This window comes from Flagellimonas pacifica (assembly GCF_900215465.1).
In the GTDB taxonomy this organism is placed as follows: Bacteria; Bacteroidota; Bacteroidia; order Flavobacteriales; family Flavobacteriaceae; genus Flagellimonas; species Flagellimonas pacifica.
Genome location: NZ_OBEH01000006.1, coordinates 1 through 115,343 on the forward strand (window position 1 = coordinate 1; position 115,343 = coordinate 115,343).

The window sequence follows — 115,343 nt, forward strand, 5'->3', positions numbered from 1 at the left end:
CCCACCCCTTTCCATTCCGAACAGGGAAGTTAAGCCCGTTTGCGCCGATGGTACTGCTATACCAAGTGGGAGAGTAGGTCGCCGCCTTCCTTGAACCCTCTTTAGTCATTTGACTTTAGAGGGTTTTTTTGTTCCAGTATTTTAAGCATATGATAAAAAAAAGCCCCCAAGATAACTCTTGAAGGGCTTTCGCATTGGGTTTGGTTGGGTATTATAATCTTAAACTCGTGGCAAATCACCGTCACCTTTTAATGGTAAATTGGATTTTCCCATCAAAAAGCTGTCCACATGATGTGCAGCTTGTCTTCCTTCAGAAATGGCCCAGACAATTAAGGACTGACCTCTTCTTTGGTCACCGGCCACAAAAACTCCAGGAATATTTGTTTTATAATCTTTTGCAGATGCATTAATATTGGTTCTTGCATCCATTTGTAATCCAAGTTGGTCAGCTATGGTTGTCTCTGAACCTGTGAAACCAAGCGCTAAAAGAGCTAAATCACAGTTCCACTCTTTTTCCGTGCCTTCAACTTCTTTCAGAACAGGGCGTTTCCCAGGTACTTTTTCCCATTTGACCTCACTGGTAATAAGCCCCTTTAAATTGCCATTGCTGTCCCCAATAAATTTTTTAGTTGATATACTGAAAACGCGCTCAGCACCTTCTTTGTGAGAAGTACTGGTACGTAGTCGCATGGGCCAAAATGGCCAAGGTTGCCCTTCCGGTCTTTCTGGAGTTGATTTAGCCATAATCTCAAAGTTGGTAACAGAGGTTGCACCATGTCTTATAGAAGTTCCTATACAGTCAGAACCTGTATCTCCGCCACCTATTACAACAACATTTTTTCCTTTGGCGGTTAGTTCTTCACCTTTATATGGGATGCCATCAACTTTTCTGTTGTTTTGTGGAAGAAAATCCATGGCTTGAACCACGCCTTTTAAGTCTGCTCCTGGAATAGGAAGGTTTCTCCGTACCGTGGCACCACCGCAGAGAACGATAGCATCAAATTCATTTTGAAGCTCATTGGCCTTTACATCAACACCTACATGAATTCCGGTTTTAAAATTGATTCCTTCCTTTTCCATCACCTCAAGGCGCCTGTCAATTACATTTTTTTCCATTTTAAAATCTGGAATACCATAACGTAATAACCCTCCTATTTTTTCATCACGTTCAAAAACAGTGACAGTATGCCCTGCTCTATTCAATTGTTGAGCTGTTGCAAGGCCGGCTGGACCTGAACCAATAACGGCTACTTTTTTATCTGTTCGTTGGGAAGGAGGTTCTGGTTTTATCCATCCATTGTTGAATGCGGTTTCCACAATATTTTTTTCAATATTTTCAATGGAAACAGGGTCTTCATTTATTCCAAGAACACATGCTTCTTCACATGGAGCTGGGCACAATCTTCCTGTAAATTCAGGAAAATTGTTGGTAGAATGCAAAATCTTAGTGGCTTTCTCCCATTTTCCCTGAAAAACAGCATGATTGAAATCGGGAATCAAATTGCCCAACGGACAACCGCTATGGCAAAATGGTATACCGCAATCCATGCAACGGGCTCCTTGGTTTTTAAGTTCCCCCTCTTTTAAAGGAACTGTAAATTCCCTATAGTTTTTTATTCTTTCCTTGACAGGTGCATAGCCTTCATCTTTTCTGTCAAACTCCATAAATCCTGTTATCTTTCCCATGGCTTAGCTTATAAGGTTTGCAATTTTTCTTTTTCTAATCGTATTAATGCTTGCTTGTACTCCTCAGGGAAGACTTTTACAAACTTTGGCAGATATTCTTCCCAGTTTTCCAAGATTTCTTGAGCCAATGGGCTTAAAGTTGCATTGTAATGGTTCTCAATAAGTTCTCTTAGCTGTTTGATATCGTTATCCTCTTCTACAGCAAGCAAATTCAGACTTTCACCATTACATTGTTTTTCAAAGGACTTGTCTTTGTCCAACACATAGGCAATTCCACCGCTCATTCCAGCGCCAAAATTTCGTCCTACGGCGCCTAGGATTACAGCAATTCCCCCGGTCATGTATTCACAACCGTGATCTCCAATTCCCTCGACCACGGCTTTCGCCCCCGAATTTCTCACACAAAAACGCTCACCAGCTTTTCCATTTATGTAGGCTTCCCCGGATGTGGCGCCATATAAAGTAACATTTCCTGTGATAATGTTTTCTTCCGGTTTTAAAGTGGATTTATAAGGAACTTTAATAACTAGCTTGGCTCCGGAAAGTCCTTTGCCCAGATAATCATTGGTGTTTCCGTTGACCACCATGGTGAGTCCTTTGGTAGCAAATGCACCAAAGCTTTGCCCTGCTGAACCTATAAAATTTAGTTTTAATGTATTTTCGGGTAAGCCATCAGCACCATAAATCTTGGAGATTTCATTACTGATAATTGCCCCTACCGCTCTATCCGTATTGTGAATTGGGAAATCCAATGATGTTTTTTCCTTTCTGAACAATGCCGGATGCGCCTTTGCAATGATATCAAACTCAATGGAATGTTCTATATCGTGTATTTGCTTTTCGGTATTATAAAATTTAGTGCCTTCCGGTACATCTACTTGATAAAGGATAGGGCTAAGATCAATGCCGGCAGCTTTGTAATGCTCTATTGCTTTTTTTCTATCCAGCTTCTGAACTTGGCCTACCATTTCATCAATAGTTCTGAAGCCTAGTTTGGCCATGATTTCCCGTAGTTCTTGAGCGACGAAATACATGTAGTTAACAACATGCTCCGGCTTGCCCTTGAATTTTTTACGGAGTTCCGGATTTTGGGTTGCAATACCCACAGGACAGGTATTTAAATGGCATACCCGCATCATAACACAACCTGAAGCTACCAAAGGTGCTGTGGCAAAGCCAAACTCTTCTGCTCCTAAAAGGCAAGCAATAGCAACATCTCTTCCTGTTTTTAATTGTCCGTCACATTCCAGAACAATACGGTTTCTTAAGTCGTTAAGAACTAAGGTTTGCTGTGCTTCGGCAATTCCCAGCTCCCAAGGAAGTCCTGCATGTTTCAATGAGGTAAGGGGGGATGCCCCTGTACCACCATCAAACCCTGAAATAAGGATTACATCTGCTTTTGCTTTTGAAACACCTGCGGCTACTGTTCCCACACCTACTTCTGAAACCAATTTTACATTTACTCTGGCATCTCTATTGGCAGATTTTAAATCGTAAATCAATTGAGACAAATCCTCAATAGAATAAATGTCGTGGTGTGGAGGAGGCGAAATAAGACCTACATAAGGTGTGGAATTTCTTGTTTTGGCAATGGCCGGGTTTACTTTCGGTCCTGGTAACTGCCCACCTTCTCCAGGTTTTGCCCCTTGGGCCATTTTAATCTGGATTTCTTGTGCACTGGTCAAATAATTGGAGGTTACCCCAAATCGCCCGGAAGCAACTTGTTTGATGGCACTATTTTTCCAATCGCCAGTTTGATTTTTATAAAAACGAGCCGAATCTTCTCCACCTTCACCAGAGTTACTCTTACCTCCAATTCGGTTCATGGCAATTGCAAGATTTTCGTGGGCTTCCTTACTGATACTTCCGTAGGACATGGCGCCTGTTTTAAATCTTTTTACGATTTCGGTCCATGGTTCTACTTCCTCAATGGGAATTGGATCATAGTTTGAAAATTCAAACAATCCACGGATGGTCATCAAGTTTTTTGATTGCTCATTAACCAATTTGGAGTACTCTTTATAAGTCTCCGGCTCGTTATTGCGTACCGATTTTTGAAGCTTGGCAATACTTAATGGATTGAACATATGTTTTTCACCATCTCTTCGCCAACGGTACTCTCCGCCAATCTCAATATCAAGATTGGCTGCTAACTCCTGTGTCTTAAATGCTTTCTTGTGGCGTTTTGCTACCTCTTTTTCAATCTCATACAAACCTATTCCTTGAATACGGGTTGGCGTATTCGGGAAGTATTTGTCTACCACTTTGGTGTTGATACCAATGCATTCAAATAATTGGGAACCTCGGTAAGAATTTAAAGTTGAGATTCCAATTTTGTTCATCACTTTTAATATTCCTTTTCCAATGGCCTTGTTGTAATTTTTAATGGCCTCGTCAAAGGTGTACTCTGTTATATCGTTTTCTTGTATTTGTTCTGCAATAATTTCGTTTACTAAATATGGGTTGATGGCACTTGCACCAAATCCGAAGAGTAAGGCAAAATGATGTACTTCCCTAGGTTCTGCTGATTCAACAATGATGCTCAACTTGGAACGTTTCCCCATTCTGCTCAATCCGCTGTTTACATATGAGCATGCCAGCAAAGCTGGAATAGCCGCCATTTCAGAACTAACCATTCTATCAGATAGAATAATGATGTTGGCGCCTTCATCTATGGCATTGGATGCCTGTTGTAAGATGGAGTCCAGTGCTTCTTCCAATCCATTGTGTCCTTTTCCAATTTCATAAAGCATGGATATGGAAACGACCTTATAGTCTGGACTGGCATCGTAATTTTTTATTTTATCCAAATCCTCCTTGGAAATCACAGGGTTTTGGATTTTTAACTTTCTGCAATGGTATGGAGTAGTATCAAAAATGTTTTGATCACTGCCTAGTGTCAAACTGATGTCGGTAATCAGTTCTTCCCGGATACCATCCAAAGGAGGATTGGTTACCTGTGCAAAGAGTTGTTTAAAGTAATTGTATATGAGTTGTGGGCGCTCTGATAATACCGCTATAGGAGTATCCGACCCCATGGATCCAATAGGTTCCTTCCCATTTTTTGCCATTGGCAAAATAATGGTATTGATGTCTTCCAAGGTATATCCAAATGCAGATCTTCTGGTTTCCAAAGGAAATTCACCATAAAAAACTGGGCAATCATTGTATGGGATATCCTTTAAGTAGACCAAATTATCTTTCAACCATTTTTGATAGGGGTGTTTTTTGGCAATGGACTCCTTTATTTCTTCGTCGTTTACAATACGACCTTCCTCCATGTTAACCAAGAACATTTTTCCAGGTTCCAATCGTCCGTGGAATTCAATGTCCTCTGGTTTTAGCTCGACAACTCCCGTCTCTGAGGACATGATAACATATCCTTGTTTGGTTACCGAATATCTTGAGGGACGCAATCCATTTCTGTCCAAGACGGCTCCAATATAATTACCGTCCGTAAATGGAATGGAAGCAGGACCATCCCACGGCTCCATTACACATGAATTGTATTCGTAAAAAGCCCTCTTGGCTTCGGACATTTCCTTGTTCTTTTCCCAGGCTTCCGGTACAAGCATCATCATTACTTCAGGTAATGAGCGCCCTGTCATAAGCAATAGTTCCACAACCATGTCCATGCTAGCAGAATCTGATTTTCTCGGCAGCACAACAGGAAGGATTCTTTTAATGTCTTCTCCAAACCAATCACTTTCCATTAGCTCTTCTCTGGAACGCATGCGGGAAACATTTCCTCTTAAGGTGTTTATTTCTCCATTGTGGCACATGTAACGGAAAGGTTGTGCTAAGTCCCAGGTTGGGAAAGTATTGGTGGAAAAGCGTTGGTGTACCAGTGCCAATCTAGTCACCACACGAGGATCTAGCAGGTCTTCGTAGTATTTGCTGATGTCCTGTGGTACCAACAGACCTTTAAAAATGATGATTTTGGTGGAAAGGCTCGGCAGGTAAAAGAACTGGCTTTGAGACAGTTTACTTTTTATAATTGCATGCTCCGTAATCTTTCTGGCAATGAACAGTTTTAGGTTAAATTGAAAATCATCTTCAGCATCTCCTTTTCCAACGAACAACTGTTTTACAAAAGGTTCGGTTTCAGCGGCAATTCTACCGGGAACGGAACCGTTTACTGGGACATCCCTCCAGCCCAATAACTGCAGACCTTGGTTTTTAATGTTTTCCTCAAGTGTTGATATGCAAAAGTCGCGTTGGTTTTCTTTTTGCGGAAGGAAAACATTGCTTACTGCGTAGTTGCCTGCCTTCGGTAAATCAAAAGCACATACTTCTGTAAAAAAATCATGGGGAATATCTATAAGGATTCCTGCTCCATCTCCTGTCTTTCCGTCTGAACTTACCGCACCTCTATGCTCCAGTTTATCTAGAATTTCAAGGGCCTTATGAATGATGTCGTTTGATTTTTTGCCTTTTAGGCTGCAAATAAAACCAGCACCACAGTTGTCATGTTCAAATTCCGGAAGATATAGACCTTGTTTTTCTAATCTCATCATTATGGTATTTCCTCAAAAATATCCTTTTTGATGAATAAAAAACAAGGTTTTTCGGGTATTGCAATAAAATCATCAGCTTTTGTGAAGAAGGGTTAAAAAATATTCATATTTGAAATTTGGACAATATCAAATTATGATTCTCTCAAAATGGAAAGCTGGTTAAAAGGTGTTTTGTAATAACATGGGGGTCAAGTGATAAAAAACTAAAATTTTATACAATCGGAATTGATTTCAAGGGGTATTTGATATTGGAATGTAATATAATTATGAGATAGCCCTATAAATAGAGGGGTGCGAAATTCTCTGAAACAATTAATCTTTAAGAATGCTTCTTGAGATTACGATTTTCTGGATTTCCGAAGTGCCCTCGTATATCTGAGTGATTTTGGCATCACGCATCAATCTTTCCACATGATAATCTTTCACAAAACCATTTCCTCCATGTATTTGCACAGCTTCTACCGCTGTTTCCATAGCTACTTCGGAAGCATACAATTTGGCCATGGCTCCAGAAAGCGTGTAGTCATTTCCTGCATCTTTATCGCAAGCGGCTTGATACACCAAATGACGCGCGGCCTGAATTTTGGTATGCATATCGGCCAACTTAAAGGCAATGGCTTGATGGTTGGCAATCTCTGTACCGAATGCCTTACGTTCTTTTGCGTATTTTTTGGAGAGTTCATAAGCTCCAGCAGCTATTCCCAGTGCTTGGGCTGCAATACCAATTCTGCCTCCACCAAGGGTTTTCATGGCGAACTTAAATCCAAATCCATCTTCACCAATCCTATTCTCTTTGGGCACTTTTACATCATTGAATAATAAAGAATGAGTGTCACTGCCCCTGATACCCAATTTATTTTCTTTGGGACCGATTTCAAAGCCTTCCATACCTTTTTCCACAATAAGCGCATTGATTCCCTTATGTCCTTTTTCTATATCGGTTTGGGCAATCACCAAATACACTTCTGCGGTTCCACCATTGGTTATCCAGTTTTTGGTTCCATTTAAAAGATAATGATCACCTTTATCAATAGCAGTTGTCTTTTGAGAAGTTGCATCACTGCCAGCTTCAGGTTCAGAAAGGCAAAAGGCTCCAATAATCTCTCCAGAAGCCAAACGTGTTAAATACTTTTCTTTTTGAGCTTCGGAACCAAAAGTTTCCAGTCCCCAACAGACCAATGAATTGTTTACAGACACTACTACTGAAGCAGAAGCATCTATTTTAGAAAGCTCTTCCATTACCAATACATAAGAAAGAGTGTCCAACCCACTTCCTCCGTATTTTTCATTGACCATCATTCCCAAAAAACCAAGTTCCCCCATTTTCTTTACTTGTTCTGTGGGGAATTTTTGCGCATCGTCTCGTTCAATAACTCCAGGCAACAACTCGTTTAGCGCAAAATCTTTTGCTGCTTGTTGTATCATCAATTGCTCTTCGGAAAGTGTGAACTCCATAAAAATGAGAATTAGATAAAAATTGATTGCAAATATAGCTTTAATTTAGTGATTTTTTATAAAACAATGCTTAAAAATGAGAATTGTATAATTGTGATTATCACTCGGAAGTTAGGCTTTGATTTTTTAAAGATTTTATAAGGAGAACATTGTGTGAAAAAAGTCATTTTGAATATCTTTAGCGAAGCAGACTTTAGCCTTTTAAAGTTTCAACTAACATAAACCAACTAACATGGAGACCCTCTTAATTGCCATATTTGTCATTGGATACCTAGCAATAACCCTTGAACATAATTTAAAGATTGATAAATTGATTCCGGCTTTGGCCATGATGGCAATTTTATGGGCCATAATGGCATTCGGGATAGATGGTTTCCAGGCATGGTTTGATTCTGGAAAACATGCACTGATAGAAGGGTTTTCGGCATTGGGACATGAAGATAAAATGCATGTTCTGGAAGAAACTTTGCTTCATCATCTAGGAAAGACATCAGAAATTTTGGTATTCCTTTTGGGTGCAATGACAATTGTGGAGATCATTGATTATTTTGATGGTTTTGCTACTATCAAATCTTTTGTGAAAACAAGAAGCAAAAAGAGAATACTTTGGATTTTTGCTTTTTTGGCCTTTATTCTCTCTGCCATCATAGACAATCTTACGGCAACGATTGTTTTGATTTCCATTCTACAGAAAATAGTAAAGGATAGAAATGTAAGGATATGGTACGCAGGTCTTATTATTATTGCGGCAAATGCTGGAGGAGCATGGTCTCCAATTGGTGATGTTACCACAACAATGCTTTGGATTGGAAAGAAAGTAACTACCGCCAAACTTATTGGATATTTACTTGTTCCTTCTTTAGTTTGCATGCTTATTCCAACATTTATCGCATCATTTTTGCCGGCATTTAAAGGTGAAATTGAGACTGAGGAAACCGCTCCGGCAAAATCAAAGTTTGGAGCTACCATGCTGTACCTTGGATTGACGGCCATTGTTTTTGTGCCCATCTTTAAAACGATTACGCATTTACCACCCTATGTGGGAATGATGCTTTCTTTGGCTGTGGTAGCTACTTTTGCCGAGATTTATAGTAGCTCTAAGATTGCAATTTCATCTGTCGACCCAGTTAGTGATGCTGAATCGCACCATAGCCCGGTGCATAGTGCTTTAACAAAGATAGAGTTGCCAAGCATACTCTTTTTCTTGGGAATATTGATGGCAGTTGCCGCTTTGGAATCGCTAGGACTTCTTTTCAATTTTGCCGAAGGCCTTAAGCAAGGGATGCCACTATTGGGCACTGAGATTGCAGGCACACAAATTTCAGATTTGGTGGTGATATTATTAGGGATTGGATCTGCAGTAATAGATAATGTCCCATTAGTAGCCGCTAGTTTGGGAATGTTCTCGGAGCCTTTAGATAATCCTTTATGGCACTTTATCGCATATTCAGCCGGAACCGGAGGTAGTATGTTGATAATAGGCTCTGCAGCTGGTGTAGTGGCAATGGGAATGGAAAAAATTGATTTTTTCTGGTATCTTAAGAAAATTGGCTGGCTGGCTTTCATAGGCTTCATTGCCGGAGCCATTTGCTTTGTTATCATGCGATATTTTTTCTAAAAAATACTTTAGCTCAAAAATCTCCGTTATTATTGCAACTTAAATTGGGGATTTTATATGATTATTTTTCAAGATTTGGAAGAAGGAGCCGAGGTGGGTGCATCTATTTCGGAAGAAAAAACGCTTTCCGTTATTGATTTAATTGTTAATGGAGGAACAGGGAGTATTGTAATTATCATGGTACTTTTTGTACTTCTGTTTGTGGCACTTTACATTTATTTTGAACGCATTTTTGCTATAAAAGCAGCATCAAAAATTGACAAAAACTTTATGAACCAGATTCGTGACCATGTCATGAATGGTAAATTGGATGCAGCAAAAATTTTATGTGCTCAAACCGATTCTCCAGTTGCTCGATTAACGGAAAAAGGAGTATCCAGAATTGGGAAACCTTTGGATGATATCAATACTGCCATAGAAAATGCTGGCACCCTTGAAGTCTATAAATTGGAGAAGAATGTAAGTGTATTGGCAACTGTTGCCGGTGCCGCTCCCATGATTGGTTTTTTGGGAACCGTAATTGGTATGATTTTGGCATTCCATGAAATGGCAAGCAGTGGAGGGCAGGCCGAAATGGGTTCATTGGCGTCAGGTATTTATACAGCTATGACCACTACGGTAGCTGGGTTGGTTGTTGGTATTATTGCTTATATAGGATACAATCACTTAGTAAACAGAACGGATAAGGTTGTACATAAAATGGAAGCCAATGCGGTGGAGTTTTTGGATTTGTTGAATGAACCTATCTAGAATTTCAATATGAAATTAAAAGGAAGAAATAAGGTTAGTCCAGAATTTAGTATGTCATCAATGACAGACATTGTGTTTTTATTATTGGTGTTTTTTATGCTGACTTCAAACGCTCCCAATGCTTTGGATTTGCTTTTGCCAAAAGCAAAAGGAAAATCTACCAACACACAGAACGTTTCGGTGACCATAGATAAGAACTTGAAGTATTTTGTGAACAACGAGCAAATAAGTAAAGAATACATTGAAATTGAATTAAAAAAGGCACTTGAAGGACAAGAAAAGCCTACAATCATTCTAAGGGCAGAAGAAAACGTGGCCATAAAAGAAGCGGTCAATGTTATGGATATTGCCAATAGAAATAGTTATAAGGTTATCTTGGCTGTGCGGCCAAAATAATGTCATTTTTAGATACGAGACACAAGAAAAAATCTTTTACGCTAACAACACTTCTGTTAAGCGTACTACTACTATTGCTTTTTTATATAGGGCTTACTTATATGGATCCTCCAATTGAAAATGGTATAGCCATCAATTTTGGAACCATGGATTTTGGTAGTGGAAAAGTTCAACCAAAAGAAAAGGTGCGTTCAGAGCCAAAAAAAGTTGAATCAAAACCGGTAGAACAAGTTCAAGAACAGGTAGTGCCAAAGCAAACTGCTCCTGAAGAACCTGTGGAAAAAGTTTTGACAAGTGATTCTGAAGAGACAATAAAAATAAATCAGCAAAAAGAAGCCAAACGTAAAGCGGATGAAGCTGTAAAAAAGGCCAAGGCCGATGCTGAGCGAGTTGCACGCGAAAAAAGAGAGGCCGAACAACGAAAAAAACAAGAGCAGGAAGCCAAAAAGAAAAGCCTTGATGCCTTAATCGGTGGAATAGGAAAATCTGATGGTACAACAACAGGAAGTGAAGGAGATGATAATAGAGCTGGTGATAAGGGAAAGCCTAATGGAGACCCTTACGTCACAAGCTACTATGGTCCGGGTAACGGCAGCGGCACAGGCGGATATGGTTTAAATGGCCGGTCATTAGTGACCAAAGGTAAGGTGCAACAAGAATGCAATGAAGATGGACGTGTTGTGGTGCGAATAGTAGTAGATAGAAATGGAAAGGTTATAAAAGCAACCCCTGGTGTAAAAGGAACTACAAATAATGCGCCTTGCTTACTGGAGCCGGCCAAAAAGACCGCATTTCTTCATAAATGGAACCTAGATTCCAATGCACCATCACAGCAGATAGGTTTTGTAGTAGTAAACTTTAAGTTAGGCCAATAGCTCAATGACTTACCAGGAAACTTTGGGTTGGATGTTTCAACAACTTCCAATGTATCAACAGAAGGGTCCTACGGCCTTAAAAAATAAGCTGGATAACATTCTTTTTTTTTCGGAAATTCTAGGTAACCCCCATGAAAAGTTCAAGAGTATCCATGTTGCAGGTACCAATGGAAAAGGCTCTAGTAGTCATATGTTGTCTTCAATTCTTCAGGAAGCTGGGTTTAAAGTGGGGCTATATACCTCACCACACTTAAAAGATTTTAGGGAACGTATAAAAATAAATGGAGTTCCAGCCTCCAAAGAGTTCGTTGTTGATTTCATTCAAAACCATAAGCTATTTTTGGAACAGAATAAACTATCCTTTTTTGAAATGACGGTTGGAATGGCTTTTGACTATTTTGTGAAAGAGAGGGTTGATATTGCAATCATTGAGGTAGGTTTGGGCGGAAGGTTGGACTCTACCAATATCATTACACCCGAAGTTTCCTTAATAACCAATATTGGGCTGGACCACACTAAAATCCTTGGCGATACGTTAGAGAAAATAGCTTTGGAAAAAGCTGGAATCATAAAAAGAGGTATTCCAGTAGTAATAAGTGAAACCCAACCCGAAACCGAAGGAATCTTTAAGATCATGGCTGCTCAAAAAGATTGTAAGATTGTTTTTGCAGATCAACTTCAAGGGAGAGACTATAAAACGGATTTGTTGGGTGAGTATCAGGTAAGAAACGTAAAAGGAATAATCACTACTATAGCTGAGTTAAAGAATTTTGAAATAAAGGAAGAACACATATTAAAAGGACTTCAGCATACTATTGACAATACCGGAATTTTGGGTAGGTGGCAGGTATTGGGCGAAAATCCAAAAATTGTATGCGATACGGCACATAACAAAGAAGGATTACAAATTGTGCTGGAGCAAATTGAAAATCTTAAGCCTCAAAAGATACATTTTGTGCTTGGGTTTGTAAATGATAAAAATTTAGCGGAGGTCTTAAAACTTTTTCCTAAAGATGCTGAATACTATTTTGTAAAACCTAACATACCAAGAGGGTTACAAGCGGAAGAGTTATGGAAAACGGCCCTGAAGTTTGGCTTGAAAGGAGAAATTTTCAGCTCAGTGAAAAATGGTTTGGAGGCAGCTTTGGAGCAAGCTGACCATAATCATTTTGTATATATAGGAGGGAGTACCTTTGTAGTGGCCGAAGTAGTTTAAGAATAAGTCTTTAAATATCTGTAACGGATATTACAGGCCCAACATACTGAAAAAACTTACTTTGTAACTCTCACCTATTGGAATTCTAATATCATTGATTACAATTCTATTTCGTTGTATCGTTTTAATACATGTAACGTTTACTACAAAGGATTTGTGAACCCTTAAAAATTGGTTGGAAGGAAGCTTATCCAAAATTTCCTTGAAACTCATCAACGTAAGTATCGCTTTGTTGGATCCAGCGATATGAACCTTTAAATAATCCTTTAAGCCCTGAATGTATTCAATTTCGTCTAGATTTATCTTTACGCTTTCATATTCTGCTTTTACAAAAATGTAATTCTGAGACTCGTTTGTTTCGCCATGCGATGGAAATACGTTGCTATCCGTAGGTTTCTTTTTATAGATTAATATTTCTTTCGCTCTGGTTATGGCCTTAATAAAGCGATTATAAGGAATGGGCTTGACCAAATAGTCAACCGCATTTAAATTGAACCCTTCAACAGCGTATTGGGAGTAGGCTGTGGTAAAGATGAACATGGGTTTATTGTCCAAGGATTTTATAAAATCAATTCCACTGATCTGAGGCATATCAATATCACAGAATATTAAATCGAGCTTTTTTTCTTTAATGGTCGAAATAGCTTCCAAGGGATTGGTAAATGTTCCTTCCAGTTGGATAAAATCCATTTTTTTGCAGTAGTCAACCAGGACATCTATAGCTAATGGTTCGTCATCAATTATTATGCATGTCATATTTCCGTATTTATAGATAAAGATTCAATACCACGGTATATGTTTCACCGTTGTTCTCAACCTTCAATTCGTGAGATTCTGGATATAATAATTTTAATCGGTTTTTTACATTTTCTAGACCTACTCCAGAACTGTCCTTTTGTTTTCTATATGGACCGATTTTATTTTCTACCTTAAAATGTATAGACCCATTTTCAATAGAAAGGTTTATTTTCACATACGTTCTTCCTTCATAATCGGTCCCATACTTAAAGGCATTCTCTATAAATGAAATAAAAAGTAATGGAGGAATGACTTTGTGCCTGTCATCACCAGATATTTTTAGTTTAACATTGATACTGTCTGATAAGCGTAACCTTTGTAGCTTAACATAGTTTTTTATGTATTCCAACTCTTTTCTAAGCGGAACCAGATTCTTATTGGCCTCATACAACATGTACCTCATTAGCTCGGATAGATTTATGATTGCTTCTGAAGAGTCTTTGGAGTTTTTGGCTGATAAGGAATAAATGGCATTCAAAGAGTTAAAAAGGAAATGAGGGTTTAGTTGTGTCTTTAAAAATTGGAGCTCGGAATTGGTTTTCTCATTCTCGACTATTTTTCTAAGGTCCTCGTTTTTTCGCCATTCAATGTATACTCTTAATAGTGCGCTTGCAAAAAATGGTGCGCTTAATATTGTCATAATAACCAATTGATTGAAAACAGGGTTTGACCTTAGCCTGTTTACACTACCTAGATAGGGATTGGGGAACTCAGACGGGTAATGTGGCTTGGCACAATACTCTATTAGCCTTGAGGCATTTGGAGGATACTTTAAATTAATGAAAAGACCTGTCACGGTAATCAACAATAGGCAAACCAAAACATAGGTCAAGGTGGTTCTTTTGAGCAGTATCTTAGGGACCAAAAGAAAATAGTTGATATAGAAAAGAACTATCATTGACAAAAATCGAACGGGAATGCCTTCTGGGATTCTTCTAAATTCAAAAACATATGGGAAAAGGAAAAATATGCCGAATGAAATCCACATGATAAGGTGAATAAGAAATTGGTTCATATGTTTCTTTTCAAGAATCATATTTTGATTTAGTGTTTTAAGGTAAGGATATTTAAGCTGACCAACTCTTCTACGCTAATTTCAGGATTTGATCTTTCCAACAACTTTTTTGTTATCAAATTGGCTACTTTTCTAGCCTCCTCAGGAGTTTTAAACGTTATTTCTCCGTTTATTGCAGGAATAAATTCCTGCTTCACCAATAGTTTTTCACCGATCCAGATTTCATATCCGTAACCCTGTCCAACTTCAATGATTTTAGACCGTACCGGTAATCTTTTATGATTCATATCACTAAATGAATCTTTGGGTAGGGCAATCCAAATACATATTGTAAAAACTACAATAACCAAAATTCTTGAAAATTTTATCATAGTTGCTTAAATTGTAACAAATGGGCCAGATTTCTCAACCTAACCCATTTACATTCAGAGTATGAACAAATCACTCATCACAAAAAAAATCAATCTTCTTCATCGTATTCGGCTAAAGGGAAGAACTCGTCCAAATCGTCCAAATAGAGGCTTCCCGATCGCCCTAGCCCAACAAAAGCTCTTGTTGTATTGGCGAATGCTACGGCATCTTGCCGTGAGGAACCTTCAAAATTAGTTTTGGCTTCCCACATATCTGTTGCTGGGTCGTATTCCCAAACCGAAGTGGAAGCACCATTTATTTCACCACATGCTATATACCCATAACCATTCAAGGAAAAACCAACAGCCCTGCTTCTCTCTATATTGTAATTGCCCTCTTCATCCAAATCGGTTTTTTTGGTCCAACTCTCGTTTGAGGGATCAAAAGCCCAAAAATCATTTAAGTAAATACCGTTGGAAATACCAGTGCCCAAATAAATCAGGCCATTAATGGTAAAGGTTGTGGCCGATCTTCTTTTGTTTCCACCAAAGCCAACCTGTTCCGTCCATGTATCTGAAGATGGGTCATATTTCCAAAAATCCTTACGGTCGTTTTCCCCATCATAACCTGTTCCAAAGTAACCAAAGCCGTTGGCGGAAAAAGCAACAGCACTCCTTCTTTTGGTCGATTCAATAGAGGCTACCTGTGTCCATGTATTACTGGAAGGGTCATAGGTATAAAAGTCATTTAGCTCATCAACTCCATCATATCCAGATCCTATATAGCCTTTTCCATCAATTTGAAAACCAACTGCTGCATTTCTTGCTGAACCTGGGAAATCAGCTTTTTGGGACCAAAAATCGCCCTCTATATCATAGGTCCAAAAGGAATTTAGGTAATCGTCACCATCGTAACCCACTCCCATATAACCTATATTGCCTATGGTGAACCCAGACATGCCGCTTCGGGGACTTCCATCAAAAACTGATCGGTTTATCCAATTTCCTAGGCTCTCTTCATCTTCATCAGTGGAACAACTAAAAATAAATGCGGTTGTTGAAACTACCATTAATGAAATTAGTTTAGAATAATGTACTGCTTTTCTCATGCCAAACATTTTAGTTTTCCATCAAAGGTAATTTTCCGCCTTTTTGTCTCATTAGGGAATATATAAAGCTCACATTTTAACATACAAAACGGGAAAATTTATCTATGAACAGGAAAAGTGGATTTATAGGTAAATAGAAGGTTTTTGTCTTAAAATAAAGTGAGTTGGTCTATCCGCATTTTTAGAACAGGACACTGCATATACTTTTATGGAAAACAGAGACTATGGAAAGATTAATATGGTTATTATGTCCACTTATATTGAGCTTGGCGGCCTGTAATGATGAAAACCCAAATGATTCGGATTTTTTGGCTGGAAAGGATTTTACCGGAAGTAATATTAGGGTTGTGCTTATTGATACCCTTACTTTGGAAACATCTACGATGAAGTTCGATAGCATTGTTACTGGCCAATCAACCCGGATGTTGGTAGGAAAGTATGTGGATCCAGTTTTTGGAGCTGTAAGTGCAGCAAGCCATTTGGGATTGGTTCCGGCGGAATATGCTATTGACGCTGAAGCAAAATATGACAGCATTGCATTCCATCTGGCATATGATGGTTACTACTACAACGATACAACAAGGTCCAATACTATTCAGGTAAAAAGATTATTAAAAACTTTACGACCGGTAGAAGGAGATGATTTTTACAATAGTACTACGGTAACTTATAATGAAGATGAACTGGGTTCTTTCTCCTATAAACCAAGACCTCTGGAAGCGGACACTTTAGAAATAAGGTTGTCCGACAATTTTGGTGCAGACCTTTTCGAAAAGTTACAAGACAAATTGATAATCAATTCAGACGAATTCATTGATTATTTCAAGGGGATAGCACTCGTGCCCGGAGAAAATGATGATGGATCCATAATTGGGTTTTCCAAAGAGCCAGCAGCAGGTTTTGTTCGGTTGTATTTTAGTACTGATGAAGAGAATGAACAGGTTCAGGATTATATCGATTTTGGGCTCAACCTTTCCGAAACTCCGGTTCCATTTTTTAATCAGATTACTACCCAAGACCCCATTGAACCGTTAACCAACTTGAATGATCAAGAGGTCAATCTAAACAGCTCAGATGCAGATGGATTAAGTTTTATACAATCCGGCGTGGGCATTGCATGTAGAATACAGTTCCCCTACATAAAAAACATATATGATATTAAGGGACAGGGAACCATAATGGATGCTGTATTAAGACTTAAGCCTAAAAATGGCACCTATAACGATCAGTTGATTATTAGGGATGAACTCCTAATTTATGTTGTAGACAGGAACAATAACATTACGGAACAACTTTCGATAGACGAGGGTTCTCCCATTACTGGGATACTTAACCGGGACAATGAGGAGTTCAACGATATCTATTATGAAATACCCTTGGCCAGCTATCTGGATAAGTTGTTGTCCACAGAATTGGAGACCAATGAAGCGCTGGTTTTGCTGCCCAATGGTTTTAATTCAACCGTGGACCGTTTTGTTCTGAATGGTAGTGGAACTTCAAGCTACAGTGCCAAACTTGAACTTATTTATGCAATCTATGATGAGGACAATGATTAAGTTTTTAATTTCTTTGATTATTATTTTTTCTTGCAATCATGCAATGGCCCAGTCTGAAGGGTTGACAAGTTCTCCATATTCCCTATATGGATTGGGAGCTATAAATCAGACAAGTATTGGTTCATCCAATAGTATGGGATATTCAGGTATAGGACTTAGAACGGATACGGGTATCAACAATTTAAACCCTGCTACCAACGCAATGATTCCGCAAAACTCTTTCTTTTATGATATTGGAGTGGTAGGAGAGTTCAACAGCTATGGGAATAACGTGAACGATGAATCCAAGACAACGTTTAATTTTTCCAATTTGGCTTTTGCTTTTAGAATTGATGATAGATTGGGTGCTGGTATTTCTTTAATACCATACAGTGATGTAGGATATTCGTTGTTGGGGATACAAACAAATATTGAGGGATCCAGTCAAGTTTTTGAAAGTAACGTGACCGGTTTGGGGGGGCTTAATGATTTACGGTTTAATGTGGGCTATGGTCTTTCAGAATCGCTTAGGCTTGGTTTGAGTGCATCTTTATTATTCGGTAATATAGAAGAAACGGAATCCTTCAGTATTAGAAGAGGATATTTTGAACTTACGGAAATAACCAACTATAGCGGATTTAGATTTGGTTTCGGTGCTCAATATGACTTAACTGATAACATAACCATTGGAAGTACAGTGCAATTACCGGTTTCTCTGGGAGGAAACCTTAAACGTTCTGCGCGTAAAACTCTTGGTGGATCTGAAATTGTTGTTGAAGAAGATGAAGGTGATAGCGTGGCAGATTTTAAACTTCCTTTGGAATTGGGTTTTGGTCTGGGATTTAGGTTAAGTGACTTTTTGACTTTAAGTGCAGATTATAAAAAGAACTTCTGGGATTGTACAAATCAATCTGAAAAAATTGGGACCTATCAAGATCAAGATATTTATGCTTTTGGGATGGAATATGTTAAAAACCCTTTGGGACGTAAGTATGGAGAGAGAATAAGATTCAGGGGAGGAGTTAATTATGATAATGGATATCTGGCTATCAACGACAGAAAAATAGAGGGATATAATTTTACATTTGGAATAGGGCTCCCAACAGGGGTTTTCTCCAATTCATTGATGAATTTATCATATAGCTATGGTTCAAAAGGGCAAATTGAAAACGTCTTGGTAGAAGAAAACTACCACGTACTTATCCTTAATTTAAGCCTTGAGGATTTTTGGTTCAAAAAACGAAAAATAAACTAGCGCTAAATATAAAAAGACGTTATTCGGAATTAAATGATTTGTATTTAATTAGAATTGTTGAATGATTGGATGTTCATAGCAAGACAAACAATTTGAAGCGGATAAAACTTCTAGGCACCTTTTTTGTTTTTTTCTTTTTGGTAAAAGAAAAATGATGCTATATTTGCACTCCCATTTAGGAAAATGAATGGGCGCGTAGCTCAGTTGGTTCAGAGCACCTGGTTTACACCCAGGGGGTCAGGGGTTCGAATCCCTTCGCGCCCACAACGGTTAAAAAGCTTCCGATTTCTCGGAAGCTTTTCTTTTTTACCTAGGTATAACAGCAATACCGTGATTGAATATCCTCTGATTTTAAATTTTATCCACTCTTTCAAAATCTGTTGATAACATATTTAATAACTCAAATCTCTCAATTATATACCAAAGCATGTCTTTTATAATTTTAAAGGATAAAAAGGCCTTTTATTATTTATGTATTTCAACGACTTTCAAATAGTACTGCAAGAGGTTCCAGGAGAAGTTAGTCTATGTCTCACAATTTCAGGCTGTCCACATAGGTGTGAAGGCTGTCATTCACCATTTTTATGGAAAGAAGGAAGTGGACAACAACTCACCCATGAAATATTTAGAGGTATGCTGTACAAATATTATGGTTTTGCCACCTGTGTTGTTTTTATGGGCGGAGAATGGCATCAAGCAGAACTAATAGAGAACCTGAGGTGTGCAAAAGATAAAGGATATAAAACCTGTCTATATACTGGCTTGGAGAAGGTTGACAAGGAAATTCTAAAACACCTTACATGGATTAAAACCGGCCAGTGGATTACTGCTAGGGGCGGGCTTGATTCTAAAAGCACCAATCAGAAATTTATAGAAGTGAAGACAAACAAAATTCTAAACCACTTATTCATAAAAAAATAAACAATATGATTCGACTTACTGACAGCCAGATTACCAAGAAAATTGATTTTATCGATCAATACATGCGATCGTCCAACGCCGCCAATGGATCAAAAGTAGATGCCAACGCTAATGTCACTTCCAAAAATATAGCCACCATGGAAGCCGAATTGAACAAGGATATCAATATTCAGGTAAACAGACAGCTCATAAAACTTAAGATTGAATCGCTTTTTGGACCAGACTTAGCTCAAGAGTACATCAGGCAAATTGAATCCCATGAAATTTATGTACATGATGAGACCTCACTCAAACCCTATTGTGTTTCCATAAGTATGTATCCTTTTTTGTTGGATGGACTTACAAAATTGGGAGGTGAGAGTAGAGCCCCAATGCATCTGGAGAGTTTCTGTGGGGAATTTGTGAATCTTGTCTTTGCAATCAGCTCGCAATTTGCCGGGGCATTGGCTACGGTTGAATTTTTGATGTACTTTGACCATTTTGCAACAATCGATTATGGCAAAGATTATTTAGAGACCGACGAAAAAACCATCGCAAACCATATGCAACATGTTGTCTACGCAATAAATCAGCCAGCTGCGGCGCGTGGGTATCAATCTGTATTCTGGAATATATCTTTATATGATGAGGCCTATTTTAATAGCATGTTTGGCGATTTTGTCTTTCCAGATATGACTAAGCCCAAATGGGAAAGCGTAAAAAAGTTGCAGACATACTTCATGAAATGGTTCAATGAAGAACGAAACAAAGCTATTCTTACTTTTCCTGTGGTAACAGCAGCAATGTTGACAAATGAAGGCAAACCAGTGGACTCTGAATTTACAGAAATGTGCGCCCAGGAATTGAGTGAAGGAAATTCATTTTTCATCTATCAGTCTGAAAATGCGGATAGTTTGGCATCATGTTGCAGATTGCGCAATGAGATCAGCGACAATACATTCAGCTACTCATTGGGAGCTGGAGGTGTTGCTACAGGGTCGATAAACGTAATCACTTTGAATATGAACAGGTTGGTTCAAAAAGGAGCTAATATTGTTGAAGAAGTCCAGAAGATTCATAAGTATCAGGTTGCTTATAAGAAACTCATTGAAGAATATGAAGCTGCCGGGTTGCTTCCTGTTTACAAAGCTGGATTCATTTCATTGGACAAACAATTTTTGACCATTGGGATTAATGGAATGGTTGAGGCTGCCGAGAGTCAAGGTATAAACGTCGGTAACAATGATGGGTACAAAGCCTTTGTCAACAAATACCTTAAAGCCATTTACAATCAGAATAAGAAAGGGAAAGAGGAGTATGGTTATATGTTCAATACCGAATTTGTGCCCGCCGAGAATTTAGGAGTAAAAAATGCAGCTTGGGATAAAAAAGATGGACTATTTGTACCGCGTGAGTGTTACAATTCCTATTTCTACAAAGTAGAAGATTTAGCTACCAATACTTTGGATAAAATAATTTTGCATGGCAATGAGACTATCAAATATTTGGATGGCGGCTCTGCACTTCACTTAAATCTTGAAGAGGCTCCAAATAAAGAAGGCTTTGTAAAGTTGATTAACGCTACGGCCAAAGCCGGATGCAATTATTTCTGCTTTAACATTAAGGTCACTATCTGCAATACTTGTGACCATATAGATAAGCGAACATTGCACAATTGTAGCAAATGCAATTCCAAAGAAGTGGATCATGCAACTCGTGTTATTGGATACCTTAAAAGAGTATCAAGCTTTAGTTCAGGACGACAAAGAGAACATGGGTTAAGATACTATCACAGGACTGTAGCAAAGAGAAATTTACCTCAAAAAAGAATAGAAGTGCTGAATAATTACGCAAACCAAGAAAAACAACCATTCAAAGATTCAATTGGGATATAGGAAGGAAGAAAAAAACTAACACACTTTGTTAGAATATGATAAAAATCATGTATTCAAATATTTGACTAGTTTATTTTTACCATATAAAGGATAAAAATATCTTTTAATATTATAATAATCAATTCACCATGTTATCAAAAAAACAAGCACGTACTTTTTTTCTTGGTGGGACCGTTGTAACGTTTCTTATTTTCATCGGGCTCACGATCTACTCTTTTAGTAAAGAGCAAGATCAATCCAACTATGAGAACATTACCGAACAAGTTGTTCGAGGGAAACATTTATGGGAGGCCAGCAATTGTATGGGGTGCCACACCATTCTTGGAGAAGGTGCCTATTATGCGCCCGAACTTACAAAAGTCATTGATCGAAGGGGGAAAGGCTACATCAAGGCTGTGTTGACAACTCCCAATCCCTGGGCCCCCAACGGTAGAAAAATGGTGGCTTATGGATTTTCAGATGAAGAGGCTGAAGACCTTATCGCATTTTTTGACTGGATAGACGACATTGACCTTAATGGTTTTGATACCGTTGTCTCTCCAATCGCAAAAGAAAAAACCAACAATTAACACCAACATTATGAAATACAAATCACAAAAAGTAGCATACTGGTTTTTTGCTTTATCCATGTTGCTGCTGGTTTTACAATTGACTTATGGATTTATCATGGGTTTTGCCCGGATAGGTCTAGACGGTTTGCACGATTTTATCCCATTTAATACAGCTCGTGCTGTACATACAAACTTATTGGTTGTTTGGTTGCTTTCCGGATTTATGGGTGCAGCCTATTATATTATTCCTGAAGAGGCCCAACGGGAATTGGTTAATGTGAAGTTGGCCTATGTGCAGCTTATTTCTTTGGCATTGGTTGGAGTTGCAGCTGTAATTGGCTATCATTTCAATTGGTGGGAAGGACGTAAATTCTTGGAAATCCCCAGACAATTGGACTTTCTTGTTGTTGCGAATGTCCTATTATTTTTAGGATTGATTTTAGCGACCCTTTTTAAAGGGAAGCGAAGAACTACTACCGCTTTGGTACTTTCCATGGGGTTGTTGTTTGCGGCATTGCTTTACATACCGGGTATGTTGCCATTTGATAGTCAGGTTACAGATTCCTTTTTCCGATGGTGGGTGGTTCACCTTTGGGTTGAAGGTGTATGGGAGTTGATCATGGGAGGTATCCTATCGTTCCTATTGATCAAGCTAACTGGTGTAGATCGAGAGGTCATTGAGAAATGGCTCTATGTAATTGTTGGTTTAACATTCCTATCAGGAGTTTTGGGAACTGGTCACCACTATTATTATATAGGGGTTAATAAAATCTGGTTGATTGTAGGTGGTATATTCTCAGCTTTGGAACCCTTGGCATTTTTAGCTATGGCGTTGTTTGCCGTAAATATGTATCGTAAAGGAGAAAAAAGACATCCCAATAAACTTGCTTTGTTTTGGACACTTGGTGCAGCAATAGTATCCTTTTTAGGTGCTGGGTTGCTCGGTTTTGCACACACACTTCCGCAAACCAATCTATATACACACGGGACTTTGGTAACCGCTATGCACGGTCACTTGGCCTTTTGGGGAGCCTATGCCATGATCGTACTGGCTATCATAAGCTACAGCATGCCCAATATGACAGGGAGAAAACTATATCTAAGTGCCCGGGGTAGAGCTGCATTTTGGCTTTCCAATATTGGGATGATCGGTATGACGGTCGCCTTCGGAGTGGCCGGTGTTGCACAGGTGTACTTGGAACGCAAGTTTAAAATGGAATTTATGCAGGTCCAGAATGAAATTAGCATCCATTTTGTGGTACTGCTATTATGTGCCTCGGTGCTAACGTTTGGAATTATACTGTATATCGTTGATTTCATAAAACACGGACGTCCTACGGATCAGGCCTTAGAAATAAAACAATAGATAACAACCAAATAACATAATACATGAAAATACCCAAGAACAACCTAATGTCCATTGGTCTTTTGGCCGTAAGTGTAATTACTTTACAAGGCTGTATCGACAACACTACCAAAAAGGAGTATGCTTCTGCAGCTGATATTCCGGTAAGCAGAGAAATGATGGCAGAACTTACAGCTCCCCCCAACGTTCCAAGGGGAGTAGGTGACCGTAAAGCAAAAAAACTTATCGTAAACATGGAGATTCTTGAAAAAGAAGGAACTATGACCGATGGAACCACCTATAATTATTGGACTTTTGGCGGCTCCGTACCAGGAAGTTTTATTCGAACGCGCGTAGGGGATGAGGTAGAATTTACGCTATCAAATCACCCAGATAATAAACTTCCTCACAATATAGATTTACATGCTGTTACTGGCCCAGGTGGTGGAGCAACTTCTTCTTTTGTGGCTCCGGGACATGAGAAAAAATTCAACTTTAAGACATTGAACGAAGGGTTATATGTGTATCACTGCGCTACCGCTCCAGTGGGAATGCATATTGCCAATGGGATGTATGGATTGATTTTGGTTGAACCGGAAGGTGGACTTCCTCGAGTGGACAAGGAATATTATGTAATGCAAGGCGACTTTTATACCAAAGGCGAAAACGGTGACCCGGGATTGCAACCTTTTGATATGCAAAAAGCTGTTGATGAAGATGCCGATTATGTGGTATTCAACGGTAGTGTTGGATCTATGACCGGAGATAATGCCATAACAGCTAATGTAGGTGAAACTGTTCGCCTGTATGTAGGTAACGGAGGCCCCAATCTAGTATCTTCTTTTCACGTAATTGGTGAAATTTTTGACAAAGTAATGGTTGAGGGGGGCAATAGTATCAATGAAAATGTACAGACTACGCTGGTTCCCGCTGGTGGAGCTGCAATTGTGGAATTTAGAGTTGATGTGCCAGGGACTTTTATCTTGGTGGACCATTCCATTTTCAGGGCCTTCAACAAAGGTGCTTTGGGGATGTTAAAGGTGAAGGGAGAGGAAAACAAGACCATTTATTCTGGTGTGGTACAAGAAGGCATATACAACCCTGAAGGTGGTGGAATCCAAGTTATGCCTAATGGAGGTGATGATGAGGATAAAAGCAGTGGTACCAAAACCTTAGCTGAAAAAATGGAATCTGGCAAGCAGATTTATACCAAAACCTGTTTTGCGTGTCATCAGGCCAACGGAGAGGGAATCCCCAATGCGTTTCCACCATTGGCTGAGTCGGATTATCTGAATGCAGATGTAAACCGTGCCATTGACATTGTACTTAATGGTAAAACGGGTGAGATTACCGTTAATGGGCAAAAGTATAACAGTGTAATGACCAAACAGTCCATCAGCTCTGATGAGGTGGCCGACGTGCTTACCTATATCTATAATTCCTGGGGAAACAAAAAAACAAATGTGACCAAAGCCCAAGTTGAACAAGTTAAAAGTGGGCACTAATCAACATTGACAGATGACTATTTTAAGATTGACAGTTTGTATACTTTTTCTTTGGATGGGCAGTGCAAATTGTCAGTCTAAAATGGTTGAGATCAAGGGAGGGATTTATATTCCGTTGTATGGAAGGGATTCATTGAAAGTTACCATTTCAGATTTTTATATGGATGTGTATCCGGTGACCAATCAGGAATATTTGGAGTTTGTTAAGGAGTATCCCAAATGGCAAAAATCAAAAGTAAAAAAACTCTTTGCTGATGAAAGTTATCTCATGGACTGGAAATCTGACTTTGCTTTGGGCAATGGTCAAGTGTTGGATGCTCCTGTGGTCAATGTCAGTTGGTTTACGGCCAATGCCTATTGTGAATGTAAAGGAAAACGATTGCCAACGATAGATGAATGGGAGTATGTGGCCATGGCAAATGAAAATATACCGGATGCCAGACAAATTCAGACCTACAATGAATACATTTTGGGATGGTACGAAAAACCCAAAACATTCAACAATACCATTGGTTCCACTTTCAAAAACTATTGGGGAGTTTACGATTTACATGGCTTGGTTTGGGAATGGACCTCCGATTTTAATTCGGTGATGGTATCCGGTGAATCCCGAAAAGATGTGGATAATGATAGCAACCTCTTCTGCGGAAGTGCTGCTATTGGGGCTACCGATTTAATGAATTATGCTGCTTTTATGCGTTATGCCACCCGTGGTAGCCTAAAGGCAAAGTACACCATGAAGAACTTAGGATTTAGATGTGTAAAAGATAGTAATGATGAAGCATTTTAGAGTAATACCCATATTTCTGGCACTTGTGTTGTCAATTGTTTCTTGCAAGAATAAAGTTGAGACGGCATCCAACAATGATGGAATAACATACCAATGTCCCATGAAATGCGAAGGAGAGAAAACGCATAGTGCGGGAGGAAGTTGTTCGGTATGTAAAATGGATTTAATGGCTATGGCCTCGGCGCCATCAAAAAATATGGAAACAGAGGAGATTTCCGAGGAATCCATTTTTAATCTAACCTCAAAATGGAATACCGAAGAAGGAAATACTATAGCATTAAAGGATCTAAAAGGAAAAACCTTGGTAATGGTCATGATCTATACTACATGCAAGGCCGCTTGTCCCAGATTGGTGGCAGATATGCGAAATATTGAAAAACAAGTTCCGGAAGCCTTCAATAAAGATTTGCAGTATGTGTTGGTAAGTATTGACCCAAAAACAGACAAGCCAGAACATTTAAAAGCCTTTGCCAAGGAAAACCTTATGGACGCAGAGCATTGGACTTTCCTTCAAGGAACAGAAACCGGAGTAAGGGAATTTGCCAATGTGTTGGCAGTAAAATATAAACAGATTTCACCTATGGATTTTTCCCATTCCAATATTATCAGTGTATTTAACCCACAGGGAGAAATGGTCCATCAGCAGGAGGGATTGGGAGTGGACAATAGAGAAACCATTGAGAAAATTATTGAAACAGTAACAGATAGGTCTAATTAGCAATTGTAGCTAGTCCCTAACTAGTTCATAAAGTATCGTCTGCTCATACCTGATTTACTTAGGATTGTGCTTTATAAAACACTTGCTTTTTAGACCTTAAAACATATATGTCATGGTCAATACGATTGAGGAAAAAGAAATCCATATGACTTCAAATACAAAGACAGCGGTGCCATATTATAAACCAGTTGGGAAAGAGATAGCCATTTTTAAACATTCCCATAATAGCAAAATCCCATTTTTGCTAAAGGGCCCCACAGGAACTGGGAAATCTCGATTTATTGAATACATGGCCCATGAACTTGATCAACCGCTGATTACGGTAAGTTGTCATGAAGAAACTTCGTCAACTGATTTGATTGGAAGGTACATCATTAAAGGTGCAGAAACCGTTTGGATGGATGGCCCCTTGACCATGGCAGTGAAAACCGGTGCCATTTTGTATTTGGATGAGATTGCTGAAGCAAGACCCGATGTTATTGTGGCGATACATTCATTGACCGATCACCGACGGGAATTGTTTATTGACAAACTTGGGAAAATCATAAAAGCTCACCCTGACTTCATGTTGGTTGCTTCCTTCAATCCGGGATATCAGCGAGGATTTAAAGAATTGAAACCCTCAACCCGGCAACGTTTTGTAGCTGTTTCCTTTAACTATCCAGAAGCAAAAATTGAAACCGATATTTTGGTAAATGAGACCAATATTTTAGAAGCTGATGCCAAAAAGCTGGTGAATATAGCCAACAAAATCCGGAATTTGACGGAATTAGGGCTTACAGAGACTGTCTCTACCCGATTATTGGTAGATGCGGCCAAATTGATACGTTCTGGACTGCCCAAAAGACTGACCGTGCACGTGGCAGTCGTTGAACCCCTTACGGATGATGTAGAAGTTGTTAGTGCATTGAACGATTTGTGTGATCTGATGATTTAGAAATGAGTATTCAGAAATTAGTATTGGGAACTTAATACTCATTTCTAACTTCTAATTATTAAACAGCAAAGAACATGTTCGAGTTTGAACCTGATGAATATATCTTCACCAAGTTTGCACACTACTTCAAACGGCGACGTAAGAAGAAAGAAGCAAATCAGGCCCATGCGGTTTCATTGAAGGAAGTAAAGTCCAGACTTACCATTTTTGCCCGTGCTATTACAGGTCAACCCATCGAACTTTACGCTGCTGAACGGGAAGGAGGCTATAAAAACAATAATTTCTTCCTGCCTACAAAATATGGGGAATTGCTAACAGTTGAGGAAAACCTGTCCTTCTACTTATTTCGAATTTTATATTTATCCATTCAAAAAAATTTGGGATTCAATTGGGAAAATGAGGTTGAACATTCGTTAAAAGAATCACAAGGCAAAGCCCACGAAACCGCAGCAATAGTGTTGGAACATTTATTCTATGAATTTCCCGTGACAAAAACATATCACGAAAAATTTATTTACCATTATTCAAAAAAATCAAGTCCAAATTCGGAACCGGACTTTTCATTTATCTATGGAAAATGGATGAAGAACTCATCTGAGGAACAAACGGATGACAAATTGAAGAATTTCACGGAAAAGGTAAAAGAGTCAAACCAAGAACAGCCCAAAACAATCCTTAAAGCCAATGCCGTAGAAGAAATAGTTTCGGTTCAGGTGGATGAAAAACAAGTAGAGGATGCCGTTTTACAACATCAGTTTGAAAAAGTGGAAACTGCAGATGAATTTGGCGGAAATTTTAGAAATATGGATGGCGATGACGATTTGGACGATCATGCCAACGCTCTGGAAGATTTGAACATGAAATTTACGGTCAGGGTAGATGATACCGCGCATTCTGTATACCAGGCTGATTTTGTAGAAAACACCACCATTGCAGAAAGCGCAGACGGTGATAATAACGGTTACTTTGTCCAATACGATGAGTGGGATTACGCCAAACGCATGTACAAGGAAAATTTTTGCAAAGTATACCCAAAAAGCATTTTAAAAGCTGATGCTGCCTATTACAAAGAAGCAATCTCTAAAAATAAGTCAACACTTTTGGGGTTGCGAAAGATGCTGACCACAGTGAACAACAAATACCAGCAGCAACGAAGACAGACCCAAGGCGAGGAATTTGACCTGGACGCGGTTACCGATTTATTTGCGGATGTGAATTCTGGTCATACTCCATCGGAAAAAATATACTTGTCCAAGCGTAAAAAGGAAAAAGACCTTTCTATTTTGTTGTTGTTGGACAGCAGTTTGTCCAGCGATGGATACGCTGCCGGGAATAGGGTCATTGATGTGGAAAAACAAGTATCCATTTTATTTGGCGAAATATTGAATGAGTTCAACATCGACTTTTCCATTAATGGCTTTTATTCCAAAACAAGAAATCATTCCACATATACTACACTAAAGGGGTTTGATGAGGATTGGAACAGGGCAAAACTTAAAATAGGCGCTCTGGAACCAAGTGGATACACTCGAATAGGCCCAGCTCTGCGTCATTCGGGAGCTTTGTTGGACCAACGAAGCACGAAGAACAAGTGGGTCATCTTGATTTCGGATGGCAAACCCAATGATTATGATCGCTATGAAGGCAAATATGGGATAAACGACATCAAACAGGCCTTGCGTGAGCTCAATGAGCGTCAGATAAATTCTTATGCATTGGCCATTGAAGCCCAGGCGAAGTATTATTTGCCACAGATGTTCGGACAAAATCACTATCAAATTTTGACCACACCTGTAGAGTTGTTGCAATCGCTGGTAAAGCTCTATGAAAAAATAAAACATCAATCTTGATAGGTATTGCAAGCTTATATGAATCAGAAAGTCATTAATCATAAAAATGTTTATTATCCACCTGGTGGAATCCTAATTTGGATCATTATCCTTTTAGAGTTGGTCACCTTTGGCATTGCTTTGATAGCAATGATATATGAGGGGAAAGCAGAACCTGACCAATTTCATGATTCTAGATTGTCGCTTAACGTAACTTGCGGCATGATCAATACGGTTTTCTTGTTGACGAGTGGGTTTTTTATGGCACTTTCGGTTAAGGAAGTGAATATGAAAGGAAAGCACGGGTTGAAAAAATACTTGCCTGTGACCATACTTTTTGGGAGCTTTTTTTTATTGCTGAAGAGTTGGGAGTATTATGAAAAGATAGAAGCAGGATTAAGTATGGGGCACAACACCTTTTTTAACTATTACTGGATGCTTACGTTGTTCCATGTTATTCATGTAATAGTAGGGCTCGTTATTTTAATTTCAGTGTATTTAGGATTGAAGAAAGAATCCACTACAATTGAAGATATAGAGGCAAGTGCTGCTTTTTGGCATATGTGCGACCTCATATGGCTTTTATTGTTTCCATTACTTTATTTATTCTTTTAAATGGACAGAACAATAACCATAACTTGGATTCTTTTAGTGGTGCTGACCATAATCACATCGCTATTTTCTGGAATGAACGGGATCAATGTATCTATTTTTGTTATAGTATTGGCAGGATTTAAGTTTTTGGGCGTGGCATTTCAGTTTATGGAATTGAAAAAAGCACATCTTTTTTGGAAGATCATCATCTTTGCATATCTCATTTTATTTGTATCAATCATTTTAATCATTTTATAAAATTCTAGGTCAGAAAAATATTGACCTCACGCAATTATGGCACAAACACATACATTTCATATCCCGGTAATGGGAATAGGTTTTACAATAGATTCTCCTCTTAAGGTTTCAAAATTTGGGATAGACTCTGTAATCTCCTTGGTAGATGACATCTTAATTGAAAAAATGAGAGTTATGTATTGCAAGAAATTTAAAATCCCATATGAAGAGATTACGGAAAAGATGGAGGATTTCAGGGCAAAAAGAATCACATCATACTTAAATTTGATAAAGACCTTATCCGAAAAAGAATTTGAAGAGTTCAAGAAAACAACGACTAGAACTATTAATGATATCAATATTTTTTTTGATACACTTCCTGATGCTTCTTCCTTAAAACGGGAATTTAAACAATTGACAAAAAGCCATTTCAGTTTTAATGAAATAAAAAATTGGTTCAAAGAGAATTTATCCATGGGAGGGATTGATGTCAATATCATGACCAAGGTGGACAAGGATAATTATATTGAAGGGGAAAAGCTGCCCACCGAGTATAATGATGCCCATGCAGCTTTACGGGGGTTTGCAATGAGCGATGTTGATTCATCTTTGGTGCTCTCAGCAGGGATGAATCCTAGATTGTACAGTTATTTATCCCAGTTCAAAGATTTTTACCCAGACAAGAATGGTTTTATAAAAAAGAAGGTCATTCTAAAGGTAAGTGATTATCGTTCTGCTATGATTCAAGGGAAATTCTTGGCGAAAAAAGGGATTTGGGTCTCAGAATACAGAATTGAATCTGGATTGAATTGTGGTGGTCATGCTTTTGCAACGGAAGGGTATTTATTGGGACCAGTATTGGAGGAATTCAAAGTTAAAAGAGAAGAATTACGTCAATCCTTGCAAGAGCTCTTATTCCAAACGTTTTTAAATGCTGATAATGTGGTTCCCAAAACAGATTTGAACTTTAAAATTTCAGCCCAAGGAGGAGTGGGGACAGCAGAGGAACATCAGTTTTTATTGGAGTACTATCAAGTAGATTCTGTGGGGTGGGGAAGTCCTTTCTTGTTGGTTCCGGAAGCTACGACAGTAGATGATGCCACGTTGAAAAAATTGGTTGAAGCCAAGGAAGAGGATGTTTATTTAAGTGATATTTCCCCATTGGGAGTCCCTTTCAATAACTTAAAAGGAAACACGAAGGATTTGGAAAAAATGCGCCTTATTGAAAAAGGGAGACCGGGGAGTGCATGTCCCAAAAAATTTGTGGCTTTGAACAAGGAATTTACAGAGAAAGGAATCTGCACCGCTTCACGGCAATATCAATATTTAAAAATCAAGGCACTTGATAAAGAAGATATTTTAGAAAGCGAATATCAAAAAAGATATAATGAAATCATAGAGAAAACCTGCACCTGCGTTGGTCTGGGAACCACGGCATTATTGGCAAATAATCTGGATACCAAAACCGAAGGGGAAGGTGTTTCCATTTGCCCAGGCCCCAATATTGCTTATTTTTCCAAGGCTATGGGGTTGAAGGAAATTATCAATGCCATTTATGGCAAATCATCTAAGATTACCAGTGCGGAGCGTCCCAATATGTTTGTTAAAGAACTCAATATTTATATTGACTTCCTAAAAAAGAAGCTAGATGAAATGGTATTGGTAAGTACCCCAAAGCAAATTAAATACGTGAAAGCTTTTGCGAATAATTTAAAGGAAGGTCTGCAATATTATAACCAACTATTTGGTCAAGTCCGTAATAAGGCGGAAAGTGATTTGTCGTCAATTCTTCAGGATTTGAGCAAAAGCGAACAAAGGCTACAAAGATTAAACCTGGAAATAGTTAAATTGGGATAAAGATTTATTGGTTTTGGACTAGGGTCTTTTACAGTCCTATGTCCTTCAATGTAATATATCTTCCTTTCTGTTTTATTTCGCCCACAAACTCTGCTATGGTTTTATCCTTAAAATCATTGTAGATTTTTGCTTTGAACGGAGCTACGGTGAAATGAACTGGACAGGGGTTTTCATCCCCACAAGCGGACAAACCCATAAAACATTGGTCAAATTTATCGGTGCCATCAATACACTTGATAATGTCCCAAACAGAATTTTCAAGATTTGCTTTGTCAAGAAAGAATCCTCCTGTGGGACCTTTGGAAGAAGATACCAGTTTATTCTTGGTAAGTTGTTGCAGTAGTTTAGCCAAAAAGGGTTGTGGAGTTTCTAAAGCTTCAGAAATCTTTTTTACGCCTATTTTTTCTCCTTCTTCCTCTTGCATGGCCAAATAAAGAATGGATCGTATAGCATACTTACATGCATTGGACAGCATAAATATCTTTTTTATCAAATATATAAAAAGACATTTTAGTCTTAATTGTATATGAGACATTTTGTATGACTTTTGTCATGCTTTTTTATGATGCCCGACATTATTTTCGCGCTAAGCAGAACTAATGGGCAGAATGAATCTAAAGAAAAAAATAGAAGCACTAAAAAAGGATAAAAACGCTGTTATCTTGGCACATTATTACCAGATTCCGGAGATTCAGGAAATTGCTGATTATGTTGGAGATAGTTTAGGGTTATCACAAAGAGCTGCAGAAACAGACGCCGATATAATTGTCTTTGCAGGGGTTCATTTTATGGCTGAAACGGCCAAAATTCTGAATCCGTCAAAGAAAGTGCTATTGCCTGACCTTGATGCTGGTTGTTCTTTGGCCGAATCATGTCCACCTGATGCTTTTGAAGCATTCGTGAAATCACATCCAAACCATACCGTGGTTACCTATGTGAATTGCAGTGCCAAAGTCAAGGCCTTGACCGATATTGTCTGTACATCGTCCAATGCCCTAAAGATTGTTGAATCCATCCCAGAAGACCAGCCCATTATTTTTGCTCCTGATAGAAATCTGGGAAAATACATCATGCAAAAAACAGGCAGGGATATGTTGCTTTGGGATGGAAGTTGTTTGGTGCATGAAGCATTCTCCATGGAAAAACTCTTGGCGCTTCACAGGGAATACCCAGACTGTAAGATCATTGCTCATCCTGAATCTGAGGAACATATTCTTAAAACAGCAACATACATTGGTTCTACGGCTGGAATGATTGAATATGTGAAGTCCCATCCCAAGGGAAAATTCATAGTGGCCACCGAAGCAGGAATTCTTCATAAAATGCAAGAAGAAGTTCCTACCGCTGAGTTGATTCCAGCACCGGCAAAAGAAGATAACACTTGTGCTTGCAGCGAATGTGCTTTCATGAAGATGAATACGTTGCAAAAGTTATATGATTGCCTGCTTAATGAAAGCCCTCAAATTGATGTAACAAAAGACATTCAAGAAAAAGCACTGGTTCCTATTGAGCGTATGTTGGAACTTTCAAAATAGCATGATTACAACTGATTATTTAGTCATTGGCTCAGGAGTGGCCGGGTTAACTTTCGCCATTAAAATTGCAGAAAGATTTTCGGATAGGACAGTTGTTATTGTTACCAAAGGTGATGAGAGTGAATCCAATACCAAATATGCACAAGGTGGTGTGGCCGTTGTATTGGATACTGAGGAAGATTCATTTCAAAAACACATTCAAGATACATTGGTTGCCGGAGATGGTTTATGTGATGAATTGGTGGTGCAAATGGTAATTAAGGAAGGGCCAAAACGCTTTAGCGAGTTGATTCATTGGGGCGCTAATTTTGATATTGATTCCGAAGGAAACTTCAGCTTGGGAAAAGAAGGAGGGCATTCAGAATACCGAGTGGTGCACCATAAAGATATTACAGGGTATGAAGTAGAACGTGCTTTGCTAAAAAGAGTACATCAACTTAAAAATATACAATTGTTGTCCTATCATTTTGCCATAGATCTTATTACAGAGCACCATTTAGAGGAACAGCATTCTGAAAAATTAGCATGCTATGGAGCATATGTACTGAATGAAAAAACAGGAGAGATACTTGCCTTAAAAGCAAAACATACGCTATTGGCTTCTGGAGGTATTGGTAGGGTTTATGGGCATACCACCAATCCGGATATTGCAACTGGCGATGGCATAGCTATGGCCTATAGGGCAAAAGCGCAAATACAGGATGTGGAATTTGTACAGTTTCACCCTACTGCTTTGTACGACTCGGAGAAGGGGTCTTCTTTCCTTATTTCGGAAGCTGTAAGAGGATTTGGCGCATACCTGCGCAATAGGAAGGGACGCCGTTTTATGCCAGGTTATGATGAACGGGCCGAATTGGCATCCAGGGATGTTGTATCACAATGTATTGATAAGGAATTAAAAAGAACAGGTGATACCCATGTGTATCTGGACTGTACACATTTGGATATTGAAGCTTTTAAAGGTCATTTTCCCAATATCCACGAAAAGTGCAAGAGCCTTCATATTGATCTTGCCAAAGATTGGATTCCGGTTGTGCCAGCATCGCACTACCTGTGTGGGGGAATTGTGGTGGATAAAAATGGGGAAACAACAATCAACAATTTGTTTGCCTGCGGCGAATGTTCAAGAACTGGATTGCATGGGGCCAACCGATTGGCTTCAAATTCTTTGTTGGAGGCATTGGTCTATGCCCATAATGTTTTTGAGCATCTTTCAACGGAAAATAGAGAACACACAAATTTGGATATTCCTGAGTGGAATGATGAAGGTACAAGTATTCCGAAGGAACATATAATAATTCAGCATAACCTTAAAGAACTGCAAGCACTGATGCGGGATTATGTGGGCATTGTGCGCAGTAATGATCGATTGAAAAAGGCCATCACTCGTTTGGATGTGATCTATAAAGAAGTGGAAGTATTGTATAAAACCTCAAAAGTGAATACCTCCCTTTGTGAATTGCGAAACATGATCAATGTGGCCCACTTAATTATTGGTCAGTCATTATTGCGCAAAGAAAATAAAGGAGGGTATTATAATATTGACAATTTATAACGTCAATTGGTATTCCTTTGAATATCAATTTCCAGTCGTTTTCCTGAACTGATTTATAAAAATATTGATGATGCCAAGCAGGAGTATGCTACTGGCAGCAGCTAAATACCATAAATAATCAGTTGCCAGAGATGTTTTTAGCCATACTGTAAGCCCTTTGTAAAAAAGAAGAGCTTCGGTTAGGAAAAATCCAATGAGGTAAAGAATTACGGTTCTCTTTGTTAGGTGAATCAACTTAAATTGGGATAAAAATGCTAGAATAGCGGTACTAATTACACCTAAGAATGTCCAATGCAAATACCCTATGATCAAATCAATATTTGATGAGATGACCAAAGCAAAATAAGGAATCGTTCCGATCAATTGAAATATTAATTTCATTAGAAAAAGAAGCGCAACCAGTTCCATCAAAAAGAAGAAGAGCTTGGTAGTTGCTTGTTTTAGCTTTTCCGATAGGGCATACAAAGATTTCATCAAAACTCCCATGGCCAAAAGCTGTAAAATACTCCCTATGGCCGAAAAGATATAGATGGTGAAATGTGGTTTCATCCACAATAGCGAAATACCGAAGGTAAGTACAACCCCCAGATTGATCATCCAAAAGAATGGCCTGAATGTCTTTTGGGGCAGATTTATTTCTCTCTGTTCAAGAATATAAAGGAATAGCCCAAGAAGTGCAATGATGAACCATCCGTTGTACTGAAAGTGCAAATAGAAATAAATGGCATTTCTGTATAGATCGGAACCGCTTCCTGCCGTATTCATAATAATGCCCAAAGCCCAGGGGCCTATACTAGATATTGCCATGTAACATAACGAAATTCGAATACACTTGTAAGAATGGGCTTCCTTTTGCTTTTCCGAGGTGTATTTTAGGAACAACCACATAAAAAAATAGGAGGCAAACAGAAACAGGGTTGAAAATATGATGGAAAACAAGGCGTACCCCGTAAAAGGAAAGGTGAGCAGCATTCCCACAATAGTAGCTTGGGTAAACCAAAACAAGTTTTGATATTTTTTATGGATAGACGCATTACTCAAATATGATTTGTAAATCAATGTGGTTAAAGCGGTATAGACCCATCCTAATAAGGCAACATGGGAATGTGTATGGACGAGGAACCTATAATCAAACGGAAGTTCAACTAATTGAAAAAGCCGTAAAGCCATTCCCAAAAGGGCAATTAGGAGAAGATATCCCAGGGCATAAATACTATGTTTCTTTAACGTTTGCACGAAATCCAATTACAGGTCAAAGGTACTTTTTCCAAAGAAATGTTATTAATGGATAAAAACTAAAAAATGGAGCATCTAAACTTGTTGATACTCCATTTTCTAATGGCTATGAAATTAAAACTATTTTACTTCTAACCGCTTTTCCAGTGCAATGGCTTTGGGGTGTAATATATTGTTTTCCAGATGAATATGGAGATGTAAGTCTTGTTCAAATTCGTCCAGTTTGGCATATAAAGCCTTAAAAGTATTGCAGGCTTCCGCTGGAGGAGTATAATTATTGGTCAGTTTTGCAATTTCTTTGAAGATATCTCCAGCATCCTCGTGTTCATGCTCCATCATCTGTATAGGATTGTTTACAGATCCAAATGGTGGGTGTATATTACCAATTGTATTCTCTTTTTCTGCCTTTACCAATTGTTTGATAAATGGAAACAAGACTTGTTCTTCCTTTTGAAGATGGGATAAAAGCTCATTGGCCACATTGTGAAACAGAATATTGACCTCAAGAACTTCTGGATAATGTTTTCCATGTACTTTGGCCACTTTGTTGGCGTATTCAGATAATATGGGCAGGCTTTCATTAACATAAGTATGATGGACATTGATGATGTGGTCCACCAAAAAGTTGATGTCCCATTTACCGTAGTCGTGAGCTCGGTCTACAATGTTGTCAACCTCCATAAGTTCTTTCTCCAAAAGCACTTGATCCACTTTATTTTTTTCGCAAGCTTTTTCCACGGAGATACCCCCTCCACAGCAAAAATCTATACCGTGTTTTTTAAATATATGTGCAGTTTTAATGTTCTCTGTGACAAAGTCTGCTACAGTTTTATCTTTTGTGATTTCCATAAACTGTTTTATTGAATTGTAATTTCTTGTTGTCTGCTAATGAAATAAAAAGATTCTTTTATCTTTTATTGTGCGAAGATAAACCCCAACCTTAGGCAGTAGTATGATATTTGTCATATTTTAGAAACGATATGTAAGATTTGTTTTTGAAAACTTAACAAATAATGAAAAGGAAGAATAAACAGGTATAAAAATAAAGGACTCCCACCAAAAAATGGAAGAAGTCCTGTTGCGTGGGATATACTGGATTCGAACCAGTGACCTCTGCCCTGTCAAGGCAGCGCTCTAAACCAACTGAGCTAATATCCCTTTAAAAAGGGAGTGCAATATCGTAAAATTGTTACCAATCACCATACTCTGCTGAATTCTTTTTTGTTTCGTAGAGCGTAATGTGGAGTAATTGGTCTTTTTCCAATTTAGGTTTTAAAATATCATAGATAACTTTCACAAAATGTTCCGTAGAAGGAAGCAAATTTTCAAATTCAGGACAATCTTCGTTTAAGTTCTTATGATCAAATCGATCTTCAATTTCTTTTTGTATGAGGTTGCCTAAGACGGCTAAATCCATAACAAATCCTGTATCCGGATTAACGTTTCCTCTAATTCTAACCTCTAGGTCAAAGTTATGACCGTGGTAGTTGGGACTATTGCATTTTCCAAAAACCTCAATGTTCTTTTCTTGGCTCCATTTAGGGTTATGAAGTCTATGGGCTGCATTAAAGTGGGCTTTTCTACAAATGGTGGCAATCATTGGATTGAAATTTGGTCAAAGATACTTTTTAATACAGGATTGAACTAAAAATGAAAGGAGCTGCGGCCTAAGCCAACAGCTCCTTAAATCAATTGAAAAAAGTCTAGTTAGTTAAAAGTTGGGATGTTTGTATCATCTGTTCTTGCAGGTGCTGCTGCTATATTATAATGCGGCACTACTCCAGTTGGATCTGCACTTACCCCTCCCAGAGTGTACAGTTCTTCTTCCAATACCTCAAGCTCGGTAGCCGGAACTGGAAAATGTCTGAAGGTACCCACCTGCAATTCATTGATTCTTCTTCTATCGAAGAAACCACTTCCTACCGCCGTATTGTATAGCTCAATATAACGTTCGTAAAAAATGGCATCCAATATTTCTTGTTGAGACGCTCCACCTGCCAATGGAGTCAATTCCCCTCGTGTTACCCTGGATCCTGCGTTAACATCATCAACAGCGGTTGCATCATTCAATCGTGCCTTTGCTTCAGCCAAAAGCAGCCTGTTATCTTCTAGCATGAATGTTTTTATCTGTTTGGCATCAGCTCCATCTGAAAAACCTTCATCATATAGATTACGAGTATGAAAATAATGTGAGTAATGGAATCTTCCTCTTTCTGCTCTAAAAAGAATATCAGACCTAAATTCGAAATCCTTACCAGTACCCACTCTTGCATCAGGAGTTGTCATTTCTGGATTATCTAAAGTAGAACCTGAAGTGGCTGGAAAGAATGCTGGTTGACTTGGATCTAATAAGTTCACGATTCTCATATCCAATCTACCGCCAAAAGCTCCAAAACCATTAGGGGAATCCATTAGCACATTTGCGTTGTTCCACCAGCTAATACCATTATCCCCAGTTGGCCCAAAGTCTTCGGTTATTCCATTTTCAGCATAGGTTTTAATGGTATTCCAATCAATGGCATTTGTTTCACCTTGGTTTCTTGCCGACTGGACTATAAATCTAGCTTTGTATGAGTTACATAGCTTAATCAACTCGTCCTGTGGAAGGGAAACGCCATTTATAACCGTATTTGGAATTTCAAATGAGTTGGCATTTGCTATGGCGATGGCTGCATCCAAATCACTGATAGCTTGAGTTATTAACTCACTATAGGTTACAAACGGTAATTTTTGAGATATGTCCGTATTCTCATCTACAAGGAACCCTTTTTCAAACAAAAGGCCTAAATAACCATAGGAGAAACCTCTTAACAGATATGCAGAGGCCAAAACCATGGGGGTGTTATCTACACCGCCTGCAATCCAGGTAATCCCATTATTGGTAATTGCATTTATAACATCATTAGCTGAAGAAACAGCTGCATAATTTCCTTGCCAAGGTTGTTCAAGTACAGCGGAATCTGCCCACGAAGCTGCATTTAAAATTGGATTTCTTGGTTCATTGGACAAAACCCTCATACCAAAGTTACCCCAAGAGCAAGTAGCAATATCACCTGCAACGGCAACAGCTGGGTAAAGGTCCCTGTTATTTGCCTGCCACCAGGTCACAAAACCTCCGCTAACTATACCGATCAAATCAGTTCCGTTGGCCAATACTTGTGATCTATCTGGATTATTCTGATTTATTACATTATCTATTTCCTTGGTGCATGAAAAGGAGAAGATCAAAAGACCAAGAAGTAGAACTTTATTTAGAATTAATCTTTTCATTTTATTTTTTTTAGAATGTTAATTGTACAGAGAAACTATACGTTTTTGTGGTAGGATAAGGAAAGTTGTCAACCTTAAAAATGTTGGGATCTCCACCTGGTGTATTGGGATCGTTACCAATTCCATCGGTATCCCTAGTGGTCAAATTCGCTCTATTGGATTCTGATTGGTGGGTTATTTCTGGGTCAAAACCAGAATAATTAGTAAAGGTTAGCAGGTTTCTACCAACAAAACCAAACTTCATGGTATCAATAAAATTGGCCACACTACCTAAAGATTCGCCCTTTAAGGTGTAATAGAGTGATAATTCTCTTAGTTTGACAAAAGAACCATCTTCTACGAAAGCTGAACTTGGTAGATTAACATTGTACAAGCCCTGATAAAAATTGTAGGGTAATCCACTTGTTATATCTGTGTGCCTTCCATCTCTATAAAGCCATTGTTTAGTTTTATTATAGATGTCGCCGCCTTGTTTCCAATCGAACAGAGCATAAAGGGAAACATTTTTATAGTTAAAAGTAGTGTTGATACCCATTCTGAAATCCGGAGTTATGTCTCCTATGACAAAGAACTCATTTCCAGAGGCATCGGCTCTTCTAACTGGCGTTTCACCTGTAGCTTGATCAACGACAAATCCAGCGCTGTTTACCACAAAATCACTTGCGTTCGATCCTGCTGGTAAATCAGAGAGGCTTGTTATGAAGTCGTTACCATACATAACTCCAAAGTTCTGACCTTCTTCAATTCTAAAAAGCGTGGTTTCTTGGGTACCGGGACCTGTCAAGTAAGCTGGAACATCCAGTTGGCTAACTTTTTGTTCGGATTTATCCCAAACAATTCCCAAATCCCATGATACATTATCACTTTTTATGATATTGGCATTTAAAGATGCTTCATACGTGGTTGCATCAATTTCCCCTGCATTTCTCCATTGAGCGCTAAATCCAGCAGCAGCTGACAATGGCACTCTAAGAATTTGATCTTCTGTTTTTGCTTTTACATAGTTAAACTCAAATGAGAAACGATCAAGGAAATTCATATTCAAACCTAATTCAAGCTCCCCTGTTTTAGCAGGTCTTAAATCATTATTACCAATTGTGGCCCTTGTTGGGGAACCATTTCTAAGTAAAAATGTCTCAAAGCGCATTTCATAGCTAGGTCTGATACCTGCAGTACCATAAGAAGCTCTTAGCTTTAATTCTTGCACACCTGGAATTTGGATATCCTCCGTTACACGATAGGCCAAACTTGTTCTAAAGTAGTTTGCCCATCTAGTATTGGGGCCAAAGAGTGAAGAACCTTCCCGTCTGGCAACACCACTGAAGATATATTTGTCTTTGTAATCAAAATCGGCAATTACAAAGTAACTATCAGTTAAGATTTCTTGCGCTTGGGATGAAACTGAAGGAGAATCTGTAATGTTGTCCAATGAGCGTATACCGGAAACGGCTAGATTGTACCCTTCCGAGTTGTTGAATTCACTTTCATATCTTTCATGAAGATAACTAAAACGTAAAGCTAAGTTATAATCAGAATCTACGGAGAAAGGTGAAAACAACGCATTGAACCTCGTGTTCTGAGCTCTACCATTAAAATTGGAACGTTGAATAAAGCCTATGTTTTGTGCCTGGCCATCTGGATCATCGGACAGATATCCTTTTGGAATGTAATCTTGAAAGGTGTTGTTCTCAAAATCATAGGAATATGAACCGTTAAGCTTTAACCATGGAGTAACCCTATAATCAAGTGCAACGTTACCCAAAACCCTATTTCTTTTCTCCGACTTATCATTATTTGCCAATGTATAAAGCGGATTCTTTATGTTGGGATCAAATGTATTGCTGTCAAAATTATAAGGACTTCCGTCTTCTTCGTTTACAGCATTCCAATCATAAATGGGCTCGGTTATCAAGGCGGGAAACAAAATACCAACTGTTGTTCCTGAATTAATTGCTGCATCTCTATTGGAATTACTATAGAAAAGAGAAGTTTTAACACTGATTTTGTCCGAAAGATTGTTGTCCAGATTCAATCTGAAGTTGTCTCTTCTGTAATCATCTACTAAAACATATATTCCCTCATCTTGAAGTCTTTGGTAAGAAAAAAGATACCTGGTCTTTTCATCCCCACCTGATATAGATGCATAATGTGTGTTGAACACTCCTGTTGTAAATATTTCGTCTTGATAATTAAAAATGTTACCGATAGGATATCGATTGTCACTCAATCCGTCATCATCAACTTCACGAGATCCACTCGTAAGGTCAAATGCAGAACCATCTGCTGTAAGTTTGAACCTATGCGTGGTGGCCAAATCATACTTGCTGGTTATTTCTTTTACTCCAAGTTCACTTCTGTAGGTAACATTGATTTTGTTGTTTCCTTTTCCTCTTTTTGTGAAAATTTGGATTACCCCGTTTGCAGCTCGGGAACCATAAAGGGAGGCTCCTGCAGCTCCTTTTGCAATCTCAATTCTGTCAATGTCCTCGGTGTTGATATCTGCCAATCCTCCTTCAAGAATTACACCATCAACAATTACCAGTGGATCCTGGCCTGTAGAAAGCGAGTTTGCGGTTCTTAACTGTATTGATACATTACTACCGGGTTGACCACCTGGTGAAGAAATTGATACACCGGAAACCTTACCTTGTAATGCAGCAGCGGCCGATGTTGCAGGAACATTTTCCAGCAACTCATTTTTTACTTGCCCGAGTGCAAAACTCAGTTCTTTTAAGGATTTTCCAGAGGCACTACCTGTCACTACCACTTCTTCTAGTGCTTGGGCATCTTCCTCCATTTGTACATTGATTACATTTTGGGCACCTACTTCCCTTTGGGTTGTTCTTTGTCCTAAATAGGTAAAAACCAATGTCTGTCCAATGCTAGCTGTAATGGCATAGTTGCCATCAAAATCAGATTGGGTTCCATTGGCCGTACCTTGTACAATAATGTTGACCCCTGGCAATGGTGTTCCAGTTTGATCAAGAATTGTTCCTGTGATTGTTTTTTCTTGAGACTGAACAGATGCTATGGATAATAGCACAAAAACAAGCGTCCCAAATAGCTTCTTTACTTTCATAGAGTTAAAAGTTTTGTTATTAATTGTGAGTTAGCGCAACTGAGAAAGGTAGGCGGGAGGGTATATGATAGCTAATTCAAATAATACTCCCTGAACTAAAACAAAACTTAATGGAAAGTCTCTAATTTATTAAGGTAGTAAGACCTCTCACCGCCTTACCTTTACAATTGCAATAGCAAAACAATTGTAATGTTGCGTGCAAAGGGTACTTCTAAAACGGGACGCACCTGAAAATAATTCCAGCCCAACGGGAAGAACTCTTTTTAACAAAAAATTATGGAGTCATAGGGAATAAAAGGTTTCTTAAAATTTAACAGGTACTTGTTTTTGGAGTTACTTAATCTGCTTGTAAAACAATGCAAATACTGGTTAATCTTGTAAGATAATAAGAAAGTGAATGGGGAAAGATGGGTAAGGTTCGCTGAGGTTATAAAAAGAACACTTTTTTAGGCAAGAATGATTTTCCTTATGAAGCGTACATTGAAAGGTTTCTGTAATCATTCGGACTTAGCCCGGTTTCTTTTTTAAAAGCACTATAAAAACTAGTCTTACTATTAAACCCAACTTCATACATTATAGCCTTTACACTAAGAAATGGTTGGGAAATCAACAAGTGTTTGGCTTCTTGTATTCTATAATGATTTAATAGGGAATAAAAATTCTTTTGGAGGTATTCATTGATTACTTGGGAAACTTTATATCTATCTTCAGCTATATGTTCCGAAAGATCATTTAAGCCTATTACATTGTTCTTATAAAGTTTATCATGCTCAAAGGCCCGTTTAATTTTCTCTTTTATTTCAGAGGCTTCTCTTAGCGTTAATCCAGACTTTAAATATTTAGATGACAAAACCATCTCTTGCTCCTTGGAGCGAGTACTATGAATTGAAAAAAAATGTTGTATTAACCTCTTCATCTATTTATAGTAAGAAATCATATGTTAAAGTACATTGAAAGACCCTAATTCAAGGTTTTGCCGATAAGGATTTACGTAAAATATCATCGGGAATGTTTACGTATTAAGTAACTCTACTAAAGCTGAAGCATTTGCTTGAATGAGCTAAAACTCTCGCGGCTTTTTCAATTACATCAGTACTTTTTTTGCTGTAATTGATACTTTTTATTGAATAAGTACATTTTTTGCACGAAAAATGAAATATTATATATCTTTAAAACAAAAACTTGACTCACCACAGCTTATCAACAATGATGAGTAGTGAAAAATTATGGTTAAAATCAAAATGGGTTAATAATGAAACTTCACTTACTAAATAGAAGCAATATCAATGGGTCTTCATTTTCTGTTTCAAATAATATGTATCCCTACTTTTTAAAAGTTTGGCATTATCACCCCGAATTGGAGTTGGTCTTAACCGAAAAAAGTAACGGTATGCGATTTGTTGGTGACAGTATTCAAAAGTTTGAAGCTGGTGATATAGTTTTGCTGGGTAAGAACCTACCACATATGTGGTTGAACAGTGAGCGTTATTTTAAGGATAATGTGCCTGATGCCGCTCATGCTATTGCTATTCATTTTAGGGAAGATTTTCTAGGAGATAAATTTTTTGAGGTTCCCGAATTTGGTCCGATCAATGAGCTTTTAAAGAGGGCGGTAAGAGGTGTTAATTTTAAAAATGTTGACTCTAAGATAATCGAATCGTTTAGGAGTATGTTAGATTTGCAGCCATTTGAACGAGCCATAGCCCTGATTCAATTATTGAATGTATTATCCAAGCACCAAGATTATCAACTTTTATCCAGCATAGGATATTTGGATAACTTTATGGATGCCCAAAACAAACGTTTGCATCAAATCTATAAATACGTGTTCGATAATTTTAAAGGAGAAATAAATGCAAGTCAAGTAGCTAAGGCTATAGGCATGAATTCTTCTGCATTTAGCCGGTTTTTTAAAAAGACGCACAGACAATCCTTTACCAAGTACTTAAATGAGATAAGGGTTGGTTATGCTTGTAAGCTTTTACTGGAAAGTGAGAATAAGATTACAGCTGTGGCCTATGAATCGGGCTTCAGTAATATTTCCAATTTTAATAGGCAATTTAGGGTCGTAAAGAATATGTCTCCCTCAGAATATATTAAATTTCATACAGAAAAAGGAAAATAATGTTGGAGGAGGCAAATAAAATATCACTTTTAGTCATTTTTGAGGTGGTTGGAGCTATGATCTTGGTGTAGTTTTGATTTTTTAACCAACTTTTTAGTCTACAATATGTTGACCATTCTTGATTTAGAAGTAAAAGACATACGCTTTCCAACCAGCCAATCTTTGGATGGTTCAGATGCGATGAACCCTGATCCGGATTATTCTGCTGCTTACGTAATATTAAAAACCGATCATCCAAAAGGCCTTGAAGGTCATGGCTTAACTTTTACAATAGGTAGAGGTAATGAAATTTGTGCAAGCGCCATAGAAGCCATGTCCCATCTTGTGGTGGGAAAAACCTTGGAAAGTTTTACCAATGATATGTCTGGCTTTTGGAAAATGATCACAGGCGATAGTCAGTTACGCTGGCTGGGACCAGAAAAAGGGGTTATACACTTAGCAACTGGAGCTTTGGTCAATGCAATTTGGGATCTATATGCAAAAGTTGAGGATAAACCACTATGGAGACTTTTGGCCGATATGACTCCTGAGGAATTTGTTTCCTGTGTTGATTTTACCTATATCACGGACGTTATTACACCAGATGAGGCATTGCAATTATTGCGAAAACAGGAGGCCGGCAAGAAAGAACGGGTGGCGTACTTGCTTAAAAATGGTTATCCAGCTTATACAACTTCTGCGGGATGGCTTGGGTATTCCGATGAAAAAATGAGACGCTTGTGTCAGGAGGCAAAATCTGAAGGCTTTAAGCATTTGAAGATGAAAGTGGGCGCAGATTTGGGAGATGATATGCGAAGGGCAGCGATTATTAGGGAAGAAATTGGAGATGACCTTAAATTAATGATGGATGCCAATCAAAAATGGGATGTTCAGGAGGCCATTCAGAATATGGGTCAATTAAAAAAATATAACCCATGGTGGATTGAAGAGCCTACAAGTCCTGACGATATTTTAGGACATGCAAAAATTGCTGAGGCCGTAGCGCCTATAAAGGTGGCTACGGGTGAGCACTGCCAAAACAGGGTAATTTTTAAACAACTGATGCAGGCAAAGGCCTTTGAGGTCTGCCAGATTGATAGTTGTAGGGTTGGCGGTGTCAACGAAATATTGGCCATTTTACTAATGGCAGCAAAGTTTGAAGTACCTGTTTGTCCCCATGCAGGAGGAGTTGGGCTTTGCGAGTATGTTCAGCATCTTTCTATGGTTGATTTTATCTGCGTAAGTGGTACGATGGAAGACCGGATTATTGAATATGTTGATCATTTGCATGAACATTTTATTGATCCCGTTGTCATTAAAAATGGGGCATACATGCCTCCAAGGCTTCCGGGATATAGTATTGAAATGAAACCTGCTTCAATGGAACAATATGCCTTTCCGGAAGGGGAAGTTTGGAAAAAAATGCCAAAACCAGAACTTTTATGAAACCTCGATACAGATTTCTTGCTGTTTTATTGCTTTTAGGTACTGTGACTTTTAGTCAAGGGCAGGGAAATTACACCCCTTCTCAATCAAATATAGAAGCTAGGGAATGGTTCCAAGATGCTAAGTTTGGGATGTTTGTTCACTGGGGGGTTTATAGTATATTGGGAGATGGTGAGTGGGTTATGCAAACCCAAAACATTCCCGTAAAAGCCTACGAAAAGCTGCCTACATTCTTTAATCCCATTGAATACAATGCTAAAGAATGGGTGAAAATGGCAAAGGACGCCGGAATGAAATACATTACCATTACAAGCAGGCACCATGATGGCTTTTCAATGTTTGACACCAAGGTTACTGACTATGATATTGTAGATGGAACACCTTATGGGAAAGATGTATTGAAGGATCTGGCAGAGGCCTGTAGGGCAGAGGGAGTAAAACTCTTTTTTTACTATTCGCTATTGGACTGGCGAGATGATAATTACTTTCCTAGAGGAAGAACGGGTGCAAAGATACCTGGTAGATCAGAAACAGGGGAGTGGGGCAAGTACATAGATTTTATGAAGGCGCAATTAACTGAGTTATTGACCAATTACGGCGAAATAGCAGGTATTTGGTTTGATGGTCATTGGGATCAGAAAGATTGGGATGGAAAAAAATTTGGAAAGTTAAATGTGGATTGGCATTATGACGAAATCTATAAGTTGATTCATGACCTGCAACCACAATGCCTAATTGGTAATAACCATCACTTGGCACCTATTGAAGGTGAGGATTTTCAAATGTTTGAAAAGGATTTGCCTGGAAAAAATACTAAAGGTTGGGGAACTGATGCTTCGGATGTTGGGAACTTGCCTTTTGAGGTCTGTGAGACCATTAACGGTTCTTGGGGTTTTAATCTACAGGACAGAAAACATAAATCCAAAAAAGAGCTGGTACAGTATATTGTAAAAGCGGCTGGTTATGGAAGCAATCTTTTACTGAACGTGGGCCCAATGCCCAATGGTGAAATTCAAGAAGAACATAAAGAATCTTTAAAGGAAGTGGGAGAATGGATGCGTGCCAATGGGTCAACCATCTATGGAACTGAGCAGGGGCCAATTCCTCCGACGGATAAAATGGCTTCTACCCAAAAAGACAAGACAGTGTTTCTACATCTTTTGGATGTAACCGAAACAGAGGTGCTATTAAAAGATTTTGACAGAAAAGTAAGAGCAGTAAGATTTTACAAAGATCAAACCTCTCTGAACTATAAAAAGAATAAAAATGGACTGTTGATTAAAATCCCTGAAGATGGATTGGATCCAATAGACACTATAATAGAAATCACCCTTAAATAAATGGCATCATATAATTACAAAGACAAAACGGTAATAATCACTGGTGGTGGCAGTGGTATTGGAGAAGCTTTGTCAAAGAAGTTTGCTTCTTCGGGAGCCAATGTCCATATTTTGGATTTTCAATTGGAGAAAACCCAAGAGGTGGTTGATGAGGTTCTTGAAAAGGGAGGTCGGGCCCAAGTGCACCAATGTGATGTTTCCAATCAAGAACAAGTCAAAGAAATTGTCCAGGGCATAGCATCTAAAAATTCCTTGGATATATTGATTAATAATGCAGGAATTGCTCATGTAGGTAATATTGAGGGCACTTCAGAAAGTGATATGGATAAACTCTATCAGGTAAATATCAAAGGAGTTTATAATTGCATCTATGCCTGTATTCCAAAAATGAAAGAGCAGGGTAATGGCGTTGTTTTGAACATGGCATCCATAGCATCCACTGTGGGTATTTCAGATAGGTTCGCCTATTCTATGACAAAAGGCGCGGTTTTGACAATGACGTATTCCATTGCCAAAGATTATATTGATCATGGTATTCGCTGTAACAGTATTTCTCCTGCTAGGGTGCATACACCTTTTGTTGATAATTTTATATCTAAAAACTATCCTGGAGAAGAAAAGGAGATGTTTGAAAAGTTATCAAAAACACAACCCATTGGACGTATGGCCAAACCTGATGAGATAGCATCTTTGGCTCTTTATTTATGTTCCGATGAAGCATCTTTTATTACAGGAACAGACTTCCCGATTGACGGTGGATTTATAAAATTAAATGGTTAAAAATAAAGCAATAATCTAATGAACAAAAATACATCCAAATCAAAAATATTAAGTCTGGCGATTTTATTTTTTTTGATATTCGCTGCACATGTAATGGGGCAAGCAATCTATGAAGATGAACGGTATGTGCCAGAAACTGACCCTTTGGTTTTAGAAAAACTGGATCAGTGGCAAGATCTTAAATTTGGGCTACTTATGCACTGGGGTGCATACAGTCAATGGGGTATTGTTGAATCTTGGTCCCTTAGTCCAGAAGAATATGGTTGGTGTGAGCGTAAAAAAGGTTCCAATCCAGAGAATTATTTTGCATACAAAAAGGAGTACGAAAATCTTCAGAAAACCTTCAATCCTGTAAAATTTAATCCTGAAAAATGGGCAAAAGCGGCTAAAAATGCTGGGATGAAGTATGTAGTTTTTACTACAAAACACCACGACGGATTTAGTATGTTTGATTCAAAATATACAGATTACAAGATTACCGATAGTAAAACACCTTTCAGTACAAATCCAAAAGCCAATGTCACCAAAGAAATATTTAATGCCTTCAGGGAAGAAGGACTTTGGGCGGGAGCCTATTTTTCAAAACCAGATTGGCATCATCCTAATTACTGGAATCCTTACTATCCGCCAAAGGACAGAAATGTGAATTATGAGCCAGAGGCAAATCCAGAAATGTGGAATGATTATGTGGAATTCACCCACAACCAAATTTTGGAACTATTGACAGACTATGGTAAAGTTGACATTCTCTGGTTAGATGGCGGTTGGGTCGCCAAAACCCCCAAATCCCAAATTACCAGTTGGTATGACGGTCAATTGAAAAACAACGAAAATGGATATCTAAAACATAGAATAGTGAATCAGGATATCCGTATGGACGAGTTGGTGGTGAAAGCACGGAAAAAACAACCCGGACTTATAGTGGTGGACAGAGCTGTGCACGGAAAGAACCAAAACTATCTTACCCCTGAAAACAGAGTGCCAGAAAAGCCTCTTCCTTATCCATGGGAGTCTTGTATTATTGCCGGAGGAGGTTGGTCCTATTCCTTTAATGCCAATTATATGAGCACAAAGCAAGCTGTTCATACATTGGTTGATATTGTGGCCAAAGGAGGCAACCTTTTGTTCAACATAGCCCCAAGTCCTGAAGGAGAGTGGGATCAAGGTGCATACGATTTGTTGGAAGGTATTGGAAATTGGATGGATGTTAACAAAGAGGCTATTTATGGAACTGAGGCAATGGCACCATATAAGGACAAGAATGTTTGTGTTACAACTAAACCAGATGGTAGTATATACTTGACTTATTTGATGGTGGAAGATGAAAAATCCATTCCCAAAAGTGTAGAATTTAATGGATTAAAATTGAAACGTGGAAGTAGAGCTTCCATTTTAGGGGCAAGAGGCTCTGTTAAATGGCATCAAGATGGAGATCAGCTACGATTTGAAATTCCAGATGCTGCAATGAATAAATTAGCAGGTACACCTGCCTTTGTAATCAAGATAAAATAATACGCTTATATGAAACTCATACGATTTGGATCTAAAGACAATGAAAAACCAGGGGTTCAGCTCAATGATAAAACCAGACTTGATGTTAGTGGTTTTGTTAATGAATATGATGAGGATTTTTTTGGCGACGATGGTCTTGCCCGTCTAGAAACTTGGCTGGATAAAAATGCAGATGAATGCCCTGTTATAAAAGAAGATGTTAGACTTGGGTCTCCTTTAAAAAGACCTTCCAAGATTGTTTGTGTAGGACTTAATTATGCGCAACATGCTGCTGAAAGTGGTATGCCAGTGCCTAAGGAGCCCGTATTGTTTTTTAAAGCTACTTCTGCTATTGTGGGCCCCAATGATGATGTGATTATTCCTAAAGGAAGCGAAAAAACTGACTGGGAGGTAGAATTGGCCTTTGTAATTGGCAAAAAGGCATCATATGTAACTGAAGAAAACGCTATGGAACATGTTGCTGGTTACGTGCTGCATAATGATTATAGCGAGCGCGAATACCAGTTGGAACGAGAAGGACAGTGGGTGAAAGGAAAAAGCTGTGATACATTTGCTCCTCTAGGTCCTTATTTGGTCACTAAAGATGAAATAAAAAACCCTCATGACCTCAACTTATGGCTTAAATTGAACGGAGAGATGATGCAAAATAGCAGCACCTCAGACTTTGTATTCAATATTCCAAAACTGGTGAGCTACATTAGTGAATTCATGACTCTTCTACCGGGAGATATTGTATCTACGGGAACACCGTTTGGAGTTGGATTGGGATTGAATCCTCCTAAATATCTTAAGCCTGGAGACGTAGTAGAATTGGGTATAGATGGTCTGGGAACCTCAAAACAGCATATAAAAGCTTTTGAATGATATGAGAATTGATAGCCATCAACATTTTTGGAAATATGATTCGGTCAAGCATGCCTGGATTAATTCGGAAATGGAGGTTATCAAAAAAGATTTTTTACCCACAGATTTGGTCCCATTGCTTAAAGATGGCAAAATGGATGGTTGTGTAGCCGTGCAGGCAGATCAATCTGAAAAAGAAACAGACTTTTTATTACAATATGCTAAGGAGTATCCATTTATTTTAGGAGTGGTAGGTTGGTTAGACCTCTGTTCGAAAGATATTGAAGAAAGGCTGATAAACTACTCAAAATACCCTAAGCTAAAAGGTCTTAGGCATATAGTCCAAGATGAGGATGATGACTATTTCATGCTTAGACCTGATTTTTTGGACGGGATTTCGAAACTTGGAGATTATGGGCTGACTTACGACATTCTAATTTACCCAAAACAGTTGCCAGCTGCTGTTGAATTGGTTAAAATGTTTCCTAAACAACCTTTTGTGCTGGATCATATAGCAAAACCAAATATCAATGGTAGTATTGATAAGGAATGGAAACATCATATTACGGAACTCGGCACATTTCAAAATGTATATTGTAAGGCATCTGGTATGGTAACAGAAGCCAGTTGGGGTACATGGAGACCAAAAGATTTTTATCCTTACCTAGATATTGTTTTTGAATCTTTTGGAAAGGATAGGATTATGTTCGGTTCAGATTGGCCTGTATGTCTGCTTTCAGCGCAATACCAAAAGGTTTTGTGTATTCTGAAAAAATATTTGGTGCAGTTTCCAGCTAGTGTTCAAAGCCGAATCATGGGATTAAATGCTAAGGAATTCTATAATTTGTAACATGGGAAATTTAGGTATAGTATTTAATACAATTAAGAGCGTCCAAACACAAATGGCATGCTTGACCATTCTAATATCAGGCTATACATCTATTAAAGCACAAGATGTAAAAGATGTGCTCTGGTATTCAGAACCAGCAACGGAATGGATGCAGGCTTTGCCCGTAGGAAATGGTAGATTGGGTGCTATGGTATTTGGAGATCCTTACCATGAACGAATTCAACTGAATGAAGATTCTATGTGGGCCGGAGGTCCGGATTGGGAAAGTAGCAAGGGGAATAGTGATGATCTATACCATTTAAGGCAATTGCTCAAAGAGGGAAAGACACGTGAGGTAGATAGTCTTATCGTTGAGAAATTTTCCAATAAAAGCATTTTGCGCTCTCATCAGACTATGGGAGACCTGTATATTGATTATAAAGGGAAGGATGTTGTTTCTAATTATAGAAGGGAGCTTGACCTTAACACAGCACTGGTCACTACATCATATACCCTAAATAAAGCCCAATATACCCAAAGGGTATTGGCATCTCATCCCGATGATGCTCTGGTTATAGAATTGGCTACAACGTCCAAAGATGGATTGAACCTTGAATTGAGGTTGGACCGACCTAAAGACCATGGACAATCTACCGTTAACGTGTCCAATCCAGCCGATGATGAAATCAGTATGAAGGGCATGGTGACCCAATATGGGGGCAAGAGATTCTCAAAACCACTGGCAATAGACCATGGAGTACGTTTTGAAACCAGATTGAAAGTGGTCACTGATTCAGGTACAGTTTTGGCCAAGGAAGGCAAGGTAATCCTGAAAGGAGTTAAAAAAGCGATTCTTTTTATTGTTGCCAATACCTCTTTTTATCAGAAGGAAGGTTATGTCCAGAAGAATAATGAAACGTTATCAAAAATTACTTCAAAATCATTTGAATCCTTGCTTTCGACCCATATTTCAGATTATCAAAGCCTCTATAAAAGGGTTTCTTTTGATTTAGGTGGCATTGAGCAGAACAAGTTGCCCATCAATAAGCGATTACAGAATATAAAGAATGGAAAGCATGACAACTCCCTAGCTGCCATGCTTTTTCAATTTGGCCGTTATCTATTGATTTCTTGCTCACGCCCAAATACAAATCCAGCTAACTTGCAAGGACTTTGGAACGATCATATTGAAGCTCCTTGGAATGCGGATTACCACTTGAACATCAACCTTCAAATGAACTATTGGCCCGCAGAGGTCACCAATCTTAGTGAATTACATGAGCCTTTTTTCAATTTAATAGACCGTGTCTTGGAGAGAGGGAGGATTACCGCTAAAGAACAATATGGTATCAAACGAGGTACAATGGCCCATCATACAACGGACCTCTGGGCCACACCATTTATGCGAGCAGAACAAGCGTACTGGGGTTCATGGATTCATGGAGGTGGTTGGTGTGCACAACATTATTGGGAGCATTACCAATTCACACAGGACATTAACTTCTTAAAACAAAGAGCGTACCCAGTGTTAAAGGATTTGTCCGCTTTTTACTTGGATTGGTTGGTTTGGGATGAAAAAAGCGAAAAATGGGTGTCATCTCCGGAAACGTCACCGGAAAACTCTTATATCGCTCCCAATGGTAAATCTGCTGCAGTTTCCTATGGTAGTGCCATGGCGCACCAGATAATAGGCGAAGTATTTGATAACTTTTTGGAAGCTTCAAAGATTTTGGGAGCTAAAACGTCTCTTGTAAAAGAAGTGAAGGAAAAAAGAAAACAATTGCATCCCGGAGTACTCATTGGAGAAGATGGTCGCATTTTAGAATGGAACGAACCTTATGAAGAACCTGAGAAAGGTCACCGTCATATGTCTCACTTATATGCATTGCATCCAGGAGATGATATTGTGGAAAGTGATCCAAAGGCATTTGCGGCCGCACAAAAAACAATTGATTATAGGTTAGAGCATGGAGGTGCAGGAACAGGATGGAGCCGCGTTTGGATGATAAATATGAATGGCCGCCTGTTAAATGGAACAGCTGCTCAAGAAAACATTGATAAATTCTTGCAAATATCATTGGCAGATAATTTGTTTGATATGCACCCACCTTTCCAAATAGATGGAAACTTTGGCTATACTGCCGGAGTGGCAGAGTTACTACTGCAATCCCATGAGGAATTTTTAAGGTTATTGCCTGCACTTCCTCCCAAGTGGAAGAACGGTTCTATAAAAGGTCTTAAAGCAAGAGGGAACATTACAGTCAATTTAGAATGGGAAGATGGAGTCCTTAAAAAAGTTGGACTAACCGCCGCGGAAGAGACAAAGTGTGTTTTGAAGTATAAAGATTCATTAAAAAAAATTGTACTGCCCAAAGAGAAAACCATATTTCTTGATGCAGACTTAAATAAACTTTAAAAGAATGAGAAAAAGCATAGTTTATCATATTGGAACAATGCTTGTCCTATTGGTTCTTGTGCAGGGTTGTAAATCTGAGAAAAAGAAACCGGTTGTTACATCGGAACCTATAGCCGTTAATTATTTGGAGGAAACCAAGAAAGATTTTGACACTCGGATGGAGTGGTGGCGAAATGCCCGTTTTGGAATGTTTATTCATTGGGGCCCTTATGCTATTCCAGCAGGAATGTATAATGGAAAACCGGTAGATGGTATTGGAGAATGGATAATGAACAATGCCCACATACCAATTACGGAGTATGAAGTTTATTCAAAACAGTTTGATCCAAAGAAGTTTAATGCGGATGAATGGGCAATGATCATGAAAGAAGCTGGAATGAAGTATGTTGTTATTACCTCCAAACACCATGATGGTTTTTGTTTGTGGGATTCCAAAGTTTCAGAGTATGATATCATTGATTTTTCATCTTATAAGAAGGATATTTTAAAAGCATTGTCTACGGCTTGTAAAAAACAAGGCATAAAATTTGGAGTTTACCACTCCATTATGGATTGGCACCATCCAGATGCACAGTCCATTAATTATCCAGAATACAATAATGCTTCCAAACCAGGCGGGAATCCCAACTTTCCTTCATACCTAGAAAACTATCTAAAACCACAAATGAAGGAGCTTGTTGATGATTATGACGTGGAAATCATGTGGTTTGATGGTGAGTGGATTGACGAGTTTACCCATGATCAGGGAAAAGAACTATATCAATATGTTAGGTCATTAAAACCAAACATTTTAATAAATAACAGAGTGGATAAAGGGAGACAAGGGATGCAGGGTATGAATAAGGCTGATGCTGATTATGCTGGTGATTTTGGTACACCCGAACAAGAAATTTTGGAAGGCTCGTCAACCTTGGACTGGGAATCGTGCATGACCATGAACGATACATGGGGGTTTAAGAAGAACGATCATAATTGGAAATCGGCCCAAACACTTATTCATAACTTAATAGATGTAACAGCAAAAGGTGGAAACTATCTTTTAAATGTAGGTCCTACATCAGAAGGACTTATTCCTGGGCCCAGTGTTGAACGCTTGAAGGCAGTTGGGAAATGGTTGCAGTCAAACGGTGAGGCAATTTATAACACAGAAAAACTAAAAAACAATTACAGGCAAGGAAATGACATACTATTTACAAAATCTAAAGGAAAAGATGTGTATTATGCTGTATGCCTTACCAAGCCCAAGCCTGAAGTTACCATAGAACATTTGCAACCACAAGAAGGTACAAAAGTAACCTTGTTGGGTTCTTCCGTTCCTTTGAAATGGACTTATGAACAAGGAAAAGGCACAACAATCAGTGTTTCGGCCCCAGTTTTAGAAGAACTGAACGAAGAATACGCATGGACTTTCAAAATAAATGGCAACGAGATTGAGAATAAGATTTCAGAATAATTATAAGACAATGATCAAACGTATATTTTTAATTGGTATTCTTCTTTTTGTAACCACATTTTCGTGGTCTCAAGTAGGTGGGGTTAAAACCAAATCTGATGAAAAAATGCAATGGTTTCAAGATGCCAAACTCGGCATCTTTATCCATTGGGGTTTATACGCCGTAAATGGTATTGATGAATCTTGGTCGTTTTACAATGGTTACATTTCACATGATAACTATTTGAAACAAACTAAAGGTTTTACTGCAAAAAATTATAACCCAGGAGCGTGGGCAGAACTTATCAAAAAAAGCGGTGCTAAATATTCCGTTATCACATCCAAACACCATGATGGTTTTGCCTTATGGAATTCCAAATACAGTAATTTCAATGCTGTTAAGGGTTCTGCAGCCAAAAAAGATGTGTTAAGTCCATTTGTGAAAGCACTTCGTGAAAATAACCTTAAAGTTGGCATTTATTATTCCTTGCCAGACTGGTCCTATAATGATTATACACATTTTTTGCGGGACTCCATTAGGTATAAGGCAAAAGATGAACCAAAACGATGGAACACCTTTTTAAAATATTATCAAGGACAATTAAAGGAGATTGCCGATTTATATAACCCAGACCTTTATTGGTTTGATGGAGATTGGGAACATAGCTCAGAAGAATGGGAAGCACCGAAAGTCAGAAACATATTATTTGAGAAAAACCCCAATACAATTTTAAATTCCAGGTTACAAGGAAATGGGGACTATGCTACACCAGAGCAAGGAATGCCCATTACTAGACCTAAAGATAAATATTGGGAGTTGTGTATGACCATGAACAATTCATGGGGCTTTCAAAAAAATGATCGTGATTACAAAACTCCAAATCAAATTATTGGAATTTTTGCAGATGTTATCTCTAATGGAGGAAATCTTTTGTTGGACATTGGTCCAAAAGCTGATGGAACCATTCCAAAGGAGCAGGTGAATATTCTGAATGAGTTAGGTAATTGGACAGCAAAGCACAAAGAAGCCATATATGGTTCAAGGGCCGGAATTCCTAAAGAACATTTTTATGGACCTACAACCTTATCAAAAGACAGGAAAATGCTCTACCTTTTTGTAAAAGGCAACCCAAATGGTGAAATTGTGGTTCGTGGACTTAAAAATAAGATTAACCGTATTTGGGTAGTGGGCAACGGAACAAAATTATCACATAAGGTGGTAGGGAAGGTATATTGGAGTCATTACCCTGGTATAACATATATAGATGTCCCAGAACATGCTTTGGACGATCATATTACGGTACTTGCACTTTTATTGGACGGAGAAGTAGATTTATACAGAGAGGATGGAGCTGTAATAGAAAGTAATTAAATATTTAAAGATGGATTTCAGGATAAAATGGCTTGTTTCAGTATTACTGATTTTTGGAGGTATTTTGTTTTGTACTGCTCAAGAGCGGTCAAAACCTTTGGTGAAACACGTCGTTTTGATTGGGTCCGATGGTTTTGGCGCGTATGCCTTCAAGAAAGCAAAAGCCCCCAACCTAAGAAAGATGATGGAAAATGGAGCGTATACACTTGAGGCGAGGTCGGTTTTACCTTCGTCCAGCGCAGTAAACTGGGCATCTATGATCATGGGCTCTGGGCCTGAACTGCATGGTTATACCGAGTGGGGGAGTAAAACACCTGAATTGCCTTCAAAGGTCATTGGCGATGGGAACATATACCCAACCATTTTTAGCTTGATACACCAACAACTTCCCAATACTAAAAAAGGAGCTTCATATTCTTGGGGAGGTATTGGATATCTTTTTGAAAAGAATATGGTCGACATCGATTTCAATGGGAAAACCGATGAAGAGACTATGCAAAAGGCCATTGAATTTATCTTAACAGAGAAACCTTCACTAACCTTTATACATTTTGACCAACCAGATGGAGCAGGGCATAATATTGGACATGATACCCCAGAGTATTATAAGGAAGTGGAAAAAATTGATGCCTTGGTCGGAAAAATTTTAAGCGCTCTTGAAGAAAATAACTTGATGGAGAACACTGTTATACTATTTAGTTCTGATCATGGAGGTGTAGGTAAAGGACATGGAGGCAAAACCTTGTTGGAAGTTGAAATTCCATGGATAATTTATGGTAAGAACATAAATTCCAAAGGAAAATTGGAGAGCAGTGTTGTTACTTATGATACAGCAGTCACAATCGCCCATTTACTGGGTCTGAAGATTCCCGATTTTTGGAGGGGAAAACCAATTTTAGAAGCAATAAAATATGAGGAAAAGTAAGTTTTTGGGCATAATTTGCCTGTTGATTCTAGTTTGTTCCTGTAAAGAAATCGAAAAGGAAGTTCCACAGCAACCAAACATTGTACTTTTTTTGGTTGATGATATGGGCTGGCAGGATACTTCCGTTCCCTTCTGGAACCAAAGAACAGCTTATAATGATTTGTACCATACTCCCAATATGGAACGCTTGGCCGCAGAAGGTATGAAGTTTACCCAGGCCTATGCAACTCCTGTGTGTTCCCCTACAAGGGTGAGTCTTATGACAGGAATGAACGCGGCTAGGCATAGGGTTACCAATTGGACACTTAGAAAAGATGCTCTTCAACCTATGGAGACAAATCATCCTACGTTGAGTTTTCCTGAATGGAATGTTAACGGAATGAGCCCCGTTGAAGGTGACCCCAAAGCGGTTCACGCAACTCCATTACCCAAATTACTTCAAGATGCAGGATATTATACCGTGCATACGGGAAAAGCTCATTTTGGAGCTATTGGAACACCTGGGGATGACCCATTAAATCTGGGTTTTGATGTGAACATAGCTGGACATGCAGCTGGTGCTCCACAAAGTTACCTTGGTATGGAGAATTTTGGGAATGGGAAAGAAGGTAAAGAAGTTTGGGCTGTCCCTGGGCTCGAAAAATACCATGGAGACGACATTTACCTGACCGAGGCACTTACACAAGAATCTTTAAGTGCTTTGGATTCTGTTAAGGGCAAGAAACCTTTTTTCTTGTATATGTCACATTATGCAGTGCATACTCCAATTATGGGTGATAAAAGATACTTTCAAAAGTATGTGGATGCAGGATTGGATTCTACAGAGGCAAAATATGCTTCCATGGTTGAAGGGATGGACAAAAGTTTGGGCGACATCATGGATTATCTTGAAAAAAATCAACTAGAGGACAATACAATTATTCTTTTTATGTCTGACAATGGCGGATTGAGCGCTGTTGCCCGAGGTGGAGAGCCACATACCCATAATAGGCCTCTAGCCAGTGGAAAAGGTTCCATTTATGAGGGAGGTATAAGAGAACCAATGTTAGTGAAATGGCCTGGTACAACAATACCGGGAGCATCAACTGATGATTATGTTATCATTGAGGACTTTTACCCTACAATTTTAGAAATGGCAGGAATTTCAGGTAACAATAAAGTGCAAACAATTGATGGAAAAAGCTTCACTTCAATTTTAAAAGGAGAAGTGGCAATTGAAGAAGAACGACCATTGTTTTGGCACTATCCCAACGAATGGGGGCCAGAAGGTCCTGGTATTGGAGCTTTTAGCGCTATAAGATCAGGAGATTGGAAGTTGATTTATTTTCACGAAGATCAACATATGGAGTTGTACAATATCACTGAAGATATTGGAGAAACCCAAAACATGGTATCAACCCAAGCGGAAAAGACAAGAGAAATGGCACAAATACTATCAGAACACCTTGTTAGTGTAAATGCACAAATGCCTTCCAATAAGGAAACAGGGCAAACAATCCCATTACCCAACCAAAAAATAAACATAAGTAAGTAGTAATTATGAAAAAAGCACTCCAATTCGTTATAGCAGGAGCAATAATTTTATCAGTATCGTGTAACAGCCAAATACCCCCTGAGCCCGTTGGCCCTGTTCCTTCGGAACGGCAATTGGCATGGCATGAGTTGGAGTATTACGCTTTTGTCCACTTTAACATGAATACTTTTACCGATATGGAATGGGGTACTGGAGGGGAGAAACCGGAACAGTTCAATCCAACACAATTGGATACGCGCCAATGGGCCAAAGTGGCCAAGGAAGCGGGAATGAAAGGCATAATCCTTACCGCCAAACATCACGATGGTTTCTGCTTATGGCCAACGAAAACCACGGAGCACTCGGTTAAAAATTCACCTTGGAAAAACGGCCAGGGCGATTTGGTTCAGGATTTGGCGGATGCCTGTAAAGAGTATGGTCTTAAATTGGGGCTTTACCTTTCTCCTTGGGATCGTAATAATGAGCATTACGGTACACCTGAATACGTGAAAATATTTCATGAACAATTGAGAGAGCTTTTGACCAATTATGGCGAATTGTTTGAAGTTTGGTTTGATGGCGCCAATGGAGGGTCGGGATATTATGGAGGAGCAAATGAAACCCGTAAAATTGACAATAAGACCTATTACGAATGGCCCAAAACCACCCAGATGATTCGGGAATTGCAACCTAATGCGGTTATATTCAGCGACGGTGGACCTGACATACGTTGGGTAGGTAATGAAGAAGGTTGGGCAAATGAAACCAATTGGAGTGTTATGCGTAGGGATGAGATACATCCGGGTTGGCCTAGATATGTGGAACTGCGGTCTGGGCATGAAGATGGAACGCATTGGCTTCCTGCAGAGGTAAACACTTCCATTCGCCCGGGGTGGTATTACCATGCAGGTGAAGACCACCAAGTAAAGACGTTACCTCGATTGGTGCAGACTTTTTATGAGTCAATAGGTAGAAATGGTAATTTTCTATTGAATCTACCGGTAGATGATAGGGGGCTTGTTCACGAAAAGGACGTTGAGCAATTGTTAGCGCTGAAACAACAAATTGACAAAGATTTTGCAAATGAATTGGCACAGGGACAGTCCATTGTGGCTTCGGATGTACGGGACAATGGATTAGTTTTTTCAGCGGAAAATGCTATTGATGGTGATAAAGAAAGCTATTGGGCGACCAATGATGGTGTAACCCAAGCATCCATTACCGTATCTTTTGAAGAACCCACAGAGGTCAATCGTATTGTTTTACAGGAATATATTCCTTTGGGACAACGAGTTAAAAAATTTAAGGTTAGCGCTGAGGTGAATGGCGAATGGAAAACCATTGATGAACAAACCACTATTGGTAATAAGCGTATTCTCCGATTTGAAACGGTAAAAGCAGATAAAATACAAGTAGAAATACTTGATTCAAAAGGACCCATTACACTTTCAAATCTGGAACTATACAGGGCTCCGGCACTTTTGGTTGAACCTGACTTTTCAAGAAATAGGGATGGAATGGTTTCCATTAGTGTGCCAGATGATAAGGTTGATATTTATTTTACTACGGACGGAAGCGACCCAACAACTGCATCGGCCAAATATTCAAAACCGTTTTCTTTGATTGAACCAGCCACTGTAAAAGCCATAGCCGCAGATCCAGATAGTGGACAGCAAACACAGCCTGCAAACCGATATTTTGATATTGCTAAAAAGGAATGGCAAATAATAGCTGCCTCTTCAGGGAATTTGGAGGATGCGGAAAAACTGATGGATGGAAACCCCCATACATTTTGGGCAACGGATAAGGAAGACAAAAAGACACCGGAAATCACAATAGATTTGGGTAAATCCCACGGATTGACCGGCTTTACATATTGGCCCATACAAACACGCTATCCATTTGGCATAATAACCCATTACGAGCTTTTGGTCAGTAATGATAACAGAAATTGGAATACGGTTGCAAAAGGTGAATTTGGGAATGTTGTTAACAACAGAATTGAACAAAAGGTGAATTTTGATTTAACTGCTGGAAGGTATATTAAATTACGAGCTTTAAAAGTTAATGGTGATGATACCAGAGCTTCTTTTGCTGAGGTTGGGGTGTTAACATCAAACTAGTATCCATGAAACAGGGCATTATATTTGTTTTTTTTATATGCTTCTTTACCTCGATGTCACAAGAAGCTAAAGATGACCTCTATTTTAATGACCAGTTTTTGCCCATTTCAAAGGATAATATTTTCAAAACTCCGGGATACTACAATTGGGGGACATCTATTATTAAAGGCGAAGATGGAAAATATCATTTGTTTTATTCCCGTTGGAAAAAAGAGTATAGTTTTTATGGCTGGCTGACCCATTCAGAAATTGCGCATGCTATTTCCAAAAGCCCCTCCGGACCATGGGAGTATGAAGAAACTGTGTTGAAAGGAAGAGGCAAAAAACATTGGGATGGTATTACTGCCCATAATCCCAAAATCAAGTTTTTTGACGGCAAATATTACCTATACTATATAGGAACAAACCTTGGGAAAAAGGAGTATTCGGAAAAAGACCTTGTAGAAACGGCACTCACCGGATATTCGCACCCTAATTGGAAAATTTTACGACCCAACCAACGTACCGGGGTTTCGGTGGCCAGTTCACTTAATGGACCTTGGACGAGGATGGATCAGCCCTTAATAGAGCCAAGTGGACCTATTACAACCTTGACGGTCAACCCCGCAATTGATAAAGGCAAGGATGGAAAATACTATCTGATTGTAAAAGGTGATAAACCCAATGAAAAACGCTTTATTCGTAATCAGGCAATTGCTATTTCCAATTCACCCTCTGGACCATTTGAAATTCAAGAAAAAGCGGTAATAGATGATATGGATACTGAAGATGTCTCTATGTGGTACGATAAAAACCTGGAACGTTTCTATGCAGTGTTTCATGCACATGATTTTATTGGCATGATTACCTCAGAAAATGGCAGCGATTGGAAGAATTCAAACCAGTACAAACTCTTGCCAAAATCATTAAATTTAGCGGATGGTTCAATTTTGAAGCCAGATAGAATGGAACGCCCTTTTCTTTATCAAGAAGATGGGAAGCCAAAGGTGTTGGCATTGTCCATTAAAAAAGGAGATGAATCGTATAGTGTTTTTGTTCCAATCAAGAAAAACAAGACTAAATAATTAGTAGTTTAAAAAATGAATTTAGGATTACAGGATAAAGTAATAGTGGTTACAGGAGGAGACAAGGGCATTGGAAATGGCATTTGTAATGTGCTTGCGGATGAAGGCGCTATTCCCGTAATTATTGGTCGAAAAGAACATGATGTGCAAAAAGCCGTTGATGCCATAAAACAAAATGGAGGCAAAGCTTTTTATGCAATGGCAGAACTCACAAATCCAGAAGAATGCAGGAAAGCTATTGAAAAAGTAGTGAAGGAATTTGGGAGAATAGATGGACTTGTCAACAATGCAGGGGTTAATGATGGGGTAGGATTGGAGCATGGTAATTATGAAGATTTTGAACGTTCTTTGCAGCGTAACGTAGGGCACTATTACGTAATGGCCCATCATGCCTTTCCAGAATTGAAAAAAAGCAGAGGAAGTATTGTGAATATCGGCTCCAAGACATCGGTTACCGGTCAGGGAGGTACTTCTGGTTATGCCGCCGCCAATGGGGCAAGAAATTCTCTTACCCGTGAGTGGGCAGTTGAATTACTTCCGTATGCCATTAGGGTAAATGCGGTGATTGTTGCCGAATGCTACACGCCATTATATGATCGTTGGATCAAAACATTTGAAAACCCTGAGGAAAGATTAAAAGAAATAACAGATAAAATTCCTTTGGAAAACCGGATGACTTCAGCAGAAGAGATTGCCAATGCTGTTGTATTTTTACTTTCCGAAAAATCAAGCCATACAACAGGCCAGCTTATTTATGTAGATGGGGGCTATACGCATCTGGACAGGGCATTAACCAAACCAAACAACTAAAAATTATGAGTAGACCAAAAGTAGTATCAAAAGAAGTGCTTTTTCCATTTATCCTAATCACTTCCCTATTTGCACTTTGGGGTTTTGCCAATGCGGTCACGGACCCAATGGTGCAAGCGTTCAAAAAGGTATTGGAATTATCAAATTCCCAAGCCGCTTGGGTGCAAATGGCATTTTACGGAGGATATTTCTGTATGGCACTGCCAGCAGCAATGTTTATGAGAAAGTACTCCTATAAAGTCGGAATTCTTATTGGATTGGGCCTGTATGCTGTTGGAGCATTGATGTTCTACCCGGCCGCAATAACCGAGAAATTCTGGTTTTTCTGCTTGGGACTATATATACTGACTTTTGGACTGGCTTTTTTGGAGACCGCTGCAAACCCATATGCATTGGCCATGGGGGCTAAAGAGACGGCTACCCAACGTCTTAATCTTGCACAAGCATTTAATCCTGTTGGTTTGATAGCAGGTCTGGTTGTTGCCCAACAATTTGTACTTAAAAACCTTCAATCTGATGACATAGAAAATTTTAGTGCGTTGGATGAAGCAGCCAAGACATTGGTAAGAACTTCGGATTTATTGGTCATCCGTAATCCATATGTGATTTTGGGGTTGGTCATCTCCATAATTTTTGTTGTCTTTCTGGTAAGTAAAATGCCTCAGGCCAGGGATGAGGACGACATACCGAGTATAGGAGCAATATTTAAGACGCTATCCAAAAACAAAAAATATGTATTGGGCGTATTGGCCCAGATTCTATATGTGGGTGCACAGATTATGTGCTGGACGTACATCTATCAATATGCAGAGGCGATTGGGATGGATAGTGTTACGGCCGGATACTACCAGATGGCAGCTTTTATTGTATTTGTGGTAGGTCGTGCCATTGGAACATATCTCCTACGTTTTATGAGTCCTGGCAAGTTGCTAAAATCATTTGCCATTTTAGCTTTGTTGTGCACTCTCGGTGCTATTCTTATAAAAGGAATGGTAGGACTTTATTGTATCGTTGGAATTTCAATGTTCATGTCTCTAATGTTCCCAACCATTTACGGGATTGCCCTAGGTGATCTTACAGAGGATCAATCAAAAGTTGGATCAGCTGGGCTGATTATGGCTATTGTAGGTGGTGCTTTAATGCCTAAGCTACAGGGAATGATTATTGATGTAGGTGGGAATGGAGTTGCCGATACAACAATTTTGGGAGTGTCAGAGGTGAACTTCTCTTTCATATTGCCCATGCTTTGCTTTGTATATATTAGTTGGTACGGGCACCATGTCTTTAAAAAACATGAATAGAAGGGGATGAACAACATAAAAAGATACTGCTTGGCCTTGGATTTAAAAGACGATGAGCACCTTATTCGCGAATATGAAGAGTATCATAAAAAAGTCTGGCCAGAGATAATTCAAAGTATCAAGGATTCTGGAATACAAAACATGGAGATCTATAGAATTGAAAATAGATTGTTCATGATTATGGAGGTCGATGCTTCTTTTTCTTTTGAAAGAAAAGCAAAAATGGATGCGGGAAATTCAAAAGTAGAAGAATGGGAGAACTTAATGTGGAACTATCAAAAAGCATTGCCCCAGGCCAAACCAAATGAGAAATGGATGCTGATGGACCAAATTTTCCAACTTTAAAAGGAAAGGGATAGGCACAATAAAAGTTTAGCATTAACAATAGTTTACAATTTAATAATGGCAAGAGGTCCTAAAGCAACATTCGATTCAAGATATCCTAGTATAGATGACTTACGTGAAAAGGCAAGCAAACGCATTCCTAGGTTTGCCTTTGAATATTTGGATGGTGGATGTAATGAAGAAGTAAACATAAAAAAAAACACTTCCGATATCAGGGAAGTTGAACTTTCACCTCGCTATTTAGATAGGTACGATGGTGCTGATTTGTCCACAGAGTTGTTTGGGCAAAAGTTTGATGCGCCGTTTGGCATTGCACCTGTGGGGCTTCAAGGGTTAATGTGGCCTAATTCATCTGAAATATTGGCTAAAGCTGCATTTGAGAACAATATTCCATTTATTCTGAGCACTGTTACTACCTCAAGTATTGAAAGAATCTCTGAAATAACAGAGGGCAATGCATGGTTTCAACTATATCATCCCGCCCAAGAGCAGGTGCGAAACGATTTAATTAAAAGGGCAGATGCTGCAGGTTGCCCGGTTATGGTGTTGTTATGCGATACACCAACATTTGGGTTTCGGCCAAAGGAAATTAAAAATGGCCTTTCTATGCCGCCCAAAATGTCGGTTGCCAATATTCTCCAGATTTTAGGTAAGCCAAAATGGGCCTTGGAAACGCTTCGCTATGGCCAACCTAACTTTGAAGTGCTTAAGCCTTATATGCCTAAAGGTCTAAACCTTAGTCAGTTGGGTCAGTTTATGGATCAGACCTTCAGTAAACGAATGGATGTTGATAAAATAGCAGCGATCAGAGATCTTTGGAAAGGTAAATTGGTTTTAAAAGGAGTTGCTACGGAAGCCGATGCAGAAAAAGCCATTGCACTGGGACTTGATGGTATTATTGTATCAAACCATGGCGGTCGGCAATTGGATGCAGGTGAATCAACTATAAGGCCACTGACCCGAATCGCAGCCAAATATGATGACAAAATTACTGTAATGATGGATAGCGGGCTTCGCTCTGGACCAGATATTGCAAGAACCCTTGCCAGCGGGGCCAAATTTACATTTATGGGACGCTCATTCATGTATGGAGCGGCAGCACTTGGAAAATCAGGTGGAGACCATACCATAACCTTGCTTAAAACGCAATTAAAGCAAGTTATGGAGCAAATAGGATGTACCGAAGTGGCAGATTTTCCAAGTTTTAGAAAATAAAGATTTTCCTCACTTAAGGTTTTGCAACCATTCAGCAAGACGATCGGTCCATGTTTGTAGATGCCCTTTTCCTATTGCCAAACTATACCCATGGCCTCCATGGGGGTAAATATGCATTTCTGTAGGAACTTTTTCCTTTTTTAAAGCCTTGTAAAACAAAAGACTATTTTCAACCGGGACAGCCTCGTCATCAGTAGAATGAACGATAAAAGTGGGCGGACTGTTTTTGTCAACGTGCAATTCGTTTGAATAATGATCTGCCAACTCCTGTGGAGGATTTTCCCCCAATAGATTATTTCGGGAACCTAAATGGGTGTTAGGGGTTTTCATGGTGATTACAGGGTATATCAAAACTGTAAAATCTGGTCTGGCACTCACATGATCTATGGAATCAGCTTCAAAAGAATTATTTGCTTCATAGCGGGTGGACAAGGTAGAGGCCAAATGGCCTCCAGCAGAGAATCCCATGATTCCGATTTGATTTTTTACGATGTTCCAGTTGCTGGAATTATGACGAACAATTCTCAAGGCCCTTTGTACATCTTGTAAAGGAGCTTTTTCTTTTTTGATAATTGATTTGGAAAGTGGTAGCCTATATTTCAACACAAATGCAGCTATTCCTTTAGAATTAAGCCATTTGGCAATATCTGTTCCTTCCCAATCATATGCCAAGCCTTGGTAACCTCCTCCAGGGCAAATAATCATTGCCTTCCCAGTGGCATTCCTTTTTGTGGGCAAGAAAACTTCCAGGGTAGGTTGCTGAACATTCTCAATCCAAAGTATATCATCTCTATTTTGTGTTTCTGACTCATTAGTTTTTTGTTGGTTTGGAACTCCATTGGGCCATAATGGGATAATGTCACCTTGACTATAACTGGCGCTAACACCGAATAGTGTACAAATGATATACATGAAACATTGCTTTATCATAATTGAAATCTCTCTTTTGTTCACTATTTAAGCTCCAATAGTTCGGTTTTTCTCAATTCTGTTCCTCTAATGTTTTCAAAGGTCTTTATCATTTCTGCCAATTTATCAGAGTTGCTTTTGGCCAGATTGTTTTGTTGCCCAAGATCTTCTTTAAGATTATAAAGCTGATATTCACTACTGTTCCCCAATTCAATGTTCACATAATTGTTTTTAGCGGGACCTTCGTAGGGTGGAATCATGGCCCAATCTCCTTTACGGAGTGCGGTTCGCGTAGAAGCTTCAAGAATCAATTCCTCACGACCATTGTTGCTTTTTCCCAAAAAGACATCCAATAGATTCTTGCTGTCCTGTGACTTGGTGTTACTTTTAACCAATGCGGATAGCGAAGCCAAAAAATCTATCTGGCTAACCAATGCTTCGGAAGTCCCTGGCGTAATTTTTCCCTTCCAATAGGTGATGAACGGAACTCGGGTCCCCGCTTCGAACAAACTGTATTTGCCTCCTCTCAGCGCTCCTGCAGGCTTATGGTCGCCCAGTTTTTCTACGGAATCGTCATAATACCCATCGTTGACCACAGGGCCATTATCACTTGAAAAGATAATCAAGGTGTTTTCCAATAAACCTTCGCTTTCCAATGTTCTAATAAACTCGCCTATACACCAATCGGCCTCAACAATAACATCTCCTCTTGGCCCCATACCACTTGACCCTACAAAGCGGGAATGCGGTGTTCTTGGCACATGGGGTTGCTGTAAGGCGTAATAAAGAAAAAATGGACTGTTCTTGTTGTTTTTTACATAACGCTGCGCTTCTTTAAGAAAATCATCGGCCATATCTTCATCGACCCACTTAGCAGCTTCACCACCTTTCATGAAGCCAATACGGGGAATTCCGTTGACAATACTGTTATGGTGTCCGTGATGCCATTTCATTTTTAGCATTTCAGGGTTGTTCTTGCCTGTTGGTTCTCCTGGAAAGTTTTTTTGATAATCTATTTGAATGGGATCATTGGGGTCCAGGTTTACCACATCTCCATTTTCAATATATACTGTAGGAACCCTATCCTGTGTAGCTGCCATAATATAACTGTGGTCAAAGCCTATCTCATTGGGCCCTGGACTTACTCTTTGGTTCCAATTTACATCACCTGTCCCTAGTCCCAAATGCCACTTGCCAACAATTCCTGTGGTATAACCTTGTTGTTTCAACATTTTGGGAATGGTTATTTGGGCAGTATCAATAATCAAAGGAGCAGTTCCAGGTAAAATTTTAGCGCTTTTGTTTCTCCATGGATATACGCCGGTTAAAAGGGCATATCTGCTAGGAGTGCAGGTTGCTGATGAGGCATACCCATTGGTAAATCGAATCCCGCCATTTGCCAATTTATCAAGATTGGGTGTTTTTAACTCGGTTGCACCATAGGCTCCAAGCTCGCCATACCCTAGATCATCCGCATAGATGATGACAATATTTGGTTTGGTCCGAGATTTTACTTGGGAGGCTTCCTTTTCTTTTTTTTCGGTTTTGCAGGCAGTAAAAGCTATAAGTAGTGTTAGCAAAACATTTTTGATGATGGGTTTCATGGTATCGGTTATATGGATAGCCCTAATTTACCCTTATAATTCCATTGCATCAAAATCAGATATATAATTGTGACAAAACAACCCGAAAAGAGCTCAGCAATCACACTGTTTTGAAACAATAAAGGCGAAATGTTGAAATTAAAAACTCTATCTATATTTTGTTTTGGAATTTAGACTTTTAGAAAATCCAATGTTCGTTCCAGTGCCATGCCCCTAGATCCTTTTATTAGAAAGGTGCCTTTTTTTAATGGGCTATGCTCAAGTTCGCTCCTTAGGTCGTTAAAAGACTTGAGCTTTTTAAAGGGAGTTTGTACCTGAAAAAAAATTTCTCCAACAAGAAAGACATTGGTAAACCCCAATTTTTTAGCTAAATCTGCTATTGCTTGATGTTCTTTGGCTGCATCTTTCCCAAGTTCAAACATATCTCCAAGGATAAGGGTTTTCTCTTGGGCAGTCATATTTTTAAAGTTCTCTAAAGCAGCTTTAGTGCTAGATGGATTAGCATTATAGGCATCCAAAATAATTTGGAATCCGTTTTTATCAATGATTTGTGATCGATTGTTCTGTGGAACATAAGATTCAAGGGCAGTTTTAATATCACTTAACGGAACATTGAAGTATTTGCCCATAAGCACTGCCGCGCAACAATTAGGGAAATTGTATTTGCCGATCAGTTGGGTTTTTATTTGATGTCCCTCAACTTCAAGAACCACAAAAGGATTGGCTTCAATAAAGGAGATGTTGTAATATTGATGGTCTTTGGTACTAAACCCTATTTTTTTTATGTATGATTTCAACTTTTCTTGTTGAACATCATCATCCCCATTCATGAAAACATGTTTGTCATTAGAAATGAGATGGTCGTACAGTTCACTTTTGCCTTCAATGACACCCTCAATCCCTCCAAAGCCCTCTAAATGGGCTTTTCCAAAATTGGTGATATAGCCAAAATCTGGTTGCGCAATCTTACTTAAGAAGGAAATTTCTTGTTTGTGGTTGGCACCCATTTCCACGATAGCTATTTCTGTATTTTCATTAATGGACAAAAGAGTGAGGGGAACACCAATATGATTATTGAGGTTTCCTATGGTGGCAATGGTATTGTATTTTTTGGAAAGAACTTTGTTAATGAGTTCCTTGGTTGTTGTTTTTCCATTACTGCCGGTTAAAGCGATGACCTTTACTTTGTTTTTGTTTCTATGTAAAGAGGCCAACTGTTGTAGGGTTTCCAATACATTATCAAAAACAAGGCAATTAACAGATGTCTTATGTTCCTCCTCGTCAATTATGGCATAGGCGGCCCCTTTTTTTAGGGCTTCTTCGGCAAAAGCATTTCCATTGAAGTTTTGGCCCTTAAGAGCAAAGAATATGCAATTTTTGGTAATTTTTCGAGTATCTGTACAAATAGTTGGGTGTGCTAAAAAAAGCTGGTGAAGTTCTTCCAATGTCATAAATCGAAGATAAAAAAAAGCCCTGATTTTTGGTCAGGGCTTTTATGAAATTATGTTGATGTTTTCTATTTGGCTTTTTTGTGGCGCACAGTTTTGTTCTTGGATTTGGATTTTGATCCAACTCTAGACATTGCACATCTAAAACCTATATCGTCAGTAGCCATATATTGGGGCTGATACCTACGTTGCGCAGGATCTAACCAAAAGGCTCTATCTCTCCATGAACCTCCTTTGTACACACGAACTTCATCATTAATCAAAGAAGTTCTATAGTTAGAGGTATCGTATTGACGAAGCAGTTTACCGGTTGAATCTCTTTCCACTTTATGTTTTGGAGAATCATACATTTTTCTGTTATCGGCTTCATCACTGAACCTTTCAAAGAACCTTGAAGAACCTGCGTCCCCATCACGATAACCACGATTATCACTTGAGTCAAAATTGGTTCTTAAATAGGTTTCTTCTTCTGTAACCGGTACCATTTCAATCTCTCCAGGAAGGTTAATGGCAACAATTTTACCATTAGGAAGTGTATCATACTTGATTTCATCACGCAATACCTTTACTTTTCCATCTTCATCAATGGCTTTTTTTAAGAAAATATTTCCACGGTAATAGTTAAAATCACTTATTTCATCATCAACAATTGGGCGATAAACATCGGCAACCCACTCAGAAACGTTACCGGCCATGTCATAAAGACCAAAGTCGTTGGGTTTGTATGATTTCACCTCGGCGGTAATATCGGCTCCGTCATCAGACCATCCAGCAATTCCACCATAGTCACCTTTAGCTTGTTTAAAGTTAGCCAATTGGTCACCTCGACCTACACGTTGTCCATTTCGGGTATAGTCACCCTCCCATGGATATTTCTTTCTACCTCTATAATTGTTGTATTCTCTAGACCCAATAAGCGCCTGTGCCGCATATTCCCACTCAGTTTCTGTTGGGAGTCGGTATTCTGGCATGATTACGCCACTACTTCTTTTGGCAAATGTGCTTATTGAATCACGTTTTTTCTTGCCTTGTAATGAATCTATTTCTCCACCATAAACCGATTCTGGATTGTTCAAATATGCTTCTGTGCTAAAAGTTCCGCTCATTTCACCGTTCAATACTTTGTATTTGGCGTCTTGGGCAATATATCCTTCTCTTTCCAACATGACCTCGTTGACCCTGTCGGTTCTCCATTCAGCATATTGTGATGCTTGTACCCAATTTACCCCTACCACAGGATATTCTGCATAGGCAGGGTGTCTTAAGTAGTTATTGGTCATGGTCTCGTTAAAGCCCAATCTATTTCTCCATACCAATGTATCAGGTAAGGCACCATTGTAAATGTTTCTATAATTTGGATTTTCCGGAGGATAAACAGCCTTCAAATAATCAAGGTATTCCAAGTACATAACATTGGTTACCTCGGTTTCATCCATATAGAAAGACTGCACATGTTGTTGCGTTGGCGTATTATTCCAATCGTGCATAATATCATCCTGGACCTTACCCTTGGTAAACGTACCACCCTCAACGAAAACAGTCCCAGGTGGGGTTTCCTGCTCTTTAAAGTCAGAATTGTATTGAAATCCACCCTCTTTCGCATTTATTTTCCATCCCGTGGCTCTAGAGACGTTTTTGGAAGAGGATGAGGAATTTTTACAGCTTGAAAAACTTCCTACTATAATAGCGCAAGAAAGTACAACTTTGATAAAGTGTTTTTTCATAATTTGGGCTTGAGTACTTTAAAACATAGGGTTTTAACCCTGAATTACTTTAACTTGATTTGATTTTTTAAATCCTTTGATGGCATTAAAACGATGTTTCTGCCATAATATTTTGTGCTTGTAAATAATTATGGAAACTATTCTACAGGCACCGAACTACATTTTAAACGTGAATGGTTGGAAAATAGTATGATGGATAGGTGTTTTAACGATTTTAGAACTATTAATGAAAGCTCAAAATGTTTGAATAGGTTCATTTTATAGGAATTTGTTTAAAAAAGTGGACTTTAACTACAAGAATTTATGGAAAAGTTCGTTTACATGTAATACGTCTAAATTTATTTACGCTATGGACGTTATTTTTACTAAACGCTAAACGCTTAAAATGAAAAAGTTACTAGTATTGGTAGTGTTGTTTATCATGGCCCCAAAGATAAGCGCACAACAAGAAAGAGTAATTACAACAGCCGTTCCATTTTTAACCATTGCTGCGGATGCTCGAGCATCTGGTATGGGAGATATGGGGGTGGCAACTTCCTTTGATGCTTATTCGCAACAATGGAATCCGGCAAAATTCGCTTTCGCAAACCAAAAAACAGGAGTTGGGGTAAGTTACACGCCTTATCTGGAAAGCATTGTAAATGATGTTTCCCTTTTGAACGCAAATTACTATAACAAGCTTAATGATCGAAGCGCATTTGCATTTAGTCTAAGATATTTTGGTCTTGGAGAAATAGAGCTTCGCCAAACATTTGATCAATTAGACCCTACATTGGTGAAACCAAATGAGTTTTCAATTGATGGCTCCTATTCCCTAAAATTAAGCCAGACCTTTTCTATGGCAGTGGGGGGTAGATTTATTAGCTCGAACCTTAGATTTCAAGAAAGTGGACAAGATTCGCAGGCAGCTAATGCCTTTGCAGTTGATATAGCTGGTTTTTTCCGTTCTAGGGAAATTGCATATAACAGTTTTGATGGTCGCTGGAGAGCGGGATTCAATATTTCCAATTTGGGAGGTAAAATCCAGTATGATGCGGGTGGTCAGGAGAATTTTTTGCCAACTAATCTAAAGTTTGGTGCTGGTTTTGACTTCATCTTTGATCAGGACAATGTTTTGGGCCTTCATACCGAATTCAATAAATTATTGGTTCCTACTCCAAGAGATTTTACAGGAGATGGTCTAATTACAGCAGAAGACAATGATGAATATCAGCAAATTGGGTTCTTTAGCGGCGCCTTTGAATCTTTAGGGGATGCTCCTGATGGGTTTGGAGAAGAATTGAAGGAAGTTACAATGGCTCTCGGCGCTGAATATAAATATATGGAATCTTTCATGCTACGTGCAGGGTATTTTAATGAGAATGAGGAAAAAGGATCAAGACAGTTCTTTACCTTAGGTGCTGGATTCAAATTTAAAACGGCACAAATAGACCTTTCTTATTTGTTCTCTACATCACAAGTGAGAAACCCATTGGAAAATACATTGCGTTTTTCTCTTACCTTTAATTTTGGAGAGGAGTTTGTCAACGACTAAAGGATAAGAAATATAAATTATAAGAAAACCTGTCGATTGGCAGGTTTTCTTATTTTTGGTCAAGACCCAATACAAATTATGGAGAAAAAACAGATTGGTTTTGAGCTTACCATATTCAATAATATTGAAGAGCTATCACAAACGGAGCAAAAATTGTTAACAGATGCTGAAAAAGCAAGGGAGAATGCCTATTCACCCTATTCCAATTTTAAAGTAGGTGCAGCGGTTTTGTTAGAGAATGGAGAAGTGGTAATTGGTAATAACCAAGAAAACTCATCATACCCATCTGGGCTTTGTGCAGAGCGTGTGGCTGTCTTTCAAGCTGGCGCAATATACCCCGGAGTTACAATAAAAACCATCGCTATTAGTGCAACCTCCAAAGATTATGTTGTGGACAAGCCAGCAGGTCCATGTGGTAATTGTAGGCAGTCAATAATAGAGTATGAGCAAAAACAAAAATCTCCAATTTCCATCTTGCTTCGTGGTGAAGTCGGACCTATCTACAAATGTGATTCAATGGCCCACATTCTACCTTTGGCTTTTAGTAGCTCATTTTTGAGCGATTCTTAAACCAAATCTTTTTACAAAACAGATATATATGTATTTTTGCCTTTCCTCAATGGAGGGGAATTTCATATAATACAACTGTTGATGAAAAAAATCACCAAAGAAGTCTATCTAAAATGGTATGAGGACATGTTGTTCTGGAGAAAGTTCGAGGACAAACTGGCCGCAGTATATATTCAGCAAAAAGTTAGAGGTTTTCTTCACCTATATAATGGTCAAGAGGCTGTGTTGGCAGGATCACTGCACGCTATGGACTTGACCAAGGATAGGATGATAACTGCATATCGTAACCACGTACAGCCTATAGGTATGGGTGTGGACCCTAGAAAAGTGATGGCGGAACTTTTTGGAAAGGTAACAGGTACATCTAAAGGAAATGGAGGCTCTATGCATATCTTTTCCAAAGAACATCGCTTTTATGGCGGACATGGCATTGTTGGCGGACAGATTCCTTTAGGTGCGGGATTGGCCTTTGCCGATAAATATTTTAAAAGAGATTCAGTGACCTTGTGTTACATGGGTGATGGTGCCGTACGTCAAGGATCTTTGCATGAAGCGTTCAATTTAGCCATGCTTTGGCAATTACCTGTGGTATTTATCTGTGAGAACAACGGTTATGCTATGGGAACGTCAGTTGCCCGTACTGCGTATACCACAGAAATATGGAAGTTGGGATTAGGTTACGAAATGCCGTGTACCGATGTGGATGGAATGGATCCCGCAACTGTTGCCAAAGAAGTGGATAAAGCCATAGAGCGAGCTCGTACGGGTGGTGGTCCAACTTTCTTAGAAATGAAAACTTACCGTTACAGAGGACATTCCATGTCTGATGCACAGCATTATAGAACCAAGGAAGAAGTAGAGGAATACAAAAAAATAGATCCAATTACTCAGGTTAAGGATATCATCTTTGAAAAAGGATGGGCTACTGAGGACCAAATAAAGGAAATTGACAAAAACGTTAAGAGTTTAGTCTCTGAGTGTGAAAAATTCGCAGAAGAATCAGATTTCCCACCGTTGGAACAAATGTATGACACCGTATACGAACAAGAAGATTATCCATTTTTACAACATAAATTATAAGTAGATGGCAGAAGTAATCAACATGCCTAGGTTGAGCGATACCATGGAAGAAGGAACCGTGGCAAAATGGCTCAAAAAAGTAGGAGACAAAGTAGAGGAAGGTGATATTCTGGCTGAAATCGAGACCGACAAGGCCACCATGGAATTTGAGTCCTTTCATGAAGGTACATTACTTCATATTGGTATTGAAGAAGGAGATGGTGCTCCGGTTGATTCGCTTTTGGCCATTATTGGAGAAGAGGGTGAAAATATTGCTGCATTGTTGAATGGAGGGGGTGCACAGACATCTGCTGAATCTTCAGTTGAAACAGAAAGTGTTTCTGAAACACCAGCTGCTCCTGTTGCGGTAAGTGCTGCGGTTCCGGAAGGAGTTGAGGTTATTAAAATGCCACGATTGAGTGATACCATGGAAGAAGGAACTGTTGCCTCTTGGTTGAAAAAAGTAGGGGATGAGGTAGAAGAAGGAGATATTCTGGCCGAGATTGAAACTGACAAAGCTACCATGGAGTTCGAATCCTTCTACTCAGGTACACTTCTACATATTGGAATACAAGAAGGAGAATCCGCACCAGTGGATGATGTTTTGGCTGTTATTGGACCAGCTGGTACGGATGTTAGTGTAGTGTTGAATGCACCTGCGGGAGCAAGTGTAGCCGAAAGTGCTCCACAACCAGAAGCCGTGGCAGAAGCACCAAAAGCCCAAGAAGCAGCTTCAGAAGTGCAGGCTTCTCAAAACGGACAACGTGTTTTGGCTTCACCATTGGCCAAGAAGATAGCTAGAGAAAAAGGAATCAATTTAGCAGATATAAAAGGTTCTGGCGATCATGGCAGGATTGTAAAAAGAGATGTGGAAAACTTCCAGCCATCTCAAGCAACTTCTTCATTACCAGCGGTTTCTGCTACAGTGGAAGCTACTGTTCCTGTTGCAGCTGCTCCAATAAGTCTACCTGTTGGGGAAGAAGGTATGGAAGAAGTGAAGAACTCTTCTATGCGAAAAGCAATTACCAAACATTTGGGCGCATCTAAGTTTAGTGCTCCACATTTCTATTTGACCATTGAAGTGGATATGGATAATGCCAAAGCATCCCGTACGCAAATCAATAATTTACCAGATACCAAAGTATCTTTTAATGATATGGTATTAAAAGCCAGTGCTATGGCGTTGAAGAAACATCCTCAAGTGAATACCACTTGGACTGATGAGGCCACTATTTACAAGCACCATATACATATGGGAGTAGCTGTGGCGGTTGATGAAGGATTGGTAGTTCCCGTAATTAAGTTTGCAGATCAATTGAGTTTGACTCAGCTTGGTACTTCCGTTAAGGATTTGGCTGGTAGAGCACGTACCAAAAAGATAAAACCAGATGAAATGGAAGGAAGTACCTTTACCGTTTCCAATTTGGGAATGTTCGGAATTTTAGAATTCACTTCTATCATCAATAAACCAAATTCAGCTATTTTGTCCGTTGGTGCAATTGTAGAGAAACCAGTGGTAAAAAATGGAGAGATAGTTGTAGGGAATACTATGAAGGTGACATTGGCTTGTGATCATAGAACTGTTGATGGCGCTGTTGGAGCCCAATTCTTGCAAACATTGAGGGCGTATCTAGAGAATCCGGTTACCATGTTGGCTTAATTATAGGTTCTAACCTGGCCTAAAACCAATATAATTTTAAGCATCCTTTTAGGATGCTTTTTTTATCTTTAAAAAAAATCAAAAAACGAATACAATGAAAAAACTTTTCTATGTTTTTGGAACCCTACTTGCCATAAGCTGTGGTTCCACGCAACTGGTGGAAACAAAAACAACCTCGGCATCAGGTCCTGAAGGTGTAAAGGGAAGTGTGGTTGCAGCCTCATCCGAAGTTAAGACGGTTGCTTCAACAGAAAAGGCATTTACCAATGCCGAACGCGTAGGTGATATAATGAAATATCTTGCTTCTGACGATCTTAAAGGGCGTGATTCAGGTAGCGAAGGCATAGAAATGGCCGCTACATACATTGAAAATTATTTTAAAAGTTATCAAGTTAAACCCTATTTTGATTCCTATCGTGATACCCTTACCAACTTTAAAGAGACAGCTTATAATGTTGTAGGTGTTGTGGAGGGCAATGATCTAACCCTAAAGAACGAGTACATTCTAATTGGAGCACATTATGATCATATTGGCACCATTGCACCTGAAGATGGAGATTATATTGCCAATGGTGCCAATGATAATGCTTCTGGAACTACTACTGTGATGGAGTTGGCACGTTATTTTGGAACCAAAAAGAATAACAAACGAAGTTTGATTTTTGCGCTCTTCAGCGCAGAGGAAAAGGGTTTGTTGGGGTCTGAGCATTTAGCTAAAAAGCTAAAAGAACAAAATTTGAACCTGTACTCGATGCTCAATTTTGAAATGACAGGGGTTCCGTTACAAGGGAAGGAATACTTTGTATACATCACAGGTTATGATAATTCTAATTTAGCAGCTATTTGTAATAACTATGCCAAGGAGAATTTGGTTGGATTTTTACCTACGGCAAAGGAATACAACCTCTTCCAACGTTCCGATAACTATCCGTTCCATAAAGAATTTGGGGTGCCATCGCATACCTATTGCACGTTTGATTTCACCAATTTTAATCACTACCACAAAGTGGGTGACGAAATAGACTTAATGGATTTTGACCATATGGCTACTTTGGTGAATAAATTACTGCCCGTTTTGGAAGGAATTGCTAATGCACCAACACAAGAAGTAAAGATAAATTCAAAATAATTGCCTTTTGAAGGGTGTTTTGGATTCCCATTTTCATAGGAATGACAGTAGAATTAATTAAATGTCACCTCTAGCGCAGTCGAGAGGTTTTTATATGGCAAACATCATCATAACAGGAACAAGTAGAGGCATCGGTTTTGAATTGGTTCAGCTTTTTGCTAAGGAAGGACACCAAGTTTTGGCGCTGTCCAGAAATGAAAAACCCACAGCTGATTTAAACTTCTCCAACGTGCATGTAATACCTTTTGATATATCCAATCCTGCCGATTTTCAAAAGCTAACTGACTTTCTCCAACAATGGGACAAGGTGGACGTACTGATTAACAATGCAGGGAGTTTGCTGAACAAACCTTTTTTGGAAACGTCCCCAAAAGAATTTGAATCAGTTTACAAAGTAAATGTGTTTGGCGTGGCCGAAATGACTCGTACCGTGCTTCCCAAAATGGGTAAGAATGGACATGTAGTTACCATTAGTTCCATGGGCGGGGTGCAGGGCAGCGCAAAATTTCCGGGACTCTCTGCGTATAGTTCCAGTAAGGGAGCTGTAATTACCTTGACCGAACTTTGGGCTGAAGAATTTAAGGAAACAGGTCCTAGTTTTAATGTTTTGGCACTAGGTGCAGTACAAACAGAAATGTTGGAAGAAGCATTTCCGGGTTATCAGGCACCGGTTACCGCCTTGCAAATGGCTACATATGTTAAGGACTTTGCTCTTACCGGAAACAAACTTTACAATGGAAAAATGTTACAAGTGAGTAATAGCACTCCTTAATTCAGCATTTTTTTCAATTTTGGAAATATTGTTTTAGTGTTTCTATTTGAAAGTAAGAAGTAACCAATAAACAGTTGCACTGTATAAAGCTGCTATAGGCAAAGTCAAAAGCCAAGATAAGAGAATGTTACTAACCACCTTAATATTGGCTTTTTTGGTAACGGTCCCAATTCCAAAAATAGAACCAACGCTAACATGTGTGGTAGAAACAGGTAGTCCGTGAACACTGGCTGTGGTAACCAAAATTCCCGTGACCAAATTTGCGGTAAACCCTTGGCCACTGTTCATTGGAGTAATTTTTTTGCTCATCATTTCTCCTACTTTCTTTGCATTTAGTAATCCACCAACTGCCATGGCTATAGCTACTGCAATCATTCCCCATTTAATGTCTAAGGAATTGATTACAATAAGTAAACCTACAATTTTTGGAGTATCGTTAAGCCCTCGAGCAAAGCTCACAACTCCGGCACTTAAATAATGAGCGGTATCCAATACTTTTTGAGCATTTATACCTACAAAATTTCCTTCGTATCTATTTGCAAACTCCTGTTCTTTACTTATTAGTAATGTTTTTTGTTTGGTTTCCACGGCAGCGTCATAACTTTCAGTATGTAATGGCTTTGCTATCATAACTTTTTCTTCCCCGATATAGGCACTTGTTTCCTTAGTTACACCCATGGCAATCCGTAAACGTTTAAAAATGATGTATACAATCAAACTCACTATTGCAGCCATCAGAGGACTCACGATTAAGGGCATTAAAAAAGTATTGCCCAGTTTGGCAAAATTAAAAGCACTTCCTACGGCTACGACACCACTCCCGAATAATGCTCCCACCAAACTATGGGTGGTAGAGATGGGCATTCCTATTTTTGTGGCCATAAAAACGGTAAGTGCGGCTCCAAGGGCTATTGAAATGGCAAACTCTGGGGATTGAATTAGAGTGTCTGGCACAAGACCCTTTCCTGAAAAGTTCTTTACCAAGGTACTTGCTAAAAAGATTGCAGCAACTGAACCCGAAAAAGTGGTTATTGTGGCCCAATTGATAGCTTTTTTGTAATTGGTGGTTCCGCTGCCAAATAAGGTGGCAACACCCTTAAAATTATCATTGGCACCATTACTATAAGCAAGAAATCCAGCGGCAATAAAAAGAAGAACAAATATCATTTGACAAAATCCAGTTTAAAAACATTGTGCAATTCAAGCCGTATAGTCGAAGATATGACACGGCGATTACAGATCGTAATTAAGAAAAATGCCACATTTTACGCGATTCCCACTAAAAAAACACAAAAGCCTACTTGTGATTTTTCAGAAACGTTGTCTGAATACTAATTGTAATCAATGCCCTTGTTACTGTTTTCTACCGATGCCTTCCAGTTGGACAAATCTTGAATAAGTTGATTTGTCAGTTCTTGATTTTGTTCGGCAATATTTTTCTTTTCTGATTTATCATTCAATATATCATACAGTTCATAATTCCCATTTTCCAAATCCCCTATCAATTTATATTGCTGTGTTACCCATGAAATGTGTGGTTCACAAATAAAGCCAATTGGTTTTTCTCTTTCAGTTTCATTATCTACAAGAGCGTCAAGTATGCTAGTGCCGTCAATAGGCCTATTGTCAGGATATTCTATGTCTAAGATATCAAGTATGGTAGGCATGTAATCACTAGTGACAGCTGGAAAATCCTTCCGCATACCTCCTTTTAAATGATCTTTCCATACCACGAAAGCAGGAACCCTCACTCCTCCTTCATACAAGCTTCTTTTTTGTCCTCTAAAAACACCTGCGCTACCAGGTGTCTTAAACTCTGGACCATTATCGCTACAAAAGAAAATGATGGTATTTTTATCCAATTCATTTTCTTTTAACTTTTTCCACAGTCTACCAATTTGCTCATCCATTGCGGTTAGAGTTCCATAATAAATCTGCTCTGGTAAATCCAAGTTACTGTAATGGCCTCGGTGAATACTGTCACTTACTACTGGTAAATGTGGAGTATGGAACCATATTGTTGTAAAAAATGGTTTGTTGGCTTTATAGGAATCATCAATAAAAGGAATTACACGGTCCATAATAATACGGGAATCATCTCCTTTTAAGTTTTTAGACACTTTTTGATTTTCTCCATTCCAGTATGCAGTACCATATGCTTTTGTCGATTCTTGATTTTCTATTGACCTCCATCCATACCTTTTGCTTTCTCCTTCTTCAAAAACAGAAGGAAGAATCATGGGGTCATACGTTGGCACTTTGGATTCTGTGCTGAAATATTCATCATAACCATGCTCAGAGGGAATGCTATAGTCATCAGTGAATTCTGCCTTTCCACCTCTATTTGCATCTGGAACCTGTTTTGTTAGCGTTCCTAAATGCCATTTACCAAAATGACCGGTTACATACCCTTCTTTCTGCAGGATTTCCGGAATGGTAATTTCCTCTTCTTTTAAATGTCCGGTATTGGCATATGGAATATCCATTCTCAAAGAGTTTCTTCCGGTAATTAAACTGGCTCTTGTGGGAGAGCAAACAGCAGATGCTGAATAAAATCTATCGAGAATAATACCATTTGCGGCAAGCGAATCTAAACAAGGAGTTTTTATTTTACTGTTCCCATTAAAACCAACATCATACCATCCTTGGTCATCTGTCATAATTAAGATGATATTTGGTTTTTGAAAAATGGACTTTGGAGTAGGTTGTTTGCATGCAAACATTCCAATTACAATGATTAACGGAAGTATCCAGAATTTGGTCCCTTTTAGAATTTTGGCGTTGTCAATTTGTAACATCATTCAGGTATTTTACTCAATTAGATAAATTTAGATAAAATAACTTTGGATTTTTCTGCTCAAAAGAAATCAACTTATAACTTTGTTAGAGTGAGTGATACTTTACAAAAATATTTGCCCGAACGCGCAGTTGAACCTTGTTTTGAGCTTGTCAAAACCCATGCTGTGCATTTGAAGATTGTAAACCATAGGGTAACTAGGCATGGTGATTATAGAAGGCTTGCGAATGGTCTGCACCAAATTACAGTCAATGCATCACTAAATAAATACCGGTTTTTAATAACACTGATTCATGAGATTGCCCATTTGGTGGCTTTTGAAAAATACGGACGCAGAATCAAGCCCCATGGCTTGGAATGGAAGCGAACCTTTCAACATTTAATGGTACCCTTTATACGACCAGAAGTATTTCCGTCCCAACTATTGCCCGTAATTGCAAATCATTTTAAAAATCCAAAGGCAAGTAGTAGTACAGATGCACGTTTGTCTATTGCACTAAAGGCTTTTGATGAAGAGGAGCGCAAAAATAGCTATGTGTATGAACTACCCATGGGTAGTACCTTTCGACTGTATAATGGTAAATTGTTTAAGAAAGGACAAAAAAGAGTAAAAAGATATGAGTGTGTAGAATTGGCTTCGGGCAGGTTATATTTGTTCCAACCAAATGCCGAAGTAGAGCTGATTAAGAATGCACAAATAGAACCACCTTTTTAAGGAAAAGAAAAAGCGAAAATGAACAAAAATTATTACGCAATACTAATGGCCGGAGGTGTAGGGTCTCGTTTTTGGCCTGTCAGCACATCATCAAACCCAAAACAGTTTCATGATATGCTGGGAGCTGGGAAGACCCTAATTCAAAAAACTTTTGATCGCCTTAACCGTTTTATCCCAACAGAAAATATCTTGATTCTGACCAATGAACGCTACAACGATTTGGTCTTGGAGCAATTACCAAAGGTAAAACAAGAGCAAGTGGTCTTGGAGCCTGCCATGCGCAATACAGCCCCTTGCATTTTATATGCCTCACTCAAAATTCAGAAGATGAACCCCAATGCGGTAATGATTGTGGCACCCAGTGATCATTGGATAGAAGATGAACAATCTTTTGAAGATAATGTAACAGCTTGTTTTGATAAATGTGGGAAGGAAGAAGTGTTGTGTACTTTGGGGATTCAACCAACTTTTCCAAATACGGGTTTTGGGTATATAGAATTTGAAAAAGGGAGTGACAAAAACCTGAAAAAAGTGTCTCAGTTTAGAGAGAAACCCGATTATGAAACGGCCAAGGAGTTCTTGGCACAGGGTAATTTTCTTTGGAATGCGGGGATTTTTATGTGGGGGGTGAACACGATAGTAAATGCATTCAAAAATTATCAGCCTAAACAATATGAGTTGTTCGAGCGAGGTGTTTCTTGTTATAACACGGTGGAAGAACAAGCTTTTATACAGGAAAATTATCCTAAGGCTGATAACATCTCTATAGATTATGCTATCTTGGAGAAGTCCAAAGCCATTTTTACGTTGCCTGCCACTTTTGATTGGAATGACCTGGGAACTTGGGGAGCTTTGTATGAGAAGCTAAATAAAGATGAAGATGAAAATGCGGTTGTAAACGGAAAGGTGTTATTGGAAGATGCCAAAGGAAATATGATTCGTTCCCCGAAGGGGAAAATCGTGGTTGTGGACGGATTAAAGGATTATATTATTGTAGATAAGGAGGAGGTATTGCTGATTTACCCCAAATCCAAACAGCAGAATATTAAAGAAGTGCTGAATCAAGTAAAAGAAAGGTTTGGCGATGAATACGCGTAATTATGAGTGAGCATTTGTTTACGGAAGGGGAAAACTCACCCGGTAAGGATAGCGGAGATGAAGTAAAAAAAGATTTTAAAGGACTTTTAGGTAGTATTCGGAAGTTCCTTTCCGAGCTTTTGGAGATTAGGACCAACACGGATGCCGCGGCAACTAAGGAGTCAATCATAGTTGATATTCCCTTTAAGGGGCATACATCCTGGATTTTAATTTGTTCCATCTTTATTGCTTCCATTGGGTTGAACGCCAACTCTACTGCTGTTGTTATCGGTGCCATGTTAATTTCTCCTTTGATGGGCCCCATTTTGGGCATGGGTATGTCTTTGGCAATCAACGATATTGATACCCTACGCAGATCTCTTAAGAATTTCACTGTCATGGTGGTTTTAAGTGTGTTCACGGCGTTCTTATTCTTTTATCTATTTCCACTGCGGGATGAATCTTCGGAACTTTTAGCTAGGACAAAACCTGATATCCGAGATGTGCTGATTGCATTTTTTGGTGGTTTGGCCTTGGTTATTGCAAGAGCCAAAAAAGGTACTATTGCCAGTGTTATTTTTGGCGTTGCCATTGCCACGGCACTTATGCCACCGTTGTGTACGGTTGGTTTCGGTTTAGCGATAGGTAAACCTTGGTATGCCGCTGGAGCAATGTATCTTTTCATTATCAACACCATTTTTATTGGCTTGGCCACTTTTTTGGTCATTAAGTTTCTACGATTTCCAATGGTGCGGTATGCCAATTCGCAACGAAGACGATTTATTGCTCGCGTAGCGTCCATTACTGGAATTTTAGTTATGATTCCTGCTGGATTTACCTTTTATCAGGTTTTTCAAGAATCACTTTTTAAGAAGCAAGCACAAGAATTCCTAAAAGAAACTATTGAAGTCTATCAGTTTAATGAATCTGGGCGATACGTGGATAATTTAACCAAATTGGAATTCAATAAGGGAGAAACTCCTTTAATTGAATTAGTTTGTATGGGAGATGAATTGATTCCTGAAAATGTCATCAATACTTGGAGGGTCCAGAAGAATGAATATTCCAGATTAAAGGATGCCCAGTTTAAGATTTTACAGGGTGGTAAGGATGATTCTGAAGAAAAGTTCAATTATGTAAGTGAGCTTTATGAAAAAAACAAAGCCGAATTGTTGAACAAGGATGAGCAAATACGATTGTTGGAAGAGGAAGTGGCCACCTTGACCAAAAATGCAGGAAAACAGATTCCTTTCAGCAATATTAGTGCGGAAGCAAAAGCCAATTATGGAAATATTGAAGGCTTGGGTTTTTCCTATCAAATCCAAACCGACTTTAAAAAGCAAGATACTGTTCCTGTTTTTGAGGTGAAATGGAAAAATGGAATTCAAAAAAATCAAAAGGAGAGCGACGCCAAAAAAATGTTGACGTGGCTCAAGGTTAGACTTCAGGATAGTACAATTGTAATGAAAGAAGCTGAGTGATTTTCAGACATTATAGAAATGTGATTGCAGTTAGTTCCGTTCCTCAATATACATTTGGCGTACCTTTTTGAAAAGCTCTGAAGAATAGACAAAATTGGTAACCGCTTCATTGTCCGTTTTAAAGATTTCCTTATTTGTGCCTTCCCATTCCTTAAAACCATCTTTTAGAAAAATGATTTTTTCACCAATCTCCATAACCGAGTTCATATCGTGAGTGTTGATAATTGTGGTAATGTTATATTCTTTGGTGATTTCTTGGATTAGATTGTCAATCAATATAGCTGTTTTGGGGTCAAGGCCCGAATTGGGCTCGTCACAAAACAAATACTTGGGATTCATAACAATGGCACGAGCAATGGCCACACGCTTTTGCATACCCCCAGAGATTTCTGAAGGATACTTTTTATGGGCATCTATAAGGTTGACACGTTCCAGTACAAAATCGACCCGATCTTGCATTTCTGCTTTGGTTTGATTAGTGAACATATCCAAAGGGAACATTACATTGCCTTCCACAGTCATAGAATCAAAAAGGGCACTTCCTTGAAAAACCATGCCCATTTCTTGGCGTAAATCTCGCCTTTCACTAGTGGAAAGTTCAGAATAAAACTGCCCATTATAGCAAATTTGCCCTTCATCTGGCTCAAAAAGACCTAATAAACACTTCAGGAAAACGGTTTTTCCAGAGCCACTTTGCCCAATGACCAAGTTGGTTTTCCCATCTTCAAAAACAGTGCTAATCCCTTTCAGTACATGGGCATCTCCAAATGATTTGTGGATGTTTTCAACTTCAATCATCAGCCTAAAATTAATTGTGTAAGGATATAATTCAAAATGATGATAACTACACTGGTCCATACAAAGGCGGTGGTACTTGCTTTACCTACCTCTAGAGCTCCACCTTTCATAAAAAAACCATGAAAAGAAGGTACTGTGGCAATAACAAAAGCAAATATTAGGGTCTTGATGAATGCATAAGTGACATGGAACGACTCAAATTCCATTTGTAAACCTTTAATAAATTCACCACTTGGGGCATAGCCTCCAAAAACTGCGGCGATCCATCCGCCCAAAACTCCCACGAACATGGCAATTGCAACAGCAAAGGGGTACATGAACATGGCAATTATTTTGGGGAATACTAAATAATTCAATGAGTTGACGCCCATGACCTCCAAGGCATCTATTTGTTCGGTAACCCGCATAGTACCTATACTGGATGTAATATATGAACCCACTTTTCCTGCCATAATTATTGAGGTGAAAGTGGGGGCAAATTCTAAGATAACCGATTGTCTGGTAGCGAAACCAATAAGACTTTTGGGTAAAAACGGATTATTGAGGTTAAGTGCAGTCTGAATGGTAACAACACCTCCAATAAAAAAGGCAATAAAGATGATGATACCCATTGAACCGTATATCAGTTCATCGATTTCCTTTAAAATAAGGGATCTCATGATTGGCCATTTGGTAGGTTTTTTAAATACTTCCCAAACCATGATGAAGTACTTCCCAATCGCTTCAAGATAATTCATGCACTAAAAATAGACTTGCAGCCATAAAAATAAGAATATTGCCGTGCATTTAACCTTGAATTTAAATTTTAAAAAAGATAATTGAATAGTTTTGTCTCTATTTAACAAAATACAATTCATGAAAAGAATCAACCTGCTTGTATTATTAGTATCATTTTTTTGCTTAAACTTATCCACGGCGCAACGAAGAGGAAAGAATGCTCTGGAGCCCATACCTGTTCAAATTGCACAATCACCAAAATTGGTTGTGGGTGTTGTTGTGGATCAAATGAGGTATGATTATTTAACTCGTTTTTGGGGCCATTATGGAGAAGGTGGTTTTAAGCGGTTGGTTAACCAAGGGTTTAATTGTAAAAATCATCACTTTAATTATGCGCCAACCAGCACAGGGCCGGGCCATGCATCTGTTTATACCGGGACTACACCTTCTACCCATGGTATTATTGGTAACAATTGGTATGATAAAACACAGGATAAGGAAGTGTATTGTGCTTCGGATGATGGTTATGAGTCGGTAGGAACATTATCAGATGCTGGGAAAATGTCTCCGCACCGTTTGGTAACAACCACTATTACAGATCAACTGCGATTGCATACACAAAAAAGAGGAAAGGTAATCGCCGTAGCTCTAAAGGATCGTGGAGCAGTATTGCCTGGCGGACATACTGCAAATGCGGCATATTGGTTTGAAGGGGGTGATAGTGGCAAATGGATAAGTAGTACTTACTATATGCAGCAATTACCTCAATGGGTGGTAGATTTTAATGCATCAGATAGGGTGGAGGCCTATAAAAAGCCTTGGACTACTTTAAAGGATATCAATTTGTATTTGGAAAGTGGACCGGACAATAATAGCTATGAAGGATTATTTGAGGACGAGACCACCCCTACATTTCCGCATAGCACCCCAAACCTGCTTAGTAAAACCAAGGATTTTGAAATTTTGAAATATACACCTTATGGTAATACTATTACTGCAGACTTTGCTCTTGAAGCTCTTGATAAGGAAGGTTTGGGTGCAGATGCTATAACAGATTTCTTAGCTATAAGCTTTTCCAGCGCAGATTACATTGGTCATAAGTTTGGGGTAAACTCCAAAGAAATCCAAGATGTTTATTTGCGTTTAGATAGAGATTTGGAGCGCATTCTGAACACGCTTGATCAAAAAGTGGGAGCTGGGCAATATACTGTGTTTTTGACTGCCGATCATGGAGCGGTAAATGTACCGGCCTATTTACAAGATCAAAAAATTCCGGCCGGATATTTGGATTTGGATGAAATGAAAGCCAAGTTTACGGAATTTATAAAATACAAGTATGGAACTACGGATTTGGTAAAACACATTTCTGGCATGCAGATATTTTTGGACCATAAGGTAATTGCCAATTTGGATATGGATTTGAACGATGTGGAAGAGGAAATTGCATTTGAACTTTTAAGTTATGAAGGAGCCAACGAAGTATATACTGCACATCAACTTTGGCGGAATGAGTACACTTCTGGAATACCATATTTGCTTCAGAACGGGTACAATCAAAAACGATCAGGGAATGTATGGATAGTTCAACGACCTGGATTTGCGAACTACAGAAGAACTGGATCCACTCATGGTTCCCCTATGATCTACGATACCCATGTACCATTGTTATTCTATGGAACGGGTATTAAAAAAGGTAGCACTGCTAACAGGACAGAAATTCCCGATATTGCGCCAACCATTGCCACATTGTTAGGGGTTGCTTTTCCAAACGGAACTACAGGTAGGCCAATAGGTGAGGTTTTAAAATAATCATTAGAGTATTTATACCTGTAGGCCAAGAATGTAAAATTTAATTAAAAAAGAAAGAGGGGAGCGATATAAGGCCTGTAAAAACCATAAAGCATATTAACAGGTAATCGTTGAGTTTTAAACTTCGGGTTTCGTCCATTTGCAAAATATTCCAAAGCATGAAAATTGCAATGGTAGCTAAAACAACAAAAACCAATAAGACAATGTTGTTGATAGGTCCATTCAATCCAAAAATAAATGCTAATAAAATTCCAAGGATAACGATAGAAATGGTGGTGAGGCCAAAGACAATTCCAAACTTTTTGGTTTGAATGAAACCAATTAATGCAATTGCAGAAAATATGGTTGTAATAATAAACCCTTTCGTGGTCCAAAGAATTTCCGCAAAATTGTTTGATAATGGATTCCAATAATTCCCATATACTGTAATCAATATTGCCAATAAGGATATAATGGAAAGCACTATTGTTAAAAAAGTAAATGACAGTACCATATAGCGCTTTGTATTTTTTGACGTCATGGCCATTTCTTAAATAATGAGATGAGCGATTTTGAAAACATATTTAGCTCATGGTTTTGATCTCCAAACAGCTCTTAAAATCAAATACACCTAAGTTGTATGATAAAAGTAAACTCCTTTTGTAAAACACATAACGGCAATTGATGAATGACCGGTTTCAAATAACCAATGGTCATTTGCGGACAATAAGTTCTTTAAAATGAAGATATAAGCTTTAAAGCACCTCAGGATTAACAATATATGGCACTTTTCCTTCCTTGTAAAAGTCAATGATGTTAGTGGCCCCCATTCTAGCCATCTCTTCTCTAGCATTAATAGTGGCCGAACCGATATGTGGGAGTACACATACATTTTCCATACTAAGAAGCGGGTTGTTGGGTTTCATAGGTTCTGGATTCGTCACATCTAAACCAGCTCCCCAAATATTCTTGCTTTTCAAAGCGTTGATTAAATCTTCTTCATTGTGGATAGCTCCCCTAGCTGTATTGATAAGCAAAGCTGTGGATTTCATCTTATCAAAAACGGTTTTATTAAAAATACCATGGGTTTCTGGAGTAAGGGCACAATGAACAGAAATCACATCACTTGTGGATATCAACGTATCAAAATCTACCAGTTTGGCCCCTAACTCTTTTTCCGCCGTTGGGTTAGAACTTCTGTTGTGATATATGATTTCCATATCATAAGCTCCCTTGCATCGTTTGGCCATGGCCATGCCAATTCGTCCCAATCCCAGAATTCCAACAGTTTTACCTTTTAGCTCTAATCCTAAATGCCCAACAGGGTCAAAATATCCCCATTCACCATTCTTTATTTTCTGGTTCATAAAGAACATTTTGCGTGCTGTGGCAATCATCAATCCAAAAGCAATATCTGCAGTGGCTTCATTCATGGCATTTGGAGCATATCCAATAGGAATTTCTAGTTTAGTAGCTTCTTCAATATCAATGTTGTCATAACCAACAGCAAATTGGGTAATGATATCTAAATGGGAACAAGAATTTAAAAAAGCTTTGTCAATCTTATCTGTTAGCGTGCAAAAAAGAGCGTCACAATCTTGTGCGGCTTTGGTCAGCTCTTCGTAAGCCATAGGATGTTCTTTATCCCATGATTTAACTTCAAAACCCGCTTTTTCTAAAAGTTGGGTTGCCAATTTTGGGAAAATTCGAGAGAGTAAAACTTTTTTTCGAGCCATAGGTTACTTTATTTTGAGCTTAATGATATTTACTGAAGTTTTTGTGCAATCCCTTGCCATCTATATTTTCTGATAAAAGCGCCTTCTTTTGATGTTACAAAACGAGGGCATTGATTAATTGATGCCTTGAGATAACCAATGATAATTTGAATATAAAGTCTTGGACTTTTGGCTTGCCATGCCATTTTCAATGCGGCTATTTTGGTAAGGATTATGCCGTATCGCATTTTATAAAGAGCTTCACCCTTAGATTGATATTTTTTAGTACTATAACCGTGACCTGTGGGACGGAGGTGTTTAACCTGTAAAGATGTATCGGTTAAAGCTTCAAAATTGTGATATTTTGCAAGCAACACATCAACGGTATCCCAACCTACACCCGAAAGAAGGCCCCCAATTTTATCAAAACAGGCCTTGTGGTATAGTTTAATGGGGCCACGTATATGATTTTTATCCGCAATATGCTCATAAACCCAGTTCTCTCCTTTTTTGATATAAAGTAATCCAGAACACATGCCCAGTTTCCAGTTAGATTGAAAATGGTTTAGAACGCTCTCAAAATAATTTGGCGGGAGAATGATGTCCGCATCAAATTTGCCTATCAAGTTATGGTCAGAAGCATATTTCAATCCAAAATTAAAGGTATCAACCACTTTTTTCCCAGGAACATGTTCGTCTATTGATTTTCGTTGAACCACTTTTATCCAACCAAAATTTTTGGCGTAATCCGTGGCAATTTTAAAGGTGGCATCACTTGAGTTGTCATCTACTATGATAACTTCATTAGGAATATGGGTTTGGGAAACGAAAGAATCCAGACATTCCTTTAGAAAATCCGCTTCGTTATGTGCAGGGATGATAATGCTAATTCGCATAGCTTAAAATTCCAAAAAACAAACCATAAATCCCAAAGTTATTTGCGTTCCGCGTAAACGATATAATACCTATTGGTGAACAAGCGGAGCAAAGGTCTTATACCAATTTTTTTGGTAGGATTTGTCCATTTGGCAGAATCTTTAATGGTCCAACCAGCTTTTTCCAAGAGCCAATCAAACTGCCAGTCCTCAAATTCGTGGTAATGACGGTCCCAAAGATCAGTTTTACTTTTGTATGCCGATGAAAACCATAAACGCATTGGGATACTGGCCACCAATTTGTTTGCTTTTATTTCTTTCAACACATTAAAAGGGGCCACCAAATGTTCAAAAATTTCAAAAGCAGTTACTACTGTGTCGTTTGATTCTAAAATGGTTTCAAAATCTACATCTAAATCTTCACCTCCAGTATTTTTAACTTGATAACCATTAGATTTCATAATTTCTGAAAAAGGATTCTCCACTCCCAAATCTAAAATGGATTCAGAAGTATTGATATGCTTTTGTAAAAATTCTAAGGTATGCTTGTATCTTTTATTGGGAAAGTTGTTCTCGTACATTTAATATCGGTATACAATGGCGTTGATGTTCATTCCTGCGCCAACACTTGCAAAGATAACAACATCTCCCTTTTTAATTTCGTGATCTTCCAATTCCCTTTTTCTGACCAAATCGAATAGTGTTGGAATGGTTGCGACGGAACTATTTCCTAGTTTATGAATACTCATGGGCATAATACCTTCTGGAACATCTTTACCGTATATCCTATAGAACCGTTTGATGATGGCTTCATCCATTTTTTCATTGGCTTGATGGATGAGTATTTTTTTTACGTCGCTTATGTCAACTCCGCTCTCATTTAAACAGGATGCCATTGCTTGGGGTACATTGGTACATGCAAACTCATATATTTTACGCCCATTCATTTTTATGTACCTTGTATTTGGACATCCGTCTGTTTTGTAGGTTTTATCAAAAAACAAATGATAAGCTTCTCCGTTTGCATGTGTAACGGAGGTATGACTCAAAATCTCCCCTGAATTTGTATTTCCTTCAACGATTGCTGCACCTGCACCATCAGAATAGATCATACTATCCCGATCATGTTGGTCAATGACTCTTGAAAGGGTTTCTCCCCCAATTACCAAGCATTTTTTTGCTAATCCACTTTTAATAAAAGCATTGGCTTGGATAACTCCTTCTATCCATCCGGGGCATCCAAAAAGCATATCATAGGCTACACACTTTGGGTTTTTTATCTTCAACAAATGTTTAACCCTTGTTGCTAAGCTAGGTAGTGTGTCTCCTTGGATTTTACCATGCGCAACATCACCAAAATTATGTGCAAAGATGATGTAATCCAGTTCTTCCTTGTCAATTTTAGCATCTTTTATGGCCTTTTCAGAGGCCAGATATCCAAGATCGGAGGTTTTTAGATTTGGTTCCGCGTATCTTCTTTCGGCAATCCCGGTAATGGATTTGAATTTTTCAATGATGACGGCATTGTCATAAGCAAAAGATGATCCATCCGTCTCTAGAAACTCATGTTCCAAAAAATCTTCGTTTTTAGTGATAATCGATGGAATGTAACTTCCGGTTCCAGTAATGCCAATTTTCATGTTGAGGTTTTGTCTAAGTAAGATAATTAACTATGGGTAAGATATTTTATACGAGTGATATAGTATATGATATTCAAGGTGTTTTCTTTGGGGTTTGATTACAAAAAAAGCCTTGGCTTGTGTTTTTGGCCAAGGCTTTTTGTCAGTAATCATGATGTTTTGCTATACTTCTGCATAAGCTTCAATAGGGGTGCATGTGCAAATTAAATTACGATCCCCAAAAGCTTCATCTGTTCTTCTAATGGTTGGCCAAAACTTGTTTTCAGAAACATAGGGTAACGGAAAAGCTGCCTTTTGCCTACTGTAAGGATACTCCCAAATATCATTTGTAATCATTTCCAAGGTATGGGGTGCATTTTTTAGCACGTTATTGGGATTTTCTGCATTGGCTTCATCAATTTCTTCACGAATAGCTGACAATGCGTCGCAAAACTTATCCAGCTCTGCAAGGCTTTCACTTTCCGTTGGCTCAATCATAATGGTCCCTGCTACCGGGAAAGACACCGTGGGTGCATGAAATCCGTAGTCCATTAAACGTTTGGCAATGTCTGTTACCTCAACCCCATTTACTTTGAAAGGTCTACAATCAATGATCATTTCATGGGCAGCCCTTCCTTTTTCGCCAGAATACAGAACCTCAAATTTGCCTTTAAGCTTATCCTTGATGTAGTTTGCGTTCAAAATAGCTATTTTGGTAGAGTTGGTAAGGCCTTCAGTCCCTAACATTTTAATATACCCATAGGAAATTAGACAGACCAAAGCACTTCCCCATGGAGCTGCTGATATGGCTGTAATGGCTTTTTCCCCTCCCGTTTCAATAACTGGATTTGACGGAAGAAATGGTTTTAATTGCTCTGCAACACAAATAGGGCCCACTCCGGGCCCACCACCACCATGAGGAATGGCAAATGTTTTATGCAAATTAAGGTGGCAAACATCGGCACCTATGGTTGCCGGGTTGGTCAATCCAACTTGGGCATTCATATTGGCACCATCCATGTAAACTTGTCCACCATGATCATGAACTAGCTGGGTTACTTTAACAATGGAGGATTCGAATACCCCATGTGTAGATGGATAGGTAACCATGAGCGCAGCCAAATTTTCAGCATGCAACTTCACTTTTTCCTCTAAATCCGCTACGTCAATGTTTCCTTTTTCATCGGTTTTTGTAACTACAACTTTCATCCCCGCCATAACCGCAGAAGCTGGATTGGTACCATGTGCAGATGCAGGGATAATACAGATGTTTCGGTGGCCTTCCCCTCTTGATTCGTGATAAGCGCGAATTGTCATTAGACCGGCATATTCACCTTGGGCACCAGAATTGGGTTGTAAGGAAGTAGCCGCAAACCCAGTGATGACATTAAGCTGTGATTCCAGTTCTTTTAGCATTATCTGATAACCTTCTGCTTGATCAAGCGGCACAAAAGGGTGGATATTTCCCCAATTGGCCCAGCTCAACGGAAGCATTTCCGAAGCTGCATTCAGTTTCATAGTACAACTTCCCAATGAAATCATTGAATGGTTCAAGGCCAAATCCTTTCGTTCCAGTTTTTTGATGTAACGCATCAACTCGGTTTCGGAGTGGTAAGAATTGAATACGTCATGTTCTAAAAATGGAGTTTGACGTTGAAGATTCATAGGAATTACTTCCTCTACATTTTGGGATAGGGAAATGTCTTTTTGGATATTTTGAGATTCAGCAAAACAGGAAAGCAAAAGTTTAAGGTCATTATTCGTAAATGCTTCGTTTAATGCTATAGAGACTGTTTCCGAATCTATATAATTCAGGTTTATGGCTTTACTTTCCGCAACCTCTTTTAATTTTTCAACGTTCTTAGCACGAACTTTTATGGTGTCAAAAAACGAGGTGTTCAATTGCTCAAAACCAAAAGCCTTAAGGCTTTGTGCTAAAAGGTTGGTATGGTCATGAACTTTTTTAGCAATATACTTTAATCCATCTGGTCCATGGTAAACGGCATACATTCCTGCCATAACCGCCAATAAAACTTGTGCGGTACAAATATTGGATGTTGCCTTGTCCCTTTTTATATGTTGTTCCCTGGTTTGCAATGCCATTCGCAGTGCAGGGTTTCCATCGGTATCTTTGGTCACGCCTATAATTCTGCCGGGAATACTTCTTTTATACTCTTCTTTTGTGGCAAAAAATGCAGCATGGGGGCCGCCATAACCTAATGGAATACCAAAACGTTGTGTGGTTCCCACAACCACATCAACACCCCATTCTCCTGGAGCGGTAAGCAATACCAAGCTCAAAATATCAGCAGCAACTGCTACTTTAATATCATTTGCTTTTGCTTTTTGCACAAAATCTGCATAATCATGTACCTGTCCATGTTTTCCAGGGTATTGCAATAGTGCTCCATAAAAATCATTGGAAAAGTCAAATTCCTCGTGGTTTCCAACTACCAATTCTACGCCAATGGGAATAGAACGGGTTTGAAGCAAACTTAGAGTTTGGGGAAGAATTTCTTCAGAAACAAAAAACTTGAGGGTTTCAGCTTTCTTTTGCTGTCTGGAACGAACATCGAACAACATAGCCATGGCTTCTGCCGCAGCTGTACTCTCATCCAAAAGGGAAGCGTTGGCCAGTTCCATTCCTGTTAAATCCGAAACCATGGTTTGGAAGTTCAATAATGCTTCCAAACGACCTTGTGCTATTTCCGCTTGATATGGGGTATAGGCGGTATACCACCCTGGATTTTCCAGAATATTTCTTTTAATCACTGAAGGGGTTAAACTTTCATGGTACCCTAACCCAATATAGGTTTTGAAAACCTTGTTTTTTTCGGATAATTGTTGAACATGGGTAAGGAATTCATGTTCGCTAATACCTTTCGGCAATTGCAAAGGTTCTTTTAACCTAATATCATCAGGAATGGTTTCATAGATTAATTGCTCCATGTTTTCGACTCCAACGATTTCGTACATGCGTTGGAAATCTCTTTCGGTAATACCAATATGCCGTGAGGCAAACACATCTGTATTCATATTTTGTCCAATAAAGTGCACAAAATTAGGGATTAATTCGATGAAAATGGGCAATTTTGAATTGTTGGGAACCAAAGTTGTTAACTACAAATTAACCTTTTGGTTTAGGAAAGTGAATTCAGGGCATGCGAACACTAAGGTTTATATTTAATTTTTATCTGAATGCCAGTATTCATGTGGCCTTGGCAGTAATATCGTTGTTAGGTGTTACTTCTCTTGTGCTAGAGATTCCTTTAAATTTATCACTTTTTGGCTTTGTTTTTTTTGGCACCATTGTATGCTATAATTTTGTGAAATATGGGGTTGAAGCAAAAAAATACCTTGTGGTAATGAATGCTTACCATAAGAATATACAGGCTTTAAGTTTCTTCTGTTTTGGGTTGGCCGTTTATTTTTTAATTCACTTAGACAGAAAAATATGGGTGGCCGTGCTTGGGTTGGGTTTGATTTCATGTCTATATGCTATTCCATTATTGCCTAAAACCAAGAATTTAAGAAGTTTAGGAGGATTTAAGATATATATAGTTGCATTGGTGTGGGTTGGCTTTACAGTTTTACTGCCTGTTCTCGATAATGAACTCGATATCAGTTGGGATTTGAAAATACTATTCTTACAGCGGTTTATTTTGGTCGTTGCGTTGATTTTACCCTTTGAGATTAGGGATTTGCAATGGGACGACCCTGAAATAAAAACTCTTCCACAAATTTTTGGAATCTATAAGACTAGGATGTTAGGAGTTATATTGATGGTTGTATTTTTTCTTCTCACTTTTCTCAAAGATAATTTGATTGGGGTGGAAATCTCGATGCGACTTTTGGTCAGTGTTTTGTTGATTATTGTATTCCTGCAAAGAGATAGGGTGCCGCGGAAATATTTTGCTTCTTTTTGGGTAGAAGGAATTCCAATACTATGGTTTGGAATTTATTGGTCGTTAAAAAACTTGTATTAAAGGTGTTTTTCCAAATCTTTTTTCATCGCCTCTTTGTCACTTTCAGAAAGTGTATTCAAACCAGCACGCTCACAAAGTGATGTTAACGCAGTGTTTTGTTTTGTGAATTTTGCACATGTCTTGCACATAAGAATATGCAACTTAAGCTTCATAATTTCCCAAAAGCCAGCTTCTTTGTATTGCGATTTGTTGCATATTGTCGAGGCCTCCTCGCATGAAATCTTCATAGTTAAAACCAATTTTGATTTAAACACCCCATTAAGGCAGTTCTAGCCCTATGGATCATAACCCACAGGTTGGACGGATTAATTCCCAATTCATTACAAATATCCTCAGTGCTCATTCCTTGTATGGTTTTCATGTTGAAAACCAAGGATTGTTTTTTTGGTAATTTTGAGATGCATTCCTGTATGGCCAACCCCAATTCCTCATTTTCGATGGTGTTGTCGCCATCCTTACTAAATGGGTCTGCCACTTGTTCTTCCAGCCAATCTCCCTCAGAATCCGTATTGGCGCTATAGTTGATTCTAACTTCAGCTTTACCTTTTTTAGAGTTGATTTTGCGATAGTGGTCTATGACCTTTCGTTTTAAGATGGCAATAAGCCATGTGCGTTCCGCGGCATCCCCTTTATAGTTTTTTGCCGAATTAAGGCCTGCAAAAAAGGTTTCCTGTACTAAGTCCTTAGCAATTTCTGCATCACTTACGCGGGCCACTGCATAATTGAACAGGTAATCTGCATATTGGTCTACCCAAGTTTCAGGATGAAGTTCGTGTGCCGCCATATTTTTTCCAAGAAGTATCAAATGTAATGGATTTTGGTTAATGATTTCATGCTTTGTCCATTACAAACGACTTTAAAAAGTATCACGAAAAGTTCATGAAAACATAATTTAGCTTAATCTTAAGATTTAGGAAACTATTGTAACCAAGCTCTAAAATTGATATCGTTATTTGTGAACAAGGCAAATCCAATGTCCCATGTTCTGAACTAGTTTTGAAAATGTCATCAATATATGATACTTTTAAACTGAAATAGGCTTGAGCCAAAACTACCATTTATCAAATTTACCCTAAACTTTCTTGTCATTCTTTGCTTGTGCATAGAGGTTAGTTCCCAGCATACAGAACAGGCAAAAGAACAATCTCTAAACTTTTCAGTTTATAGCACAAATGATGATACTCTAGTCATTGAGGACGTATTGGGAAATTCGAAGGATTTTAGAAGCCCCGGCAGTTTTGAAGAAAAAACCGAGGTAGATGAAATATACTGGATTCGGTTACATCTGAAGGAATTGGGGTATTTTGAGGATAAAGACCTTTTTCTAAAGCATAACTCCTTTGATTATGGCGAAATATATTTTTTGAATAAAACGGTCACTAAAAAAAATATTGGCCTTTTTGATCAAACCTCCATCGGTGAGAGAATAGCTTATGATAACTATTATTCAGAAGTAAAAATTGATGTAGATAAATTGAGAGGAAGCGAATTCTTATATCTGAAAATCAAAAGAGTGACATTCAATGAATCCATAAAGAATTGGAATTTTAGCCTCTCATCAACATCACATAACAACTTTTCCCAAAAGGATATACGAAGCTTGGTGCCTTATTATATTTTTGCTGGAATCTGTTTTTTAGCTTGGTTCTGGAGTCTTTCATTTTTCCTTATGTTAAGGAAATTAGAGTTCTTGTACTACTCACTTTATACCATTATTCTTTTCATCTATGTTTGCGGATATAAACTAGGAGTTTATCAATTCGTTTTTAACAACAACTATTCGGTAGAGTATTGGTTTTCACAATGCACGCTTTTTATAGCTAATATTATCTATGCTTTTTATTTAATAAAATACTTGCGAACAAAAAGCTACTATCCAATTTTTCATCTAATATTAAAGTCCATTGTTGTATTCAATATTGCAGTAATTGTTGCAATCCTAGTTTTTTGTCTTAATAATGTTCATGTGCATGAATATTTATACTATACATATTTAATCTATTTCTTCTCTGCAATCCCTTTGTTATTATATTTAGTTTTTGCGGCCAAAAACCCCTTAGCTTATTTTGTGTTTTTTGCAACTCTTTCCCTTCTTGTTTTTTCATTGGCACGTATGTATTTTGCTTCACCTGAAGATGGATTATATCTTGATAGCTTCTATTATATTATCATTGGAACTTCAATTGAAATCATAATTTTTGTATTTGGTTTAAATTACAAAGTACAACGTCAACTTTTAGAAAGATTTAAATTAAAAGAAGAAGCATACATAAGCAAAACCAAAGCTTTAAGAGCGCAAATAAACCCTCATTTCATTTTTAATTCTTTAAGTTCCATACAAAGCTTTATTACCAATAATGATAGTGTTTCGGCATTAAAATATTTGTCCAAATTTGGAAGATTAACGCGTAATATCTTAGAGAGTTCTATTGAGGATAATGTGGTGTTGGCCGATGAAATTAAAATGCTCAAAGATTATTTAGAACTGGAGTCCCTTCGTTTTGATAATGTATTCTCTTATTCCATAAATATCCATGATGATTTGGATGAAAATTCTATAGAAGTTCCTTTTATGATTTTACAACCCTTTGTTGAGAATGCCATTATTCATGGGTTGCTTCCTAAAAAAGAGGGGGTTAAAATGCTAGAGGTTAATTTCAAGAAGAAAGATGATGTTGTTATTTGCGAGGTGGATGATACGGGTGTAGGGAGAAAATCAGGTGTGCAGTCCGGATATTCCCGAACAGAAGGTAAAAAATCGCGAGGTATAGAGGTTACTAAACAAAGGCTAGAAAGTTTGAAAATAACAACTGAGCCTATAAAAATGATAGATAAAATTGATGAAAACGGTAGTGCTAAGGGCACCAAAGTAATCATCAAAATACCAATTTAAGCATCATACACAATCCTAATGTTACTTGTTAAGAAGACCGGCACGCTCCAACAGAGCTTCAATTTTGGGTTCTGCTCCCCTAAACCTTTTGTAAAGTATCATGGGATTTTCTGTGCCACCTTTTGAAAGCACATGTTCTTTGAACTTGTCCGCGATTTCTTTATTGAAAATTCCATTTTCCTTGAAATAAGCAAAAGCATCGGCATCCAAAACCTCTGCCCATTTATAACTATAGTACCCTGATGAGTAACCGCCTTGGAAAATATGAGAGAAAGCTGTGCTCATACAAGTCTCAGAAGTCTCGGGGAAGAGAGCTGTGCCTTCAAAGGCTTTGGTTTCAAAGGCTTTTACACCTTTAATTTCTGAAGGGTCTTTTCCATGCCAAGCCATATCTAAAATACCAAAACTCAACTGGCGTAATGTTGCCATTCCTTCTTGAAAAGTAGCAGACTCTTTTATTTTTTGAACCAATTCCATTGGAATCAACTCTCCGGTTTCATAGTGCAATGCAAAAAGCTCCAAAGCTTCTTTTTCATAGCACCAATTTTCCAAAACCTGACTTGGTAATTCTACAAAATCCCAATACACAGAGGTGCCTGAAAGTCCAGGGTAGGTCGTATTGGCCAGCATTCCATGCAGCGCATGTCCAAACTCGTGAAAAAGTGTGGTTACTTCGTTAAATGTTAACAGAGAGGGTTTTGTTTCTGTAGGCTTTGTAAAGTTACATACATTGGATATGTGTGGACGACTGTTTTTTCCATCCAATTGATATTGAGGTTTGTAGGAAGTCATCCATGCACCACCACGTTTACCTGATCTGGGATGAAAATCAGCATAGAAAAGCGAAACTAAGTTCATGGAATTGTTATAAACCTCAAAGGTTTTTACTTCTTCGTGATACTTCTCAATATCAAAAACCTCTTTAAAAGTGAGGCCAAACAACTTTTCAGCAACTTTAAAAACCCCATCAATAACATTTTCCAATTTAAAATAGGGTTTGAGCTTTTCATCATCCAAACTAAAAAGTTTTTGCTTTAGTTTCTCTGAATAGTAGGCACTGTCCCACTTTTCCAGTTGCTCAATACCATGTAAATCCTTGGCAAAAGCTTCCAACTCCGCAAACTCTTTTTTTGCTGCTGGTTTGGCTTTTTCTAATAATTCGTTTAAAAAACTGAGAACTTTTTCTGGAGTTTCAGCCATACGCTCTTCCAAAACAAAATGCGCATGGGTTTTATAACCTAAAAGATTGGCGCGTTCATGTCGCAACCTTACAATATCAAGTACATTTTGTTGATTATCCAGCTTGTCGCCATGAAATCCTTTACTGCCAAACGCAAGAGATAACTGTTTGCGCAATTCCCTGTTTTCGGCATATTTCATAAAAGGGATGTAGCTTGGATAGTCTAATGTGATTAACCACCCCTTTTTGTCTTTGGATTTTGCCAATTGAGCTGCAGCTTCTTTTGCCCCATCTGGTAATCCGTCCAAATCTGCTTCGTTGGTCAACAGCAATTCGTATTTATTGGTTTCGGCCAATACATTTTCTCCAAATTGTAGTTTTAGTTTGGAGAGTTCGGCATCTATCTCACGAAGGCGCTTTTTTTCGTCCTCCATCAGATTGGCACCATTTCGGCTAAAACTTTTGTATTTTTTTTCCAACAAGGTTCCTTGTTCCGTAGTTAAATCTAACCCATCCTTTTGATCATAAACCGATTTTACACGTTGAAAAAGTTCTTCATTTAAAGTAATATCATTGCTGAATTCTGATAACAAAGGAGAAACTTCCTGAGCAATTTTTTGAATTTCCTCATTGGTTTCCGCTGAATTCAGATTGAAAAATATGCTGGAGATGCGATCAAGTTGTCTTCCTGAAAAATCCAAAGCTTCCAATGTATTTTCAAAGGTGGGAACAGATGGATTTTGTGCAATGGCATCAATCTCTTTTCTGGTATTTTCGATAGCCTCTACAAAAGCAGGCTTAAAATGTTCATTTTTGATTTGCTCAAAAGGAGCTTTGTCAAATTGGGATAAAAGAGGGTTGTTCATTGTATGTTTTAAGAGTAAATAGTTCTTGACTACGCTCGAACTGGCGATATGGGATTTGACTTTTTGTTTTTTACTTTGTATTTCTAACTTCTTCGGCTCCTTTGATAACCTTTTCTTTAAGCCCTTGTTTGTACACTTCAATTTTGTCCAGAACACATTTATCGGCACTTCCTATAATTTGAGCTGCCAAGATTCCAGCATTTTTAGCCCCGTCCAATGCTACCGTGGCAACAGGGACACCACCTGGCATCTGTAGAATAGAAAGTACAGAATCCCATCCATCAATGGAATTGCTACTTTTTACAGGAACTCCAATAACGGGTAAGGGAGATAGGGATGCAACCATTCCAGGAAGGTGGGCAGCTCCTCCAGCACCGGCAATAATAACAGAATAACCTTTTTTATGGGCATTTTTGCCAAAATCGAATAATTTTTCCGGAGTTCTGTGGGCAGATACAATATCCACATCGACCTCAATGTCAAATCCTTTTAAAACATCAATTGCATCTTGCATAACAGGAAGATCACTGGTACTTCCCATGATTACGGCTACTTTTTTCATAAAATTTCAAATATTAAATTCCAAAAAACAAAACATGGGATTTGGAATTTGATTATTGTAATTTACTGATTACTTTAATCGTTTCCTTTACTTTTTGCGCTACTTCTCTGGCTCTTTTCATATCCTTGTCAACAATGGTCACATGTCCCATTTTACGAAAGGGTCGAGTTTCTTTTTTGCCATAAATATGTGGTGTAACTCCATCCATTTCTAAAATGGAATCAATATTTTCATAAACCACGTCTCCTGTATGACCTTCAACACCTACCAAATTTACCATAACCCCGGCTACTTTGCTATCCGTCTTACCTAAAGGTAAACCAAGAATAGCCCTGATATGTTGCTCAAATTGATTGGTATAACTGCCTTCAATGCTATAATGACCACTGTTATGGGGTCTAGGAGCCACTTCATTCACTAAAATTTCATCATCTTGTGTTTGAAACAATTCTACGGCCAATAACCCTACATGGTTCAAATGGTCAGAAACCTTTAGTGCAACTGCTTTGGCTTTTTGTAAAATAGATTCATCAACACGTGCAGGGCAGATGACATATTCTACTTGATTAGCATCAGGGTGAAACTCCATCTCTACCACAGGATAAGTTTTTACTTCACCCTGGGTATTTCTAACCACAATAACGGCCAATTCATTTTTAAAATTGACCATTTCCTCAGCAATGCACTCCACATTGGGCAATCCCTCTAAATCTTCCATTTTCCGAACAACTTTTACGCCTTGGCCATCATACCCAAATTGGGCGCTTTTCCAAACAAACGGAAATTTTAACCCACCATTTGAAATGCTATCCTCAATTTCTGAAGTATAGGCAAATCGTGTGAAAGGGGAAGTGGGAATTTCATTATCAGTGTAGAATAATTTTTGGGTGGCCTTATTTTGAATGGTACGCAGTGTTTTTGTGGATGGATACACTTTTACGCCTTCATGCTCCAATTTTTCCAAGGCATCCACGTTTACATTTTCAATTTCGATGGTGAGAACGTCTACATCTTTTCCAAAATTATAAGCCGCATCAAAATCCAATAAACTGCCTTTAACAAATTGGTTACATGCAATTTTACTGGGAGCGTCATCAGAAGCATCCATGACTTTGGTGTAAATATCCCATTTTCTGGTCTCATAAAGCAACATTTTGCCCAATTGACCACCACCTAAAATACCGAGTTTAAAACTGGAAGAGAAATAATGCATTGACTACTGAATTGGAATGAAAGCAAAAATACGTGAATTCCTTGAAGGGATAAAAGTACAAAGGGTAAAGCGCTCCTAAAAATGTTATCTTTGCCACCTGATAAAATTGATGACAGGTTGATTAAGTTACATGACAAAGTCTTTAAACCTTATTTAAGCGAAGAGCAAATACTTGCTGCTGTTAAAAAAGTAGCTACTGAAATAGCTAAGGATTACAAAAATGAGGTGCCTATTTTTGTGGGTGTTCTCAATGGGGCCTTTATGTTTGTTTCAGATTTTCTTAAGGAATATCAATACCCTTGTCAAGTCTCTTTTGTCAGGTTGAGTTCTTACCATGGTTTAACTTCTACTGGTATTGTGGAGACCTTGTTGGATGTTCCAGAAAATATTGAGGGAAGAAGTGTGATTATTTTAGAAGATGTTATTGATACGGGAAGAACATTGAAGCAGTTAGTGCATTTATTTTCTCAAACCAATGTAAAGGAATTTAAAATAGCTTCTCTTTTTTATAAGTCGGAAATCTACAACGGAGAATACCCCATTGATTATGTTGGATTGGAAATTCCGGACAATTTTATTGTGGGATATGGATTGGATTACAATGAATTGGGGAGAAACTTAAAGGAAGTATATCAACTAAATCAAACAAATATGATCAACCTAGTGCTATTTGGAAAGCCAGGCGCAGGAAAAGGGACCCAAGCGAGTTTCCTAAAGGAAAAATATAATTTGAAACACATTTCTACCGGGGATGTGTTCAGATACAACATAAAAAATGGCACAGAGTTGGGCATATTGGCCCAATCTTATATGGATAAGGGTGATTTGGTTCCTGATGAGGTGACCATAAACATGCTTAAGGATGAGGTAGAGAAAAATCCACAAGCAGCTGGGTTCATCTTTGATGGATTTCCAAGAACTGAAGCTCAGGCAGAGGCATTGGATAATTTTTTGCAATCCAAGGATATGGAGATAAACGCCACAATTGCCTTGGAAGCTGAAGATGATGTCCTAGTGGCCCGTTTATTGGAACGAGGAAAAGAAAGCGGGCGTACAGATGATCAGGATGAAGATAAGATTCGCAATCGATTTGACGAGTACAATCAAAAAACAGCTCCATTAAAGGCGTATTACGAAAAACAGGGCAAGTTTCACTCCGTTAATGGGATTGGAGAAATTGAAGAGATTACAGAACGCTTAAGTTCGGTTGTTGAGGCTCTTGCGTAGAGGGATTTTATAGTGAACCAAAATGAGTTTTGATAGGCAACCCACTTTGGAGAATGATTTGATCAGCCTTAGACCCTTGTTGCCTCAAGATTTTGATTCATTATATGAAGTTGCTGCTGATTCACTGATTTGGGAACAACATCCAGATAAAGAAAGATGTACAATGTCTGGTTTTACCAGTTTTTTCAATGAATCTTTAAGTTCAAAAGGAGCATTGTTGATCTTTGACAAAGAATCTGGTAAGCTTATAGGAAGCTCACGATTTAATTTATTGGAAGATGCTCCTGATGCTGTTGAAATAGGATGGACTTTTTTATCTAGGTCATATTGGGGAGGGCCTTACAATAAATCAAGTAAACAATTAATGATCAGTTACGGATTACGGTTTGTTAAAGAAATATTGCTTTTTGTGGACAGGGACAATGTCCGGTCTCAAAGGGCGGTGGAGAAATTAAGTGTCCTTGATGGAATTGAATTGACTGTTGATCATAGTTTTCAAAAGTTTGGAGACAACATCGTCTATAAGATTCGAAAACTTAAACTAACATAGTAAAATCCAAAAATGACCGAAGGTAATTTTGTTGATTATGTAAAAGTTCATGTAGCTTCTGGAAACGGAGGTAAGGGTTCTGTGCATCTACACCGTGAGAAATATATTACCAAAGGAGGACCCGATGGAGGTGATGGAGGTAGAGGAGGTCATGTGATTGTTAGGGGGAATAGTAACCTTTGGACATTGGTCACTTTTAAATTTAGAAAACATTTTAAGGCAGGGCACGGAGAACACGGAAGTAAAAATAGAAGCACCGGAGCTGATGGAAAGGATGTATATATGGACGTGCCATTGGGGACAGTGGTTCGGGATACTGAAACCAACAAGGTCCTTTTTGAGATTACAGAAGAAGGGGAAGAAAAAATTGTAGCTGAAGGCGGAATGGGTGGCCGGGGTAATTGGCATTTTAAGAGTCCTACCAATCAAACTCCACGATATGCGCAACCTGGAATCCCGGGTGAGGAATCCCATATTACGTTGGAATTAAAAGTGTTGGCAGATGTAGGTTTGGTTGGCTTTCCCAATGCAGGAAAATCTACCCTTCTTTCTGTAATAACCTCGGCAAAACCTAAAATAGCAGATTACGAGTTCACTACCTTAAAACCAAATCTAGGAATAGTTCAGTATAGGGATTTTCAAAGTTTTGTTATGGCAGATATCCCTGGAATTATTGAAGGAGCTGCAGAAGGAAAAGGGTTGGGGCATTACTTTTTAAGACATATAGAACGCAATGCCACCTTACTTTTTCTAATTCCGGCAGATAGCAATGATATTTCTCGGGAATATGAAATTTTGTTGGATGAACTAAGGAGATACAACCCTGAACTTTTGCACAAACAACGGTTTGTGGCCATCTCTAAAAGCGATATGCTGGATGAGGAACTCATGGAAGAGATGCGGATAGAACTTGATAGGGATTTAAAAGGTGTTTCTTATATGTTTATTTCGTCAGTGGCGCAGCAAGGCATTCTAGAACTGAAAGATAAGCTATGGATGCTTTTGAACGAATAACCCTTCAAAACTCTTATTCAAAACAAAATATTGGTTAATTTTAAAGGTATTCCAAATTAGAAATGAGGTACCTTTTTTCCATATTGCTCCTTGGTTTCTTAACTTCCTGCATTGGGGTCCGGGTGAACTATGATTATGATAAGACGACCAATTTTACCAACTATACAAGTTATAACTACTTTTCAGATATAAGTTCTGGATTGAGTGAATTGGATGAAAGAAGATTGGTACGTGTACTTGACTCCACTTTGCAGGCAAAAGGTTATCTATTGGCAGAGGAACCGGATTTTTTCATTAACATACTCAGTAGTGAATTCAGAAGTGCTCCAAACAATTCTGTTGGCGTTGGAGTAGGAGGGGGCGGAAGAAATGTTGGTGGTGGAATATCAGTAGGATTGCCACTGGGGAATTCTGGTATTCAACGTCAAATACAGTTCGATTTTGTAGATGCCGAAAAAGATGCCCTCTTCTGGCAGGCCACAAGTGAAAGTGGATATCGGGAAAATGCATCACCCAGTGTTCGTGAAGAAAGATTAAGGGCTGTTGTACACAAGGTGTTCTCAAAGTTCCCCCCGGGAAAGAAATAATTTCCGTTTAACTACTTCAATTTACCGCTTACCATATTCTACTTTCTTTTGGTGGATGTCCCTAATATTTTTGGGAAGTAAATCAAAAAAACCTGATATCAATGATAACCTTGGCGAAGATAATGATCAGTTTACTTATCAATATTATAGCTTACTGCTAAGCAAAATTTTAACTATTAGAAAATGAAGAAACTTAATAAAGCACAAAAGGTCATTTTATGTATGGGTATATTGGGAATGGCTATTGGAGTTTTGGGGAAATGGAACCATTGGGATATAGATTACTTTCCATTCTTCTATACTGGATCTATGCTTGCATGGGTCGCTTTCTTAAAAACTGAAAAGGACTGCTGCTTTAGACCCGTAAAAAATAAGGTAAGGCAAAAACCCTAAAACTATTTCGTGGAACAAAAGGCTATATTTGATTTACGGATGATTTGATATCATGGAATTGACCAATAAAAAAAATAACCACACATTTTGGATACTCCAAATTTTGGGATGGGGTTTTATTAACTCCTTTTCAATTTTTGCCCTGCAGAAAATAAGTGTTGAAATGATTGTGTATTCCATAGTGGTGGGGACTTTCATTGGCGTGCTTTCTACTTCTTTGGTACGCTGGTATTTAAAAAGAAGTATTCGGTTCGATTCTTTTGGTTTTGCGGAATTCTTAAAAGTAGCAGCCTCATTTTTTGTAGGTGCAGGGTTGTTTGGGGTGCTAAATTACTTTTTTGGTTATGTATATAGGGAGTTTGGTCCAGAACTTACAGGGGCCGAAATGCAGATGTTTCAATATTATGACAAGGTATGGATTCAAATAATGAATGCTTTTTTCCTGATTGGGGCATGGACCGTTACCTATCTTGTTATTAAGTTGCTACTTAAGCTTAACAGGGATCGTATAGAACGATTGGAACTGAATACTCATCTAAAACAAGCTCAACTTAATACGCTAAAAGGGCAGATTAATCCTCATTTCATGTTTAACAGTCTTAATAATATTAGAGGATTAATGCTGGAGGATGTGGATAAGTCTCGTGAAATGTTGACCAAACTTTCTGAAATTCTTAGGTATTCTTTGACCAAAAACAATATAAATGCTATTTCGGTAGAGGAAGAGTTGGAGATGGTGGACAATTATATCGATTTATCAAAAATTCAGTTTGAAGACAGGTTGGAGTTTGTTAAGGAAGTGGGGCAAAGTACTCTGACACTTCAAATACCTCCCATGATTATTCAGCTGTTGGTTGAAAATGCAACAAAACATGGAATTTCAAACTTAAAAAAGGGAGGCAGGATAGTTTTGAATATAAAACAAGAAGGAGAGCTTCTTGTAATTGAAGTGAGGAATACCGGAAAACTTCAAATAGGAAAAAGTACAACCCAGTTGGGACTTAAAAACATTCGGCAGCGATTAAAACTGTTGTATGCAGATAATGCATCCTTTAAATTGAACGAGATTGCTGGGGAGGTTGTGGCTCATATAAAAATTCCGTTGACATGAAAATCAGGGCGGTAATTGTTGAAGATTCCAGATTGGCCAGAAATGAGTTAAAGGAACTTATAAAAAAACACGAGGAGATTGAGCTTGCAGGTGAGGCAGAGAATGTGGATATGGGATTTGAACTCATACAAAAAATGAATCCTGATTTGTTGTTTTTGGATATAAATATGCCGGAAAAAGATGGTTTTGAGCTTTTGGAAATGCTGGATGAGGTTCCCATTACTGTCTTTACCACTGCTTTTGATGAATATGCAATCAAATCTTTTGAGTACAATGCTCTGGATTATTTGCTAAAGCCCATAAACGAAAAACGTTTTGCCATGGCTTTAGAAAAAGTAAAATTGCAGATAAATGGAGGTGAGGAAGAAAAGGTCACTACCGAAAAACTATCAGAGAAAAGTCAAATCTTCATAAAAGATGGGGAAGCCTGTTGGTTGGTTAAGATTGGGGATATTTCACATTTTGAGATTGTTGGAAATTATACCAGGGTGTTTTTTGAAGAGAAAAAACCTTTATTGTACAAATCCCTTAACCAAGTAGAAGAAAAACTTCCGAAACAATCTTTTTTTAGGGCAAATAGACAACAAATTGTCAATACAAATTTTATTGAAAACGTAGTTCCGTGGTTCAATGGTAAACTAAAGTTGCAAATGAAAAATGGAGATGAAATAGAAGTGTCCAGAAGACAATCTTACATCTTCAAGGACAAAATGAGTTTATAATCAAAAAACGAAAGCTTTGGATATGAAAAGGCCTTCTTTAAAGAAGGCCTTTTTTTAATTGCTTTTAAGCTCTCAGTATTTCTTTATATCGGTCTTTATATCCAATAAGGACCACAATATTCAAAATGATAAGTATTAAAGCTCCCATGATTTCAGCGGGATGCAATGTGGCATGAAATAGCACCGCATTTACTGAAATACTCATCAAAATAAGGGCCATCAAGGCTCCATATTTGTTTAAGATGAAGGAAAGTCCGGCCAAAATTTCAATGACCCCAACAATTTTCAGGACTTGGGTTGGTCCAACGCCAGCAAAATAGTTCATAGCGGCTTCAGGCATTTCACCAAATTCGAGAAATCCAAAGAATTTATTCAATCCAAAAAAGAGGACAAACAATCCCAATAAGATTCGGGCAACCAGAAAAACTTTTGAATTCATAAGGTTAATTGTTATTGGTTAAGCAATAAAATTAACTAAAAATTATGAATTTGATAATTTAAGTATTTGATTTTGTGTATTTTGAAAAAAAACTTACAAAGATTTTAATAATCCACCATCAATGGGAATGTTGGTTCCAGTGATATATCCGGCCTGCTCTGAGGCCAAAAAGACAACCAAAAATCCATATTCCGAAGGGTCTCCAATTCGCTTCATGGGCACCTGCGCTTCCATGGCTTCTCGTACCTCCGAAACTGGAATTTCCATTTTTTTGGCCTTTTTGGTGTTCAGTTGGGCAATTCTATCTGTATCAAAATACCCCGTAAGCACATTATTGATGGTAATTCCATCCTTGGCCACATCAAAAGCTAGACTTTTGGCCCAAGTCACTACAGCAGCTCTTATGGAATTGGAAAGCGCCAGATAACTTAAAGGCTCCTTTACTGAAATGGATGCAACATTAATGATCCGTCCCCACTTCTTTTCTTGCATATGTTTAAGTGCCATTTCTGTGGTGAAGACAACTGATTTAAACAATAGATCAAAGGCTTTTTGATAATCTTCAACACTTTTTTCCAGTGCCCCACCTGCTTCCGGTCCTTGTGTGTTGTTGACAAGAATATCGATGGAATTTTGCTTAAAAAAAGAAGCTATTTTTGTTTTGAATGCTCCAAAATTGGAAAAATCAACGTCCAAATATTGATGTTTTTGTCCATTGTCCGTTGGCAATTGAGAAATAATGGCCTTCATTTTCTTCTCGTTTCTCGCCATTAGCGTTACAGTAGCACCGCTTTTCGCCAATTGTTGGGCAATGGCTTCACCTATACCTTTACTACTGCCCCCAACTAGGGCCCTTTTTCCCTGTAGTGATATATTCATGCTATTTATATTCTTCCCTAACCGGACTAAAAATATCCATTAATTTGCAAGCAGTCAATGCTTTTCCTTTATGCGGAACATTGGAGGGAATCACAACGACATCTCCAGGACAGTGAATTGTTGTTTTTCCTCCAACGGTAAATTCAAAAGTGCCTTCTAAAACATGCATAATCTGTTCATGCACATGATGGTGTTCTGGTACTTCCGCACCTTTTTCAACATCCCAAAAGGCCCAGGTCATATTTTTTCCATGTACCATTTTTCCATGATAACCAGGCATGATTTCTTTGGATGGAATTTCGGATAGGTTCATAAGCCAAATATTTATTGTAAAATAATAATAAATAATAGGGGAATGATTTTTTTTAGAGGCATTTTATTAGGTCAATCCCATTTTACAATGACAAATTCGCATCTTCTGTTCCATTCATGGTCTTCCTCAGCACAATCATTTTCGGTTTTGCACTCAACTAAAGGGCGAGATTCCCCATAGCCATTGGCTATTATTCTTTTTTTGGAGATGCCATTTTTTATCAAATAGTCTTTAACAACATCTGCCCTTTTTTGTGAAAGCCGTTTGTTATAATTTTTATCGCCACGAATGTCAGTGTGGGTTCCAATTTCAATTGTAATCCCCGGATTCTGCTTCATTATTTGTATTACAACTTTCAACCGTTCCCTAGATTCTCTTCGGAGATACCACAAGCTGTAATCAAAATGAATTTCCTGGGTTTTGATTAAAGTGCGGTTTTTTTCTTTCACTAAGGCATTTTCTTGCTGTATGATGTCATTGATTTTTGCTTTTCTTGCTTTTTTGGTTTCTTCTTTGACTTGTTTTTCCTTTGCCAATTGAATTTCTCTTTCTTTTTGCTCTTTTTCTTCTAGCTGCTTTTTAATTTCTAATAGGGATAACAATGTAAGTGAACCATCAAAAGTTTTTTTCCGCTCTTTTGTGGTCATAAGGGTTTTACTATTTTCTTTATATCCTTTGTGATTTCCCACGATTGTAAAAGCTGAATTGCAATTTATGTTGAAGTTAAAGGTGGCATTATTGTCTGTAAATACTTCTTTGAGGATTTGACCTTTGCTATTAATTAGATGGACGATCCCGTTCGGGATAGGTTGTTTGGTAATCTGGTCGGTGAGTGTGCCAGAAACAAACTGGTGGCAATCTTCAATAATAAGCGGTTTTGTTTCGACAAAAGAATAGATGTCATCACTTCCTTTTCCATTTGGTCTGTTTGATGAAAAATACCCTTTTTTTTCCGAGCTAAAAGAGATTGAAAAGTCATCATACCCGCTATTTATTGGTAATCCTAGATTGTCTGGCTTTTTAAAGCTTCCAGATTCATTGATTGAAACAAAAATGTCCAATAGCCCAAAGCCTGGATGCCCATTGGAGGCAAAATATAAGTTGTCTTCCAAATCCAAAAAAGGAAATTGTTCTTTTTTAGAAGTGTTTATGGTAGCTCCTAAGTTAGTGGGATTTCCGTAAAGACCGTTTGGCAATATGTTTACGCTGTAAAGATCAAATGAGCCATAACCACCTGGACGGTCTGATGAAAAATAAAGTTTTGTCTCATCTTTGTTGATTGTAGGATGCTCGGTCGAAAATTTATCACTATTGAAAGCTAGCTCTAAAATGTTTCCCCATTCCGTACCTGTCCATTCGGCTTTATAAATCTTTAGATTTACAATCTTTTTTGCATCCGTTTTCTTTTTGCCCCTTATAAAATTATTGCGAGTAAAATAGATGGTCTTTCTGTCTTTGGTAATAGCAAAGGTACCTTCGTGCATTTTGGTGTTGATTTGTCCTTGAAGCCCTTTGCTTGGATAATCACGTTGATCTATTTTATTCATTGGGTGTGAATAAATATCCAGATAACTTTGGTTGTTCCACCGATATATTTTTTTTATCGATGAGTTTTTTTTGTTTGCGGAGGTATAGATTAGATTGGAATCTATCTGAATAGCCCCAAATTCTGAAGCACTTGAGTTGAGGGGTAAGTTTTTTATGATAAATCGATTGCCGATTGCACCGACGTTTTCCAGGTATTTAGTGTCTTGCATCAATTTTTGGAATGCAAGCGTGTCTCCCAATCGCGAATAGTAATCTTTTAATGTTTCTTTGGCTTCATTGTATTTGCCCAAAGCTTTTAAAGATTGGGTAAGGTTAAAATAGTCAACCTCTTCTACATTTGGACCATATTTTGTGGTAAGGGTTTTGTACCATCTTGCGGCGGACTGCATATTAAAGGTGTTATAATATGATTCCGCCAAATTTTTTAAAACCCTTTTGCTTTTGTTATCTAAGATCAATTGTTCGTATAATGGTATGGCATCACTGTAAAAGGCCCTTTCAAAATAATTGTTTGCGCGTTGTTCTATTCCTACTTGGGCATAAGTTGAGTAAGGCAGACCAATACTAAAGATGAAAAGAAAAAATATAGTTCTCATGTTTTAATAGAATCTAGGGGATTTGTCATATCCTTTTTTTAAGCCCAATAGGTCTAGGTTAAAAAGAGCAAAAATTTCGTGTGAACCGGCACTGAACTGGCCTAAATTGGACAAAGTATAGTCGTAGGCATAACCTATTCGAATATTTGGGATGACCGATATGTTGAACATGGCACTCACTGCATCTTCCAATCTATAAGATAGTCCACCTTCAAACTTGTTATTGAACAAGGCATTGAGGGATACATCCAAGGAAATGGGCGAACCTTTTACCATTTTTGCCATGATGGAAGGTTTTATCTTTAAAGTTGGATTTAATGTATAAACGTACCCAGAAGTAAAGAACAGATGTATTTCTTCAGAGCCAATTCTATTTATCCCGTTTTGGTTATCAAGGTGTTTTGATGTAAGCAAGTTGGGAGCTGATATGCCGGCATAAAAATCTGCCCTGTTATAAAAAGCACCAATTCCAACATTGGGGAAAATACTGTTCAGGTTTTCATTAAAGGCAATATCATTTTGAAACTCTGGCAGAACAAAATCTTGAAAGTTTGTTTCAAAAGTGGTAATCCCCCCTTTAAGCCCCAAAGCAAGGTTACTTTTAGTAGTTAGTTTTAGTATATATGCAAAATCGGCATATATGTTATTTTCCTTTAGTACGCCATCACCAATATTGTCTGAAATAAATGATAATCCCGTTTCAATCTTATTGCTCAATGTGGCATGGGAAAAAAAGGTCAGCGTTTTAGGAGCTCCTTCTACATTTTTCCACTGTGACCGATAGAGTGTGCCAAAATTTATCATTCCTTTTTCATTGGTCGTATATGCGGGATTGATAGTACTCATATTGTACATATACTGGGTGTACTGGGGGTCTTGTTGTGAATTTGCTCCAAATATGCTCAGGAAGAATAGGAGGGCGATCGGTATTCTTTTCATGGTTTTACTTATTTATCGGTTGAGATAAAGTCTACCTTGTTTTGGATTGTAGCCTTCCTTGTTGAATGTTACAATGTAGAAGTATATGCCATTGGGAGCAGCACTGCTTCCAATTTCTGAGCCATCCCAAGCTAGATTGTCCATGTCTCCTTTGAAAAGTGAATTTCCATATCTATTGAAGATTTCCAGCGTAAAGTCTGGAAAGATTATTTCAATATTAGGTATAAAGAAGGTGTCGTTTTTTCCATCATTGTTTGGGGAGAATCCATCAGGTATAAAAAAACCATATTCTTCTGGCACGCAATTATTCAGGTCAACTGTTACGGGCACTCTATTTGAATTGATGCAACCAGAATCAATGTCATAACTTTGGGCGTAGTAAGTAGAATTATCTTTCAAGAGGTCTGAGGCTGATAATGGCTCACCACCTTCTACAACATCAAACCATTCTATCCTACCATCAATTGTAATTTCTGTGTTTATCAGTTCATTTACGGTTGGATTGTCCAAGCCACAAATGTGAAGTTCATTCCTTTTTAAATTGGGTAAAGGCGGGTTTATAATATTCGGAATAATCTCCAATCGTGTTTCACTTTCACAAAATCCATTTAATTGCTCTGTGGCAAAGTATGATTGTCCATCTACAAGAATTTCATTGGAATCCAACATGGTTCCGCCCAAATGAGAGGAATACCAAATAATGCTCCCTTCATTTGAGGAAACAACATTTAAATCTGCAAGGGTGGGGTTTTCTGAACCACATAGAACGAGATTGGTATTGGTTGTCGTAGGAGTGTTGGTCATTAACAATGTAACCTGCACCCTTGTTCGTTGTTGGCTTACACAATTGTTATCTGGATTTGTACTTGAAATATAATAGTCTTCACCGTTAACCAAAGGGGTGGTAATGGTTAGCACTGCATTGTCTGTATTGGATTCGAAAAATGAAATGTCACCGGAAGCATTGACCGAAATGTCTTCCAATGTGGGAGTGCCATTGTTCAGGCAAAACGATTGTTGAGTAGGGGCTTCAATAATTTCTGGGATTCCTCCAATCGCAAAATTCTCTTGTATTTCAAATTCAAATTGCAGCCTGCATGGAGTAGTATCATTTTGAAAGCTTTTTAAAATCACGCTATAGTCACCATCTGGAAGGTTAGCTATATCTATTTCATACTCTGCCATTCCACCTATGAAATTGATTGAATTGTCAATTAATGTTGTTTGTGAGATTTGCTCAATGACTTCATAGTCTATGGTGTAGCTTCCATCGGTAAGTGTTGGGGCATCAACAAATACATCAACAGATGTTGCGTTGCAATTATTATCCACTATAACTTGTAGGTCTATGTTTTCAGGTTCTGGGATTACTTGAAAACCTGTGGCTATTGCACAGTCAATACCGAAGCTATTCCCAATAGAAATATCTATGGTATATGCTCCTGAAACTCCAGTATTTGGAGCAGAGATGTTGAATGATGCAGATCCATCGACAAAATTTATGTTTGCTATGGAGGAATTTGTTATTGAATTTTCAGGATTGGTCAATGTGTAATCGATGGAATGGGATCCATTGGCCAAGGTTCCAAAGGTGTTCAAAATGTTCGTCAATTGAACTGTTACATCAGTATTGAGACAGATGCTTTCGGCTGAGGCCGATGGACTTGATACCATAAAACTTACCTGTTGTACCATAATCTCATCACAGACATCCTGTTCAGGCATTGTACCTTGAATTCCGATGATATCCAATTGCACAATTTCATTAATGGGAACTACAACAGGAGAAACACTAAAAACGCCAATACCATTATTTAGGTCAATGCTCGTTACAATATCCTGTACGCCTTCAGAACTATTAACACGATATTCCAGTTGATACAGACCAGCTGGCAGCAAGGAATCGCCATAATTCAGCGTGACTCCATAGTCAGTTCCTGAGCAATAGTTTGTAGCTTCCATATTTCCACTTAACACAGGTAGTATAATTATGGAGACCATGGTCAGGGACTCTGAACAAACAGGATGTGTTGGTAAAACTGAATAGGTGAAATTATAGCTGCCATAACCAAAGTTATTGTTGATTTCCTGTACGTTTATTGTGTGGTCCGCAATGTTGTCAATTTGGTTGGTACTTTCTTCCGTCCATTCGCCATTAGGGTCTTCTCCTAGAAGTAGATCATTTAAATCTAGGTTGATGTAACCTGATAAGTCATCAGTGGTACATACCACAAAATTTTGTGGTATTCCCGAATCAGGTGCTGGATGCACCTCCAAGAAAACAGTCGATTGTTTACTCGGACAAATATCTACCGCAGGAACGGTGTAGGTAAATTTGTACTCCCCAGGGCCTGCCATTTCTGCATTAAAAAAGTTTTCGTTTAATAGTCCGGTTTCTGTATCTGGGTCTTCCTCCCAAATACCGTTAAAATCAGGGACCTGATCATCTATTTGACTTCCCAAAAAAGAAAAAAGATTAACTGTAGAATCACCACAAGCATTGGCACTTCCATCTGTATTGTCTTGTCCGGCATAACCACCCAAAGTAATGATAAC

General features: G+C 38.4%; 97 protein-coding genes, 2 tRNA genes and 1 rRNA gene (1 of these 100 running past the window's edge). 60 read left to right on the plus strand and 40 right to left on the minus strand.

The annotated features are described in order from the left end of the window. Positions 1-90 (plus strand): 5S ribosomal RNA (rrf, locus tag CRO15_RS16240); the annotation flags it as partial. A gap of 129 nt (positions 91-219) precedes the next feature. On the opposite strand, the gene CRO15_RS16245 is transcribed toward rrf, so the two are convergent. The 3 genes from CRO15_RS16245 to CRO15_RS16255 all read right to left on the minus strand — a co-directional run bounded on the left by CRO15_RS16245 (position 220) and on the right by CRO15_RS16255 (position 7,658). After that, entirely contained in the window at positions 220-1,686 is a 1,467-nt protein-coding gene (locus CRO15_RS16245; protein WP_097046921.1) for a glutamate synthase subunit beta, read from the minus strand. A gap of 8 nt (positions 1,687-1,694) precedes the next feature. Next, the gene (gltB, locus tag CRO15_RS16250; RefSeq protein ID WP_097046922.1) at positions 1,695-6,200 is read right to left on the minus strand and encodes a glutamate synthase large subunit; all 4,506 of its coding nucleotides are present in this window, start codon (positions 6,198-6,200) and stop codon (positions 1,695-1,697) included. 315 nt (positions 6,201-6,515) lie between these two features. Further along, a complete protein-coding gene (locus CRO15_RS16255; protein WP_097046923.1) occupies positions 6,516-7,658 on the minus strand; it encodes an acyl-CoA dehydrogenase family protein in 1,143 nt (380 codons plus the stop codon). Between the two features lie 232 nt (positions 7,659-7,890). Between CRO15_RS16255 and nhaD the strand changes: the two genes are divergently transcribed. The 5 genes from nhaD to CRO15_RS16280 are packed head-to-tail and all read left to right on the plus strand — an operon-like array spanning position 7,891 to position 12,513. After that, entirely contained in the window at positions 7,891-9,276 is a 1,386-nt protein-coding gene (gene nhaD, locus CRO15_RS16260) for a sodium:proton antiporter NhaD (protein ID WP_097046924.1), read from the plus strand. A gap of 57 nt (positions 9,277-9,333) precedes the next feature. Beyond that, complete coding sequence (locus tag CRO15_RS16265; RefSeq protein ID WP_097046925.1) at positions 9,334-10,026, plus strand: MotA/TolQ/ExbB proton channel family protein; 693 nt, start codon at positions 9,334-9,336, stop codon at positions 10,024-10,026. 9 nt (positions 10,027-10,035) lie between these two features. Next, entirely contained in the window at positions 10,036-10,422 is a 387-nt protein-coding gene (locus CRO15_RS16270) for an ExbD/TolR family protein (RefSeq protein WP_097046926.1), read from the plus strand. Then, a complete protein-coding gene (locus tag CRO15_RS16275; RefSeq protein WP_097046927.1) occupies positions 10,422-11,297 on the plus strand; it encodes an energy transducer TonB in 876 nt (291 codons plus the stop codon). The genes CRO15_RS16270 and CRO15_RS16275 overlap by 1 nt, the downstream gene beginning before the upstream one ends. A 4-nt stretch (positions 11,298-11,301) precedes the next feature. Then, positions 11,302-12,513 (plus strand): bifunctional folylpolyglutamate synthase/dihydrofolate synthase, encoded by a 1,212-nt coding sequence (locus tag CRO15_RS16280; protein ID WP_097046928.1) that lies wholly within the window; start codon positions 11,302-11,304, stop codon positions 12,511-12,513. Positions 12,514-12,543: 30 nt separating this feature from the next. On the opposite strand, the gene CRO15_RS16285 is transcribed toward CRO15_RS16280, so the two are convergent. The 4 genes from CRO15_RS16285 to CRO15_RS16300 all read right to left on the minus strand — a co-directional run bounded on the left by CRO15_RS16285 (position 12,544) and on the right by CRO15_RS16300 (position 15,785). Next, positions 12,544-13,269: a LytR/AlgR family response regulator transcription factor gene (locus tag CRO15_RS16285; protein WP_097046929.1), complete on the minus strand. Its 726-nt coding sequence runs from the start codon at positions 13,267-13,269 to the stop codon at positions 12,544-12,546. A gap of 10 nt (positions 13,270-13,279) precedes the next feature. Beyond that, a complete protein-coding gene (locus CRO15_RS16290) occupies positions 13,280-14,326 on the minus strand; it encodes a sensor histidine kinase (RefSeq protein WP_243397001.1) in 1,047 nt (348 codons plus the stop codon). Between the two features lie 29 nt (positions 14,327-14,355). Beyond that, a complete protein-coding gene (locus CRO15_RS16295; protein WP_097046931.1) occupies positions 14,356-14,697 on the minus strand; it encodes a DUF4907 domain-containing protein in 342 nt (113 codons plus the stop codon). An 89-nt stretch (positions 14,698-14,786) separates the two neighbouring features. Beyond that, positions 14,787-15,785 (minus strand): Kelch repeat-containing protein, encoded by a 999-nt coding sequence (locus CRO15_RS16300; protein WP_097047148.1) that lies wholly within the window; start codon positions 15,783-15,785, stop codon positions 14,787-14,789. A 224-nt stretch (positions 15,786-16,009) separates the two neighbouring features. Here CRO15_RS16300 and CRO15_RS16305 point away from each other — a divergent pair, with 224 nt between their 5' ends. The 15 genes from CRO15_RS16305 to CRO15_RS16375 all read left to right on the plus strand — a co-directional run bounded on the left by CRO15_RS16305 (position 16,010) and on the right by CRO15_RS16375 (position 31,733). Beyond that, the gene (locus CRO15_RS16305) at positions 16,010-17,341 is read left to right on the plus strand and encodes a DUF4270 family protein (protein WP_097046932.1); all 1,332 of its coding nucleotides are present in this window, start codon (positions 16,010-16,012) and stop codon (positions 17,339-17,341) included. Then, positions 17,334-18,575 (plus strand): BamG family beta-barrel-assembly machinery protein, encoded by a 1,242-nt coding sequence (locus tag CRO15_RS16310; protein WP_243397002.1) that lies wholly within the window; start codon positions 17,334-17,336, stop codon positions 18,573-18,575. The genes CRO15_RS16305 and CRO15_RS16310 overlap by 8 nt, the downstream gene beginning before the upstream one ends. A gap of 189 nt (positions 18,576-18,764) precedes the next feature. Continuing rightward, positions 18,765-18,839 (plus strand) — tRNA-Val (locus tag CRO15_RS16315). A gap of 207 nt (positions 18,840-19,046) precedes the next feature. Beyond that, a complete protein-coding gene (gene nrdG, locus CRO15_RS16320; protein ID WP_097046934.1) occupies positions 19,047-19,496 on the plus strand; it encodes an anaerobic ribonucleoside-triphosphate reductase activating protein in 450 nt (149 codons plus the stop codon). Positions 19,497-19,501: 5 nt separating this feature from the next. Then, positions 19,502-21,370 (plus strand): anaerobic ribonucleoside-triphosphate reductase, encoded by a 1,869-nt coding sequence (gene nrdD, locus CRO15_RS16325; protein WP_097046935.1) that lies wholly within the window; start codon positions 19,502-19,504, stop codon positions 21,368-21,370. A 128-nt stretch (positions 21,371-21,498) separates the two neighbouring features. Then, a complete protein-coding gene (locus tag CRO15_RS16330; protein ID WP_097046936.1) occupies positions 21,499-21,939 on the plus strand; it encodes a c-type cytochrome in 441 nt (146 codons plus the stop codon). Positions 21,940-21,949: 10 nt separating this feature from the next. Next, entirely contained in the window at positions 21,950-23,287 is a 1,338-nt protein-coding gene (locus CRO15_RS16335; protein WP_097047149.1) for a cbb3-type cytochrome c oxidase subunit I, read from the plus strand. A 23-nt stretch (positions 23,288-23,310) separates the two neighbouring features. Further along, complete coding sequence (nirK, locus tag CRO15_RS16340) at positions 23,311-24,771, plus strand: copper-containing nitrite reductase (protein ID WP_097046937.1); 1,461 nt, start codon at positions 23,311-23,313, stop codon at positions 24,769-24,771. An 82-nt stretch (positions 24,772-24,853) separates the two neighbouring features. Then, positions 24,854-25,561, plus strand: a complete 708-nt coding sequence (locus CRO15_RS16345) for a formylglycine-generating enzyme family protein (protein ID WP_097046938.1) — start codon at positions 24,854-24,856, stop codon at positions 25,559-25,561. Continuing rightward, positions 25,548-26,279, plus strand: a complete 732-nt coding sequence (locus tag CRO15_RS16350; RefSeq protein ID WP_165769993.1) for an SCO family protein — start codon at positions 25,548-25,550, stop codon at positions 26,277-26,279. The genes CRO15_RS16345 and CRO15_RS16350 overlap by 14 nt, the downstream gene beginning before the upstream one ends. A gap of 112 nt (positions 26,280-26,391) precedes the next feature. Beyond that, on the plus strand, positions 26,392-27,216 hold the full coding sequence (locus tag CRO15_RS16355) for a CbbQ/NirQ/NorQ/GpvN family protein (RefSeq protein ID WP_243397003.1): 825 nt from the start codon (positions 26,392-26,394) through the stop codon (positions 27,214-27,216). A 74-nt stretch (positions 27,217-27,290) separates the two neighbouring features. Then, complete coding sequence (locus tag CRO15_RS16360; RefSeq protein WP_097046939.1) at positions 27,291-29,066, plus strand: nitric oxide reductase activation protein NorD; 1,776 nt, start codon at positions 27,291-27,293, stop codon at positions 29,064-29,066. Positions 29,067-29,084: 18 nt separating this feature from the next. Beyond that, the gene (locus CRO15_RS16365) at positions 29,085-29,660 is read left to right on the plus strand and encodes a cytochrome c oxidase subunit 3 (RefSeq protein ID WP_097046940.1); all 576 of its coding nucleotides are present in this window, start codon (positions 29,085-29,087) and stop codon (positions 29,658-29,660) included. Beyond that, a complete protein-coding gene (locus tag CRO15_RS16370) occupies positions 29,661-29,897 on the plus strand; it encodes a cytochrome C oxidase subunit IV family protein (protein WP_097046941.1) in 237 nt (78 codons plus the stop codon). A gap of 36 nt (positions 29,898-29,933) precedes the next feature. Then, a complete protein-coding gene (locus CRO15_RS16375; protein WP_097046942.1) occupies positions 29,934-31,733 on the plus strand; it encodes a hypothetical protein in 1,800 nt (599 codons plus the stop codon). Between the two features lie 28 nt (positions 31,734-31,761). On the opposite strand, the gene CRO15_RS16380 is transcribed toward CRO15_RS16375, so the two are convergent. Further along, complete coding sequence (locus tag CRO15_RS16380; RefSeq protein WP_097046943.1) at positions 31,762-32,208, minus strand: RrF2 family transcriptional regulator; 447 nt, start codon at positions 32,206-32,208, stop codon at positions 31,762-31,764. Between the two features lie 133 nt (positions 32,209-32,341). Here CRO15_RS16380 and nadA point away from each other — a divergent pair, with 133 nt between their 5' ends. Continuing rightward, positions 32,342-33,268 carry a quinolinate synthase NadA gene (nadA, locus tag CRO15_RS16385; RefSeq protein WP_097046944.1) on the plus strand — a complete coding sequence of 309 codons (927 nt, stop codon included), beginning with the start codon at positions 32,342-32,344 and terminating at the stop codon, positions 33,266-33,268. A 1-nt stretch (position 33,269) separates the two neighbouring features. Next, positions 33,270-34,823, plus strand: coding sequence for an L-aspartate oxidase (gene nadB, locus CRO15_RS16390; protein WP_097046945.1), 1,554 nt, complete (start codon positions 33,270-33,272; stop codon positions 34,821-34,823). Between the two features lie 24 nt (positions 34,824-34,847). On the opposite strand, the gene CRO15_RS16395 is transcribed toward nadB, so the two are convergent. From CRO15_RS16395 to CRO15_RS16425, 7 genes are all read right to left on the minus strand, one after another. Continuing rightward, the gene (locus tag CRO15_RS16395; RefSeq protein ID WP_133067267.1) at positions 34,848-36,059 is read right to left on the minus strand and encodes a hypothetical protein; all 1,212 of its coding nucleotides are present in this window, start codon (positions 36,057-36,059) and stop codon (positions 34,848-34,850) included. A 120-nt stretch (positions 36,060-36,179) separates the two neighbouring features. Then, complete coding sequence (ric, locus tag CRO15_RS16400; protein ID WP_097046947.1) at positions 36,180-36,908, minus strand: iron-sulfur cluster repair di-iron protein; 729 nt, start codon at positions 36,906-36,908, stop codon at positions 36,180-36,182. A 234-nt stretch (positions 36,909-37,142) separates the two neighbouring features. After that, positions 37,143-37,217 (minus strand) — tRNA-Val (locus CRO15_RS16405). Between the two features lie 31 nt (positions 37,218-37,248). Beyond that, positions 37,249-37,659 (minus strand): 6-pyruvoyl trahydropterin synthase family protein, encoded by a 411-nt coding sequence (locus tag CRO15_RS16410; protein ID WP_097046948.1) that lies wholly within the window; start codon positions 37,657-37,659, stop codon positions 37,249-37,251. Positions 37,660-37,766: 107 nt separating this feature from the next. Beyond that, positions 37,767-39,329 (minus strand): RagB/SusD family nutrient uptake outer membrane protein, encoded by a 1,563-nt coding sequence (locus tag CRO15_RS16415; RefSeq protein ID WP_097046949.1) that lies wholly within the window; start codon positions 39,327-39,329, stop codon positions 37,767-37,769. A 10-nt stretch (positions 39,330-39,339) separates the two neighbouring features. Next, the gene (locus tag CRO15_RS16420) at positions 39,340-42,408 is read right to left on the minus strand and encodes a SusC/RagA family TonB-linked outer membrane protein (protein ID WP_097046950.1); all 3,069 of its coding nucleotides are present in this window, start codon (positions 42,406-42,408) and stop codon (positions 39,340-39,342) included. 466 nt (positions 42,409-42,874) lie between these two features. Then, on the minus strand, positions 42,875-43,324 hold the full coding sequence (locus CRO15_RS16425; RefSeq protein WP_097046951.1) for a helix-turn-helix domain-containing protein: 450 nt from the start codon (positions 43,322-43,324) through the stop codon (positions 42,875-42,877). A gap of 336 nt (positions 43,325-43,660) precedes the next feature. Here CRO15_RS16425 and CRO15_RS16430 point away from each other — a divergent pair, with 336 nt between their 5' ends. The 18 genes from CRO15_RS16430 (at position 43,661) to CRO15_RS16515 (ending at position 65,778) form a co-directional block, all read left to right on the plus strand. Beyond that, positions 43,661-44,533, plus strand: coding sequence for an AraC family transcriptional regulator (locus CRO15_RS16430; RefSeq protein WP_097046952.1), 873 nt, complete (start codon positions 43,661-43,663; stop codon positions 44,531-44,533). A gap of 105 nt (positions 44,534-44,638) precedes the next feature. Then, entirely contained in the window at positions 44,639-45,958 is a 1,320-nt protein-coding gene (locus CRO15_RS16435) for an L-fuconate dehydratase (protein ID WP_097046953.1), read from the plus strand. After that, on the plus strand, positions 45,955-47,298 hold the full coding sequence (locus CRO15_RS16440) for an alpha-L-fucosidase (protein WP_097047152.1): 1,344 nt from the start codon (positions 45,955-45,957) through the stop codon (positions 47,296-47,298). The genes CRO15_RS16435 and CRO15_RS16440 overlap by 4 nt, the downstream gene beginning before the upstream one ends. After that, a complete protein-coding gene (locus tag CRO15_RS16445; RefSeq protein ID WP_097046954.1) occupies positions 47,299-48,078 on the plus strand; it encodes an SDR family NAD(P)-dependent oxidoreductase in 780 nt (259 codons plus the stop codon). 18 nt (positions 48,079-48,096) lie between these two features. Further along, complete coding sequence (locus CRO15_RS16450; RefSeq protein ID WP_097046955.1) at positions 48,097-49,590, plus strand: alpha-L-fucosidase; 1,494 nt, start codon at positions 48,097-48,099, stop codon at positions 49,588-49,590. Between the two features lie 9 nt (positions 49,591-49,599). Then, complete coding sequence (locus CRO15_RS16455; RefSeq protein ID WP_097046956.1) at positions 49,600-50,454, plus strand: fumarylacetoacetate hydrolase family protein; 855 nt, start codon at positions 49,600-49,602, stop codon at positions 50,452-50,454. A 1-nt stretch (position 50,455) separates the two neighbouring features. Next, positions 50,456-51,283 (plus strand): amidohydrolase family protein, encoded by an 828-nt coding sequence (locus CRO15_RS16460; protein ID WP_097046957.1) that lies wholly within the window; start codon positions 50,456-50,458, stop codon positions 51,281-51,283. A gap of 1 nt (position 51,284) precedes the next feature. After that, a complete protein-coding gene (locus CRO15_RS16465) occupies positions 51,285-53,678 on the plus strand; it encodes a glycoside hydrolase family 95 protein (RefSeq protein WP_243397004.1) in 2,394 nt (797 codons plus the stop codon). 4 nt (positions 53,679-53,682) lie between these two features. Next, on the plus strand, positions 53,683-55,131 hold the full coding sequence (locus CRO15_RS16470) for an alpha-L-fucosidase (protein WP_165769986.1): 1,449 nt from the start codon (positions 53,683-53,685) through the stop codon (positions 55,129-55,131). A gap of 10 nt (positions 55,132-55,141) precedes the next feature. Beyond that, a complete protein-coding gene (locus CRO15_RS16475) occupies positions 55,142-56,482 on the plus strand; it encodes an alpha-L-fucosidase (protein ID WP_097046958.1) in 1,341 nt (446 codons plus the stop codon). 10 nt (positions 56,483-56,492) lie between these two features. After that, positions 56,493-57,407, plus strand: coding sequence for an alkaline phosphatase family protein (locus CRO15_RS16480; protein WP_097046959.1), 915 nt, complete (start codon positions 56,493-56,495; stop codon positions 57,405-57,407). Beyond that, positions 57,394-58,941 (plus strand): sulfatase, encoded by a 1,548-nt coding sequence (locus tag CRO15_RS16485; protein ID WP_097046960.1) that lies wholly within the window; start codon positions 57,394-57,396, stop codon positions 58,939-58,941. The genes CRO15_RS16480 and CRO15_RS16485 overlap by 14 nt, the downstream gene beginning before the upstream one ends. Positions 58,942-58,946: 5 nt before the next feature. Then, positions 58,947-61,043 carry an alpha-L-fucosidase gene (locus CRO15_RS16490; protein WP_097046961.1) on the plus strand — a complete coding sequence of 699 codons (2,097 nt, stop codon included), beginning with the start codon at positions 58,947-58,949 and terminating at the stop codon, positions 61,041-61,043. Between the two features lie 5 nt (positions 61,044-61,048). After that, positions 61,049-62,107: a glycoside hydrolase family protein gene (locus CRO15_RS16495; RefSeq protein ID WP_097046962.1), complete on the plus strand. Its 1,059-nt coding sequence runs from the start codon at positions 61,049-61,051 to the stop codon at positions 62,105-62,107. A 15-nt stretch (positions 62,108-62,122) separates the two neighbouring features. Beyond that, the gene (locus CRO15_RS16500; RefSeq protein ID WP_097046963.1) at positions 62,123-62,917 is read left to right on the plus strand and encodes an L-fucose dehydrogenase; all 795 of its coding nucleotides are present in this window, start codon (positions 62,123-62,125) and stop codon (positions 62,915-62,917) included. Between the two features lie 5 nt (positions 62,918-62,922). Continuing rightward, positions 62,923-64,218: an L-fucose:H+ symporter permease gene (gene fucP, locus CRO15_RS16505; protein WP_097046964.1), complete on the plus strand. Its 1,296-nt coding sequence runs from the start codon at positions 62,923-62,925 to the stop codon at positions 64,216-64,218. A 15-nt stretch (positions 64,219-64,233) separates the two neighbouring features. Continuing rightward, positions 64,234-64,563 carry an L-rhamnose mutarotase gene (locus tag CRO15_RS16510; protein WP_097047154.1) on the plus strand — a complete coding sequence of 110 codons (330 nt, stop codon included), beginning with the start codon at positions 64,234-64,236 and terminating at the stop codon, positions 64,561-64,563. Positions 64,564-64,620: 57 nt separating this feature from the next. After that, entirely contained in the window at positions 64,621-65,778 is a 1,158-nt protein-coding gene (locus tag CRO15_RS16515; RefSeq protein WP_097046965.1) for an alpha-hydroxy acid oxidase, read from the plus strand. A 9-nt stretch (positions 65,779-65,787) separates the two neighbouring features. On the opposite strand, the gene CRO15_RS16520 is transcribed toward CRO15_RS16515, so the two are convergent. The 4 genes from CRO15_RS16520 to gldJ form a co-directional block, all read right to left on the minus strand. Then, complete coding sequence (locus CRO15_RS16520) at positions 65,788-66,690, minus strand: alpha/beta hydrolase (RefSeq protein WP_243397005.1); 903 nt, start codon at positions 66,688-66,690, stop codon at positions 65,788-65,790. 41 nt (positions 66,691-66,731) lie between these two features. Then, on the minus strand, positions 66,732-68,291 hold the full coding sequence (locus CRO15_RS16525) for a sulfatase family protein (RefSeq protein ID WP_097046967.1): 1,560 nt from the start codon (positions 68,289-68,291) through the stop codon (positions 66,732-66,734). A 170-nt stretch (positions 68,292-68,461) separates the two neighbouring features. Continuing rightward, complete coding sequence (locus CRO15_RS16530) at positions 68,462-69,742, minus strand: UDP-N-acetylmuramoyl-tripeptide--D-alanyl-D-alanine ligase (RefSeq protein ID WP_097046968.1); 1,281 nt, start codon at positions 69,740-69,742, stop codon at positions 68,462-68,464. Positions 69,743-69,807: 65 nt separating this feature from the next. Beyond that, a complete protein-coding gene (gene gldJ / locus CRO15_RS16535; RefSeq protein ID WP_097046969.1) occupies positions 69,808-71,463 on the minus strand; it encodes a gliding motility lipoprotein GldJ in 1,656 nt (551 codons plus the stop codon). A 385-nt stretch (positions 71,464-71,848) separates the two neighbouring features. Between gldJ and porV the strand changes: the two genes are divergently transcribed. The 6 genes from porV (at position 71,849) to CRO15_RS16565 (ending at position 78,187) form a co-directional block, all read left to right on the plus strand. Continuing rightward, positions 71,849-72,997: a type IX secretion system outer membrane channel protein PorV gene (gene porV, locus CRO15_RS16540; protein WP_097046970.1), complete on the plus strand. Its 1,149-nt coding sequence runs from the start codon at positions 71,849-71,851 to the stop codon at positions 72,995-72,997. Between the two features lie 78 nt (positions 72,998-73,075). Beyond that, positions 73,076-73,567 carry a cytidine deaminase gene (gene cdd, locus CRO15_RS16545; protein WP_097046971.1) on the plus strand — a complete coding sequence of 164 codons (492 nt, stop codon included), beginning with the start codon at positions 73,076-73,078 and terminating at the stop codon, positions 73,565-73,567. Positions 73,568-73,648: 81 nt separating this feature from the next. Next, positions 73,649-74,647, plus strand: coding sequence for a pyruvate dehydrogenase (acetyl-transferring) E1 component subunit alpha (pdhA, locus tag CRO15_RS16550; RefSeq protein ID WP_097047155.1), 999 nt, complete (start codon positions 73,649-73,651; stop codon positions 74,645-74,647). Between the two features lie 4 nt (positions 74,648-74,651). Then, complete coding sequence (locus CRO15_RS16555) at positions 74,652-76,286, plus strand: dihydrolipoamide acetyltransferase family protein (protein WP_097046972.1); 1,635 nt, start codon at positions 74,652-74,654, stop codon at positions 76,284-76,286. A 94-nt stretch (positions 76,287-76,380) separates the two neighbouring features. After that, positions 76,381-77,415 (plus strand): M28 family metallopeptidase, encoded by a 1,035-nt coding sequence (locus CRO15_RS16560; protein WP_097046973.1) that lies wholly within the window; start codon positions 76,381-76,383, stop codon positions 77,413-77,415. Between the two features lie 94 nt (positions 77,416-77,509). Continuing rightward, entirely contained in the window at positions 77,510-78,187 is a 678-nt protein-coding gene (locus CRO15_RS16565; protein WP_097046974.1) for an SDR family NAD(P)-dependent oxidoreductase, read from the plus strand. A 42-nt stretch (positions 78,188-78,229) separates the two neighbouring features. Here the strand turns inward: CRO15_RS16565 and CRO15_RS16570 are convergent, their stop codons facing one another. Together CRO15_RS16570 and CRO15_RS16575 are read right to left on the minus strand one after the other, a co-directional pair. Further along, positions 78,230-79,354, minus strand: a complete 1,125-nt coding sequence (locus tag CRO15_RS16570; RefSeq protein WP_097046975.1) for an inorganic phosphate transporter — start codon at positions 79,352-79,354, stop codon at positions 78,230-78,232. Positions 79,355-79,518: 164 nt separating this feature from the next. Next, positions 79,519-80,988 carry a sulfatase family protein gene (locus tag CRO15_RS16575; RefSeq protein ID WP_243397006.1) on the minus strand — a complete coding sequence of 490 codons (1,470 nt, stop codon included), beginning with the start codon at positions 80,986-80,988 and terminating at the stop codon, positions 79,519-79,521. Positions 80,989-81,075: 87 nt separating this feature from the next. On the opposite strand from CRO15_RS16575, the gene CRO15_RS16580 reads away from it, so the two are divergent. The 3 genes from CRO15_RS16580 to CRO15_RS16590 are packed head-to-tail and all read left to right on the plus strand — an operon-like array spanning position 81,076 to position 84,257. Continuing rightward, positions 81,076-81,699 (plus strand): SprT-like domain-containing protein, encoded by a 624-nt coding sequence (locus CRO15_RS16580; RefSeq protein ID WP_097047157.1) that lies wholly within the window; start codon positions 81,076-81,078, stop codon positions 81,697-81,699. Between the two features lie 18 nt (positions 81,700-81,717). Beyond that, positions 81,718-82,797: a mannose-1-phosphate guanylyltransferase gene (locus CRO15_RS16585; RefSeq protein ID WP_097046976.1), complete on the plus strand. Its 1,080-nt coding sequence runs from the start codon at positions 81,718-81,720 to the stop codon at positions 82,795-82,797. 2 nt (positions 82,798-82,799) lie between these two features. Beyond that, positions 82,800-84,257: a DUF389 domain-containing protein gene (locus tag CRO15_RS16590; RefSeq protein ID WP_097046977.1), complete on the plus strand. Its 1,458-nt coding sequence runs from the start codon at positions 82,800-82,802 to the stop codon at positions 84,255-84,257. Positions 84,258-84,287: 30 nt separating this feature from the next. Here the strand turns inward: CRO15_RS16590 and CRO15_RS16595 are convergent, their stop codons facing one another. Next, the gene (locus CRO15_RS16595; protein WP_097046978.1) at positions 84,288-85,055 is read right to left on the minus strand and encodes an ABC transporter ATP-binding protein; all 768 of its coding nucleotides are present in this window, start codon (positions 85,053-85,055) and stop codon (positions 84,288-84,290) included. Further along, a complete protein-coding gene (locus tag CRO15_RS16600; protein ID WP_097046979.1) occupies positions 85,055-85,792 on the minus strand; it encodes an MlaE family ABC transporter permease in 738 nt (245 codons plus the stop codon). The genes CRO15_RS16595 and CRO15_RS16600 overlap by 1 nt, the downstream gene beginning before the upstream one ends. A gap of 118 nt (positions 85,793-85,910) precedes the next feature. On the opposite strand from CRO15_RS16600, the gene pafA reads away from it, so the two are divergent. Beyond that, positions 85,911-87,581, plus strand: a complete 1,671-nt coding sequence (gene pafA / locus CRO15_RS16605; protein WP_097046980.1) for an alkaline phosphatase PafA — start codon at positions 85,911-85,913, stop codon at positions 87,579-87,581. A 40-nt stretch (positions 87,582-87,621) separates the two neighbouring features. Here the strand turns inward: pafA and CRO15_RS16610 are convergent, their stop codons facing one another. The 6 genes from CRO15_RS16610 to gcvP form a co-directional block, all read right to left on the minus strand. Then, positions 87,622-88,101 (minus strand): hypothetical protein, encoded by a 480-nt coding sequence (locus CRO15_RS16610; protein WP_133067268.1) that lies wholly within the window; start codon positions 88,099-88,101, stop codon positions 87,622-87,624. 214 nt (positions 88,102-88,315) lie between these two features. Continuing rightward, on the minus strand, positions 88,316-89,296 hold the full coding sequence (locus CRO15_RS16615; protein WP_097046982.1) for a 2-hydroxyacid dehydrogenase: 981 nt from the start codon (positions 89,294-89,296) through the stop codon (positions 88,316-88,318). Positions 89,297-89,325: 29 nt separating this feature from the next. Further along, the gene (locus CRO15_RS16620) at positions 89,326-90,171 is read right to left on the minus strand and encodes a glycosyltransferase family 2 protein (RefSeq protein WP_097046983.1); all 846 of its coding nucleotides are present in this window, start codon (positions 90,169-90,171) and stop codon (positions 89,326-89,328) included. A gap of 38 nt (positions 90,172-90,209) precedes the next feature. Next, entirely contained in the window at positions 90,210-90,731 is a 522-nt protein-coding gene (locus tag CRO15_RS16625; RefSeq protein ID WP_097046984.1) for a class I SAM-dependent methyltransferase, read from the minus strand. Beyond that, positions 90,732-91,790, minus strand: a complete 1,059-nt coding sequence (locus CRO15_RS16630; RefSeq protein ID WP_097046985.1) for a 3-oxoacyl-ACP synthase III family protein — start codon at positions 91,788-91,790, stop codon at positions 90,732-90,734. Positions 91,791-91,952: 162 nt separating this feature from the next. After that, positions 91,953-94,805 carry an aminomethyl-transferring glycine dehydrogenase gene (gene gcvP, locus CRO15_RS16635; RefSeq protein ID WP_097046986.1) on the minus strand — a complete coding sequence of 951 codons (2,853 nt, stop codon included), beginning with the start codon at positions 94,803-94,805 and terminating at the stop codon, positions 91,953-91,955. 125 nt (positions 94,806-94,930) lie between these two features. Between gcvP and CRO15_RS16640 the strand changes: the two genes are divergently transcribed. Next, entirely contained in the window at positions 94,931-95,755 is an 825-nt protein-coding gene (locus CRO15_RS16640; RefSeq protein WP_097046987.1) for a UbiA prenyltransferase family protein, read from the plus strand. Here CRO15_RS16640 and CRO15_RS16645 read toward each other — a convergent pair. Together CRO15_RS16645 and CRO15_RS16650 are read right to left on the minus strand one after the other, a co-directional pair. Further along, positions 95,752-95,982 carry a hypothetical protein gene (locus CRO15_RS16645; RefSeq protein ID WP_097046988.1) on the minus strand — a complete coding sequence of 77 codons (231 nt, stop codon included), beginning with the start codon at positions 95,980-95,982 and terminating at the stop codon, positions 95,752-95,754. The two genes, CRO15_RS16640 and CRO15_RS16645, sit on opposite strands and share 4 nt — an antisense overlap. A gap of 2 nt (positions 95,983-95,984) precedes the next feature. Continuing rightward, entirely contained in the window at positions 95,985-96,539 is a 555-nt protein-coding gene (locus CRO15_RS16650) for a sigma-70 family RNA polymerase sigma factor (RefSeq protein ID WP_097046989.1), read from the minus strand. A 312-nt stretch (positions 96,540-96,851) separates the two neighbouring features. Between CRO15_RS16650 and CRO15_RS16660 the strand changes: the two genes are divergently transcribed. Then, the gene (locus tag CRO15_RS16660) at positions 96,852-98,648 is read left to right on the plus strand and encodes a sensor histidine kinase (RefSeq protein ID WP_097046991.1); all 1,797 of its coding nucleotides are present in this window, start codon (positions 96,852-96,854) and stop codon (positions 98,646-98,648) included. A 21-nt stretch (positions 98,649-98,669) separates the two neighbouring features. Here the strand turns inward: CRO15_RS16660 and CRO15_RS16665 are convergent, their stop codons facing one another. The 3 genes from CRO15_RS16665 to CRO15_RS16675 all read right to left on the minus strand — a co-directional run bounded on the left by CRO15_RS16665 (position 98,670) and on the right by CRO15_RS16675 (position 102,469). After that, positions 98,670-100,694: a M3 family metallopeptidase gene (locus CRO15_RS16665; protein WP_097046992.1), complete on the minus strand. Its 2,025-nt coding sequence runs from the start codon at positions 100,692-100,694 to the stop codon at positions 98,670-98,672. A 70-nt stretch (positions 100,695-100,764) separates the two neighbouring features. After that, positions 100,765-101,256, minus strand: coding sequence for a 5-(carboxyamino)imidazole ribonucleotide mutase (gene purE / locus CRO15_RS16670; protein WP_097046993.1), 492 nt, complete (start codon positions 101,254-101,256; stop codon positions 100,765-100,767). Between the two features lie 52 nt (positions 101,257-101,308). Then, entirely contained in the window at positions 101,309-102,469 is a 1,161-nt protein-coding gene (locus CRO15_RS16675) for a 5-(carboxyamino)imidazole ribonucleotide synthase (protein ID WP_097046994.1), read from the minus strand. 117 nt (positions 102,470-102,586) lie between these two features. Here CRO15_RS16675 and CRO15_RS16680 point away from each other — a divergent pair, with 117 nt between their 5' ends. From CRO15_RS16680 to CRO15_RS16710, 7 genes are all read left to right on the plus strand, one after another. After that, a complete protein-coding gene (locus CRO15_RS16680) occupies positions 102,587-103,696 on the plus strand; it encodes an adenylate kinase (protein ID WP_097046995.1) in 1,110 nt (369 codons plus the stop codon). A 22-nt stretch (positions 103,697-103,718) separates the two neighbouring features. Continuing rightward, on the plus strand, positions 103,719-104,246 hold the full coding sequence (locus CRO15_RS16685) for a GNAT family N-acetyltransferase (RefSeq protein WP_097046996.1): 528 nt from the start codon (positions 103,719-103,721) through the stop codon (positions 104,244-104,246). A 12-nt stretch (positions 104,247-104,258) separates the two neighbouring features. Beyond that, entirely contained in the window at positions 104,259-105,260 is a 1,002-nt protein-coding gene (gene obgE, locus CRO15_RS16690; protein WP_097046997.1) for a GTPase ObgE, read from the plus strand. Positions 105,261-105,322: 62 nt separating this feature from the next. Continuing rightward, positions 105,323-105,847, plus strand: coding sequence for a DUF4136 domain-containing protein (locus CRO15_RS16695; RefSeq protein ID WP_097046998.1), 525 nt, complete (start codon positions 105,323-105,325; stop codon positions 105,845-105,847). Between the two features lie 183 nt (positions 105,848-106,030). After that, positions 106,031-106,240, plus strand: coding sequence for a hypothetical protein (locus CRO15_RS16700; protein ID WP_097046999.1), 210 nt, complete (start codon positions 106,031-106,033; stop codon positions 106,238-106,240). 163 nt (positions 106,241-106,403) lie between these two features. After that, positions 106,404-107,351 carry a sensor histidine kinase gene (locus CRO15_RS16705; RefSeq protein ID WP_243397007.1) on the plus strand — a complete coding sequence of 316 codons (948 nt, stop codon included), beginning with the start codon at positions 106,404-106,406 and terminating at the stop codon, positions 107,349-107,351. Next, positions 107,348-108,073 carry a LytR/AlgR family response regulator transcription factor gene (locus tag CRO15_RS16710; protein WP_097047001.1) on the plus strand — a complete coding sequence of 242 codons (726 nt, stop codon included), beginning with the start codon at positions 107,348-107,350 and terminating at the stop codon, positions 108,071-108,073. The genes CRO15_RS16705 and CRO15_RS16710 overlap by 4 nt, the downstream gene beginning before the upstream one ends. 64 nt (positions 108,074-108,137) lie before the next feature. Here the strand turns inward: CRO15_RS16710 and CRO15_RS16715 are convergent, their stop codons facing one another. The 6 genes from CRO15_RS16715 to CRO15_RS16740 all read right to left on the minus strand — a co-directional run. Continuing rightward, a complete protein-coding gene (locus tag CRO15_RS16715; protein WP_097047002.1) occupies positions 108,138-108,512 on the minus strand; it encodes a DoxX family membrane protein in 375 nt (124 codons plus the stop codon). Positions 108,513-108,605: 93 nt separating this feature from the next. Then, positions 108,606-109,391: an SDR family oxidoreductase gene (locus CRO15_RS16720; RefSeq protein WP_097047003.1), complete on the minus strand. Its 786-nt coding sequence runs from the start codon at positions 109,389-109,391 to the stop codon at positions 108,606-108,608. Between the two features lies 1 nt (position 109,392). Further along, positions 109,393-109,704, minus strand: coding sequence for a cupin domain-containing protein (locus CRO15_RS16725; protein ID WP_097047004.1), 312 nt, complete (start codon positions 109,702-109,704; stop codon positions 109,393-109,395). A gap of 71 nt (positions 109,705-109,775) precedes the next feature. Then, positions 109,776-111,848 (minus strand): OmpA family protein, encoded by a 2,073-nt coding sequence (locus CRO15_RS16730; RefSeq protein WP_097047005.1) that lies wholly within the window; start codon positions 111,846-111,848, stop codon positions 109,776-109,778. 3 nt (positions 111,849-111,851) lie between these two features. Next, positions 111,852-112,787: a PorP/SprF family type IX secretion system membrane protein gene (locus CRO15_RS16735; protein WP_097047006.1), complete on the minus strand. Its 936-nt coding sequence runs from the start codon at positions 112,785-112,787 to the stop codon at positions 111,852-111,854. 12 nt (positions 112,788-112,799) lie between these two features. After that, a protein-coding gene (locus CRO15_RS16740; RefSeq protein ID WP_207763935.1) for a gliding motility-associated C-terminal domain-containing protein crosses the window boundary here: on the minus strand, positions 112,800-115,343 show its 3' portion. Its footprint extends 273 nt past the window's final position; only the last 2,544 of its 2,817 coding nucleotides appear in the window; the start codon falls outside the window, past its right edge; its stop codon occupies positions 112,800-112,802.

What these genes read in the sequence shown, in the direction of transcription:
- CRO15_RS16455 (WP_097046956.1), top strand. Translation starts at nt 49,600, where the DNA reads ATGAAACTCATACGATTTGGATCTAAAGACAATGAAAAACCAGGGGTT.
- CRO15_RS16380 (WP_097046943.1), bottom strand. Translation starts at nt 32,208, where the DNA reads ATGCTGTCCAATGCATGTAAGTATGCTATACGATCCATTCTTTATTTG.
- CRO15_RS16495 (WP_097046962.1), top strand. Translation starts at nt 61,049, where the DNA reads ATGAAACAGGGCATTATATTTGTTTTTTTTATATGCTTCTTTACCTCG.
- CRO15_RS16365 (WP_097046940.1), top strand. Translation starts at nt 29,085, where the DNA reads ATGAATCAGAAAGTCATTAATCATAAAAATGTTTATTATCCACCTGGT.
- CRO15_RS16650 (WP_097046989.1), bottom strand. Translation starts at nt 96,539, where the DNA reads ATGGCGGCACACGAACTTCATCCTGAAACTTGGGTAGACCAATATGCA.
- CRO15_RS16445 (WP_097046954.1), top strand. Translation starts at nt 47,299, where the DNA reads ATGGCATCATATAATTACAAAGACAAAACGGTAATAATCACTGGTGGT.
- CRO15_RS16465 (WP_243397004.1), top strand. Translation starts at nt 51,285, where the DNA reads ATGGGAAATTTAGGTATAGTATTTAATACAATTAAGAGCGTCCAAACA.
- CRO15_RS16370 (WP_097046941.1), top strand. Translation starts at nt 29,661, where the DNA reads ATGGACAGAACAATAACCATAACTTGGATTCTTTTAGTGGTGCTGACC.
- nirK (WP_097046937.1), top strand. Translation starts at nt 23,311, where the DNA reads ATGAAAATACCCAAGAACAACCTAATGTCCATTGGTCTTTTGGCCGTA.
- CRO15_RS16485 (WP_097046960.1), top strand. Translation starts at nt 57,394, where the DNA reads ATGAGGAAAAGTAAGTTTTTGGGCATAATTTGCCTGTTGATTCTAGTT.
- ric (WP_097046947.1), bottom strand. Translation starts at nt 36,908, where the DNA reads ATGGAAATCACAAAAGATAAAACTGTAGCAGACTTTGTCACAGAGAAC.
- gldJ (WP_097046969.1), bottom strand. Translation starts at nt 71,463, where the DNA reads ATGAAAAAACACTTTATCAAAGTTGTACTTTCTTGCGCTATTATAGTA.
- CRO15_RS16425 (WP_097046951.1), bottom strand. Translation starts at nt 43,324, where the DNA reads ATGAAGAGGTTAATACAACATTTTTTTTCAATTCATAGTACTCGCTCC.
- CRO15_RS16615 (WP_097046982.1), bottom strand. Translation starts at nt 89,296, where the DNA reads ATGGCTCGAAAAAAAGTTTTACTCTCTCGAATTTTCCCAAAATTGGCA.
- CRO15_RS16470 (WP_165769986.1), top strand. Translation starts at nt 53,683, where the DNA reads ATGAGAAAAAGCATAGTTTATCATATTGGAACAATGCTTGTCCTATTG.
- cdd (WP_097046971.1), top strand. Translation starts at nt 73,076, where the DNA reads ATGGAGAAAAAACAGATTGGTTTTGAGCTTACCATATTCAATAATATT.
- CRO15_RS16720 (WP_097047003.1), bottom strand. Translation starts at nt 109,391, where the DNA reads ATGAATATATCACTACAGGGAAAAAGGGCCCTAGTTGGGGGCAGTAGT.
- CRO15_RS16420 (WP_097046950.1), bottom strand. Translation starts at nt 42,408, where the DNA reads ATGAAAGTAAAGAAGCTATTTGGGACGCTTGTTTTTGTGCTATTATCC.
- nrdG (WP_097046934.1), top strand. Translation starts at nt 19,047, where the DNA reads ATGTATTTCAACGACTTTCAAATAGTACTGCAAGAGGTTCCAGGAGAA.
- CRO15_RS16480 (WP_097046959.1), top strand. Translation starts at nt 56,493, where the DNA reads ATGGATTTCAGGATAAAATGGCTTGTTTCAGTATTACTGATTTTTGGA.
- CRO15_RS16460 (WP_097046957.1), top strand. Translation starts at nt 50,456, where the DNA reads ATGAGAATTGATAGCCATCAACATTTTTGGAAATATGATTCGGTCAAG.
- CRO15_RS16335 (WP_097047149.1), top strand. Translation starts at nt 21,950, where the DNA reads ATGAAATACAAATCACAAAAAGTAGCATACTGGTTTTTTGCTTTATCC.
- CRO15_RS16645 (WP_097046988.1), bottom strand. Translation starts at nt 95,982, where the DNA reads ATGAAGATTTCATGCGAGGAGGCCTCGACAATATGCAACAAATCGCAA.
- CRO15_RS16375 (WP_097046942.1), top strand. Translation starts at nt 29,934, where the DNA reads ATGGCACAAACACATACATTTCATATCCCGGTAATGGGAATAGGTTTT.
- nadA (WP_097046944.1), top strand. Translation starts at nt 32,342, where the DNA reads ATGAATCTAAAGAAAAAAATAGAAGCACTAAAAAAGGATAAAAACGCT.
- pdhA (WP_097047155.1), top strand. Translation starts at nt 73,649, where the DNA reads ATGAAAAAAATCACCAAAGAAGTCTATCTAAAATGGTATGAGGACATG.
- CRO15_RS16590 (WP_097046977.1), top strand. Translation starts at nt 82,800, where the DNA reads ATGAGTGAGCATTTGTTTACGGAAGGGGAAAACTCACCCGGTAAGGAT.
- CRO15_RS16280 (WP_097046928.1), top strand. Translation starts at nt 11,302, where the DNA reads ATGACTTACCAGGAAACTTTGGGTTGGATGTTTCAACAACTTCCAATG.
- CRO15_RS16600 (WP_097046979.1), bottom strand. Translation starts at nt 85,792, where the DNA reads ATGAATTATCTTGAAGCGATTGGGAAGTACTTCATCATGGTTTGGGAA.
- CRO15_RS16725 (WP_097047004.1), bottom strand. Translation starts at nt 109,704, where the DNA reads ATGAACCTATCCGAAATTCCATCCAAAGAAATCATGCCTGGTTATCAT.
- CRO15_RS16350 (WP_165769993.1), top strand. Translation starts at nt 25,548, where the DNA reads ATGAAGCATTTTAGAGTAATACCCATATTTCTGGCACTTGTGTTGTCA.
- CRO15_RS16555 (WP_097046972.1), top strand. Translation starts at nt 74,652, where the DNA reads ATGGCAGAAGTAATCAACATGCCTAGGTTGAGCGATACCATGGAAGAA.
- CRO15_RS16730 (WP_097047005.1), bottom strand. Translation starts at nt 111,848, where the DNA reads ATGAGAACTATATTTTTTCTTTTCATCTTTAGTATTGGTCTGCCTTAC.
- CRO15_RS16715 (WP_097047002.1), bottom strand. Translation starts at nt 108,512, where the DNA reads ATGAATTCAAAAGTTTTTCTGGTTGCCCGAATCTTATTGGGATTGTTT.
- CRO15_RS16620 (WP_097046983.1), bottom strand. Translation starts at nt 90,171, where the DNA reads ATGCGAATTAGCATTATCATCCCTGCACATAACGAAGCGGATTTTCTA.
- CRO15_RS16585 (WP_097046976.1), top strand. Translation starts at nt 81,718, where the DNA reads ATGAACAAAAATTATTACGCAATACTAATGGCCGGAGGTGTAGGGTCT.
- CRO15_RS16300 (WP_097047148.1), bottom strand. Translation starts at nt 15,785, where the DNA reads ATGAGAAAAGCAGTACATTATTCTAAACTAATTTCATTAATGGTAGTT.
- CRO15_RS16410 (WP_097046948.1), bottom strand. Translation starts at nt 37,659, where the DNA reads ATGATTGCCACCATTTGTAGAAAAGCCCACTTTAATGCAGCCCATAGA.
- CRO15_RS16665 (WP_097046992.1), bottom strand. Translation starts at nt 100,694, where the DNA reads ATGAACAACCCTCTTTTATCCCAATTTGACAAAGCTCCTTTTGAGCAA.
- gltB (WP_097046922.1), bottom strand. Translation starts at nt 6,200, where the DNA reads ATGAGATTAGAAAAACAAGGTCTATATCTTCCGGAATTTGAACATGAC.
- CRO15_RS16430 (WP_097046952.1), top strand. Translation starts at nt 43,661, where the DNA reads ATGAAACTTCACTTACTAAATAGAAGCAATATCAATGGGTCTTCATTT.
- CRO15_RS16520 (WP_243397005.1), bottom strand. Translation starts at nt 66,690, where the DNA reads ATGTATATCATTTGTACACTATTCGGTGTTAGCGCCAGTTATAGTCAA.
- CRO15_RS16530 (WP_097046968.1), bottom strand. Translation starts at nt 69,742, where the DNA reads ATGACATTGGAAGAACTTCACCAGCTTTTTTTAGCACACCCAACTATT.
- CRO15_RS16255 (WP_097046923.1), bottom strand. Translation starts at nt 7,658, where the DNA reads ATGGAGTTCACACTTTCCGAAGAGCAATTGATGATACAACAAGCAGCA.
- CRO15_RS16565 (WP_097046974.1), top strand. Translation starts at nt 77,510, where the DNA reads ATGGCAAACATCATCATAACAGGAACAAGTAGAGGCATCGGTTTTGAA.
- CRO15_RS16735 (WP_097047006.1), bottom strand. Translation starts at nt 112,787, where the DNA reads ATGAAAAGAATACCGATCGCCCTCCTATTCTTCCTGAGCATATTTGGA.
- CRO15_RS16450 (WP_097046955.1), top strand. Translation starts at nt 48,097, where the DNA reads ATGAACAAAAATACATCCAAATCAAAAATATTAAGTCTGGCGATTTTA.
- CRO15_RS16625 (WP_097046984.1), bottom strand. Translation starts at nt 90,731, where the DNA reads ATGTACGAGAACAACTTTCCCAATAAAAGATACAAGCATACCTTAGAA.
- CRO15_RS16305 (WP_097046932.1), top strand. Translation starts at nt 16,010, where the DNA reads ATGGAAAGATTAATATGGTTATTATGTCCACTTATATTGAGCTTGGCG.
- nrdD (WP_097046935.1), top strand. Translation starts at nt 19,502, where the DNA reads ATGATTCGACTTACTGACAGCCAGATTACCAAGAAAATTGATTTTATC.
- CRO15_RS16575 (WP_243397006.1), bottom strand. Translation starts at nt 80,988, where the DNA reads ATGATGTTACAAATTGACAACGCCAAAATTCTAAAAGGGACCAAATTC.
- CRO15_RS16515 (WP_097046965.1), top strand. Translation starts at nt 64,621, where the DNA reads ATGGCAAGAGGTCCTAAAGCAACATTCGATTCAAGATATCCTAGTATA.
- CRO15_RS16700 (WP_097046999.1), top strand. Translation starts at nt 106,031, where the DNA reads ATGAAGAAACTTAATAAAGCACAAAAGGTCATTTTATGTATGGGTATA.
- nadB (WP_097046945.1), top strand. Translation starts at nt 33,270, where the DNA reads ATGATTACAACTGATTATTTAGTCATTGGCTCAGGAGTGGCCGGGTTA.
- CRO15_RS16435 (WP_097046953.1), top strand. Translation starts at nt 44,639, where the DNA reads ATGTTGACCATTCTTGATTTAGAAGTAAAAGACATACGCTTTCCAACC.
- CRO15_RS16270 (WP_097046926.1), top strand. Translation starts at nt 10,036, where the DNA reads ATGAAATTAAAAGGAAGAAATAAGGTTAGTCCAGAATTTAGTATGTCA.
- CRO15_RS16560 (WP_097046973.1), top strand. Translation starts at nt 76,381, where the DNA reads ATGAAAAAACTTTTCTATGTTTTTGGAACCCTACTTGCCATAAGCTGT.
- CRO15_RS16675 (WP_097046994.1), bottom strand. Translation starts at nt 102,469, where the DNA reads ATGCATTATTTCTCTTCCAGTTTTAAACTCGGTATTTTAGGTGGTGGT.
- CRO15_RS16475 (WP_097046958.1), top strand. Translation starts at nt 55,142, where the DNA reads ATGATCAAACGTATATTTTTAATTGGTATTCTTCTTTTTGTAACCACA.
- CRO15_RS16710 (WP_097047001.1), top strand. Translation starts at nt 107,348, where the DNA reads ATGAAAATCAGGGCGGTAATTGTTGAAGATTCCAGATTGGCCAGAAAT.
- CRO15_RS16705 (WP_243397007.1), top strand. Translation starts at nt 106,404, where the DNA reads ATGATTGTGTATTCCATAGTGGTGGGGACTTTCATTGGCGTGCTTTCT.
- CRO15_RS16610 (WP_133067268.1), bottom strand. Translation starts at nt 88,101, where the DNA reads ATGACGTCAAAAAATACAAAGCGCTATATGGTACTGTCATTTACTTTT.
- CRO15_RS16295 (WP_097046931.1), bottom strand. Translation starts at nt 14,697, where the DNA reads ATGATAAAATTTTCAAGAATTTTGGTTATTGTAGTTTTTACAATATGT.
- CRO15_RS16695 (WP_097046998.1), top strand. Translation starts at nt 105,323, where the DNA reads ATGAGGTACCTTTTTTCCATATTGCTCCTTGGTTTCTTAACTTCCTGC.
- CRO15_RS16490 (WP_097046961.1), top strand. Translation starts at nt 58,947, where the DNA reads ATGAAAAAAGCACTCCAATTCGTTATAGCAGGAGCAATAATTTTATCA.
- CRO15_RS16345 (WP_097046938.1), top strand. Translation starts at nt 24,854, where the DNA reads ATGGTTGAGATCAAGGGAGGGATTTATATTCCGTTGTATGGAAGGGAT.
- fucP (WP_097046964.1), top strand. Translation starts at nt 62,923, where the DNA reads ATGAGTAGACCAAAAGTAGTATCAAAAGAAGTGCTTTTTCCATTTATC.
- CRO15_RS16415 (WP_097046949.1), bottom strand. Translation starts at nt 39,329, where the DNA reads ATGAAAAGATTAATTCTAAATAAAGTTCTACTTCTTGGTCTTTTGATC.
- CRO15_RS16685 (WP_097046996.1), top strand. Translation starts at nt 103,719, where the DNA reads ATGAGTTTTGATAGGCAACCCACTTTGGAGAATGATTTGATCAGCCTT.
- CRO15_RS16440 (WP_097047152.1), top strand. Translation starts at nt 45,955, where the DNA reads ATGAAACCTCGATACAGATTTCTTGCTGTTTTATTGCTTTTAGGTACT.
- CRO15_RS16265 (WP_097046925.1), top strand. Translation starts at nt 9,334, where the DNA reads ATGATTATTTTTCAAGATTTGGAAGAAGGAGCCGAGGTGGGTGCATCT.
- porV (WP_097046970.1), top strand. Translation starts at nt 71,849, where the DNA reads ATGAAAAAGTTACTAGTATTGGTAGTGTTGTTTATCATGGCCCCAAAG.
- CRO15_RS16310 (WP_243397002.1), top strand. Translation starts at nt 17,334, where the DNA reads ATGATTAAGTTTTTAATTTCTTTGATTATTATTTTTTCTTGCAATCAT.
- CRO15_RS16500 (WP_097046963.1), top strand. Translation starts at nt 62,123, where the DNA reads ATGAATTTAGGATTACAGGATAAAGTAATAGTGGTTACAGGAGGAGAC.
- CRO15_RS16630 (WP_097046985.1), bottom strand. Translation starts at nt 91,790, where the DNA reads ATGAAAATTGGCATTACTGGAACCGGAAGTTACATTCCATCGATTATC.
- CRO15_RS16355 (WP_243397003.1), top strand. Translation starts at nt 26,392, where the DNA reads ATGGTCAATACGATTGAGGAAAAAGAAATCCATATGACTTCAAATACA.
- gcvP (WP_097046986.1), bottom strand. Translation starts at nt 94,805, where the DNA reads ATGAATACAGATGTGTTTGCCTCACGGCATATTGGTATTACCGAAAGA.
- CRO15_RS16290 (WP_243397001.1), bottom strand. Translation starts at nt 14,326, where the DNA reads ATGAACCAATTTCTTATTCACCTTATCATGTGGATTTCATTCGGCATA.
- CRO15_RS16330 (WP_097046936.1), top strand. Translation starts at nt 21,499, where the DNA reads ATGTTATCAAAAAAACAAGCACGTACTTTTTTTCTTGGTGGGACCGTT.
- nhaD (WP_097046924.1), top strand. Translation starts at nt 7,891, where the DNA reads ATGGAGACCCTCTTAATTGCCATATTTGTCATTGGATACCTAGCAATA.
- CRO15_RS16275 (WP_097046927.1), top strand. Translation starts at nt 10,422, where the DNA reads ATGTCATTTTTAGATACGAGACACAAGAAAAAATCTTTTACGCTAACA.
- CRO15_RS16525 (WP_097046967.1), bottom strand. Translation starts at nt 68,291, where the DNA reads ATGAAACCCATCATCAAAAATGTTTTGCTAACACTACTTATAGCTTTT.
- CRO15_RS16595 (WP_097046978.1), bottom strand. Translation starts at nt 85,055, where the DNA reads ATGATTGAAGTTGAAAACATCCACAAATCATTTGGAGATGCCCATGTA.
- pafA (WP_097046980.1), top strand. Translation starts at nt 85,911, where the DNA reads ATGAAAAGAATCAACCTGCTTGTATTATTAGTATCATTTTTTTGCTTA.
- purE (WP_097046993.1), bottom strand. Translation starts at nt 101,256, where the DNA reads ATGAAAAAAGTAGCCGTAATCATGGGAAGTACCAGTGATCTTCCTGTT.
- CRO15_RS16360 (WP_097046939.1), top strand. Translation starts at nt 27,291, where the DNA reads ATGTTCGAGTTTGAACCTGATGAATATATCTTCACCAAGTTTGCACAC.
- CRO15_RS16570 (WP_097046975.1), bottom strand. Translation starts at nt 79,354, where the DNA reads ATGATATTTGTTCTTCTTTTTATTGCCGCTGGATTTCTTGCTTATAGT.
- CRO15_RS16640 (WP_097046987.1), top strand. Translation starts at nt 94,931, where the DNA reads ATGCGAACACTAAGGTTTATATTTAATTTTTATCTGAATGCCAGTATT.
- CRO15_RS16245 (WP_097046921.1), bottom strand. Translation starts at nt 1,686, where the DNA reads ATGGGAAAGATAACAGGATTTATGGAGTTTGACAGAAAAGATGAAGGC.
- obgE (WP_097046997.1), top strand. Translation starts at nt 104,259, where the DNA reads ATGACCGAAGGTAATTTTGTTGATTATGTAAAAGTTCATGTAGCTTCT.
- CRO15_RS16285 (WP_097046929.1), bottom strand. Translation starts at nt 13,269, where the DNA reads ATGACATGCATAATAATTGATGACGAACCATTAGCTATAGATGTCCTG.